Source organism: Streptosporangium sp. NPDC050855 (assembly GCF_044456585.1).
In the GTDB taxonomy this organism is placed as follows: domain Bacteria; phylum Actinomycetota; class Actinomycetes; order Streptosporangiales; family Streptosporangiaceae; genus Streptosporangium; species Streptosporangium longisporum.
The window spans coordinates 57202-172274 of the sequence record NZ_JBITFY010000017.1 but is presented as its reverse complement, the minus strand read 5'-3'; the positions used below and the strand labels follow the sequence as shown (position 1 = coordinate 172274).

General features: G+C 72.7%; 92 protein-coding genes, 7 tRNA genes and 1 riboswitch (1 of these 100 running past the window's edge). Of the genes, 53 read left to right on the top strand and 46 right to left on the bottom strand.

The window, feature by feature from the left end; all coding sequences use genetic code 11:
• Position 1: 1 nt before the first annotated feature.
• The gene (locus ACIBCT_RS30220) at positions 2–478 is read left to right on the top strand and encodes a DUF6194 family protein (protein ID WP_399194302.1); all 477 of its coding nucleotides are present in this window, start codon (positions 2–4) and stop codon (positions 476–478) included.
• An 89-nt stretch (positions 479–567) separates the two neighbouring features.
• Here the strand turns inward: ACIBCT_RS30220 and ACIBCT_RS30215 are convergent, their stop codons facing one another.
• Complete coding sequence (locus ACIBCT_RS30215) at positions 568–1176, bottom strand: DUF4142 domain-containing protein (protein ID WP_399194300.1); 609 nt, start codon at positions 1174–1176, stop codon at positions 568–570.
• 333 nt (positions 1177–1509) lie between these two features.
• Between ACIBCT_RS30215 and ACIBCT_RS30210 the strand changes: the two genes are divergently transcribed.
• From ACIBCT_RS30210 to ACIBCT_RS30145, 14 genes are all read left to right on the top strand, one after another.
• Positions 1510–2109, top strand: coding sequence for a sulfite oxidase-like oxidoreductase (locus ACIBCT_RS30210; protein WP_399194298.1), 600 nt, complete (start codon positions 1510–1512; stop codon positions 2107–2109).
• Complete coding sequence (locus tag ACIBCT_RS30205; protein WP_399194296.1) at positions 2079–2837, top strand: ferredoxin reductase; 759 nt, start codon at positions 2079–2081, stop codon at positions 2835–2837. Before ACIBCT_RS30210 ends, ACIBCT_RS30205 begins: the two co-directional genes overlap by 31 nt.
• Positions 2834–3106 (top strand): DUF6510 family protein, encoded by a 273-nt coding sequence (locus ACIBCT_RS30200; RefSeq protein ID WP_399194294.1) that lies wholly within the window; start codon positions 2834–2836, stop codon positions 3104–3106. Before ACIBCT_RS30205 ends, ACIBCT_RS30200 begins: the two co-directional genes overlap by 4 nt.
• 241 nt (positions 3107–3347) lie before the next feature.
• The gene (locus ACIBCT_RS30195) at positions 3348–4967 is read left to right on the top strand and encodes an amino acid adenylation domain-containing protein (RefSeq protein ID WP_399194291.1); all 1620 of its coding nucleotides are present in this window, start codon (positions 3348–3350) and stop codon (positions 4965–4967) included.
• Positions 4968–4979: 12 nt separating this feature from the next.
• Positions 4980–5198: an acyl carrier protein gene (locus ACIBCT_RS30190; protein ID WP_399194289.1), complete on the top strand. Its 219-nt coding sequence runs from the start codon at positions 4980–4982 to the stop codon at positions 5196–5198.
• On the top strand, positions 5195–6517 hold the full coding sequence (locus ACIBCT_RS30185) for a flavin monoamine oxidase family protein (protein WP_399194287.1): 1323 nt from the start codon (positions 5195–5197) through the stop codon (positions 6515–6517). The genes ACIBCT_RS30190 and ACIBCT_RS30185 overlap by 4 nt, the downstream gene beginning before the upstream one ends.
• Before the next feature lie 10 nt (positions 6518–6527).
• On the top strand, positions 6528–8231 hold the full coding sequence (locus ACIBCT_RS30180) for a class I adenylate-forming enzyme family protein (RefSeq protein WP_399194285.1): 1704 nt from the start codon (positions 6528–6530) through the stop codon (positions 8229–8231).
• A complete protein-coding gene (locus ACIBCT_RS30175) occupies positions 8228–9592 on the top strand; it encodes a KamA family radical SAM protein (RefSeq protein ID WP_399194283.1) in 1365 nt (454 codons plus the stop codon). The genes ACIBCT_RS30180 and ACIBCT_RS30175 overlap by 4 nt, the downstream gene beginning before the upstream one ends.
• On the top strand, positions 9589–10626 hold the full coding sequence (locus ACIBCT_RS30170; protein ID WP_399194281.1) for a RimK family alpha-L-glutamate ligase: 1038 nt from the start codon (positions 9589–9591) through the stop codon (positions 10624–10626). Before ACIBCT_RS30175 ends, ACIBCT_RS30170 begins: the two co-directional genes overlap by 4 nt.
• 1 nt (position 10627) lies before the next feature.
• Positions 10628–11890, top strand: coding sequence for an AMP-binding protein (locus tag ACIBCT_RS30165; RefSeq protein ID WP_399194279.1), 1263 nt, complete (start codon positions 10628–10630; stop codon positions 11888–11890).
• Positions 11887–13227, top strand: a complete 1341-nt coding sequence (locus ACIBCT_RS30160) for an MFS transporter (protein ID WP_399194277.1) — start codon at positions 11887–11889, stop codon at positions 13225–13227. The genes ACIBCT_RS30165 and ACIBCT_RS30160 overlap by 4 nt, the downstream gene beginning before the upstream one ends.
• Positions 13224–14102, top strand: a complete 879-nt coding sequence (locus ACIBCT_RS30155; protein ID WP_399194275.1) for an SDR family NAD(P)-dependent oxidoreductase — start codon at positions 13224–13226, stop codon at positions 14100–14102. Before ACIBCT_RS30160 ends, ACIBCT_RS30155 begins: the two co-directional genes overlap by 4 nt.
• Entirely contained in the window at positions 14099–14521 is a 423-nt protein-coding gene (gene paaI, locus ACIBCT_RS30150) for a hydroxyphenylacetyl-CoA thioesterase PaaI (RefSeq protein ID WP_399194273.1), read from the top strand. Before ACIBCT_RS30155 ends, paaI begins: the two co-directional genes overlap by 4 nt.
• 72 nt (positions 14522–14593) lie before the next feature.
• Complete coding sequence (locus ACIBCT_RS30145) at positions 14594–15856, top strand: hypothetical protein (protein WP_399194271.1); 1263 nt, start codon at positions 14594–14596, stop codon at positions 15854–15856.
• 64 nt (positions 15857–15920) lie between these two features.
• On the opposite strand, the gene ACIBCT_RS30140 is transcribed toward ACIBCT_RS30145, so the two are convergent.
• Positions 15921–17384, bottom strand: coding sequence for an MFS transporter (locus tag ACIBCT_RS30140; RefSeq protein WP_399194269.1), 1464 nt, complete (start codon positions 17382–17384; stop codon positions 15921–15923).
• Positions 17385–17528: 144 nt separating this feature from the next.
• On the opposite strand from ACIBCT_RS30140, the gene ACIBCT_RS30135 reads away from it, so the two are divergent.
• The 3 genes from ACIBCT_RS30135 to ACIBCT_RS30125 all read left to right on the top strand — a co-directional run bounded on the left by ACIBCT_RS30135 (position 17529) and on the right by ACIBCT_RS30125 (position 24462).
• Positions 17529–18419 carry a LysR family transcriptional regulator gene (locus tag ACIBCT_RS30135; protein WP_399194267.1) on the top strand — a complete coding sequence of 297 codons (891 nt, stop codon included), beginning with the start codon at positions 17529–17531 and terminating at the stop codon, positions 18417–18419.
• A gap of 375 nt (positions 18420–18794) precedes the next feature.
• The gene (locus tag ACIBCT_RS30130) at positions 18795–22433 is read left to right on the top strand and encodes a CARDB domain-containing protein (RefSeq protein ID WP_399194265.1); all 3639 of its coding nucleotides are present in this window, start codon (positions 18795–18797) and stop codon (positions 22431–22433) included.
• Between the two features lie 739 nt (positions 22434–23172).
• The gene (locus ACIBCT_RS30125; protein WP_399194263.1) at positions 23173–24462 is read left to right on the top strand and encodes a hypothetical protein; all 1290 of its coding nucleotides are present in this window, start codon (positions 23173–23175) and stop codon (positions 24460–24462) included.
• Between the two features lie 164 nt (positions 24463–24626).
• On the opposite strand, the gene ACIBCT_RS30120 is transcribed toward ACIBCT_RS30125, so the two are convergent.
• Positions 24627–28376: a WD40 repeat domain-containing protein gene (locus ACIBCT_RS30120; protein ID WP_399194261.1), complete on the bottom strand. Its 3750-nt coding sequence runs from the start codon at positions 28374–28376 to the stop codon at positions 24627–24629.
• Between the two features lie 322 nt (positions 28377–28698).
• Between ACIBCT_RS30120 and ACIBCT_RS30115 the strand changes: the two genes are divergently transcribed.
• Together ACIBCT_RS30115 and ACIBCT_RS30110 are read left to right on the top strand one after the other, a co-directional pair.
• Positions 28699–29082: a hypothetical protein gene (locus tag ACIBCT_RS30115; RefSeq protein WP_399194258.1), complete on the top strand. Its 384-nt coding sequence runs from the start codon at positions 28699–28701 to the stop codon at positions 29080–29082.
• 241 nt (positions 29083–29323) lie between these two features.
• The gene (locus tag ACIBCT_RS30110) at positions 29324–29698 is read left to right on the top strand and encodes a hypothetical protein (RefSeq protein ID WP_399194256.1); all 375 of its coding nucleotides are present in this window, start codon (positions 29324–29326) and stop codon (positions 29696–29698) included.
• 135 nt (positions 29699–29833) lie between these two features.
• Here ACIBCT_RS30110 and ACIBCT_RS30105 read toward each other — a convergent pair whose 3' ends face one another.
• Entirely contained in the window at positions 29834–30832 is a 999-nt protein-coding gene (locus ACIBCT_RS30105; protein ID WP_399194254.1) for a LacI family DNA-binding transcriptional regulator, read from the bottom strand.
• Positions 30833–31048: 216 nt separating this feature from the next.
• Here ACIBCT_RS30105 and ACIBCT_RS30100 point away from each other — a divergent pair, with 216 nt between their 5' ends.
• The 6 genes from ACIBCT_RS30100 (at position 31049) to ACIBCT_RS30075 (ending at position 38281) form a co-directional block, all read left to right on the top strand.
• A complete protein-coding gene (locus tag ACIBCT_RS30100; protein WP_399194252.1) occupies positions 31049–32323 on the top strand; it encodes an ABC transporter substrate-binding protein in 1275 nt (424 codons plus the stop codon).
• Positions 32324–32325: 2 nt separating this feature from the next.
• Positions 32326–33252 carry a carbohydrate ABC transporter permease gene (locus tag ACIBCT_RS30095; RefSeq protein ID WP_399194250.1) on the top strand — a complete coding sequence of 309 codons (927 nt, stop codon included), beginning with the start codon at positions 32326–32328 and terminating at the stop codon, positions 33250–33252.
• 46 nt (positions 33253–33298) lie between these two features.
• On the top strand, positions 33299–34072 hold the full coding sequence (locus ACIBCT_RS30090; RefSeq protein WP_399194248.1) for a carbohydrate ABC transporter permease: 774 nt from the start codon (positions 33299–33301) through the stop codon (positions 34070–34072).
• Positions 34065–35864 carry a glycoside hydrolase family 127 protein gene (locus ACIBCT_RS30085; protein WP_399194246.1) on the top strand — a complete coding sequence of 600 codons (1800 nt, stop codon included), beginning with the start codon at positions 34065–34067 and terminating at the stop codon, positions 35862–35864. Before ACIBCT_RS30090 ends, ACIBCT_RS30085 begins: the two co-directional genes overlap by 8 nt.
• A 105-nt stretch (positions 35865–35969) precedes the next feature.
• A complete protein-coding gene (locus tag ACIBCT_RS30080; protein WP_399194244.1) occupies positions 35970–36908 on the top strand; it encodes an MBL fold metallo-hydrolase in 939 nt (312 codons plus the stop codon).
• Between the two features lie 164 nt (positions 36909–37072).
• Positions 37073–38281, top strand: a complete 1209-nt coding sequence (locus ACIBCT_RS30075) for a class I SAM-dependent methyltransferase (protein ID WP_399194242.1) — start codon at positions 37073–37075, stop codon at positions 38279–38281.
• A 49-nt stretch (positions 38282–38330) separates the two neighbouring features.
• On the opposite strand, the gene ACIBCT_RS30070 is transcribed toward ACIBCT_RS30075, so the two are convergent.
• Positions 38331–38561 (bottom strand): hypothetical protein, encoded by a 231-nt coding sequence (locus tag ACIBCT_RS30070; RefSeq protein WP_344900279.1) that lies wholly within the window; start codon positions 38559–38561, stop codon positions 38331–38333.
• A gap of 456 nt (positions 38562–39017) precedes the next feature.
• Between ACIBCT_RS30070 and ACIBCT_RS30065 the strand changes: the two genes are divergently transcribed.
• On the top strand, positions 39018–41840 hold the full coding sequence (locus ACIBCT_RS30065) for a BTAD domain-containing putative transcriptional regulator (RefSeq protein ID WP_399194240.1): 2823 nt from the start codon (positions 39018–39020) through the stop codon (positions 41838–41840).
• A 28-nt stretch (positions 41841–41868) separates the two neighbouring features.
• Here ACIBCT_RS30065 and ACIBCT_RS30060 read toward each other — a convergent pair whose 3' ends face one another.
• Together ACIBCT_RS30060 and ACIBCT_RS30055 are read right to left on the bottom strand one after the other, a co-directional pair.
• Positions 41869–42663, bottom strand: coding sequence for an SAM-dependent methyltransferase (locus ACIBCT_RS30060; protein ID WP_399194238.1), 795 nt, complete (start codon positions 42661–42663; stop codon positions 41869–41871).
• A 192-nt stretch (positions 42664–42855) separates the two neighbouring features.
• Entirely contained in the window at positions 42856–43920 is a 1065-nt protein-coding gene (locus tag ACIBCT_RS30055; RefSeq protein WP_399194236.1) for an alcohol dehydrogenase catalytic domain-containing protein, read from the bottom strand.
• Between the two features lie 394 nt (positions 43921–44314).
• On the opposite strand from ACIBCT_RS30055, the gene ACIBCT_RS30050 reads away from it, so the two are divergent.
• Together ACIBCT_RS30050 and ACIBCT_RS30045 are read left to right on the top strand one after the other, a co-directional pair.
• Complete coding sequence (locus ACIBCT_RS30050) at positions 44315–45751, top strand: glutamate--cysteine ligase (RefSeq protein WP_399194234.1); 1437 nt, start codon at positions 44315–44317, stop codon at positions 45749–45751.
• Between the two features lie 88 nt (positions 45752–45839).
• Positions 45840–46895 (top strand): hypothetical protein, encoded by a 1056-nt coding sequence (locus tag ACIBCT_RS30045; RefSeq protein ID WP_399194232.1) that lies wholly within the window; start codon positions 45840–45842, stop codon positions 46893–46895.
• A gap of 70 nt (positions 46896–46965) precedes the next feature.
• Here the strand turns inward: ACIBCT_RS30045 and pcp are convergent, their stop codons facing one another.
• The 10 genes from pcp to ACIBCT_RS29995 all read right to left on the bottom strand — a co-directional run bounded on the left by pcp (position 46966) and on the right by ACIBCT_RS29995 (position 55138).
• Positions 46966–47592 carry a pyroglutamyl-peptidase I gene (gene pcp / locus ACIBCT_RS30040; RefSeq protein WP_399194230.1) on the bottom strand — a complete coding sequence of 209 codons (627 nt, stop codon included), beginning with the start codon at positions 47590–47592 and terminating at the stop codon, positions 46966–46968.
• Positions 47589–48017, bottom strand: a complete 429-nt coding sequence (locus tag ACIBCT_RS30035; protein ID WP_399194228.1) for a thiol-disulfide oxidoreductase DCC family protein — start codon at positions 48015–48017, stop codon at positions 47589–47591. Before ACIBCT_RS30035 ends, pcp begins: the two co-directional genes overlap by 4 nt.
• A gap of 28 nt (positions 48018–48045) precedes the next feature.
• A complete protein-coding gene (locus ACIBCT_RS30030) occupies positions 48046–49899 on the bottom strand; it encodes an endonuclease/exonuclease/phosphatase family protein (RefSeq protein WP_399194226.1) in 1854 nt (617 codons plus the stop codon).
• An 80-nt stretch (positions 49900–49979) separates the two neighbouring features.
• Positions 49980–50957: a hypothetical protein gene (locus ACIBCT_RS30025; protein WP_399194224.1), complete on the bottom strand. Its 978-nt coding sequence runs from the start codon at positions 50955–50957 to the stop codon at positions 49980–49982.
• A gap of 42 nt (positions 50958–50999) precedes the next feature.
• Positions 51000–51887, bottom strand: coding sequence for a hypothetical protein (locus ACIBCT_RS30020; protein ID WP_399194222.1), 888 nt, complete (start codon positions 51885–51887; stop codon positions 51000–51002).
• A gap of 394 nt (positions 51888–52281) precedes the next feature.
• Positions 52282–52356, bottom strand: a tRNA-Val gene (locus ACIBCT_RS30015).
• A 13-nt stretch (positions 52357–52369) separates the two neighbouring features.
• A tRNA-Gly gene (locus ACIBCT_RS30010) sits at positions 52370–52441 on the bottom strand.
• Between the two features lie 75 nt (positions 52442–52516).
• Positions 52517–52587, bottom strand: a tRNA-Cys gene (locus tag ACIBCT_RS30005).
• A gap of 25 nt (positions 52588–52612) precedes the next feature.
• A tRNA-Gly gene (locus tag ACIBCT_RS30000) sits at positions 52613–52684 on the bottom strand.
• Positions 52685–52720: 36 nt separating this feature from the next.
• The gene (locus ACIBCT_RS29995; protein WP_399194220.1) at positions 52721–55138 is read right to left on the bottom strand and encodes an N-acetylmuramoyl-L-alanine amidase; all 2418 of its coding nucleotides are present in this window, start codon (positions 55136–55138) and stop codon (positions 52721–52723) included.
• Between the two features lie 160 nt (positions 55139–55298).
• On the opposite strand from ACIBCT_RS29995, the gene ACIBCT_RS29990 reads away from it, so the two are divergent.
• The 6 genes from ACIBCT_RS29990 to ACIBCT_RS29965 all read left to right on the top strand — a co-directional run bounded on the left by ACIBCT_RS29990 (position 55299) and on the right by ACIBCT_RS29965 (position 63706).
• Positions 55299–55568 (top strand): hypothetical protein, encoded by a 270-nt coding sequence (locus ACIBCT_RS29990; protein ID WP_344900255.1) that lies wholly within the window; start codon positions 55299–55301, stop codon positions 55566–55568.
• Positions 55569–55608: 40 nt separating this feature from the next.
• Entirely contained in the window at positions 55609–57429 is a 1821-nt protein-coding gene (glmS, locus tag ACIBCT_RS29985) for a glutamine--fructose-6-phosphate transaminase (isomerizing) (RefSeq protein ID WP_399194217.1), read from the top strand.
• A 95-nt stretch (positions 57430–57524) separates the two neighbouring features.
• Positions 57525–58592, top strand: a complete 1068-nt coding sequence (locus tag ACIBCT_RS29980) for a tripartite tricarboxylate transporter substrate-binding protein (protein ID WP_399194215.1) — start codon at positions 57525–57527, stop codon at positions 58590–58592.
• A gap of 4 nt (positions 58593–58596) precedes the next feature.
• Positions 58597–58797: riboswitch (cobalamin riboswitch) on the top strand.
• A gap of 204 nt (positions 58798–59001) precedes the next feature.
• Positions 59002–61437: a ribonucleoside-diphosphate reductase subunit alpha gene (locus ACIBCT_RS29975; RefSeq protein WP_399194339.1), complete on the top strand. Its 2436-nt coding sequence runs from the start codon at positions 59002–59004 to the stop codon at positions 61435–61437.
• 42 nt (positions 61438–61479) lie between these two features.
• On the top strand, positions 61480–62475 hold the full coding sequence (locus ACIBCT_RS29970; protein WP_399194213.1) for a ribonucleotide-diphosphate reductase subunit beta: 996 nt from the start codon (positions 61480–61482) through the stop codon (positions 62473–62475).
• 61 nt (positions 62476–62536) lie between these two features.
• The gene (locus ACIBCT_RS29965; RefSeq protein WP_399194211.1) at positions 62537–63706 is read left to right on the top strand and encodes a mechanosensitive ion channel family protein; all 1170 of its coding nucleotides are present in this window, start codon (positions 62537–62539) and stop codon (positions 63704–63706) included.
• Here ACIBCT_RS29965 and ACIBCT_RS29960 read toward each other — a convergent pair.
• Together ACIBCT_RS29960 and glgC are read right to left on the bottom strand one after the other, a co-directional pair.
• Complete coding sequence (locus ACIBCT_RS29960) at positions 63703–64851, bottom strand: DUF5685 family protein (protein WP_399194209.1); 1149 nt, start codon at positions 64849–64851, stop codon at positions 63703–63705. The two genes, ACIBCT_RS29965 and ACIBCT_RS29960, sit on opposite strands and share 4 nt — an antisense overlap.
• Before the next feature lie 343 nt (positions 64852–65194).
• Positions 65195–66421, bottom strand: coding sequence for a glucose-1-phosphate adenylyltransferase (glgC, locus tag ACIBCT_RS29955; protein WP_399194207.1), 1227 nt, complete (start codon positions 66419–66421; stop codon positions 65195–65197).
• A gap of 48 nt (positions 66422–66469) precedes the next feature.
• Between glgC and glgA the strand changes: the two genes are divergently transcribed.
• On the top strand, positions 66470–67666 hold the full coding sequence (glgA, locus tag ACIBCT_RS29950; RefSeq protein WP_399194205.1) for a glycogen synthase: 1197 nt from the start codon (positions 66470–66472) through the stop codon (positions 67664–67666).
• Between the two features lie 108 nt (positions 67667–67774).
• Here glgA and ACIBCT_RS29945 read toward each other — a convergent pair whose 3' ends face one another.
• Positions 67775–68140 carry a PH domain-containing protein gene (locus tag ACIBCT_RS29945; RefSeq protein ID WP_344900239.1) on the bottom strand — a complete coding sequence of 122 codons (366 nt, stop codon included), beginning with the start codon at positions 68138–68140 and terminating at the stop codon, positions 67775–67777.
• A gap of 96 nt (positions 68141–68236) precedes the next feature.
• Between ACIBCT_RS29945 and pgeF the strand changes: the two genes are divergently transcribed.
• Positions 68237–68923 (top strand): peptidoglycan editing factor PgeF, encoded by a 687-nt coding sequence (pgeF, locus tag ACIBCT_RS29940; protein ID WP_399194337.1) that lies wholly within the window; start codon positions 68237–68239, stop codon positions 68921–68923.
• Positions 68924–69203: 280 nt separating this feature from the next.
• Here the strand turns inward: pgeF and ACIBCT_RS29935 are convergent, their stop codons facing one another.
• From ACIBCT_RS29935 to ACIBCT_RS29920, 4 genes are all read right to left on the bottom strand, one after another.
• The gene (locus ACIBCT_RS29935; protein WP_399194202.1) at positions 69204–69611 is read right to left on the bottom strand and encodes a nitroreductase family deazaflavin-dependent oxidoreductase; all 408 of its coding nucleotides are present in this window, start codon (positions 69609–69611) and stop codon (positions 69204–69206) included.
• Positions 69612–69675: 64 nt separating this feature from the next.
• The gene (locus ACIBCT_RS29930; protein ID WP_399194200.1) at positions 69676–70422 is read right to left on the bottom strand and encodes a sirohydrochlorin chelatase; all 747 of its coding nucleotides are present in this window, start codon (positions 70420–70422) and stop codon (positions 69676–69678) included.
• 159 nt (positions 70423–70581) lie between these two features.
• On the bottom strand, positions 70582–71139 hold the full coding sequence (locus ACIBCT_RS29925) for a GNAT family N-acetyltransferase (protein ID WP_399194198.1): 558 nt from the start codon (positions 71137–71139) through the stop codon (positions 70582–70584).
• A gap of 668 nt (positions 71140–71807) precedes the next feature.
• Positions 71808–73145, bottom strand: a complete 1338-nt coding sequence (locus ACIBCT_RS29920; RefSeq protein WP_399194196.1) for an MFS transporter — start codon at positions 73143–73145, stop codon at positions 71808–71810.
• A gap of 119 nt (positions 73146–73264) precedes the next feature.
• Here ACIBCT_RS29920 and ACIBCT_RS29915 point away from each other — a divergent pair, with 119 nt between their 5' ends.
• Both ACIBCT_RS29915 and ACIBCT_RS29910 read left to right on the top strand, forming a co-directional pair.
• Positions 73265–73951 (top strand): GntR family transcriptional regulator, encoded by a 687-nt coding sequence (locus ACIBCT_RS29915; RefSeq protein WP_399194194.1) that lies wholly within the window; start codon positions 73265–73267, stop codon positions 73949–73951.
• 28 nt (positions 73952–73979) lie between these two features.
• A complete protein-coding gene (locus tag ACIBCT_RS29910; protein WP_399194192.1) occupies positions 73980–75218 on the top strand; it encodes an alpha/beta hydrolase family protein in 1239 nt (412 codons plus the stop codon).
• A gap of 118 nt (positions 75219–75336) precedes the next feature.
• Here ACIBCT_RS29910 and ACIBCT_RS29905 read toward each other — a convergent pair whose 3' ends face one another.
• Positions 75337–75762: an Lrp/AsnC family transcriptional regulator gene (locus ACIBCT_RS29905; protein WP_399194335.1), complete on the bottom strand. Its 426-nt coding sequence runs from the start codon at positions 75760–75762 to the stop codon at positions 75337–75339.
• Between the two features lie 149 nt (positions 75763–75911).
• On the opposite strand from ACIBCT_RS29905, the gene ACIBCT_RS29900 reads away from it, so the two are divergent.
• Positions 75912–76766 carry a tryptophan 2,3-dioxygenase gene (locus tag ACIBCT_RS29900; protein WP_399194190.1) on the top strand — a complete coding sequence of 285 codons (855 nt, stop codon included), beginning with the start codon at positions 75912–75914 and terminating at the stop codon, positions 76764–76766.
• A gap of 86 nt (positions 76767–76852) precedes the next feature.
• Here ACIBCT_RS29900 and ACIBCT_RS29895 read toward each other — a convergent pair whose 3' ends face one another.
• From ACIBCT_RS29895 to ACIBCT_RS29845, 11 genes are all read right to left on the bottom strand, one after another.
• Positions 76853–77662 (bottom strand): Fpg/Nei family DNA glycosylase, encoded by an 810-nt coding sequence (locus tag ACIBCT_RS29895; protein WP_399194188.1) that lies wholly within the window; start codon positions 77660–77662, stop codon positions 76853–76855.
• A 33-nt stretch (positions 77663–77695) separates the two neighbouring features.
• A complete protein-coding gene (locus tag ACIBCT_RS29890; protein ID WP_399194186.1) occupies positions 77696–78106 on the bottom strand; it encodes a DUF2809 domain-containing protein in 411 nt (136 codons plus the stop codon).
• The gene (locus ACIBCT_RS29885; RefSeq protein WP_399194184.1) at positions 78103–79389 is read right to left on the bottom strand and encodes a M1 family metallopeptidase; all 1287 of its coding nucleotides are present in this window, start codon (positions 79387–79389) and stop codon (positions 78103–78105) included. The genes ACIBCT_RS29890 and ACIBCT_RS29885 overlap by 4 nt, the downstream gene beginning before the upstream one ends.
• A 32-nt stretch (positions 79390–79421) precedes the next feature.
• Positions 79422–83441, bottom strand: coding sequence for a Pls/PosA family non-ribosomal peptide synthetase (locus ACIBCT_RS29880; protein ID WP_399194182.1), 4020 nt, complete (start codon positions 83439–83441; stop codon positions 79422–79424).
• 165 nt (positions 83442–83606) lie between these two features.
• Positions 83607–84992: an alkyl sulfatase dimerization domain-containing protein gene (locus ACIBCT_RS29875; RefSeq protein ID WP_399194180.1), complete on the bottom strand. Its 1386-nt coding sequence runs from the start codon at positions 84990–84992 to the stop codon at positions 83607–83609.
• Between the two features lie 210 nt (positions 84993–85202).
• Complete coding sequence (locus ACIBCT_RS29870; protein ID WP_399194178.1) at positions 85203–86804, bottom strand: S1 family peptidase; 1602 nt, start codon at positions 86802–86804, stop codon at positions 85203–85205.
• A 56-nt stretch (positions 86805–86860) separates the two neighbouring features.
• On the bottom strand, positions 86861–88381 hold the full coding sequence (locus ACIBCT_RS29865) for a S1 family peptidase (RefSeq protein ID WP_399194176.1): 1521 nt from the start codon (positions 88379–88381) through the stop codon (positions 86861–86863).
• 362 nt (positions 88382–88743) lie between these two features.
• Positions 88744–88818 (bottom strand) — tRNA-Val (locus ACIBCT_RS29860).
• Between the two features lie 16 nt (positions 88819–88834).
• Positions 88835–88905 (bottom strand) — tRNA-Cys (locus ACIBCT_RS29855).
• A gap of 25 nt (positions 88906–88930) precedes the next feature.
• Positions 88931–89002 (bottom strand) — tRNA-Gly (locus ACIBCT_RS29850).
• A 180-nt stretch (positions 89003–89182) separates the two neighbouring features.
• Entirely contained in the window at positions 89183–89845 is a 663-nt protein-coding gene (locus tag ACIBCT_RS29845; protein ID WP_399194174.1) for an amino acid-binding protein, read from the bottom strand.
• Positions 89846–89936: 91 nt separating this feature from the next.
• Here ACIBCT_RS29845 and dusB point away from each other — a divergent pair, with 91 nt between their 5' ends.
• From dusB to ACIBCT_RS29825, 4 genes are all read left to right on the top strand, one after another.
• A complete protein-coding gene (gene dusB / locus ACIBCT_RS29840) occupies positions 89937–91058 on the top strand; it encodes a tRNA dihydrouridine synthase DusB (RefSeq protein WP_399194172.1) in 1122 nt (373 codons plus the stop codon).
• Positions 91059–91299: 241 nt separating this feature from the next.
• Positions 91300–93222, top strand: a complete 1923-nt coding sequence (locus ACIBCT_RS29835) for a TRAP transporter permease (RefSeq protein ID WP_399194170.1) — start codon at positions 91300–91302, stop codon at positions 93220–93222.
• Positions 93219–94211: a TAXI family TRAP transporter solute-binding subunit gene (locus ACIBCT_RS29830; RefSeq protein WP_399194168.1), complete on the top strand. Its 993-nt coding sequence runs from the start codon at positions 93219–93221 to the stop codon at positions 94209–94211. Before ACIBCT_RS29835 ends, ACIBCT_RS29830 begins: the two co-directional genes overlap by 4 nt.
• Before the next feature lie 84 nt (positions 94212–94295).
• The gene (locus ACIBCT_RS29825) at positions 94296–95258 is read left to right on the top strand and encodes a helix-turn-helix transcriptional regulator (protein WP_399194166.1); all 963 of its coding nucleotides are present in this window, start codon (positions 94296–94298) and stop codon (positions 95256–95258) included.
• An 80-nt stretch (positions 95259–95338) separates the two neighbouring features.
• Here the strand turns inward: ACIBCT_RS29825 and ACIBCT_RS29820 are convergent, their stop codons facing one another.
• From ACIBCT_RS29820 to ACIBCT_RS29800, 5 genes are all read right to left on the bottom strand, one after another.
• A complete protein-coding gene (locus ACIBCT_RS29820; RefSeq protein WP_399194164.1) occupies positions 95339–95857 on the bottom strand; it encodes a DUF2087 domain-containing protein in 519 nt (172 codons plus the stop codon).
• Between the two features lie 60 nt (positions 95858–95917).
• Positions 95918–98410 carry a DEAD/DEAH box helicase gene (locus tag ACIBCT_RS29815; protein ID WP_399194163.1) on the bottom strand — a complete coding sequence of 831 codons (2493 nt, stop codon included), beginning with the start codon at positions 98408–98410 and terminating at the stop codon, positions 95918–95920.
• A 120-nt stretch (positions 98411–98530) separates the two neighbouring features.
• Positions 98531–99097, bottom strand: a complete 567-nt coding sequence (locus tag ACIBCT_RS29810; protein WP_399194161.1) for a hypothetical protein — start codon at positions 99095–99097, stop codon at positions 98531–98533.
• Positions 99087–99314, bottom strand: coding sequence for a hypothetical protein (locus ACIBCT_RS29805; RefSeq protein WP_399194159.1), 228 nt, complete (start codon positions 99312–99314; stop codon positions 99087–99089). Before ACIBCT_RS29805 ends, ACIBCT_RS29810 begins: the two co-directional genes overlap by 11 nt.
• A 32-nt stretch (positions 99315–99346) precedes the next feature.
• Positions 99347–100699 carry an acyltransferase gene (locus tag ACIBCT_RS29800; RefSeq protein ID WP_399194157.1) on the bottom strand — a complete coding sequence of 451 codons (1353 nt, stop codon included), beginning with the start codon at positions 100697–100699 and terminating at the stop codon, positions 99347–99349.
• 191 nt (positions 100700–100890) lie between these two features.
• Here ACIBCT_RS29800 and ACIBCT_RS29795 point away from each other — a divergent pair, with 191 nt between their 5' ends.
• The 3 genes from ACIBCT_RS29795 to rbsK all read left to right on the top strand — a co-directional run bounded on the left by ACIBCT_RS29795 (position 100891) and on the right by rbsK (position 103874).
• A complete protein-coding gene (locus tag ACIBCT_RS29795; RefSeq protein ID WP_399194155.1) occupies positions 100891–102141 on the top strand; it encodes a sensor histidine kinase in 1251 nt (416 codons plus the stop codon).
• Positions 102132–102779, top strand: coding sequence for a response regulator (locus ACIBCT_RS29790; protein ID WP_399194153.1), 648 nt, complete (start codon positions 102132–102134; stop codon positions 102777–102779). The genes ACIBCT_RS29795 and ACIBCT_RS29790 overlap by 10 nt, the downstream gene beginning before the upstream one ends.
• A 198-nt stretch (positions 102780–102977) precedes the next feature.
• Positions 102978–103874 (top strand): ribokinase, encoded by an 897-nt coding sequence (gene rbsK / locus ACIBCT_RS29785; protein WP_344900192.1) that lies wholly within the window; start codon positions 102978–102980, stop codon positions 103872–103874.
• 24 nt (positions 103875–103898) lie between these two features.
• Here the strand turns inward: rbsK and ACIBCT_RS29780 are convergent, their stop codons facing one another.
• Together ACIBCT_RS29780 and ACIBCT_RS29775 are read right to left on the bottom strand one after the other, a co-directional pair.
• Positions 103899–104048: a hypothetical protein gene (locus ACIBCT_RS29780; protein ID WP_399194151.1), complete on the bottom strand. Its 150-nt coding sequence runs from the start codon at positions 104046–104048 to the stop codon at positions 103899–103901.
• Between the two features lie 145 nt (positions 104049–104193).
• Positions 104194–104595 (bottom strand): heme-binding protein, encoded by a 402-nt coding sequence (locus ACIBCT_RS29775; RefSeq protein WP_399194149.1) that lies wholly within the window; start codon positions 104593–104595, stop codon positions 104194–104196.
• A gap of 392 nt (positions 104596–104987) precedes the next feature.
• Here ACIBCT_RS29775 and ACIBCT_RS29770 point away from each other — a divergent pair, with 392 nt between their 5' ends.
• Together ACIBCT_RS29770 and ACIBCT_RS29765 are read left to right on the top strand one after the other, a co-directional pair.
• Entirely contained in the window at positions 104988–105932 is a 945-nt protein-coding gene (locus ACIBCT_RS29770) for a class I SAM-dependent methyltransferase (protein ID WP_399194147.1), read from the top strand.
• 189 nt (positions 105933–106121) lie between these two features.
• Positions 106122–107123 (top strand): phosphotransferase enzyme family protein, encoded by a 1002-nt coding sequence (locus ACIBCT_RS29765; protein ID WP_399194145.1) that lies wholly within the window; start codon positions 106122–106124, stop codon positions 107121–107123.
• 70 nt (positions 107124–107193) lie between these two features.
• Here ACIBCT_RS29765 and ACIBCT_RS29760 read toward each other — a convergent pair whose 3' ends face one another.
• Positions 107194–109029, bottom strand: coding sequence for a tetratricopeptide repeat protein (locus tag ACIBCT_RS29760; RefSeq protein WP_399194143.1), 1836 nt, complete (start codon positions 109027–109029; stop codon positions 107194–107196).
• A gap of 551 nt (positions 109030–109580) precedes the next feature.
• Between ACIBCT_RS29760 and ACIBCT_RS29755 the strand changes: the two genes are divergently transcribed.
• The 3 genes from ACIBCT_RS29755 (at position 109581) to ACIBCT_RS29745 (ending at position 111975) form a co-directional block, all read left to right on the top strand.
• Complete coding sequence (locus ACIBCT_RS29755; RefSeq protein WP_399194141.1) at positions 109581–110513, top strand: Ppx/GppA family phosphatase; 933 nt, start codon at positions 109581–109583, stop codon at positions 110511–110513.
• A 37-nt stretch (positions 110514–110550) separates the two neighbouring features.
• Positions 110551–111369, top strand: a complete 819-nt coding sequence (locus ACIBCT_RS29750) for a DUF1206 domain-containing protein (protein ID WP_399194140.1) — start codon at positions 110551–110553, stop codon at positions 111367–111369.
• A gap of 165 nt (positions 111370–111534) precedes the next feature.
• A complete protein-coding gene (locus ACIBCT_RS29745; protein WP_399194138.1) occupies positions 111535–111975 on the top strand; it encodes an ATP-binding protein in 441 nt (146 codons plus the stop codon).
• Positions 111976–112063: 88 nt separating this feature from the next.
• On the opposite strand, the gene ACIBCT_RS29740 is transcribed toward ACIBCT_RS29745, so the two are convergent.
• Positions 112064–112576: a DUF1203 domain-containing protein gene (locus tag ACIBCT_RS29740; protein ID WP_399194136.1), complete on the bottom strand. Its 513-nt coding sequence runs from the start codon at positions 112574–112576 to the stop codon at positions 112064–112066.
• A gap of 188 nt (positions 112577–112764) precedes the next feature.
• On the opposite strand from ACIBCT_RS29740, the gene ACIBCT_RS29735 reads away from it, so the two are divergent.
• Positions 112765–114015, top strand: coding sequence for a hypothetical protein (locus tag ACIBCT_RS29735; protein ID WP_399194134.1), 1251 nt, complete (start codon positions 112765–112767; stop codon positions 114013–114015).
• Positions 114016–114236: 221 nt separating this feature from the next.
• On the opposite strand, the gene ACIBCT_RS29730 is transcribed toward ACIBCT_RS29735, so the two are convergent.
• Positions 114237–115073, bottom strand: partial view of a DegT/DnrJ/EryC1/StrS family aminotransferase gene (locus ACIBCT_RS29730; protein ID WP_399194132.1) — the 3' portion only. Its footprint extends 420 nt past the window's final position; the window shows 837 of its 1257 coding nt (coding positions 421–1257); its start codon lies beyond the right edge, outside the window — the gene reads right to left on this strand; the stop codon is at positions 114237–114239.

The window sequence follows — 115073 nt, the reverse complement described above, 5'->3', positions numbered from 1 at the left end:
CATGAGCATCGACGAGATCATCGAATTCCTCGGCGGCCTGGAGGGGGTCCTGGTCCTGCGGCCGGTGCCCGGCGACGGCTCCCCCGAGATCAGCTGGGGCGACGCGTTCTTCTACCACGCGCCCGACGGCAAGGTCCCGGAGCGGACCCAGCCGTTCGCGACGATCGTGACGAAGGACTACCCGGACGACCGGCGCTCACGGCTGGACCGCCCCGGCGCCTTCCGCCTCAACCTCTTCGCCGGCAAGGACGCCTTCGCCCGGCACACGGGCCGCGGGCCGCGCGACCCGGAGCCGGACGGGACCGACCCGAGCGTGGCCGACACCGTGATCGCCCACCCCGTCTACGGCCCCCTGGGCTGGCTGGCCGTGGTGAACCCGGGGCCGCGGACGGAGCCCGTGGTCCGGGAGCTGCTCCGCGCGGCCCACGAGCTGGCCCGTTCCCGCCACCTGCGGCGTGCCGGCTCGGAGTCGCCGTGACCCCCGGCCCTGCCGTTCCCCGGCCCTGACCGGCCCCGCTCCACCGGGAGCGGGGCCGGGCAGGAGCCCGCGGTCGCCGGTGAGGTGGCTCAGCTCTCCGAAGGGCTGGGAGACGGGGTCTCCTCGGCCTGGAGCAGCATGTCGAGGTGCCTCTGCACGGCCGGCCTGGCGGTGACGGCGATCTGCTTCACCTCGGGCGACGCGCCGCTCGCGATCTCCTTGTCCACGTCGGCGAGGGTCGCCCGGTGACCGGCGATCTGCACGGTGATCCAGGCCCTGTCGAACTCGGCGCCGTTCAGCGCCGCCACCTTGTCCAGCTGCTCGCGCTGCGCGGGGGCGGGTGCGTCGGGGAGTGTGACCCCGAGCCGGCCGGCCACCTGCCGTACCGTCGCGTCGAGCCTCGTGTGGTCGGCGATGAACATCTCGCCGAGCTCCAGGACGGTGGCGGCGTTCGGCCGCCCGGACTGGTCGGTGGTCTTCTGCCGGGCCACCCTGCCCGACTCGATCTCGAAGAGGTTGGACTGGTGCGCCTTGACCAGGAAGTCCTTGTCCTGCTGGCTGGCGGCCTGCGGCGAGCCCGTCGGCGCGGAGGGGTCGGCGGGCGCCGGAGGCGGCGGGGGCGGTGAGAACGCGAAGGCGGTGGTGCCGCCCGTCATGGCCAGGACGGCGGCCAGCATAATGATCAGCTTTCGAAGCATCGGATCCTCCGTCGGTCCACGATCGGGAACATCACTCCTTTCACATATGCGCCTATCCACGTCGACATAGCGCTTTGGGCGGTAAATCCTGACAAAAAGACTCATGCGCTTCGTTGGTACGGCGGCCGCCCCACCCGGGGGAGAGGCTCTTCTGGATACGCCCGGTTGCTGGGTATCTGACCGAGTGTGATGAGATTTACCTGTCGCGTCCGTTCGCGTCGCGGCCGGTCCGGGGCCCGCCACGGCCACCGGGCACCGACCGGTCAGGTCGGTCAGGTCGGTCAGGCCGGTCAGGCCGGACCGGCGGATCCCGTCACACAGGAGGTGGGCGTCATGGGCATCGTCTCGCCCGGGTTCTTCGGCCGCCGCCGCGCCGCCAACCCGGACCTGCCGCCGGGGCAGTACCTCACCGAGGACTTCCCCGTCCTGTCGGCCGGCCCCACCCCGCACGTCCCCACCGACGAGTGGGCCTTCGAGATCGTGACCGAGACCGGCGAGACGACCCGCTGGACCTGGGCGGAGCTGGGCGCGCTGCCCCTGGAGCGGTTCACCGTCGACCTGCACTGCGTCACCAAGTGGTCCAAGCTCGCCACCACCTGGCAGGGGGTGTCGCTGGACACCCTGCTGGCCGGGGTGGAGACGTCCGCGGAGTACGCCCTGGCGCACTCCTACGGCGGCTACACCACCAACCTCCCGCTGGAGGACCTGCTCGACGGGCGGGCCTGGATCGCGACCCGCTACGACGGCGACCCCCTGGACCCCGAGCACGGCGGGCCCGCCCGGCTGCTCGTGCCGCACCTGTACCTCTGGAAGAGCGCCAAGTGGGTACGCGGCATCCGGCTCCTCGACGAGGACCGGCCGGGGTTCTGGGAGGGCGCCGGCTATCACCCCTACGGAGACCCATGGCGCGAGCAACGGTACTGGGGCGACTGACCTGGCGGGTCGCCACGGTCGCCGCCGTACGCGACGAGGCCCCCGGGGCGCGCACGATCGTCCTGGACGTGCCGGGCTGGCCGGGCCACCTGGCCGGCCAGCACCTCGACGTGCGGCTCACCGCCCCCGACGGCTACTCCACCCAGCGCTCGTACTCCATCGCCTCGGCCTCCGGCGGGGACCGGCTGGAGCTCACCGTCGAGCTGCTGCCCGACGGAGAGGTCTCCCCCTACCTCGCGGGCGTCCTGGCACCGGGCGACCCGCTGGAGGTGCGCGGCCCGATCGGGGGCTGGTTCGTCTGGCGTCCCGAGACGCCGGAACCGGTGCAGCTCGTCGCGGGCGGTTCCGGCGTGGTCCCGCTGATGGCGATGATCCGCGCCCGCGCCGCGGCCGGTGCCGACGCGCCGTTCCGGCTGCTGTACTCGGCGCGCGAGCCCGGGACCGCCCTCTACCGCGCCGAGCTGGACCGCCTGGCCGCCGCAGGCTCCGGCCTGGAGGTCACCTACGCCTACACGCGCCGGGCGCCCGAGGGCTGGGGACGCCCCGCGGGCCGCGTCGACGCGGACCTGCTCGCGCGGGCCGTCTGGCCGCCCGGGCGGGAGCCCGCCGTCTTCGTCTGCGGGCCCACCGGCTTCGTCGAGACGGTCGCCGACCTGCTCGTCTCCGCCGGGCACGAGCCCGGCCTGATCCGCACGGAACGCTTCGGCCCCAGTGGAGGACGACCATGACCCAGGACCACATCGACGGCAACGCCGCAGGAGGAGCCCTGCGCGACGTCTTCGCCGTCGACCTGACCGCCGCCACCGGCCGCTGCTCCACCTGCGACCGGTCCCTCGCCCTGGCCGAGGCGCACCTGTACACCCACGCCCCGGGCCTGGTGGCCCGCTGCCCCGGGTGCGGGGAGGTCGTCTTCCGGCTGGTCCGCGCGCCCGGCCGGGCCTGGCTGGACATGCGCGGCATGACCTGCGTCGAGTTCGAGCTGCCCGCCCGGCCCTGACGCCCGCCCGGCCTTGAGGCCCCGCCCGGCCCTGGCGTCCCGCCCGTCTCCGGCGTCCCGTCCGTCTGCGGCGCCCCGGTCCGCCGGGCCCGGCGTCCTGCGGTCGACACGTATTCCGATGTTCCGGCCATTGTGGCGTCGCCGCAGCTCGGAATGGGTGCCCGGCTTTTCGGTATGAGTTTTCCGGGATTGTGGTTCCGACCGGAAATCACGCTCACATCAGCTATTTTTCGCCAGAATTATGGCGGTTTTCCTCTCTCGTTACAAAGCGCACCTTGGTATAGCATCCCTGGCATTTGGTATGGCATCCAAGGAAGGCGCAGCCGTGCCCGAACCGCACCACGACGTAATAACGGCATTCGCCGATACGGCCAGCCGAAATCCCGACCGGACGGCGATGACGCACAACGGCCGATCCCTCACCTACGCCGAACTCGACCTGTGGGTGCGTGCCACGGCGCGAAGGCTCGGCCCGGATCCGGGAGTCGTCGGAGTGGTCACGTCGCGGTCGCCGGCCACCGTGGCCGGACTGCTCGGCACGCTGGCCGCGGGCGGTACGTACTGCCCCATCGATCCGGCGTACCCGGAGCCGAGGCGTCGGGCGCTGGCGGCGGCGGGCGGATGCCGCCTGGTGATCACCACCGGGCCGGAGACGCCCGTGCCACCGGGGACGCTCCCGGTGCGGCTCCCCGGCCTCTCCGAGGCCGCGCGGGCTTCCGGTGACACGTCCGGAACCGCGCCGGTGGCCTTCGCCACCGGCGATCCCGGCGACCCGGCGTACGTCCTGTTCACCTCCGGCTCCACCGGGGAGCCGAAACCCGTGGTGACCCCGCGCGGGGCCATCGCCACCGCGGTCGGCGCGCTGCGCGACCTGTTCGGCCTCACGCCGGCGGACCGCGTGCTGCAGTTCGCGTCGCTGAACTGGGACACCTGCTTCGAGGAGATCCTGCCCACGCTCACCGCGGGCGCGACGCTGGTCTTCCACGACCACGCCCACTCGGGTTCCTTCCGGCGGATGCTGCGGATGCTCGACGCCGAGCGGGTCACCGTCCTGGACCTCCCCTCGGCGTTCTGGCACGAGCTGGTACGCCACCTGACGGAGGAGCGGGCGACGCTGCCCGCGTCCGTGCGGATGATCGTCGTCGGCGGGGAGGCGGTCAACCCCGCCCGGCTGGCCGACTGGTGCGCGCTCGACACCGGCGCGATCCGCCTGGTCAACACCTACGGGTGCACGGAGACCACGCTGGTCACCCATGCCGTCGACCTGAGCGGCCCCCTCGCGGCGAGCCGGCCGGCACCCTGGAGCCCCGGGGAACGCGTGCCGATCGGGCACCCCCTGCCCCATGTCCTGCAGCACCTCGGCGAGGAGGGCGAACTGCTCGTCGGCGGCCCGTCGCTGGCGCTGGGATACGGGGGCGGGCCGGACGCGAACGCGGAACGGTTCGTCGAGCTCGATCTCGGCAGCGGTCCCGAGCGCTACTTCCGCACCGGTGACCGGGTCGGCCGCGGGGCCGACGGCATGCTCGTCCACGAGGGCAGGCTCGACCACGAGCTCAAGGTGCGTGGCGTCCGGGTGGACCCGGCCGAGGTGGAGGCCCAGATCGCCGGTCATCCGCAGGTGGCCGCCGTGGCGGTGGCGGGCGTCACCGTCGCCGACCACACGACGCTCGCGGCCTACGTCGTACCGCGCTCGCCCGGCGGCGCCGTGACGCTGGCCGAGGACGTCCTGAACCACCTGCGCGACCGTTCCCCGGCCCATCTCGTGCCCGGCCGGATCACCGTCGTGCCGGAACTCGTCCACACGGCCAGCGGAAAGGTCGACCGGACGGGCTCGCACCGGCGATACGCATCCACCACCTGAAAGGGGTTTCCTATGAGCGTGGACGAGTTGACCGACATATTTCGGAACATTCTAGAAAATAGCAGCATAAATAGCGACTCAGACTTTTTCATCATGGGCGGGGACTCCCTGCTCGCCACCCGCGTCCTGAGCGCGATCGCGCGCGCCTGCGGCGTGGAACTGGACTTCGACGACTTCCTGGACGCGCCCACCCCCGAGGCCCTTTACAAGAAGATCGCGAGCCTGACGTGAGCGTCGTGGTCGTCGGGGCCGGGCTGGCGGGCCTCACCGCCGCCGCCGACCTGGTGGCCCACGGCCTCGAGGTCACCGTCCTTGAGGCGCGCGACCGGGTCGGGGGCCGTACGCGCGGCATCGAGGTCGCGCCCGGCGGCTGGGTGGACGCCGGGGCGGCGTACCTGGGCGACCGGCACACCGCGCTGACCGCCCTGATGACCGGGCTGGACCTGAAGACGACGCCCGCCGCCGTGGCCGGGGACAGCCGCTTCGCGCTCGGCGGCGACGAGCGCACCAGGCCCGGCCGGTTCCCGCCGCTGTCCGCGGTCGCGCTCGGCGAGATGTTCGACGCCCTGGACGAGCTGGTCCGCACCCCGGGCCTGGACGCCCCGTGGTCGGCGGCGGACGCCGCCCGCCTCGACGCGCTGACCGCGGCCGAGTGGGCGCGCGAGCACCTGCGCCATCCGGACGCGCGGCTGTTCTTCCCCCTGTTCCTCGGGGAGATGATGGCCGCCGACCCGGCGGACGTCTCCGTCCTGCACATGGCGTTCTACCTCCGCTCCGGGGGCGGGATCCGCTACCTGAACGCCTTCGAGGGCGGTGCGCAGGAACACCGGATCGCCGGTGGGGCGCACCTGTTGTGCGAACGGCTGGCCGCCGGGCCGGGTGTCCGGGTACGCCTGAACGAGCCGGTGCGCGCGATCCACCAGGACGACGACGGCGTGACCGTGACGACCCCCGCCGGATCGCTGCGGGCCGACGCCGTGGTGGTCGCGGTGCCGCCGTCACTGGCCGGCACGATCGACCACCGGCCCGGGCCGCCCGCACCCCGCTCCACCGGGCGCACGGCACCCGGGTGCGCGGTGAAGGTGCACCTGGTCTACCCGGCGCCCGCCTGGCGGGAGCACGGGCTGTCCGGCTGGTCGGTCAGCGCGCGGGGCCCCCTGCTGTCCACCGTGGACGACTCGCCCGCGGACGGCGGGGTGGGCGTGCTGACCGGATTCGTGACCGGCAGGGAGGCGCACCGGTTCTCGCGGCTGTCCGTGGACGAGCGGCGCGAGCGGGCACTCGCCCAGGCCGCGCGGCTCTTCCCCGGCCTGCCGCGGCCGATCGGGTTCCACGCCACCGACTGGATCGGCGAGGAGTACAGCCGCGGATGCTACGCGGCGCTCTTCGGACCGGGGGACTGGCTGCGGCTCGGCCCGCACCTGACGACCCCGCACCGGCGGGTGCACTGGGCCGGCACCGAGACGAGCGTGGAGTTCTTCGGCCTGATGGAAGGCGCCGTCCGGTCGGGGCACCGGGCGGCCGCGGAGATCATCGCGACGTACAGATGAAGGGACATCCATGCCTGACGCCACCTCGATCGCGCCGTTGCCGGTCCGGCGATCACTGATGACCGAGCCGGACCTCGGCGCGGGGAACTTCCTGCAGTACGCCCTGGAGGCCAACCCCAACCGCGGGGTGCCGTTCGTGTACGGCCACCACGACGACCACCGCGGCCGGGTGGTGCTGCGCGGCCACAGCCTGACCGACCTCGCGGCGCTGCGCGACCGGTACGCCGCCTGGTACCACGCCAACGGCGTACGGCCCGGCGAGCCGGTGGGCGTCGTGGTGGGGGAGGGGCTGGAGCCGCTGCTCCACTTCCTGGCCCTCACCGCGCTCGGCGCCGTACCGGCGATGGTCAACGACGCGATGCGGCTCGACACCATGGTCCGCTACCTCGACCACGTCGGTGTCGCCGGTGTGGTGGCCGACGACCCGACCCGGCTGCGCCTCGCCTACCGTGACGCGCCGCACAACAGGCCGCGCTTCATCGTCCCGGCCGCGGAGGTGAGGGCCCACGGCGCCGACCCGTCCGCGCTCCCCGCCGAGTACCCCTACCGGCACGCCCCGGACGACGTCGTGGCGCTGATCCACTCCTCCGGCACCACCGGCACGCCCAAGTCGACGATCCTGGGCCACCGGCAGTTCTGGGAGGGCAAGCAGCCGCGGATGCTCCGCTTCCCCGCCGAGCCGTACGACAGGCTGATGTCCCTCATGCCGCACACCCACGCGGGCGGGCTCAGCTACTTCCTCACCGCGGTGCTGCTCGGGCTGCCGACCGTGATCATGGCGGACTGGCGGCGCGCGGTCGTGGAACCGGTCATGGAGGCGTTCCAGCCGACCATGATGGCCTCGTTCCCGCGGACGTTCGTCGAGCTCGCCACCGGGGAGCTCCCGGTCAGGGGCGCGGCGAGGGTGCACTCCTGGTTCAACACCGGGGACAGCGCGCACCACGGGCACATCAGGCGGCTGGTCCGGCTCGGTGAGCGGCCCGCCGGCCTGATCAAGCCGTGGCTGCTCCCGGACGGCGCCGCGGCGGGCGAGCCGCTGCCCGGCTCCCAGTTCATCGACGGCCTCGGCTCCTCCGAGATGGGGATGGCGCTCTTCGGCCAGGTGACCACGCCCGAGAGCCCGCGGGACGACCGCTGCGTGGGCAAGGCCCAGGAGGCGGTGATCAAGGCCGCGGTGCTCAACGAGAACGGCGAGGAGGTGCCCGACGGCACCGTGGGCCTGCTCGCGGTGATCACGCCTTCGCGTACCCCGGGGTACTGGAACGACCCGGGGCTGACCCGCAGCTTCGAGCTCAACGGCTACTGGCTCACCGGCGACGTGGCCCGCAGGGACGGCGAGGGCAACTTCTACCACCTCGACCGGACCGCGGACGTCATCGAGACCGCCGACGGGCCGGTCTACAGCCTGCCCGTCGAGGAGGTCCTGATCGCCGACTGCGCCGCCCTCGTCCAGGACTGCTCGGTCGTCGGCGTACCCGGGAAGGCGGGGGAGGGGCAGCGCCCGATCGCCGTGGTGCGGCTGCAGGCCGACGCCGGCGATGTCACCGCCGACGAGGTACGGGAGAAGGCCAACAAGGCCCTCGCCGACGCGGGCCTGGCCACGCTCGACGCGGTGGTCATCGCCCGGACCGGCGACGACCTCCCCCTCGGTCCCACCGGCAAGGTGCTCAAGCGCGAGCTCCGCACCCGGCACGCCGCGATGTTCACCCGATGAACACCGATGCCTCCCACCGCCCGTACACCTACGTGCGCCGGCCGCTCGTCGAGCCGGACTGGCGGCGGCTGCCGGGCTGGCGCGGCGTCGGCGACGCGCAGTGGCGCGACGCCCGCTGGCAGCGCGCCCACTGCGTGAAGAACGCCAGGGAGCTGCGCGCCGTCGTGGGCGACCTGCTCCAGGACTCCTTCTACGCCGACCTGGCGGCCGACGTGGAGCGGTTCGCGACCATGTCCATGCTGATCCCGCCGCAGATGCTCAACGTGATGGCGCCGCAGGCCGGGAGCGACCCCGCCTCCTTCACGGAGGCGTTCATGGCGGACCCGGTGCGCCGGTACATGCTGCCGGTGCACTCGGACCGCCACCCGCGCTGGCCCAGCCACCCGCGCGCGCAGCGCGACTCGCTGCACGAGGCGGAGATGTGGGCGGTGGAGGGGCTGACCCACCGCTACCCGACCAAGGTCCTGGCCGAGCTGGTGCCCACCTGCCCGCAGTACTGCGGGCACTGCACCCGGATGGACCTGGTCGGCACCTCGACCCCGCAGGTCGTCAAGACCCGGCTCGTCCTCAAGCCGGCCGACCGGCAGGAGCTGATGCTGGACTACCTCAAGCGCACGCCCGGCGTGCGGGACGTGGTGGTCTCGGGCGGCGACGTGGCCAACGTGCCCTGGCCCCGGCTGGAGACGTTCGTGCTGCGGCTGCTGGAACTGGAGTCCGTACGCGACATCCGGCTGGCGACCAAGGCGCTGGTCGGCCTGCCGCAGCACTGGCTCCAGCCCGGCGTGGTCGAGGGGATGGCCCGGATCGCGGGCCTCGCCCGGCGCCGCGGGGTGAACCTGGCCGTGCACACCCACGCCAACCACGTCCGGTCGGTGACGCCGCTGGTGGCCGAGGCCGCCAGGGCCCTGCTGGACGCGGGGGTGCGGGACGTGCGCAACCAGGGCGTGCTCCTGCGCGGGGTGAACACCACCCCGGCCGACCTGCTGGACCTGTGCTTCGCCCTGCAGGGCGAGGCGGGCATCCTGCCGTACTACCTCTACCTCTGCGACATGATCCCCAACGCGGAGCACTGGCGGATCCCGGTGCACCGGGCCCAGCGGCTCCAGGAGGCCATCATGGGCTACCTGCCCGGCTACGCGACGCCGCGCATCGTGTGCGACGTGCCGTACGCCGGCAAGCGCTGGGTGCACCAGGTGGTCGAGTACGACCGGGAACGCGGCATCTCGTACTGGGCCGGAAGCCACGGGACGGGCCTCGACCGCGACGGTCCCCAGGACCGCCGGTTCCCCTTCTACGACCCGATCGACACCTTGCCCGAGTCGGGCCGCCGCTGGTGGGCCGACGGAGAGGGACGACCATGACCCCGGCCACCCCGGCCACCCCCGCCGCCGCGAGCACGCTGCGCCGCATGTGCTGGATCTTTCCCGACAGGGAGTCGAGCCGCGCGACCGCGATGTGGCACGACTTCTTCTGGGACGTCTACGCCGACGTGGCCGCCGAACTCGGCCTGAGCTGGACCAGGCACGCGCCCGACGCCGTGACGGTCGACCTGCTGGGCCCCGGCGGGCCGCGCGTCTACGTGGACGACGAGCTCGTCACCCCCGAGGACACGCTCTTCATCACCGCGCTGTACTCGCTGCCGTACCAGTCCATGGACATCTTCAACCAGTACGCGCTGTACGCGGTGCTGGAGCGGGCCGGCTTCTACCTGTCGTTCCCGCCGGGCCTGTCGGCCGTCGCCAACGACAAGCTGGCCACGATGCTCCACCTGAGGGACTCGCCCGTCCCGATCATCCCCACGCTCCGCATCGGCACCGGGCGGGACATCGGCAAGCACCTGTACGAGGTGGCGCTCAAGGACCTCACCTACCCGGCCATCGTCAAGCCCGCGGGATGGTGCGGCGGCGGCGGGGTCAACCTGGCCCGCGACTCCGAGGAGATCCGGGGCCTGGCCAGCCTGGCCCAGGGCGGCGACACCACCCTCGTGATCCAGCCCTACCTGGGCGACGGCACGGTCGACTACCGGGTCTACGTCGTCGACGGCGAGCCGTACGCCGTCATGAAGCGCATCCCCGAGCCCGGCTCGCCGGTCGCCAACGCCAGCCGCGGCGCCACCATGGAGTTCCCGCCGGTCCCCGCCGAGCTGGCGGAGGCGACGGCGTACTTCTACCGCAAGGTGCCCGTCCCGTTCTTCTGCGTCGACTTCCTGTTCGACGGTGAGCGCTTCTGGTTCTCCGAGCTCGAACCCGACGGCGTGATCGCCCCCGACTACGGCGATCCGGAGCGGAAGCTCCAGCGGGACATCACCCGGGCGCGCTGGATCGCCTACCGCGACGCCCACGCCCGGTGGCTGGCCGCGGGCGCCGCGGACACGACCATTGAAAGCTGGTTCTGACATGACCGAATCGTTCTCGCCGTCGCCCGGCGACACGGCCGCGTCGTTCTCGCTGTCGCCCGAGGCGGCCGAGCCGCACCTGGGCGTTCCCCGCCGTTCCCTGGAGCGCCTCCGGAGCGTGCCGGAGCTCGCGCCGCGGTACGCGGGCCACGAGAAGGTGCTCACGCTGGGGGACGTCGCCGCCCTGCCGGTCCTGGTGAAGGACGACCTGAACGTGGCCCTGGCGCACCTGAGCCCGAAGGCCGGGCACGGCGCCACCTGGATCTTCCAGAGCGGCGGCAGCACCGGCGCGCCCAAGGTCGGCCACGCCCCCACCGGCTTCTACATGGACGGCGTGTACGAGCGGTGGCGCCCCCTGGAGCGGGACGACGTCTTCGTCAACGCCTGGGGCGCGGGCCGCATGTGGGGCGCCCACTTCCTGGCCGCCGCCTTCGCCGACCTGTCCGGGTGCGACGTCATCGCGCTGGGCTCGGTCGGCAGGGAGGAGTACGGCGACTGGCTGGGGTTCTTCGCCGCCAGGGGCGTGACCGCCATCGGCGGCACGCCGAGCGTGCTGCGCCTGTGGTTCGCGCACGCCCGGGCGGCCGGGACGACCCTTCCCGCGCTGCGCAAGGTGCTCTGGCTCGGGGAGGCGTGGCACCCGCAGCTCGACGAGGACATCGCCGAGGTCGCGCCGCTGGCGCGCCGCTGGGGCATGTTCGGCAGCACCGAGACCTGGGTCGCCGGCACCAACACCCCGCGGTGCCCGCCGGACGTCTTCCACCTCCTGCCGGACCAGCTGGTGCACGTGGACGCGGACGAGCTGCTGGACTTCACCACCCTGAACCCGGACATGCTCAACCCGGTGCTGCGGTACCGGACCGGTGACGCGGGCCGGTTCGTGACGTGCGAGTGCGGCGGCGAGGACAGGGCGGTGCGGATCCTGGGCCGCCGCGACTCGGTGGTGCAGGTGCGCGGGCTGGGGCTGCACGTGAACGACGTCGTCGAGCGGGCCGAGCGGGAGCCCGGGGTCTCACGGGCGCAGGTCCTGATCACCGAGCGGCGGGGCCGGGTGTCCACGGTGGACGTGCTGCTGCTCACCGACCGGGACGCGCCGCCGGACCTGGCGGAACGGCTGCGCGCGGACCTGATGTCCTCGACGTTCACGATCAGCACGGCGTTCCAGCACGACCCCGGGTCGTTCCGGGTGGAGGTCGTCGACGCGCTGGTCAGCAACGATCGCACCGGGAAGACCGCGGCCTTCGTCGTACGGGAGGAGCCATGAGGCCGACGGGCTCCGCGGGCTCCCCGGGCTCCGCGGGCTCCGCGGGCTCCGCGGGCTCCCCGGCGTCCACGGGCTCTCCGGGTTCCACGGGCCGGGAGTTCAACCTGCTCTGGGGCGGCCAGACGGTGAGCCTCCTCGGGGACCGGATCACGGTGTTCGTGGTGCCCGCCCTGATGATCTTCGCGTTGGACGCCTCGCCGTTCGAGGTGGGCGTGGTGGCCATGGCCCAGTACCTCGGCATCCCCCTGCTGGGACCGGTCGCCGGCGTGCTGGTCGACCGGTGGGACCAGCGCCTGACCCTGGTGATGTGCGACCTGGTGAGGCTGGCGGCGGTGATCGCCATCCCCGTGACGTACTGGTGGGGGGTGCTGTCGACGCCGGTGCTGTTCGCCTGCGTGGCGCTGATCAGCGGCGCCACGATCTTCTTCAACGTCGGGTACCTGGTGGCCGTGCCCGCCACGGTGCCGCAGGACCGGCTGGTCGGGGCGTACTCGCGCCTGGAGGGCAGCAGGACGGTGTCGGAGGTGGCGGGCCCCTCGGTGGCCGCGGGGCTGTACCACGCGCTCGGGGTGGCCGCGTTGCTCGTGGACGCGGCGACCTACCTGGTCTCCGCCCTCTGCCTGCGCTCCATGCGGCCGTGGGGGACCAGGACGGCCCAGCAGGGGTCGGTGCTGTCGCGGCTGTCCCTGGGGTTCCGGCTGAACTGGGCCGACCCGGTCCTGCGCCGGGTGATCGTCGCCGCCGTGATCCTGAACTCGGGCGGGCCCGTCTTCGTCACGGTCCTGCCGGTGCTCGCCTACCAGGGCCTGGGCGTCTCGGTCGGCGTGTTCGGGGCGGTGATGTCCGCAGCCGCGGTCGGCGCGGTGCTCGGCGCGGTCGCCGCGCCCAGGATCGCCGGCAGGCTGGGCCTCGGGCGGACCATGGCGTGGGCGCTCCTGCTGCACTGCCTGGTCGGCGTGGGCGTCCTCGCCGCGCCCGCGCTGCCGCCCGCGCTCGTGATCGGCGTGACCATCGGGTTCTACGGCTTCTTCATGTCGTGCATCAACGTCTGCAGCGCCCCGATCCGGCAGTCGCGGATGGCGGCGGAGAACCAGGGGGTGACGCACGCGGCCTTCCGCACCGCCACCTGGGGGGTGATCCCGCTGGCCGCCTTCCTCGGCGGCCTGGCGGTCACCCTGCTGACCGACGACCTCGGCGTGCTCGGCGCGACCAGGACGGTCATGGTCGCCGGCACGCTGCTGGCCGCCCTGTCGTTCCTGCCGGCGACGAGGATCCAGCCGCTGCTCGACCAGGCCGAACGGCGGGCCGAGCCGGAACCCTCGGAGAGCACGTCATGACGGCGCGGCGCGGGACGGTGCTGATCACGGGGACGTCGTCGGGCATCGGCCTGGCGACCGCGGTCACCGCGGCCAGGGCGGGGTTCTCCGTGGTGGCCACGGTGCGCGACCCGGACAGGACGCGCGAGCTGCTGGAGGAGGCCGGCCGGGCCGGGGTCACGCTGGACGTCCGCCGCCTCGACGTCACCGACGAGGAGTCCGTCGCCACCTGCCTGCGGGGCGTGCGGGAGGCGTACGGGGGACTGGACGCGGTGGTCAACAACGCCGGGATCTCCAACTTCGACCCCACGATGGAGATGTCGACGACGGAGGCCCTGCGGGCCAACCTGGAGGTGAACTTCTTCGGGGTCGTCGCCGTGAGCCGCGCCGCGATGCCGCTGCTGCGCGCCGCCGGGGGCCGCCTGCTGAGCGTCGGCAGCGTGCACGGGGTCGTCGGCCAGCCCTTCAACGAGGCGTACGCGGCGGCGAAGTTCGCCGTCGAGGGCTTCATGGAGAGCCTCGCGCCGGTCGCGGCCGAGCACGGTGTCAAGGTCTGCGTGGTCGTGCCCGGCTTCGTGCACGACACCCGGTTCGGCTACTTCCCCGACATCAACCGGCAGACGATCCAGGCCGCCTCCGGGCCGTACGCGCGGACGTTCTCCGGCTACATCGACCGGCTGGCCGGTCAGGGCTGGGGAGGAGGCCAGTCGAAGTGGGAGGTGGCCGAGGTGGTGGTGGGCGCGCTGACCGCGGAGGAACCGCCGTTCCGCATCCCGACCAGTGACCGGGTGGCCGGTTATCTGGCGCACAAGCTCGCCGACGGGGACGGGTCGGCCGTCCAGGCCCTGGCCAGGACCTGGATCGCGGGCACCGGGCCGACGGTGAGGCAGGCATGAGCGCGGAACAGGACCCGCCCCGGACCGCCTACGAGGAGGACCCGGCCTGCCGGTCGCTCGGCATCGTCATCGAGGAGATCACCACGGGACGGGCACGGCTGCGGATGCGCGTCTCCGAGGACATGATGAACGGGCACGGGATCGCCCACGGCGGGTATCTCTTCCTCCTCGCCGACGCCGCGTTCTCCTACGCGTGCAACACCCATGGCCCGGTCACGCTGGCGCACAGCGCGCAGGTGACGTTCCTGCGCCCGGCCGCCGCCGGCGACCAGCTGGTGGCCGAGGCGGTGGAGCGCGTCCGCCACGGCAGGGGCGGCGTGTACGACGTGACCGTGCGGCGCGCCTCGGGTGAGGTCGTCGCCGAGTTCCGCGGGCAGAGCGTGATGGTCTCCGGCACGCCCGCGAGGACGCCGCGATGAGGGCGGCCGTCGCCCCGCGCCGCCCGCACCCCGCTCCGCGGTGCGACGTACCGACTAGACAAGGAACGACACATGCCCGCTAAGCCATTGCACGTCCTGGTCGACTTCGCCCGCAGGAACTCCCCGTTCTACGCGGAGCTGTACCGTGACGTCCCGGACGTCGTCTCCGACCTCACCCAGCTGCCGATCATCGACCAGACGGAGTTCTGGGCCGCGAACACGTGGCCGGACAACCGGCTGCTGACCGGGCCGCTGACTGACGCCGGCGTGTACACCTCCGGCGGCACCACCGGGGCGCCGAAGTTCTCCCCCTGGACCCGCACCGAGCACGCGGACTCGGTGACCGCGTTCGGGGCCGGCATGGTCAGGGCCGGTCTGAGGCCGGGGCACCGGGTGGCGAACCTGTTCTTCGCCGGGGAACTGTACGGGGGGTTCCTCTACATCGAGAACGCCCTGCACCACGCCCCGGTGGAGAACGTGCGGCTGCCCGTCGGCGGCGCCACGACGAACGAGTACGTCGCCGACCTGATCACCGTCTTCGGCGTCAACGTGCTGGCGGGCCCGCCGATGAAGCTCGGCGCGGTGGCCGAGGTGGTGAGCGCCCGGGGGCAGGCGGCCGACACGGTGGAGCTGCTGCTGTTCGCCGGCGACCTCCTCTTCGACGACCTGCGGCCCCAGCTGACCAGGGCCTTTCCCAAAGCCGCGATCGCCTCGCTCGGGTACGCGTCGGTGGACGGCGGGCTGATCGGCGGGCCGGTGCCCGGCGACGACCCGCGGGTCCACGAGGCGTTCCCCGACCGCACGATCGTGGAGCTGGTCGACGAGGTGACCGGCGAGCCGATCACCGTGCCCGGCGTACCGGGCCGGGTGGTGGTCACCAACCTGTTCCGGACCCTGATGCCGATCATCCGGTACCCGGTCGGGGACCTGGCCGAGTGGGCCGGCGACGACCTCCGCCGGTTCCGGCTGGTCGGCAGGGCGATCGAGGGAGCCCGGGTGGCGATGGTGACGATGAGGACCGAGGACGTCCGCGCGGCGCTCGCCTCGGCCGACCCGGACCGGGTCGTGTCCGGGGTGCAGCTGGTGCAGCGCCGCTGGGACGGCAAGGACGGCCTGGTGCTGCGGCTCGCCCACGCCTGCGCCGGGGAACCCCCGGCGGAGCTGACCCGCAGGCTCGTCGACGCCGTCCACGAGGCCCGCCCGCTGTACCCCGACCACGCGGACGAGGGTTTCATCCACCCCCTGTCGGTCGAATGGGTGCGCCCGTCCGAGCTGGTGACGAATCCGCGCACCGGCAAGCTGGTGCAGGTGGTGGACGAACGCTCCCACTCCTGACCCCCTCCCGGCCGATCCCGATCCCGATCCCGATGCCACGCCCTGTCATGGGCCCGGTCCGTCGTCAGCCGAGGCCACCGCGAAGGGGCGTCGGCGCCGTGGCCGGGTGAGAGCCGGGGCGCGGCCGGAGAATCAGGACCACGACCAGCCCGAAGGTCACGAGGAGGGCCGCGACGGCGAAGGTCCAGTGCGTTCCGCGAGCCACCTCCGCCGGCGTGGCGGTGCCGACGTCGCCCGCGGCGAAGGCGAAGACGGCTCCCATGACCGACGCGCCGGTCATCAGGCCGAGGTTGCGGGAGAGGTTGAGCGTGCCCGACAGCAGGCCACGCCGACCCGAAGAGACGTCCTTCATCACCGCGGTGTTGTTGGCCGCCTGGAACAGCGCGTAACCGGCGGTGACCACGACCAGGGGCAGGACATACCCGACGACCCCGGCGGACGCGGGCGTCAAGGAGAGTGCCACGGCGCCGCCGATGATGCCGGCGAGCCCGGCCACCACCACGGTCCCGGACCCGAAACGGTCGGTGGCGCGGCCCGCCGGGAGGCCGGTCAGGGCGGCCACGGCGGGGCCCGCCGACATCACCAGGCCGACGAGGGCCGAGTCGAGGCCGAGCGCCCAGGCCAGATGGAAGGGCCCCACGACGAGAGTGGTCATCATGACGGTCGAGACCAGAGCGCTCGTCGTCAGCCCGGCGACGAGGACGGGGTCGCGGAACATCGACAGGGTGAGCAGCGGGGACGAGACCCGCTGCTCGACGACGACGAACAGGGCAAGGCCCGCCCCCGAGGCGAGGAGCAGCCCGACGGTGAGCGGGCCGAAGGAGTTCCCCTCGATCGTCATGGCCAGCGCGTAGGTCCCCAGCGTGATCGCCAGCAGGGCGGTGCCCACGCCGTCGAACCGCCCGCCTGCGAAGGTCACCGCCGGCGTGGAGCCCGGCAGCGTCCAGAAGGCGAGCGCGAGCGCGATCAGGCCGAGCGGCACGACGGCGAGGAAGACGGCGCGCCAGCCGAAGACCGTGATCAGGACGCCACCGAGGCCGGGGCCCAGCGCCGTGCCTACCGCCGACATCGTTCCGAGCAGCCCCATCACCCTGCCTGTGCGGTTCGCGGGCACCGTCTCGCCGACGACGGCCATGGTCAGCGCCATCATGCACGCGGCGCCGGCTCCCTGGAGCGCCCGGGCGGCGACCAGGATCGGAAGGTTCGGGGCGAGACCGCTCAGCAGCGTCGCGAGCGTGAACACGGCGATGCCGCCCAGCAGGACGCGACGCCGGCCGGCGAGGTCGCCGAGCCGGCCGGCTCCGACGATCAGGGTCATGACGGCCAGGAGATAGGCGATCACGACCCACTGGACGTCGTTGAAGGCGGCGCCGAAGGCCACGGCGACGGCCGGCAGGGCGACGTTGGCGATGCCGGTGCCGAGCGAGGGCAGGAGCATCGAAAGTGACAGGGCGGCGAGTGCCCGGATCAGGGGCGGACGGCGTGCGGGCGGTGCCTGCTCGGGCTCGGGTTCGGTTGCTGCTCTCACGATGACGGCTCTTTTCGAGGTCGATGGCGCGATGGGGTCGTAACCGAACCTAGGTTTTGCCTCGACATGGCGGAAGGCGCAATATCGGAAAGCCATCTGTGCGTGAAACGCCATGTCATGGCTGGGTCGTGAGATCCTTCGCACATGGTCCGTCCCGATCTCAACCTGCTGGTCACCCTCGACGTCCTGCTCGAGGAGGGCAGCGTGACGCGGGCGGGGCAGCGGCTCGCGCTCAGTCCGTCCGCGATGAGTCGTGCGCTCGCGCGGTTACGGCGGGCCACGGGCGACCCGCTGCTGGTACGAGCCGGTCGAGGGCTGGTGCCCACGCCCCGCGCCCTGGAGCTGCGCGAGCGGGTGCGTGCCCTCGTCCAGGAGGCCGAGGCCGTCCTCCGGCCGGCCGAGAGGCTCGACCTGGCGACGCTGGAGCGGACGTTCGCGTTGCGCGGCAGCGACGGGTTCGTGGAGAGGTTCGGACCCGCGTTGGTGGCGGAGATCGGCCGCGAGGCACCCGGCGTGCGGCTGCGGTTCCTGCGGAAGACCACAAAGGACATCGCTCCCCTGCGGGAGGGCATGGTCGACCTCGAGACGGGCGTCATCGAGAACGCCCTGCCTCCCGACGTGCTGGGCGAGCCCCTGTTCAACGACCGCTTCATCGGGGTGGTGCGAAACGAGCACCCGCTGAGCACCGGAAAGGTGACCGCGGCCCGGTACGCCTCCTCGCGGCACGTGCACGTCTCGCGGCGCGGCCTGACGGAGGGGCTGGTGGACGAGGCCTTTCGCGCGACAGGCCACGAGCGGGAGGTCGTCACGGTCGTGGACGGCTTCGGCGCCGCGCTGGCGCTGGCGGAGGCCTCGGACCTGGTCGCCACCGTTCCGGAGCGTCAGACCGCCGGCCTGCGGCGAGGGATGTGCTCCTTCGAGCTGCCCTTCCGCGCTCCCGAGGTGACGGTGTCGCTGATGTGGCACATCCGGCTCGACGCGGACCCGGCTCACCGATGGTTGCGCGACCGCGTGATCGACGTCTCGTCCTCGTAGTCACCCCCGATCATCACCGGGCCGGTGCCGTGCCGCCGGCCCGGATTCCGGTGCGCCCTCCGTCGGTGCGGCGGCCTGGCGGTCCGGACGCGCCAGCCTGGCGGCTCGGGTGCGGCGGCCTGGGGCCCGAGTGTGGGGGCCGTGCGCGGGGGTGTGAAAAGAGGTTTCCCGGCCGTTGACGCGCCCGTAGCACGTATGTAACCCTTGGCCAAAGCTAAGCAAAAATCATACAAAAGCATGCAGTCTTTTTTACTCTCCTCGCAATTCCTCAGGAACGCGCCGCAGCCGTGCACCTGCCCCCCATCCGTGAGCGGTGAAGGCGCATGCCTTCACGCCCCGACCCCGTCGTGCATGACGAGAGACAGAGGAACGCGAATGAGAAAGCCGTACGGACCGTTACGGCTGGTGGCGGCCATGGTCGCCACCGGGCTGCTGGTGATGGGGGCGGCCGTCCCGGCCTCCGCCGCGGCCGGCCCCAACCTGTCGCCGGGCAAGGCGACCCAGGCCTCCAGCGCCACGGCCGGCCACGAGGTGTCGGCCGTCAACGACGGCGACCAGTCCACCTACTGGGAGAGCGCCAACAACAGCTTCCCCGGGTGGGCGCGGATCGACCTGGGCGCGGCCACGAGCGTCGACCGGATCGTCCTGAAGGTGCCCGCGCCGGCCGTCTGGCAGACCCGCACCCAGACGCTCTCGATCCAGGGGAGCTCCGACGGCTCCGCCTACAGCACGGTCGTGGCCTCGGCGAACCACACGTTCGACCCGGCCACCGGCAACACGGTCACGATCGGTTTCGCCGCCGCGACCCACCGGTACTGGCGCGTCAACGTCACCGCCAACACCGGCTGGCCCGCCGCGCAGATCTCCGAGTTCGAGATCTACGGCGCCGCCGGAGGCGGCGACACCCAGAACCCGTCGGCCCCGGGCAACCTCGCCCTCACCCAGCCGGCCGCCGGTCAGATCAGGCTCACCTGGAACGCCTCGACCGACAACGTGGGCGTCACCGGCTACGACGTCTACGCGAACGGGCAGCTGCGGGGCAGCGTCGGCGCCGTGCTGACCTACACCGACACCCAGCCCGCGTCGGCGACCGTGACGTACACGGTGCGCGCCAGGGACGCGGCGGGCAACCGCTCGGCCGACAGCAACGCCGTGACCCGCACCGGCACCGGCGACCCCGGGACGAACCTGGCGCTCGGCAAGGAGATCACCGCCTCCGGGCACGTGCACTCGTTCGTCGCCGCCAACGCCAACGACGGCAACCCGGCCACCTACTGGGAGGCGAACTCCGGGGCGTTCCCGAACACGCTGACCGTCAGGCTCGGCGCCGACGCCTCCGTCAACGCGGTGGTCGTCAGGCTCAACCCCGACCCCTCCTGGGGCACCCGCACGCAGAACATCCAGGTCCTGGGCCGCGCGCGGAACGCCACCACCTACCAGAACCTGGTGTCGGCGGCCAACCACACCTTCAACCCGGCCTCGGGCAACACGGTGCGGATCGACGTGTCCGCGAACGTCGCCGACGTCCAGCTGAGGTTCACCGCCAACAGCGGCGCACCCGGCGGGCAGGTCGCCGAGTTCCAGGTGCTCGGCGTCCCCGCGCCGGGTCCCGACCTCACGGTCACGAACCTGTCGTGGACGCCGTCCTCACCGACCGAGACCAGCGCGATCACGCTCTCGGCCACGGTCAGGAACGCGGGCAACGCGGCCTCCCCGGCGGACAGCGTCACCCTCTCCCTCGCCGGCACGCAGGCCGGCACCGCCGCCGTCCCCGCCCTGGCCGCGGGCGCCAGCGCCACGGTGACCCACGTCATCGGCACCCGTGGCGCGGGCAGCTACACGGTCGGCGCCAGGGTGGACGCCGACGACACGGTCGCCGAGCGGAACGAGGACAACAACACCCTGGTCGCGTCCTCACCGCTGGTGGTCACCGAGGCCCCCGGCCCGGACCTGCAGGTGCTGGGCATCACCTCCAACCCGGCGAACCCGGCCGTCGGAGCGTCCGTCACGTTCACCGTGGCGGTGCGGAACCGCGGCAGCGCCGCCACGGGCGCGGCCACGGTCACCCGCCTGACGGCGGGCGGCACCACGCTCAACACCACGACCCCGTCGATCGCCGCGGGCACGACCGCCAATGTGGCCGTCAGCGGCAGCTGGACCGCGGTCAGCGGGGGCGCCACGCTCACCGCGACCGCCGACGCGACGAACACCGTCACCGAGACCAACGAGACCAACAACACGTTCTCGCAGGCCATCGTGGTCGGGCGCGGCGCCGCGGTCCCGTGGACGGAGTACGAGGCCGAGTCCGCCGTCTACCAGGGCACGCTGCTGGAGACCGACCCGCTGCGCACCTTCGGGCACACCAACTTCGCCACCGAGTCCTCGGGCCGCAAGTCGGTACGGCTGAACAGCACCGGGCAGTTCGTCGAGTTCACCTCGACCGCGCCGTCCAACTCGATCGTGGTGCGCAACTCCATCCCCGACGCCCCGAACGGCGGCGGCATCGACGCCAGCATCAGCCTCTACATCAACGGCACCTTCGCCAGGAAGCTGACCCTCTCCTCGCGCCACAGCTGGCTGTACGGCAACACCGACGGCCCCGAGGCGCTGACGAACACCCCCCAGGCCGACGCGCGGCGGCTGTTCGACGAGTCCAACGCGCTGCTGTCGCAGACCTACCCCGCGGGCACGAAGTTCCGGCTGCAGCGTGACGCGAGCGACACGGCCTCGTTCTACGTCATCGACCTGATCGACCTGGAGCAGGTGGCGCCGCCCACCAGCCAGCCGGCCGGGTGCACCTCGATCACCGCCTACGGCGCGGTCCCCAACGACGGGCTCGACGACACGGCCGCCCTGCAGCGGGCGGTGACCGACGACCAGAACGGCGTCATCGGCTGCGTGTGGATCCCGGCGGGGCAGTGGCGCCAGGAGCAGAAGATCCTCACCGACGACCCGCTGAACCGGGGTCAGTGGAACCAGGTGGGCATCAGGAACGTCACCATCCGCGGCGCGGGCATGTGGCACTCCCAGCTGTACACGCTGACCGAGCCGCAGGACGTGGTGGGCGGCATCAACCACCCGCACGAGGGCAACTTCGGCTTCGACATCGACAGCAACACCCAGATCTCCGACATCGCCATCTTCGGCTCGGGCCGCATCCGCGGCGGGGACGGCAACGACGAGGGAGGGGTGGGCCTGAACGGCCGGTTCGGCGAGAACACGAAGATCACCAACGTGTGGATCGAGCACGCCAACGTGGGCGCCTGGGTCGGCCGCGACTACGACAACATCCCGGCCCTGTGGGGCCCCGGCGACAACCTGCTGTTCAGCGGCATGCGCATCCGCAACACCTACGCCGACGGCATCAACTTCACCAACGGCACGCGCAACTCGAAGGTGTTCAACTCCTCGTTCCGCACCACCGGCGACGACGCCCTGGCGATCTGGGCCAACCAGGCCGTGAAGGACCAGGTCGTCGACAACACCCACGACAACCACTTCGTCAACAACACCATCCAGCTGCCCTGGCGGGCGAACGGCATCGCCATCTACGGCGGGTACGACAACTCCGCCGAGAACAACCTCATCTACGACACCATGAACTACCCGGGCATCATGCTGGCGACCGACCACAGCCCCCTGCCCTTCTCGGGGACCACGCTGCTCGCCGGCAACGGGCTCTACCGCACCGGCGGCGCCTTCTGGAACGAGGACCAGGAGTTCGGCGCCATCACGCTGTTCCCGTCGACCAGGGACATCACCGGCGTCACCATCCGCGACACCGACATCCACGACTCGACCTACGACGGCATCCAGTTCAAGACCGGCGGCGGCAACATGCCGAACGTCGCGATCACCAACGTGAGGATCACCAAGTCCAACAACGGCGCCGGGATCCTGGCCATGGGCGGCGCCCGCGGCAACGCGACGCTGACGAACGTCACGATCAGCGGCTCGGCCGACGGCGACATCGTGAGGGAACCGGGGTCCAGCTTCGTGATCACGAGGAACTGACCCCTGCCCTGTGATCGCGGAGGACCGGCACCCTCCGTGGTCACAGGGCCGCCCGTCGCGAGGGGGCCGGCCTCCTCCGCGGTCACGGGGAGGCCGTCCCGCCCCGCGACCGCGGGGAGGATCGGCACCCTCCGTGATCATGGGAGGCACGGCCCCCTCGGCGTGAAAGTTTCATCGGTCCCCGGTCCCGGGGACCCGCGGGACGCCCGGCGTGGGGCCCCCCGGGGGGGGGCCCCCCCGGGGGGCCCCCCCCGGCGCCCCCCCCCCCCCCCCCGCGGGCCCCCCCCGGGGGGGGGGGGCGCCGCCCGCCCCCCCCCCCCCCCCCCCCCCCCCCCCCCCCCCCCCCCCCCCCCGTCCCCCCCCCCCCCCCCCGGCGCGCCCCCCGCCTCGGGGGAGGTGAGCGCCGCGCGACCGTCACCCGGCCGCCCGCGGGAGACCCCCGCGGGCACGTTCCACCGCACGCGCGGGAACGGCCCCGCGGCGCGGAGTCCCGGACCGGGCCGGGCCGCGCGAGCCCGCGGGGGACGGACGGCCGCGCGGGTGCGGGCTTGACAGGGTTTTTCGCATCCCCAACACTCTGGGAAACCTTGTCACCCAACGAGGACTTCCACCCCTCTGACCGTTGCGTAAAGGGTTTCTGTTATCGCTAACAAATCCTGTCGGCGCCAACGGGAAAGGTGACGAGGACGACGCGCACTCCCGGCGTTCGAGACCCGACCCCCCACGGAGGTTCGCACACATGGGAAGACGATGGTGGACGGCGGCCGTGCCCGCCCTGATCCTCGGCCTGCTGATGTCCCCGGCCGACACCGCCCTGGCCGCGGCACCCGGAGACGGCAACCTGGCGGTCTCCGCCACGGCGAGCGCCTCCTACACCTCCTCCTGGGAGAGCATCGCGGCGATCAAGGATGACATCGACCCCCCGAGCTCCAACGACACCGCCAACCCGCGCTGGGGCACCTGGCCCGAGACCGGCACCCAGTGGGCCGAGCTGACCTGGAGCCGGCCCCAGACGCTGCGCTCGGCGCAGGTGTACTTCTTCGACGACAACGGCGGCGTGCGGGTGCCCGCCTCATGGAGGCTGCAGTACTGGAACGGCAGCGCCTACGCCGACGTCGCCGGTGCGAGCGGCTACCCCACGGCCGTCAACGCCTACAACAAGGTCGTCTTCAACAGCGTCTCCTCCTCCCGGCTGCGCGTGGTGCTGCAGAGCGGCGCGGCCTCGGTCGGCCTGCTGGAGGTGAAGGCGTACTCCACCGAGTCGCCGGGCAACGGCGGCGGCACCACCGGCTGGAACCCGCCCGCCAACCTGGTCACCCCGCTCGACCAGGTCTGGCGGCACGTCGAGAGCACCTACAACCCCGGCCCCACCGTGTTCCGCAACTACGGCTGGGACCAGATCATGGCCAACCGCGGGAGCATCAACTACTGCGTGCGCTGGGACTCCTCGGCGCCGGTCTCGGCCGCCCTGCGCGACCGGATCCACGCCTCGCTCGCCCGGCAGTTCAAGAAGTGGATGGACCTGATGGTCGGCCACAACGGCTGGCCGTACACGGAGGTCCCGGTCAAGGTGGTCGGCTGGGCGGTACGCGACCGCGCCACCCTGCAGTGGAGCGACAACTCCGTGGACGTCTACGTCAACGACATCCGGGAGAACGCCCCCCAGTGCGCCCCGGCCTGCGGCCGGTTCTTCAACCAGAACGGCCAGTACCCCAACTGCCCGGGCGGGGCCGCGCGCCACTACGACATGTCCCTGTGGCTCACCGCGGGCATGGGCGGGGGAGCGGGCGGTGACTGGGGCCAGCGTCTCGGCAGCGAGTACTTCGTGAACAACATCGACGCCCCCGACATGCACATCCTGCTCCACGAGATAGGGCACAGCTTCGGCCTGGACGACTTCTACGACTGGACGCCCACCGGCGTCGGCGGCTTCCTGATGAAGGCGGGAAGCGCGAGCCGGATCACCGAGTTCGACGCCTGGATGTTCCGCGACTGGTGGCGGCACCTCAAGAGCCGCTACGGCCTCTGACCCACATCGCACCGCGTACGGACATCGCACCGCCGCCGACCGGTCCGGACCTTCGCGTCCGGGCCGGCCGGCGTGTGTCCGGGCGCGAGCACAGGCCATCGGCGCGGACCCGGTCGTGCTCCGCCGGGACCGGGTGAGACGGGCAGGGCGATCCGGGCGGTGGTTCACACGGGGCTGACCCTCGGGGCGTGAAGGCGGGACGGTTCTGTCTCATCGAGGCGGCGGCACGTCCTTCGATAGGGCATCCCTGGGACATACCGTTGCCACTCCTCCGCGGTGAGGTCCCGGGCAAGGATGCGGCAGACACGGGTGACCGCCTGCCCGGGGTCGGTGCTCCAGAGCGACACGTTGTGATCGGCGCCCGCGGTGGCGAGGCTGCGGCCGTCGGGGCTGAAGGCGATCGAGTGGATCGGCTGAGTATGACCGGTGAGGCGGGCCGTGTGCACACCGTGGCGGATGTCCCACAAGGTGACGGTGTGGTCGCCGTCGGCGAAGGCCAGGGTGCGGCCGTCGGGGCTGAAGGCGACGCCTGTGGTGATGGCGTCGGCGTGGCCGGTGAGGGTGGCAAGGCGGGTGCGCCGGGCCACGTCCCACAGCATCACGGTCCTGTCGGCGCCGGCGGTGGCGAGGACGCGGCCGTCGGGGCTGAAGGCCACGGTTCTGACCCATCCGGTGTGACCCGACAGCGGCGCGGCCAGCGGTTTGCGGGTCGCGACGTTCCAGAGCATCACGGCCGGGTCGTGGCCGGCGGTGGCGAGAACGCGGCCGTCGGGGCTGAAGGCCACGCCGTTGACGGGCAGGTCGTGGCCGGTAAGGGTGGCAAGGCGGGTGCGCCGGGCCACGTCCCACAGCATCACGGTCCTGTCGGCGCTGGCGGTGGCGAGGACGCGGCCGTCGGGGCTGAAGGCGACGTCCAGCACGGCACCGGCGTGCCCGGCGAGCCTGGTGGAGGTCTTCCTCCCCAGGGTCCACAGGGTGACGGTGCCCTCCGGTTTCCCCGAGGACGGTTCGATCACTCCGGCCGCGGTGGCGAGGATGCGGCCGTCGGGGCTGAAGGCGAGGGCGTTCACCCGCGGGAAGCCGGCGGTGTGAACGGTGTGCAAGGTCCGGTCCCCGGTCCTCCACACCATTATCCGGTCCGCGCTGGCCGTGGCCAGGAGACGGCCGTCGGGGCTGAAGGCGACGTCGTTGACCTCTGCGGCATGACCCGCGAGGGAGGCCCGCGCGGTGTCCCACAAGATGATCGTCCCGTCCTCTCCCGCCGAGGCCAGCATGGATGTGCGGGGATTGAAATCGAGCGTGTAGACATTGTTGTGATGCCCGGTGAGACGCCCGCGCAGGACGCGGCGCTCGACGTCCCACAGCAGGATCGCCGGATCGTGGCCCGAAGTGGCGAGGGTACGGCCGTCAGGGCTGAACCTGAGGGCGATGACCTGTCCTGGCCGCCGGTGGGTGAGAGTCGCCACGCGGGTGCGTGGAGCGACCTCCCACAGGATCACGGTCGTGTCGCCGCCCGCGGTGGCGAGGGTGCGGCCGTCGGGGCTGAAGGCCACGGCGCTGGCGGTCTCGCTGTGCCCGGTGAGGGTGGCCAGCCGGACACGCCGCTCGCGGTCCCACAGGATCACCAGTTTGTCGTCACCGGCGGTGGCGAGGGTGCGGCCGTCGGGGCTGAAGGCCACGCCGCGCACCTTCGCGGTGTGCCCGGTCAGCGTGGTCAGGCGGGTGTGCCGTACGGCGTCCCACAGGATGACGGTTCGGTCGTCGCTGGCGGTGGCCACCGTGCGGCCGTCGTGACTGAAGGCGATCTCCCTGATCGGCCCGGTGTGCCCGGTGAGGGTGGCGACCCGTGCGCGTCCGGTCGCGTCCCAGAGCACCAGACGACCGTCGTCCCCGCCGGTGGCCAGCACCCCACCGTCCGGGCTGAGGGCCGCGGCCTTCAGCCACGTGTCATGGCCGGGCAGTGTAGCCAGCCGAGCTCCGCGACGGACGTCCCACAGCGCCACCGTCCTGTCCCTGCCGACGCTGAAGAGCCTGTGACCGTCGGGAGCGAAGAGCACCTGGGAGACGGCGCCGGTGTGGCCGGTGAGCACACCGCTGTGGGCCTGGGAGGAGGAGATGCTCAGCAGGGCACCGCGTGCCTCGGCCGTCGGTGCGCTGGCGAATGCCTCCGCGGCCAGCAACATGGCGGTGCCGGGTTCGGAGTCGGCGAGGGTGAGCGTCTGGGCGGCGAGCTGGCGTGAGAGCGCGACCTGGTGGGCGTGTTCGGCGTCGTGCCACTGCCGGACCGCCACGACGCCGGTACCGGTGGTGGCGAGCAACAGGAACGCCAGGCCGAGCGCCAGGCGGCGCAGCTGGCGGCCGCGGCGGACGATCCTGGTACGTTCGGCGTCCTCTGACCGGATAGAGGTGTCCAGAAAAACACGTTCCACCCTGTTCAACGTGTCGCGGCGGCCGTCGTGCGTGACCCACTCGCGGGCGATGGCCAGCCGGGCGCCCCGGTACAGCGCCCCGGGATCGTGGTCGAGTGCCTCCCACGTCCGGGCGGCCTCGGTGAGCTGGCGGTGCACGCGCAGGCCCTCCCGGTCGGCCGTCAGCCACTGGCGCAGGCGAGGCCAGGCGCGGATCAGCGTCTCGTGGGCGATCTCCACCGTGTCGTCGCCGAGAGTGATCAGCCGGGCCTCGGCGAACAGGTCGAGGACGGCGCGGGTATCGGGGTTGTCGGCGTCCAGTTCGCCACGGGTGATTCGGCGTGCCGTGTCACCGGTGCCCTCTCCCAGCGCGGTCAGCCGGATGAGCAGGTTCCTGGCGCAGGATCGCTGCGCGGGGGTGAGCGTGGCGTACAGCGTCTCGGCGGTCTTCACCAGGGCGCCGTGGATACCGCCGGCCGCCCGGTATCCGGCGAGGGTGAGGGTGTTGCCCCGGCGGCGGTGCCAGGTCTCCACCAGGGCGTGGGAGAGGAGTGGCAGGGACCCCGGCCGGCCGGCGGTGTCAGCGATGATCGCGGCGAGCAGGGCACCTTCGACGGTGCAGCCGGCGTCGCGGGCGGGTTGCGTGACGGCCTGTCGCAGTTCCTCGGTCGCCATGGGGGCGATGAGCATCTGCGCGTCGGTGAGCGCCGCCGCGAGCACGGGATGATCGGCGCAGTGGGCGTAGAAGTCGGCGCGTACGCCGAGCACCACCCGTGTCCGGTCATCGGCCCTTCCGGCATGGGCCGACAGGGCGGCGATGAACCGGCCGCGTTCCCGTGTGTCGTGACAGAGGGTGAATACCTCCTCGAACTGGTCGATCACGAGGAGGAGCGTCCCGCCGACCGGCTGACGGGGCGAGACCCGTCCGAGCATGCCGGGCAGGCAGGACGGATCGTCCAGAAGCGCGGCGTACAGCTCATCAGGTGATGTGCCGTTCGCGGTGGCGAGCCGGGTCGCATACTCCCTCAGCGGATGCGCTCCAGGAGTCATCAGTACCGGCCGCCATCCCCCGCCGTCCGCCGACTCGCAAGCGCGGGCCCTGGGGATCAGGCCGGCACGCAACAACGACGACTTTCCCACCCCGGACGCTCCGAACACCGCGAGGAAACGTTGCCGGGCCAGCCGAGCGATGAGCTCGTCGACGATCCCTTCACGGCCGTGGAAACGCTCCGCGTCCTCTTCCTGGAAGGCCGCCAGTCCCAGGTACGGTGTTTCGCCGCCCTCGTCGTCACCGGCGTCCGCGGGTGAGGCGCGCACCTCCTCCGCGATGCGGCGCCAGCGCGTCTCCCATTCCGCGGTGTCACCGCCGCACGCCCGGACGTAGGCCAACGTCACCGCCAGACTCGGCAGTTTCTCGCCCCGGGCGGCCTGCGCGAGGGTGCCGGCGGAGTAGTGCGCGCGTCGCGCCAGGTTCCGGTAACCCGGGTTGCCGGCGTTCTGCCGCAACTGTCGGAGTTCCCACGCGAACCGTTGAACAGCGCCCTCTTCCGGGTCCACCGGACGCTCGGGACGCGGCATGCCCACCTCCGGGAGAAGCGCGACGGTTGTGCGGTGTTGATTGTGCCCCGCTCGCTCCGAAGCCTCACAACTCAGGAGCAACTACACATGTCATTGCACAAGGAAGGCGCCGGTGGTCTCACCCCCTCCAGCACCTCTGGAGAAATCCCGCGTGTACGGCGGAGGGTGACAACAGGGGCCGGTGCCGACCGGAACGCTGATCCGATGGTTCAAGGAAAGGAAAAGAGTGCTCGGAAGAATCATGCGGGGAATGGCCGTACTCTCACTGTTCTGCACCGTGCTCGTGACCGGCGGAACCGCTCAGGCCACCGGCGTACTCGGATGCACCGGGGCGTATCCCATCAGCTCCTGCGCCTCTCGCACCGGGAACTACGTGTACGGCGACTTCTACATGAACGCCTCGCTGGACACCAGCCGCTACTACTACTGGATGGAGATCCAGACCACCACTCACGGTTCGAGGTCGACCAGTCTGACGCGGCTCAACCACACGGGCCGCTTCAACCCGCTGTCATCGGGGATCAACATCGCCTCGCAGCCGTGGAAGAACGGCTCCGTCGTCACCGTCGTCCATGTCTACGACATCAACTACAACCCGCACGGCGTGTACACCAGCCCCCGGGTCTATTACTGATCACGGCGTCATTCGCCGGAACTTCGAAGGTGTGCACCACGGTGTGTCTCACCGGGGGCCGACTCGACGACCCGGCGGGCCGTGCGGCTCCGGTACGGCGCGGGCGGAGGGCGCCCGGCGGGTGGCCACGCGGCGTCGTCCGCGCGGTCGGAGGCCGCGAGTCATGTCGCCGAGCCGGATACGGCTGCACACGTCGGCAGGAGAACCGGATATCGGCAACAAGGAGAACGGGAACGGTGTGATGCGAGAGAGCAGAGGAACGCGCCGGTTGCTCACGGCCCTGGTCGCGGCGGCGGGCATGACGGCGGGCATGACGTTCGTGGCACCGCCCGCATCGGCGGCGTCCGCGACGTGCCAGATAGCCTGGAAGACGTCGTGCAACACGGGCGAGCTGAATGCGAACAGCAGGCGTCACGACATCGCGTGGAGCGTGTTCAGCCTGGGGCGTGGATGTCACTGGGTCGTTCGTGACGTGGCGAGCAAGGCCATCGTGGGCAGCGGAGATCTGGGCGCGTTCGACGAGGCCGGTGGATACATCGGTGGCCTGTACGGCCGCTACAGGATGGAACTGTCGAGCTGCGGCAGCGGGAACGCGGGCTACATCAGCAACGACTGATCCGCCGGTCCGGTCGGGAAACACCGAGCCGGCTGATCACTGAGAACGCGGGCCGCCGTCACGGCAGCGGAACCCCGGTCGTGCGGACACGCCCGGCCGGGGTTTCCGCGAACACCACCGATCCCCGGCGACGGTTCAGGCGGGGGCGGGCGGCGCGGTGGACTCCCGGATCACCAGGCGGCACGGCATGGAGTGCACGCCCGGGGCCGCCCGGCCGTCGATGGCGGCGAACAGGTGCTGCGCGGCCGTGTGCCCCAGCCGCTCCAGGTTCGGGTCCACGCTGGTCAGCAACGGCCTGGTCTCTGCCGAGAGCACCTCCCAGTTGTCGTAGCCGATCACCGCCACGTCCGAGGGCAGGCGCAGGCCGCGTTCCCTCGCGATCTCCATGAAACCGGCGGCGATCTGGTCGCTGCCGCAGAACACCGCGTCCAGGCCGGGCTGGGTGAGCAGCAGCATCTCGGCGGCCTGCCGCCCCCAGCGCTGGGACCACGCGCCGTACAGGGTCTCGCCGGCCTGTTCGAGACCGGCCTCGCCCAGCGCCCGGCGCACCCCCTCGGCCCGGTCGGCCGCGGCCTTGTAGTGCGTGGGCCCGGTGACGTGCGCGATCCTGCGCCGCCCGGTGGCCAGCAGGTGCCGTACGGCGAGCACGGCGCCGCCCACGTCGTCGGGCGTGAAGGACACGTCGCCCGGGTCGTCGGACGGGCCGTAGGCGTACACCACGGGGATCGGCAGCTCGCGGCTGATGGAGGGCCGCGGGTCGGTGCTCTCCCCCACGACGATCAGGCCGTCGACGCGGCGGGAGAGCAGCATCCGCAGGTGGTGCTGCTCGCGGATGGCGTCGCCGCGCGCGTCGCACAGCACCACGGCCATCTCCCCGGCGCCGAAGGCGTCCTCCGCGCCGAGCAGGACCGGGATGCCGAACCGTCCCACGCTGTCGCTGGTGAGCAGGCCGACCGTGCGGCTCTGCCCGGTCAGCAGGTTCCTGGCCAGCGCGTTGGGCCGGAAGGAGAGCTGCTCGGCCGCCTCCAGCACCCGCCTGCGGGTGTCGGGGCGGACGTTGTCCCTGCCGTTGAGGGCCTTGGACACGGTGGCGATCGACACCCCGGCCAGCGAGGCCACGTCACTTATGGTCACCGAACGTGACCGCCTGCCCGTCATCGTGACGAAATCCTTTTCGCTGCGCCTGCCCGTGCGACCCCGGCCGGCCGTCCGGCGGTACCTCCCGAGATTACCTCATGTCGACGGATCGGCCAGGGGGGTGTTGACACGCATCGGTGTTTCTTTTACGTTTCCGAAAACCTTTTATTTCTATTTCGTGCGTCGCGGGGGATGCCGGAAGAGGAGAGGACCATGCAGCCACGCGCACGCGTCGTCGGCGCCGCAGCCATCCTGCTGGCGCTAGCCCCCATGATCGCCTGCGGGGGGAGCGGGACCGGGAAGGCCGCGCCCGCCTCGGCGGAACCGGTCACGATCACCATGTGGACCCGTGCCGCGACGCAGGCGCAGAGCGAGCGCCTGGTCAAGGCCTACAACAGCGGCCACAGGAACCAGGTGAAGCTGACCGTCGTCCCCACCGACAACTACCAGCCGCGCATCGCGGCGGCGGCCGGGGCCGGGCAGCTGCCGGACGTGTTCGCCGCGGACGTGATCTTCGTCCCCAACTACACCTCCCAGGGGCTCTTCCTCGACATCACCGACCGGATCGCCGCCCTGCCGTACAAGGACTCCCTGGCGCCCAGCCACATGAAGCTCGGCACGCAGGAGGGACGCCGGTACACCCTTCCGCACACGCTGGACCTGTCGGTCTGGTTCTGGAACAAGGACCTGTACGAGAAGGCCGGCCTGGACCCGGAGAAGGGCCCCACCACGCTGAAGGAGTTCGCCGAGCACGCCACCACGATCGACGAGAAGCTCGGCAAGGACGGCAAGGTGCACGGCACCTTCTTCGGCGGCAACTGCGGCGGGTGCTACGTCTTCACCTTCTGGCCCTCGGTCTGGGCCGCCGGAGGCCAGGTGATGAACCCCGAGGGCACCGCCTCGCTCAACGACAGGCCACCGATGACCGACGTCTTCGCGATCTACAAGGAACTGCACGACAAGGGCGTGACCGGCCCGACGACCAAGGAGGAGCAGGGGCCCACCTGGACCGGCTTCTTCCCCAAGGGCGAGATCGGCGTCATGCCGATGCCCTCGACCACGCTCGGCTCGATGCCCGCCGACATGAAGGTCGGCGTCGCGCCGATCGCCGGGCCCGACGGCGGCGAGTCCACCTTCGTGGGCGGCGACTCGGTCGGCATCTCCTCCACCACCGAGAAGGCCGACGCGGCCTGGGAGTTCCTGTCCTGGACGGTCTCCGACGAGGCGCAGGTCGAGATCATGGCCAAGAACAAGGACGTGCTCGCGCGCACCGACCTGTCGAACAACGAGTACTCGGCCGAGGACCCGCGCGTGGTGCTGATCAACTCCATGGTCGCCAAGGGGCGGACACCGTACGCGCCGCGCTTCGGGCAGACCTTCAACGACCCGCAGGGGCCCTGGCTGCGCCTGGCCCGCGAGGCGCTGTTCGGCGACCCCGGCAACGTCACCCGGCTCAACGCCGAGATCACCAAGTCGCTGCAGCAGTGAACATGACACTGACCGGAACGCGGCGGAGGGTGGCGCGGGGATCCGTCCCGGCGCCGCCCCCGCGGTGGCGCGGACGGCGGGCCCAGGGCTGGCTGTACGCCGCCCCGGCCGCCGTCATCGTCGTCACCCTCTTCGTGGCACCGCTGGTGCTCGTCGTCTGGATGTCGCTGAACCGCTGGCCGCTGCTCGGCCAGGCCACGTTCAACGCGCCGGGCAACTACCTCAAGATCGCCGACAACCCGCTCTTCCTCGACGCGGTGCTCTTCACGCTGAAGTACACCGCCGTCGTCACCGTGCTGCTGTCGGCCGCCGCGCTCGGCCTGGCCCTGCTGGTGCAGGAGCGCAGGCCCGGCGTGGGCTTCTTCCGCACCGCGTTCTTCCTGCCCGGCGCGGTCGGCTTCGCCACGGCGGCCCTGCTGTTCTACGGCATGCTCAACAACGACTTCGGGCCGGTCGACCCCCTGCTGCGGGCCCTGGGGATCACCGACGAGCCGGTGAAGTGGACCGGCACCCCGGACATGGCGCTGTTCTCCACGATCGCGCTGGTGCTGTGGCGCTTCGCCGGGTTCAACATGCTCATCCTGCTCACCGGCCTGCAGTCGATCCCGGTGGAGGTCTACGAGGCGGCCCGGTCCGACGGCGCGAACCGGTGGCAGATCTTCACGAAGATCACGCTTCCGCTGCTGCGTCCCACGCTGGCGCTGATGCTCATCCTCAGCGTCACCGGCTCCCTGCTCGCGTTCGACCAGTTCTTCATCTTCACCAACGGCGGGCCGGACAACAGCACCGTCTCCATGGTCATGGTCATCTACCGCGACGCGTTCTTCCGCTTCGACCTGGGCGGCGCCGCGGCGCTCTCGGTCGTGCTGCTGGTCGCCCTGGTCGCGCTCAACACCGTACAGATGCGGGTGTTCAGGAGGTCCACGTGAGGCGGTGCGGACGCGGGAACGACGCGCGCGAGGCGGTGAGGACCCGGTGAGGACGACCTACTACACCACGATGTTGGCGCTGGCGGTGCTCTTCCTGTTCCCGCTGGTGTGGAGCGGCTGGTCCTCCTTCGACGGGGGAGCGGGCAACTACGCCGAGATGGCCCGCTTCGGCGAGGGCGTGGACGTCTACCTCGTCAACAGCGTGCTGGTGTCGGCGATGACCGTCGCGGGCACGCTGACGGTCTCCGCGCTGGGCGGCTACGCCTTCGCCCGCTTCGACTTCCCCGGCAAGAACCTGCTCTTCCTCGTCACCCTGGCCATCCTGATGGTGCCGTACGCGACCATCCTGATCCCGCTGTACGTCCTGCTCGGCCGCATCGGGCTGCAGAACTCCCTGGTGGGCCTCTCCCTGGTGTTCGTGATGTTCCAGCTGCCGTTCGCGCTGTTCATGATGCGCAACGCCTTCGAGGCGATCCCCCGCGAGCTGGAGGAGGCCGCCCTCGTCGACGGCTGCGGCACCTTCCGCGCCTTCTGGCGCATCCTGCTGCACGCCGTGCGGCCCGCCCTGGTCACCGTCGCCCTCTTCGCCTTCCTCGCCTCCTGGAACGACTTCTTCGCACCGCTCATCCTGCTCAACGACGGGGCGAACTTCACCCTCCCGGTGGCCGTGGTCAGCATGACCCAGCGCACCTTCGGGGCCATCGACTACGGCATGCTGCAGGCCGGCGTCATGGTCATGGCCGTGCCCTGCCTGATCCTCTTCGTCGTCCTCCAGCGCCACTACGTGCGCGGATTCATGTCAGGAGCCCTGCGTGGTTAGTCCCGTCACCCCCTCCGCAGGGGTGCTGTCCCCCCTCGGCCTCGACGCCGTACGCCTCGCCCCGGGTTTCTGGGGCGACCGGGCGGCCCTCAACCGCGAGGTCATCATCGGCCACTGCCTGGAGTGGATGGAGCGGGAGGGCTGGATCGGCAACTTCCGCGGCGAGCGTCCCCGCCGCGGCAGGGAGTTCAGCGACTCCGAGGCGTACAAGCTGCTGGAGGCGATGGCCTGGTCCGGCCACCCCGGGCTGCCCGAGCTGGCCGCGACCGTCGCCGCGGCGCAGGAGGACGACGGCTACCTCAACACCCGCTGGAACTCCGAGCGCTACAGCGACCTCGAATGGGGACACGAGCTGTACTGCTACGGCCACCTCATCCAGGCCGGGGTCGCCCGGCTGCGCGCGCACGGCGAGGACGAGCTCACCAAGGTCGCCCGCCGGGCCGCCGACCACCTCTGCGACCGCTTCATGGAGACCACCGAGACCTGCGGCCACCCCGAGGTGGAGATGGCGCTGGTCGAGCTGTACCGGGCCACCGGGACCGAGCGCTACCTGGAGATGGCCCGCCGCCTCGTCGAGCGACGCGGCCTGCCCGCCCTGGGACCGATCCATCTGGGACGCGCGTACTTCCAGGACGACATGCCGGTACGCCGGGCGCGCGTGCTGCGCGGGCACGCCGTACGGGCCCTGTACCTGGCCTGCGGCGCGGTGGACGTGGCCGTCGAGACCGGCGACGGGGAACTGCTGCACGCGATCGAGGAGCAGTGGGAGAACACGGTCGCCCGGCGCACCCACCTGACCGGCGGGATGGGCTCGCGCCACTCCGACGAGGCCTTCGGCGAGGACTTCGAGCTCCCGGCCGACCGGGCCTACTCCGAGACCTGCGCCGGCATCGCCTCGATCATGCTCTCGCACCGGCTGCTGCTGGCCACCGGCCGGACCCGCTACGCCGACCTCGCCGAACGCACCATGTACAACGTGCTCGCCACCTCACCGGCACTGGACGGGCGCTCGTTCTTCTACGCCAACCCGCTGCACATGCGCATCCCGCCCGAGCCGCGCGAGGGCGTCGTCGACCACACCTCCGGGGTGGGGCTGCGCTCCTCCTGGTACGACGTGTCGTGCTGCCCGAACAACATCGCCCGCACCCTCGCCTCGCTCCCGGCCTACCTGGCCGCCGCCGACGGCGACGCCCTGCACGTCCACCACTACGCCCCCGCCGAGATCGGCCACCGGGGCCTGACCCTGCGGCTGGAGACGGACTACCCCTGGTCCGGTACGGTGACCGCGCACGTCGTCGAGGGCCGCCCCGGGCGGATCGTCCTGCGCGTGCCCTCCTGGGCCCAGGGCGCGACCCTCACCCACGGTGGCACGACCCGCCCGGCCGGGCCCGGCAACGTGACGGCCGAGGCCGACTGGCGACCGGGCGACCGTATCCGGCTCGACCTGCCGATGGCGTCCCGCTGGACCTTCCCCGACCGGCGGGTGGACGCGGTGCGCGGGTGCGCCGCGGTCGAGCGCGGCCCGCTCGTCTACTGCGCCGAGTCGGTCGCCGACGACCCGCCGCTGGCGCTGGTCAAGGCCCTTCCCGAACCCCCGGCCGAGCGGGAGCGGGACGGGGTCGTCGAGCTGGAGGCCCGCGCCTGCCTGGTACCGGCCGGCGACGTCCCCTGGCCCTACCGGGACGGGCACCCGGACGCGGCCGGGCGGGAGGTCACCCTGCGGCTGGTCCCGTACCACCGCTGGGGCAACCGCGGGCCGTCGAGCATGCGGGTGTGGCTGCCGCTGTCCTGAGCCCGGCCCGAGCTCGGCCCTCAGGCGGGGGCCGGGAGCGGGGCCGGGGCGTTCCCGCGCCCGGTCTCCGGGACGGCCGCCGGGCGCGGGGCGACAATGTCGGTCATGAGCTCATCGCGACACGACCGTCCCCTGCCCCCGGCGCGCGTCGAGGAGGTGGCCGACGGCGTCCACGCCTACCTGCAGCCGGACGGGAGCTGGTGGATCAACAACGCCGGCTTCCTGGTCGGCCGCCGCGGGGTGATCAGCGTGGACTCCTGCGCCACCGAGCGCCGCACGCTCGCCTACCGCGAGGCCATCGCGGCCGTCACCGACCGGCCCGTCACCACGCTGATCAACACCCACCACCACGGCGACCACACCTTCGGGAACTTCGTCTTCCCCGAGGCGACCGTCGTCGGGCACGAGCGGACCAGGGAGATGATCCTCGCCGAGGGGATCCCCGACTACCTGACCATGGCCTGGACCGAGGTCGACTGGGGAGCCCTGGAGGCCCGGCCGCCGTTCCTCACCTACACCGACGGGGTGACCGTGTACTCCGACGAGCTGCGCTGCGAGGTACGGCACATCGGCCTGCCCGCCCACACGACCAACGACTCGATCGTGTGGATCCCCGAGCGGTCGCTGCTGTTCTCCGGCGACCTGGTGTTCAACGGCGGCACCCCGTTCGTGATGATGGGCTCGGTGACGGGGGCGATCGAGGCACTGGACCGGCTCAGGGAACTGGGCGCCGAGACGATCGTCCCGGGACACGGCGACGTGTGCGGGCCCGAGGTCGTCGACACCGTCCAGGACTACCTGCGGTTCGTGCTCGCCACCGCCGGGCGCGGCCGCGAGGCCGGCCTCTCCCCGTTGCAGACCGCGCGCGAGACCGACCTCGGGGAGTACGCCGGGCTGCTCGACCCCGAACGCATCGTCGGCAACCTGCACCGGGCCTACGCGGAGCTGGACGGCCTGCCCGCGGGTGAGCCGATCGACGTGGTCACCGCCGTGCTGGAGATGATCGACTACAACGGCGGCAGGCCGCTGACCTGCCTGGCCTGACCGCGGCCGTACGCGTACCCGGGGGTGCCTTGTACCGGTCTTTGGCAACCGGCGGAACAGCTGGGGATACCGAGGTGAAAGGGCGGTTGAGTCCCTGAAGGGGGCCGTGCCACTTTTGGAGTGATCCTCCCGCCCGGGGAGGCCCCGCCGGAGGGATGTCTGCGATGTTCGCGCGGCGCGCGCTCTCCCGGGTCGTGTACGGCTCCCGCTACGACCGGGTGCCCAGGAACCACCGCTCCTACGTCCGCCCGGGGGAGAGGCTCGCCCGCGAGGTCCAGTGGCGCCTGCGGATCGGGCGGACCCCCGTCATGAGGTTCCAGGACTACCGCGAGCGGACCCTGCTGGAGCGGGCCGAGGAGTTCGTCACCTGCCGCCTGTGCGGGGAGACCCGCCAGCAGCCGCTGTTCCAGCGGGCCGGTGCCGGGCGCGGGGGGAGCTACCGGGTGGTGCGCTGCCCGGCGTGCGGCCTCCTCTACCGCAACCCCGCGCTCCGGCCCCCGACGGCGGACGTCCCGCACACGGACGTCCTGTACGCGGACCCCTTGTACGCGGACCTCTTGTACGCGTTGTACGCGGACCCTTCGTCCGCGGACGTCCCGCGCGCGGACGACGGCGCGGCACCGGACCGCACGGCCGACCGGCGGCGCCGGCGCCGGCGGCTGACCATGGACGCCTTCGGCCCGGTGTTCTCGTCGGGACGGGGACGCGCGCTGCTCGACGTCGGTCACGGCGCCGGTGACGGGATCTTCCTCCGGCTCGCCCGGGAGCGCGGCTTCGAGGCGGCCGGGCTGGACCTCGCGGCCGGTTCCGTGACGGCCGCCGTCGCCCGTCTCGCCGTGCCCGGCACCCGCTCCGGGACCGCCGGTGTCCGGGCCGCCCGTACCGGACCCGCCGGTACCGGACCCGCCGGTACCGGACCCGCCGGTATCGGGGCGGCCGCCGGCGGGTTCGACGTGATCACCCTCTGGTCGGTCCTGGCCCGGCTGCCCCGGCCCATGGAGGACCTGCGGTGTCTCCGCGGCCTGCTCGCCCCGGGCGGGGTGATGCTGATCCTCACCGCGAACGCCGCCTCCCTGCAGCTCAAGGCGTACGGGAACGGCTGGACGGGCTTCAGGCGGAACAACCTGATGTTCTACTCGGCCGAGACGCTGGTCACCCTGCTGAGCCGTACCGGATTCGCCGGGGTGGCGTTCGCCCCGTTCTACGGTGACGACGTCGAGGCGGGCGCCGTCGGGTTGCCCGGCCGGATGGGCCGGCGCCTGCGCCGTAACGTCGAGGCCGGTGGCGGGAAGATGATCCGCGCGCTGGCCTTCGCCGACCGGCAGGCCGTTCACCGGTGGGGCGAGCGGCTCCGGGCCCGGCGCTCCACCTGACCGTTCCCGGCTCCGGATCCGGTGCCGGGAACGGGCACGGGGACGGGGCTCACTCCAGCAGGGTGCGGGCGCGGATCTGCTCGTCGCGCATGTGCGCCCTGAACGCGTCCAGCAGGTCCCTGGGACTCGTCGCGCTGGTCAGTGGCATGCGGTCGCAGGAGCAACCGGAGCGGTAGACGTCGCGGCCGACGTGGGCCGAGGTGATGTAGTCCATGCACCAGTCGGGCATGTGCTCCTCGCTCTGCACGAGGGGGTCGTCGTTCCAGTGCGGCATGCTCATGGGTCGCCTCACAGGAGGGTCGGTGATGGCCGTGGGGCCGGGGACGCCTTCTCCGGAGGCCGCGATGGCGGCTTCCCCTCCCTGGGTCCCGGAGCCGGTCGTCGCTCCGGAACCGTCTCGATGACACCGGAGGATTCTTTCCGGGAGCGGTTCGGCACGGGGTTCTGTGACGGCGCCGCGGTCATCGTTCAACGGGGTGCTCCGAGCATAGGCGTGAATCGGAGAGCTGGCGATTCCCCGACGAATCGTGAGACATCAGGTGAACCGTCGCCTTCACAATGATGCGTTCGGCGAGGGGTGCACGGTACGGAAGCCGGGTCATTTCGGGTCACCGGTCGGTTAGCATCCGGTAAGGATCAAGGTCGGCGAGGTGGCGCGCCCGCGCGCGTGGTGTGTCGTCACGTCCCGGCACGGTCACGGGAAGCCGGCCGGACGACGGGCAGCTGGGGAGCGAGCGTGGACTTCCACCTCTTGGGGCACGTCGAGGTGATCTCAGGAGAGGGCGCCGTGGTGCCGCTGCCTCCCCTCAAGCGGAGGCTGCTCGGAGCGCTGCTGCTGTCCGAGAGACGGACCATCGCGGTCGAGCGGCTGATGCTGGCCGTGTGGGGCGACACCCACGCCAGGAAGGAGGCCCTGAAGACCCACGTGTCCGAGCTGCGGCTGCTGGTCCCCGGCCGGATCCCCCCGGCCGGACCGGACGGCTACCGGCTGCGCCTGCTCCCCGGCGACACCGTCGACGTCGACACCTTCCACGATCTCGTCGCCACCGGTGAGCGCCTCGCCGAGGCCGGTGAGCACCGGGCCGCCGTCGCGTCGCTGCGGGAGGCCCTGAACCTGTGGGGCGCCGACCCGCTGGCCGACGTCCCCACCGGTGACCCGAGGCTGAGGCAGCGCCGTCAGGCCCTTCTGCGGCAGCGCCAGGACGCCATGGTCCTGATGTTCGAGACACGGCTCGCCCTCGGCCACCACCGCGAGATCGTCGCCGACCTGCGCGGCGAACTGGAGGACTCCCCGGACGCCGAGTCCCTGCACGTCCTCCTGGTGAACGCCCTGTACCGCTCGGGACAGCGCGTCCCCGCGCTCCAGCACGCCGACGCCGCGGCCGGGATCCTGCTGGAGGAGAACGGCGACCCCGGGGAACGGCTGCGCAGGCTGCGCGCGCAGATCGAGGCGGACGGAACCGGCCCCGCCGCCGCCGCGGGCGCCGGGGGCGCCGCGACCGCCCTTCCCGCGGTCCCGGCGCAGCTCCCGCCGGACGTACTGGACTTCACCGGCCGGTCGCACGAGGTCGAACGGCTCACCGGGCTCCTCACCCCGGCACCGGACGCCACCGGCGTGCCGATCGTGGGGATCAGCGGGCTGCCCGGGATCGGGAAGTCCGCGCTCGCGATCCACGTCGCGCACCGGCTCCGCCCGCGCTTCCCCGACGGCCAGCTCTTCGTGCACCTGGCGGGCCGGTCCGGGCGGTCCGCGAACGTCGGCGAGATGCTGGCCGAACTCCTCGCCACCCTCGGCGTCCCGGCGCAGGACCTCCCGCCCTCCACCGTGGGCCGGGCCGGGCTGCTGCGCTCGGTCCTGGCCGGCCGGCGCGTCCTGATCGTGGTCGACGACGCCGCCGGCGTCTCCCAGGCGTCCCACTTCCTGCCGGGCACGGCCGGGTGCGCGGTCATCATCACCGGCCGCGCCCTGCTGAACGGCGCGGGGATCCGGTCCTTCCCGCTGCAACCGCTCCGCGGCGAGGAGTCGCTCACCCTGCTGGGCGAGATCGTCGGCACCGACCGGGTACGCCGCGAACCGGAGGCGACCAGGACCGTGCTGGAGGCGTGCGGAGGGCTGCCGCTGGCGCTGAGGATCGCCGGATCCCGGTTGTCGTCCCAGCCGCACTGGCCCGTCGAGCTGCTCGCGTCCCGCCTGCAGGACCGGCTGAAAGGACTGGCCGACGGCGACCTGGCCGTCGAGGCGAGCATCGCCGAGAGCTACGAGGCGCTCTCACCACCGGCGCGGCACGCGTTCCGGGTCCTGGCCCTCGCCGGGCCCGGGGACTGGCCGATGTGGCTGACCGGGATGCTGCTGGGCGCGGAGCAGGCCGACGACGCGCTGGCGGCGCTGACCTCGCACAGCCTGCTGTCCCCCGCGGGGGCCGACGACCTCGGCCACCCCCGCTACCGGCAGCACGACCTGGTACGGGACTTCGCCGAGGCGCGGCTGGCCGAGCACGTCGACGAGTGGGACACCACCATGAACCGGCTGCTGCTGGGCTGGCTGCTGCTCGCCGACCGGGCCTCCGCGGCGATCCCCGGCGAGCCGTTCTTCCCGCCCCCCGCCCGCCTGCACTGGGACCTGCACGTCCCGGTGCAGGCGCAGAAACTGATCGACGCCGACCCCGGCGGGTGGCTGGCCCGGGAGTGCGCGCAACTGCTGGCGGTCATCCGGGCGGCGTGCGAGGAGAACCGCTACCGGCAGGGGTACGGCATCGCGCTGCGGCTCGCGTCCCACCTGTACCGGGCCGGCCGGGACCGGGACGCCGAGGACATGTGGCGCATCATCATGCGCACCGCGGCCGCCGCCGGTGACCGGCGCCTGGCAGCGGAGGCGCGGCACCGGATGGCGGCGCTGATCACCCGCGGGCCCGGCGGCCCGGCCCGGGCGCTGCCGATGCTGGACACCTGCGTCGCCGTGTTCGCCGAGCTGGTGGACCGGAACCGGTGGGCGCGTTCCCTGGCGTTGCGCGCGTTCTGCGCCTACAGGCTCTACCGCGACTCCGGCGGGCCGGGAGTCGAACGGGCCGCCCGGGACGCCGGGGAGGCCCTGGAGCTGGCGCGGCTCACCGGGGAGGGGTACACCGAACTGGTGTGCCTGCGGACCCTGGGGCTGGTGGCGTCCGCGAGCGGGCACCACGCCGAGGCGATCGACCGGTGCGAGGCGGCGCTCGCCCGGGGACGGGCCGTCACCGACACGTCCGGGGACGCGGCCTACGAGGTGTTCGCGGCCGTGGCGCTCGCGACGGTCCTCGTCGCCGCGGGCGAGGCCGGGCGCGCGCTGGCGGTGTGCGAGACCGCCCTCGACGCGGCGCGGGGGACGGGACACGCACCGGCGCAGGCGGCGCTCGCCGAACGGGCCGGTGACGCCCTGTCGGCCCTGGGCCGCGCGCGGGAGGCCGCGCAGCGCTACGGGGAGGCGGTGGCGCTGTGCGGGACGGACGAGGCCGACCCGCACCGGTCCCGGTACGACGGCAAGCTGGGCCGCGCCACGTCGGGCGGGGGCGGCTCACCGGCCTGACACGGGAGCCCCCGGGCCTGGCCGCAGGTCAGGGCTTTCGCGCGAGGCCGCACCAGGCGTTCATGGGGCGCCTCTCACCGGGAGGGGCGCCGTCGACGGTCCAGTCACCGACCGTGGTGATGCCCGGGGGCAGGACGTCCCAGCCGGAGAAGAAGCGGGAGAAGGCGTCACGGTCACGGAAGTAGAAGCGGCTGGGGACGTTCGCGTACATCTCCTCGATCTTGGCGTGCACGACCGGGTCGATCTCGTGGTCGGTCACGTGGGCGATCGCGACGTAGCTGCCCGAGGGCACCTCGGACAGGATGTGCTGGACCACCCCGTACGGGTCGTCCGAGTCGTGGACGAACTGCAGGATCGACACGAACAGCACGGCCACGGGACGCCCGAAGTCGATGAGCTCCTGGGTGGCCGGGGCGTTGAGGATCCGTTCCGGGGTGCGGACGTCTCCGTTGACGTAACGGGTGTTCTCGTCCCCCACGATCAGGGCCTGCGCCTGGACGTGCACCGTGGGGTCGTTGTCGACGTAGACCACGCGGGTCCTCTGGTCGATCGCCTGGGCGACCTGGTGGACGTTGTTCGCGGTCGGCAGCCCCGACCCGATGTCGAGGATCTGCGTGACCCCGTGGTCCCCGACGACGTGCCGCACGACGCGCTCGAGGAAGCGGCGGTTGTCCGCGGCGAGGTCGCGCAGCTCCGGAGCGTGGGCGAGGATCGGATCGGCCACCGCGCGGTCGACCTCGAAGTTGTCCGTCCCGCCCAGCACGTAGTCGTAGACCCGGGCGGGGGACGGCTTCGTGGTGTCCACGCCCTGGGGTGCACCCACCGCTGAACTCACCTCTCACCTGTTCTTTCACGAGTCGCCGGCCGCACCGGACCGCGAAGGGCCGACGCCGGGACGGGGGACACCGGAATTCGATCATAATCACGACCATGTCCACCTTCGGGTGAATCGCGGCAAATGGAGATCGTCGCGGTGTTCCGCGGCCCTACGCGGTTCCGGCACCCTCCCGGAGGGTCACCGCCGGGGCAGGATCATCGTCACACCGGGGACGGAGCCGATCGACCTCAGGGCGGCACCCGCCTCCTCCAGGCCGATGGACCGGGTGACCAGCGCCTCCGGTCGTACGGCCCTGCGGGCGACGGCCGCCAGCATCTCCGGGTAGGCGTGCGCGGCCATGCCGTGGCTGCCGAGGAGCTCCAGCTCGTGACCGATCACCCGGCCCATCGGGAGCGCGGTCAGCCCCGGCAGCAGGCCGACCTGGACGTGACGGCCCCGGCGGCGCAGGCCCTCGATCGAGGCCGCGCACGTCCCGGGGCTGCCGAGCGCGTCCACGGAGACGTGCGCGCCGCCCGAGGTCACCTCCCTGATCCGCGCGGCGACCTCGGCCCCGGGGACGGCGTCCCCGACTCCGCCGCCCTCGGCGGGGGAGACGGCGACGCAGGCGGCGGCGCCGAACCGCCGGGCCAGTTCCAGGGCTCCGGGGGAGACGTCCACGGCGACGACCCTGGCCCCGGCCGCGGCGGCGATCATGACGGCGGACAGGCCCACGCCGCCGCAGCCGTGCACGGCCACCCACTCCTGTGGCCGGACCCGGCCCACGGCGGTGATCGCGCGGTAGGCGGTGGCGAAGCGGCAGCCCAGGCTCGCGGCGGTGGAGAAGGCCATCTCCCCGGGGAGCCGGACCAGGTTCACCTCGGCGTGGTCGATCGCGACGTACTCGGCGAAGGAGCCCCAGTGGGTGAATCCCGGCTGGGTCTGGCGCTCGCAGACCTGCTGGTCACCGGCCTTGCACGCCGCGCACGAGCCGCAGGCGCAGACGAACGGGGCCGTCACCCGGTCACCGGGCCGCCAGCAGACGACGCCCGTGCCCACCGCCTCGACGACCCCGGAGAACTCGTGTCCCGGCACGTGCGGCAGGACCCGGATGTCCGGGTCGTGCCCCTGCCAGCCGTGCCAGTCGCTCCGGCACAGGCCGGTCGCCTCCACCCGGATCACCGCTCCGCCGGGCGGAGGCTCCGGGGCGGTCACCTCCCGGACCTCGGGATCGGCTCCGAAAGCGTCGAAGACCACCGCTCGCACCCGCGTACCCCCTTCTCGGGCTCGGACCGGCCGCGGATCCCGGCCGGGCGGGGCCGGTCCGCCCGGCCCCGCCGGCCCGCGGCCCCGCACCATTGTCGACGCCCGCGGACGCCGGGGGAAGGTGCAGGTGGGGCCGCCGGGGCAGGTGTCGCGACGCTCCGGGAAGGTGGCCGCGGACGATCCGGGGAGGGGACGCGCGACGCTCCGGGGAGGCGCCCGCGGGCGTGCGGGGGAGGGGACGCGGGACGGCCGGGGTGGCCGTGCGATCACCCGCGTCCCGCGGAAAGCCGGAGCCCCTGGTGAAGACGTGTCCCGAGCACTGATTAGAGGGGTCATGCTGGGAGAGAGGCAGGGGGCACGAGACGGGACGAGGACCGACTGATCGGACGGTGTGATGGGGCAGAAAGTCGACAAGGACCGCTACTCCGAGGAGGAGTTCGTCCAGTTCAGGGCGAAGCTGGCGGAGCAGCTCGACACCCTGCGCGAGGTGCTGGCGCGGCCCGGCTTCGGCGCGGGGCCGGCGACCATCGGGGCCGAGCTGGAGATGTTCCTCATCACGCCCGACGGGCGGCCGCTGCCCCGCAACCACGAGGTGCAGGCCGCGGCCGGTGACGACCGGCTCACCCTGGAGATGGGCAGGTTCAACCTGGAGGCCAACCTGACCCCGCTGCCGATCGCCGGGCGGCCGTTCACCGCCCTGGTGCGCGAGGTCCGTGAGGTCATGACCGTGGTGGACGAGGCGGCCGCGACGCAGGGGGGCCAGGCCGTGGCGATCGGCATCCTGCCCTCGCTCAGCGAGTTCGACTTCACCCACGAGACGCTGAGCGGGGAGGACCGCTACAAGGCGATGTCCCGGGGCATGCGCCGGCTGCGGGCCGAACCGTTCCGGGTGCGCCTGGAGGGGATCGAGCGACTGGAGCTGGAGGTCGAGGGGATGATCCTGGAGAGCGCCAACACCTCCTGGCAGGTCCACCTCCGCACCACCCCCGCCGACTTCGCCCGCGTCTACAACGCCGCGCAGCTGGCCATCGGGCCGGTCCTCGCGGTCAGCGGCAACTCCCCCTCCTTCCTGGGCAGGCACCTGTGGGAGGAGACGAGGATCGCGCTGTTCGAGGAGTCCGCCGACGACCGGGACGTGGAACGGCTCGACCGCAGGGACGGGCGGGTGTCCTTCGGGTCGAACTGGACCCAGGGCATCGAGGAGATGTTCGCCACCTGCGTCCGCGACTACGAGCCGGTGCTGCCGATGATCACGGACTCGGGTGAGCCGGGCCCCGGCGGCGTCCCCGAGCTGGCCGAGCTCCGCCTGCACCAGGGCACGGTCTGGCTGTGGAACCGCCCGGTCTACGACCCGGGCGACGGGGGCCACCTGCGGGTGGAGATGCGCGCCCTGCCCGCCGGGCCGAGCTCGGCCGACATGGTGGCCAACTCCGCGTTCCTGCTCGGCCTGACCGCCGCCCTGGCCGTCCGGCCGGTGGAGGAGTTCCCCTTCGCCGGGGCCTACCGCAACTTCTACCGCGCCGCGACCCACGGCCTGGACGCGTCCATGAGCTGGCCCGGCCTGGACGAGGAGGTCCCGGCCGAGCGGCTCGCCCTGGACCTGCTGCCGGTCGCCGAGAGCGGGCTCGCCAGGATGGGCGTGGAACCCGACGAGATCCGGTGGACGCTGGACATCGTGCGCGAGCGCGTCACGCGCCGCCGTACCGGGGCGATCTGGCAGCGGGAGGCGACGGCCCGCCTGGGCGGCGACCAGGGGGCGTGGGCGCGCATGGTCGCCCGGTACCGGGAGCTCTCGCTGACGGGTGAGCCCGTGCACACCTGGCCCCTTTGACCGCAAGGGGATTTGAGTAAAGGCATACTCATGAACTCCGCATCTTGGCCCGCCCCTTCCGGGCGGAACCGGACAAGGAGTGACCTGAATGAGCCAGTTGAAGGCCGTGTCGACGGAGCCGTTCGGGCTCAGGCGTGACGGGGGCGGCCTCGCGACCGGGATCGGGCTCCTGGAGAAGGAGCTCCGGCGGGTCCCCCTCGCCACCGTCCTGGCCAAGGCGAACCGCGTCCTGGTCAGGAAGGGCAGGAACGGCGCCGGCGCGTTCACCGGGATGAGCCCCAAACCCGTGGACTGGTACTGCTTCGACACCGACGACAACGCGGTCAGGGAGTGGTACCCCCAGGGCCTGACCTGCGCCTCCGACGCCGGGATCGCCGGGGGCGGCGCGAGCGTGTTCGTGGTGAGCTGGTACCACACGCCCTCGTCCGGGGCCGAGCGGGGCGTCCGCCTGACCTTCCTGAACACCGCGACGCTCCGCTACCGGCACGTCCTGCTCGTGCGGGTCACCGCCGACGGCGACATCGCGCCGATCAACGTCCACGCCGGCGGCGTCGCCTGGTACGGCGACCTGCTGTACGTCGCCGACACCACGCGGGGCCTGCGGGTCTTCGACGTCCGGGAGATCTTCGAGGTCGACGGTGAGGGCACGTCCGCCATCGGCAGGAAGGGCGGGGCGTACGAGGCGTTCGGCTACCGGTACGTGATGCCGCAGACCGACGCCTGGACCACCACGAGCGGCACCGTCCGCTTCTCCTTCGCCGCCGTCGACCGCAGCACCGCCCCCGACACCCTCATCTCCGGTGAGTACGTCGACGAGGCCGGGGTGACCGGACGGGTGGCCCGCTGGCCGCTGGCGGCCGGAGGCATCCTGAACGCCCCGGCCGGGGGCGTCGTCCAGGCGGTGGACGCCTACGCGCTGCCCGCGCGGAAGATCCAGGGCGCGCTCTCCCACAACGGCACCTGGTACCTCAGCCAGAGCGCGGGCGCCGCCGCGAACGGCACCCTGATCGTCGTCGGCGACACACCGGCCAGGCGGTCCTACGCGGTGGGCCCGGAGGACCTCACCTGCGTCCGCGACCGGCGCACGCTGTGGACCGTGAGCGAGTTCGTCGGCAGGCGGGCGGTGTTCGGCGTACCGCTCTGACCGGGCCCGGCCGGAGGACGTACCGCTCCGGCGGGGGACGCGCCGCTCCGGCCGGAGCGGCGCGTCCGGGTCAGTGCAGGGAGCCGCCGACCAGGCGGAGGTCGCCGCCCAGGGAGACGGAGACGGCGGTCGTCACGATCGCGGTGAGCGCCTGGGCGACCACCGGGACGGGCATCGAGGGGGTGGCGCCGTCGAGGACCTGCCCGGGGGAGAACGGCACGTGCACGAGGCCGCCCCGGACCTGCGGCCGTTCGGTGGCGATCAGGTGCATGAGGCCGTAGAAGACGTGGTTGCACACGAACGTGCCGGCGCTCTGCGAGACGCTCGCGGGCACCCCGGTCGCCCGGGCCGCCGCCGCGCAGGCCTTCACCGGCAGCGTGGCGAAGTAGGCCGCGGGGCCGCCGGGCACCACCGGGCGGTCGATCGGCCGCCTGCCCGCGGCGTCCGGGACCCGGGCGTCGTCCAGGTTCACGGCCACCCGCTCCAGCGTCACGTCCGGCCGGCCACCGGCCTGCCCGACGCAGACCACCACCGCGGGGTCGTGCTCGCAGACCGCGGCGCGCAGCCGCTCCAGCGACTCGCCGAACACGCAGGGCAGCAGCGCGGTCCGCACCCCGGGGACGAGCCCGATCGCCTCCCAGGGCGGATTGCCGGTGCCGTCGAGCGGCTCCAGGGCGACGAGCAGCACGTTCCTCATCGGTTCTCCGCCGGCCCGGCTCCGGGCGAAGGGGCGGACGGGCCCGGGGAGGAGTCCCGAGGGGGCAGGGCACAGGCGGGCGTGCCGCCGGGCAGGCGGTGCCGGTTGGCGGCGACGAGCCGGTAGAGCCCGTGGGCGACCCACCGCACCGGCGGGAGGCGCAGCAGGAACCCCAGCGGGCTCCACGGGAGGCCGGCGGCGATCAGCAGCCCGGCCACGGCCTGGGCTCCGCCGCGCACCCGGCCGTCCTCGACCCAGAGCAGCTCGTACTCGGCGCGCTCGCGCGTGACGCCCAGCGCCGGCAGGTCGGCCCGCTGCCAGGGGACGACCCGCGCGCGGATCCCGACGAGACGCTCGGCGAGGCCGACGCTCGTCGTGCAGAAACCGCAGTCGCCGTCGAAGACCAGTACAGGTTCTCCCGTCATGCCAACGACACTACCCAGCCCGGTTCGATCAAGGCCCGGCGACCAGGGTGACCGCGATCGGACGATGATCCGAGTGCGGGACGTCCGGGTTGGCCTGGTCCTTCCCGGTCATCCCCGGGGTGACCAGGACGTGGTCGATCTGCTCGACGGGGCCGCCCCGGCCCGGGACGGTGTCGAACGGCCGTACCGGGGCCAGGGGGTCGGTCAGGCCCGCGCCGGTGAGCACCCGCCAGGCGGCGTCCCCGGGCTGGAGGTTGAGGTCTCCGGCCACGACCACCGGGGCGCCCCCGGCGGCGGCGGTCCGGACGATCCCGCCGAGCTGGGTGACCTGGGCGAGGTCGTTCCGGTCCGGCGAGGGCTGCAGGTGGGTGCCGATCACGGTGATCGGCCGGCCCTGCCACCGCAGCCCGACCTCCAGCGCCTGCGCGCCGGTCGGGCCGCCCTGGACCAGCACGTGGTTGCGGACCGAGGTGATCGGCAACGTGGTCAGCAGGGCGTCGCCCCACACCTCGTCGGTCGCGGGCGCCCAGATGTAGTGCATGTCCAGCCGCTCGGCGATCAGCCGCACCCCGTCGTGGCCGCCGTTGAGCAGCCAGCCCCGGTCGGCCTCGCTCAGCACCACCACGTGCGGCCGGAGGCGCCGCAGCTCGTCGGCCTGCTGCTCCAGCGAGAGCCTGCCGGACTCGCCGTACCCCATCCTGATGTTGTACGCCGCGACCCGCAGCCCGTCGGCCGGGGGTTCCCAGCGCGGCACGCTGCCCTGCCACAGGGGCACCGCGGCGACCAGGACGACCGCGGTCGTGGCGACCGCCGCGAACCGCCGGTCGTAGGACAGGCGGGGCAGGCCGGAGCCGCCCACCACGGCCAGGACCGCGACGACGAGCGCCGCGGAGACCGGCACCCACCCGTTGGGCAGGTAGAGGTCGTAGGCGGCGTAGTACCCGAAGACGAACACGAAGAAGAGCAGCATGCCCCCGGCCGCGGCCAGGCCGCGCCGGGCCGGGCGGTCCGGGCCGAAGGACGTCGCGGCGTGCGCCAGGCAGGCGCCCAGCGCGACCTGGCCGACGATCTGCGCGACGATCGTCCAGCCGGGCGCCACCCCGTGGACCCCGTCCACGGTGGCCCTGCCCAGGGTGAACGCCACCGCCGAGGCGACCAGCGCGATCGCGGGGATCAGCGGGCGGCGCAGCACCGGCAGCGCGGCGGGCAGCGCCGACACCACCGCGAACGCCGCCACGACCACGGCGGCGGCCTGCTGGGCCGAGTCCGTCGCCGCCTGGGCGTGCGCGGTGTTGCCCGTGTACAGCCCCCACAGCAGCAGGGCGGGGCCGATCGCGAGCCAGGCGCGCGGGGCGCCGGAGTACTCCTCGTCCGGGGGCACCGCCCGGATCAGGAGCCCGCCGAAGACGCACAGCTCCACCAGGAGCAGCAGCCACGGGACCGGTCCAGGCCGCCACATCAGGTCGATGCCGTCCAGCGCCGCGTGGATCACCGTGGAGGCCGCGAGACCGGCGATCACCCCGGCCATCACCGGCCGGGCGTCCAGGGCGGTCATCGCGGTCGCCGTCAGCCAGACCAGCCCGGCCAGCAGGCCCAGGCAGGCCACGTAGAGCTGGACGCCCCCTCCGTCGGTCAGCTGCAGGACCAGCCGGGCCAGGAGCAGCGCCCCACCGGCGGCCAGCGCGATCAGCGGCGGCCTGACCCTCCTGGCCAGCGGGACGGTCAGGAAGGCCAGGACGAACCAGGCGAGGGCGAACAGGCCCATCAGCTCGGCGGGAGTGCTCCCCGCCCGGCCGAAGAGTGTGATCAGCGACGGCAGGAAGACCCTGAGCACGTCCGTCAGGACCACCACGCCGAGCGCCACGTCCAGGCGGATCCGCATGTCACCTCCAGAGAATGCGAGTTATCCTCGCCTTCTTCGTCCTCGCTGACAAGGGCGACCTGCCCGGACGCGGCGTTCGCTCAGGAGGCCGGGGAAGAGGCCGGGGGGTCGGTGGGCGGCGGGCGGTCGGCGGGAGCCGGGGGATCGGCGGGAGGATCGGCGGGGGGCGGTGCGGAAGGGCCGTCGAGGTAGCGGAAGGCCTCCTGCGCCGAACGGACGCTGTCGCGCAGCGCCTGCTCCAGGTGCCCGGCGTCCTCGGCCAGCCGCCCTATCTCCGGTACGGCGAAGGCGTCCGCGCCGGACTCGGCCAGCAGCTCCTCGTAGCGGGGGAGCCGCGAGCGGAGCACCGCGATCTGCTCGTGGGCCCGCAACGCCCGATCGGCGTCGGCGACGTGGCCCGCGTAGCGTTCCAGCGCCTCCACCCGCGCGGTCACCGCGGCCTCGCTGGCGACCAGGGCACGTTCCAGCGGGGCCATGGCCGCGGCCACCTCCGGCGTGCTGCCGCCGTAGGCGAACTCCCGGTGCTCGTTCCGCAGGGCGGAGAGCTTGGTGAGCAACCGGGCGATCTCCCACTCCTGCGCGGGGAGCATCACCGAGTTGCGCGCGTCGTCCAGCAGCCCGGTGGCGTTGACCTGGGAGTGCAGGATGAAGTCGATCGCCTGCTGGGCGCGGTCGAGCAGCCGTCCGGCGTCGTGGTCGAAGTCCTCGGCCAGCAGGTAACGGCCCTCGAACCAGCGGGCCTCGCGGTACAGCTCGGTCTCCTCCGACTCCAGGTCCACGGGGTCGGGAGCGGCCAGGAGACCGACGAAGACCACGAACAGCAGCAGCGCCACGACGAAGAAGAACAGCTGCCCCACGTCCAGCAGGAACAGCAGCGTCACCAGCAGCAGCGCCGACAGCGCGCCGCCCGCCTGCAGGAAACGGCCCGGCAGGCGGGAGGCGGACGACGGCGGCTCGGGACTCCACCCGGCCCGGATGCGCGACAGCATCGATCCGTGTCGGCGGAACAGGTCGGCGACGTGGGCGGGAACTTCGGGATCGACCACCACGCGCCGCACAGGCTCGCCCTCCGTATCAGTCAGGACCTCTACGTGTTCACATCAGCCGTCGAGATGCCGGAACGCCTCGTGTGCCGAGCGTACGCTCTCGCGCAGCGCCTGCCGGAGCATGGCGGCGTCGTCACTGAGATACCCGATCTCCGGCAGGGCGAAAGTCGCGGCGCCCGCCTCGGCGACGAGCTGCTCGTATTCGGGCAGGTGGGCCTTGAGGACCTCGATCTGTCCCTGGGAGAGAAGGGCGCGATCGGCGTCGGCCACGTGGCGCGCGTACCGTTCCAGCGCCTCCACCCGCGCGGTCACCGCGGCCTCGCTGGCGGCCAGGGCGCGCTCCAGCGGGGCCATGGCCGCGACCACCTCCGGGCTCCTGCCGCCCCTGGCCAGGTGGCGGTGCCTGGCGCGCAGCGCGGAGAGCTTCGTCAGCAGCCGGGCGATCTCCCACTCCTCGGCCGGGAGCATCACGGAGTTGCGGACGCTGTCGAGCATGCCCAGGGAGTTGGTACGGGACTTCACGATGAAGTCGATGGCCCGCTGGACCCGGCCGAGCAGGTGCCTGGAGTCGTGGTCGAAGTCCTCCAGGATCAGGAAACGCCCCTGCCAGTCCAGGCAGTGCCGGTACAGCACGCGCTCGACGGAGTCGACGGAGGAGGGCTTCCTGGCGATGTACACCACGCTCAGGATGACCAGGGAGAGACCACCCAGCATGATCATCAGGAAGATGGCGAGCAGCGGTGAGCCGCCGAGCACGCCGAGAGCGGCCGACAGCGCGGCCGTGGACACGCCGAGGGTTCCGACGAGCTTCCCCGGGAGGCGGGAGTCACCGGTCTGCCGTGGCACCCGTCCGGCACGGAAGCGGGAGAGCATCGGCCCGCTACGGCGGAAGAGGTCGGCGACTTCCCTGGGCACCTCCGGATCGACCACCACGCGCTGCACAGGCTCGCCCCCTTTGCCGTGTTTCACGAGCATAGCGATTAACCGGGTTTCAGGTCGTGCGTCCTTCCATGGTGCCTCTTTCCCGGATGGATGGCGCGGACCGGAAAGGCGATCGTAACAACTGCCCGGATGTGCGTCCGGCATGGTCCGGCCGCGTCCCTGTCGCTTCCCTGCCGCGTCGGGGCCGGGGGTGGGGCGAGGTCGGGTCGTGGCCGGGTCAGGGCTGGGCCGGGGCCGGGTCGGGGTGGGGCCCGGCGTGGAGCCGGGGTCGTCCGTGTCCGGGAGTGGGGCGGTGATCGTCTCGTCCGGGCGGCGGCCCGGCCCGGGACTCGTCCGGGCGGCGGAGGCCCGTCCGGGAAACAGAAAATCCCAGGCCGACGGCCTGGGATCTGTCTGGTGGACGATACAGGGATTGAACCTGTGACCTCTTCCGTGTCAGGGAAGCGCTCTCCCGCTGAGCTAATCGTCCTCGGGTGAATCAGAGCGGAAGACGGGATTCGAACCCGCGACCCTCACCTTGGCAAGGTGATGCTCTACCACTGAGCCACTTCCGCGTATCCGCTCCGGGTTTCCCCTCGGCGCCCGCACCACTTTACCGGATCCCGGAGGGTCCGTCGGCCGTGCGGTTGAGGTGGAGACGGGATTTGAACCCGTGTAGACGGCTTTGCAGGCCGTTGCCTCGCCTCTCGGCCACTCCACCGGCCGGATCCCGGAGGATCCGCCGGAGCGGAAGACGGGATTCGAACCCGCGACCCTCACCTTGGCAAGGTGATGCTCTACCACTGAGCCACTTCCGCGTGCCCCCGGAGGCGTCTCCGGAGCACGTGGAAACTCTAGCGCCTCCGCCGGGCGGATGCGCGCATCACATCGGACCGCGAAGCATCCTCCGCGGTGACCGGCTGGACGTCGGAGGCGCGGACGAACATGACCCGGTGGCCGAACTGGATCTGCCGGTAGCGGACCTTCCCGACGACGACCCGGTGCCTGGAGGTGTCGTAGGAGGAGGCCCTCAGGTAGCGGGCCCGCCTGGTCATCGCGGCGCTGTACACCTGCCCGGCGGGTATCGAGTACTGCAGCGGCGCCAGCGGCTGGACGGGCACGCCCCTGGGGTAGGCCGACGCCCCCGGGTAGGCCCTGCCGTACACCTTGATCGGGGCGCGGTCCGGCCGCGGGGTGACCAGCGGGCCGGAGGCGGGCAGGGAGGTCGGGGCGGCGGCCGGATCGCTGAACCAGGCCTTCTGCCCGAGGTACCAGATCGCGGTCCAGCCGTCCCGGCGATCGGCGAGCGCGTACCGCTGGCCGGTGGAGGCGCGGGCGGCGTGGTCGTAGACGCTGTAGCTGGACCCGCCGATGGGGTGCTTGCCGACGTCCCTGACCAGCGGCGCCGTGGGGGAGGGACGGGTGCGCAGCCAGACCGACGCGGCGCCGAGCCTGCGGCACCCGCCGGGGCAGCCGGTGAAGCCCGGGCTGTTGGAGGCGTAGTGGGGCTTGATCAGCACCGAGCGGGCGTTCTCGCCGCCCGAGGCGCGCAGCGGGCTGCCGAGCAGCTCGAAGTAGTGCCCCCAGTCCCAGTAGGGGCCGGGGTCGTCGTGCATGCCGCTCACGGTCTGGGGGGTGGTGCCGGGCACGTTGTCGTGCCCGAGGATGTGCGCCCGGTCGAGAGGGATGTCGTACTTGTCCGCGAGGTGGCGCACCAGCCTGGCCGACGCCACGTACATCGCCTCGGTGAACCAGGTGCCGCCCCTGGCCAGGTACCCCTCGTGCTCCAGGCCGATGGAGCGGGAGTTGACGTACCAGTTCCCGGCGTGCCAGCCGATGTCCTTGCCCCGCAGGTGCTGGGCGATGTGACCGTCGCGGGAGCGGATGGTGAAGTGCCAGCTCAGGTAGTCGGGGTTCTTGGCCAGGCGGGTCATGGCGTCGTAGGTGGTCTCGCCGTCGTGGATCACGATGTAGTCGATCTGCCGCCCGCCCTCGACGCGGTCGTGGTTGCCGTACCCGCCGCCCTTGAGCCGCTGGTAGACGGCGGGAAGCCACTCGCAGGAGACGCTCCTGGGGCAGTCGGGCCCGATGGGCGGCACGGCCGCGGGGGGTCGTGCCGCGGGCGGGCGTGCGGCGGTTGGGCGTACGGCCACCGGTGGCCGCACGACGGGGGGCCGTACGGCTGCGGGCGGCCGTACGACGGCGGTGCCCGCCGTGACGGGCGGCCGTGCCGTCGCGGGGGGCCGGACCGCGACGGGTCGTGCGGGCCGTGCGGGTCGTCCGGTGGACCGCACCGCGGCGGGTCGCACCGCGGCCGGCCGCACGGTGGCGGGTCGCGCGGTGGCAGGGCGTGCGGTGGCGGGGGCGCCGGTGGGCGCGGGATCGGGGGCGCGGCGCTGTGCCGTCCGGGGGGAGGGCGTCCGGGCGGGCGGGGTCGTGGCGGGCGGGGCGGGCGAGGTCCGGACGGGCGGGGTCCTGGGCGCCAGGCCGGGTTTCGCGGGCAGGACCATCGGCTCGCCGTCGTCGGTCACGCGCGCTACACCGGCGCGGATCGTCGCGTAGACCTCGTCGGCGAAGGAACGCGCCGCCTCCGTCAGGACCGCCTCCCCGTCCGGGGTCCTCGTGTCCGGGGTCCTCGTGTCCGGGGTCCTCGTGTCCGGGGTTCCGCCGAGGGGACCGGAGTAGCGGGCCACGGCCCCGTACCAGCCCGCGGGCCCGGCGTCCGGGTCGCCGCCGGTGGCGCGCTGGTAGGCGGCGAGCAGCGCGGCACCGCCCATGATGTTGGCGGCAGGGTCCCGGCGCAGCCGGTCGGGGGAGATGCCGGACAGCTCCGAGGCCCGTCGCAGGGTGTCCTCCGGCGTGGACGGCGTGACGGGCGGGATCGGGATCACGCGCGGCCTGCGCTCGTCGCCGCGCGGGTCCTCGCCCGCGCCGTGCGGGTGCCCCCGCTCCGCCCGGCCGTCGACCAGGTGCATCGGCCCGTACCCGGCCGAGACGCTGGGCCGCCCCGCGTGGCCGTCCCATCGTGACTCCAGGTAGGAGACCCCGAGCAGCACGCTCTCCGGCACCCCGTACGCCCGTGCCGCCGCGGCGAAGGCGGCCTGCCGGCCCGCCGGTGCCGTCCCGGGGGCGTAGGGCGTGGAGGGTGCCTGGGGTGCCTGGGGTGCCGGGGGTACTGCCGCCTGCCCGCCGGAACGTTCCGCTCGCGCGGGAACGACCGAGACCAGGACGGCGAGAGCGGCGACGAGGGCGGTTCCCGGCAGGCGGCGCATGGTGGTGTTCCTCTCTCTCCGTTCACTACCTAGAGTTACCAGAGATTACCGATTGTCGCGCATTCTGACAGGGTTGAGATTCGAAGAGATTCTCTGCCCGAAATCGGGCAGAAAACTTGTTGTTCTCTTCTCCGGATGCGTAGGGTCCTGCTCTGTGTCCATGGCGCGGCATCAGCACGAGGATCTGATCACCCATCTGACCCGGACGAGCGGGCTCGGGCCGGGCGAGGCCGCGCGGGTCGTGGCGGACGTCCTGGCCTACTTCTCCGAGCCCGTCGAGGAGTTCGTCCGGCGCCGGCACGCCGAGCTCAAGGCCAGGGGGATGGTCAACGACGAGATCTTCCCCAGGGTGGCCGCCGAACTGGCGGTCCGCCGCGTCGCGGCGCCCGAGCTCTCCCTGCGCCAGTTACGCAGGATCGTCTACGGATAGCAGTCGCGCAGGATCGTCCACGGATAGAAGGAGCGCTCGTATGTGCGGAATCGTGGCCTATGTGGGGCCCAAGGACGCGGCACCCATCCTGCTGGAGGGCCTGCAGCGTCTTGAGTACCGGGGCTACGACTCCGCCGGGGTGGTGGTCTCCAACAAGGGCCTCAAGATGCGCAAGGTCAAGGGCCGGGTGGCCGACCTCGCGGCGGCCATGCCCGCGCGTTTCAAGGGCGGCCTGGGCATCGGCCACACCCGGTGGGCCACCCACGGCGCGCCCAGCGACGTCAACGCCCACCCGCACCTGTCGGCGGACGAGCGCATCGCCGTCGTGCACAACGGAATCATCGAGAACGCCGACGAACTGCGCGCCAAGCTGGAGTCCGAGGGCGTGGTCTTCCTCTCGGAGACCGACACCGAGGTGCTGTCACACCTGATCGCCCGGACCGTCAAGGAGGCCGACTCGCTGGAGGAGGCCGTCCGCGCCGCGCTCAAGCGGGTCGTCGGCACGTACGGCATCGCGGTGCTCGACGCCGAGCGGCCCGGTGAGGTGGTCGTGGCGCGCAACGGCAGCCCGATCGTGCTGGGCATCGGCGAGAAGGAGATGTTCGCCGCCTCCGACGTCGCCGCGCTGGTCCGCTACACCCGCCAGGTGGTCCACCTGGAGGACGGCGAGATCGCGGTGCTCAAGGCCGACGGGTTCACCACCTTCGCCAGCGACGCGCGGGAGACGGCCAAGGAGCCGCTGACCGTCGACTGGGAGGCCGGGCACTACGACACCGGCGGCTACGAGCACTACCTGCTCAAGGAGATCTCCGAGCAGCCCGACACCGTGGCCAGGACCCTGCGCGGGCGCCTGGACGACCGCTTCCACGTCGCGCACCTGGGCGGCCTGAACATGGATGCGCGCGAGACCCGCTCGTTCCGCCGGGTGAAGATCATCGGCTGCGGTTCCGCGTACTACTCGGGCCAGATCGGCGCGCAGCTCATCGAGGAGCTGGCCCGCATCCCCGCCGACGCCGAACCGGCCAGCGAGTTCCGCTACCGCAGCCCGGTGGTGGAGGCCGACACGCTGTACGTGGCGATCAGCCAGTCGGGGGAGACCTACGACACCCTCGCCGCCGTGCAGGAGCTCAAGCGCAAGGGCGGCCGGGTGCTCGGCATCGTCAACACCGTGGGCAGCGCGATCGCCCGCGAGTGCGACGGCGGCGTCTACCTGCACGCCGGGCCCGAGGTCTCGGTGGCGAGCACCAAGGCGTTCACCTCGACGGCCGTGGCCTTCGCGCTGCTCGCGCTGCACCTGGGCCGGGTCCGGGACCTGTCACCGGCCGACGGCCGGCGGATCTGCGACGGCCTGCGCAGGCTGCCGGAGCAGATCAAGGAGATCCTGGTGCTGGAGCCGGTCATCAGGGAGCTGGCGCGCAAGTACGCCGGGGCGCCGAGCATGATGTTCGTGGGCCGGGTCCGCGGCTACCCGGTGGCCCGGGAGGGCGCGCAGAAGCTCAAGGAGATCTCCTACGTGCACGCCGAGGCGTACCCGGCCAGCGAGCTCAAGCACGGCCCGCTGGCGCTGATCGGGCCGGAGATGCCCACGGTGGCGATCGTCCCCGACGACGAGCTGCTGGACAAGAACCTCACCACGCTGGGCGAGATCCGCGCCCGGGGCGGGCGGGTGCTCATGGTCGGCCACCGCACCGCCGACCCCAAGCTGGCCGACGACTGCGTCGTGGTGCCCAAGAACGAGACCGAGCTGGACCCGATCCTGCTCTCGATCCCGCTGCAGCTCTTCGCCTACCACGCGGCCGTGGCGCTGGAGCGGGACGTCGACAAGCCTCGCAACCTTGCCAAGAGCGTCACGGTGGAGTGAGGACCGCTACTCCAAGGCCATACCCCTCGCACTATGACAGAAAGTGACATGGAGGTAACCTAGGGTATAAGGGGCTCTTGGGGGAAGGGGCGCTTATGCGCCGTAGGGGGTTCTTCGCGCTGGCGGCGGGGACCGCGCTGCTCGCGGGCTGCGGGGCGGAGGACGAGCCCGCGGGCCCGCTGGTGGACCGGCTGTTCCTCCTCGAACCCGCCGCCGACGGTCACGGGTGGGACGGGATCGCGCGCAGGCTGGCCTCCGTCATGGTCCGGTCGGGGCTGGTGCGCACCGTCATGGCCGCCGACCGGCCCGGACCCCTGGGCTCCGTCTCGCGCGACGCCTTCGTCGTCCCCGGCACCTCCGGCGTCCCGGGGCTCGCCGGGGTTGCGGGGACCCGGGGCGTCTCCTTCGCACGCGAGGGCAGGGTGCTCGTCGCCGCGATGCCGATGCTCGCCGCCGCGGAGATCGCCAACACCACCGCGGTGGTGCGGGCCACCACCCCCCTCGCCCGGCTGGCCGGCGACTGGGCGGCCCTGGTCGTCCCGGCGGGTTCCCGGCTGCGCGCCTTCGAGGACCTCGCCGCGGCGCTGCGCCGCGACCCGGCCGGGCTGACGATCGGCGGCAGGCTGGAGGGAGGCTCCGACCACGTGCTCTACGGCATGATCGGCAAGTGCCTCGGCGTGGACACCCGGCTGCTGGAGTACGCCGGGTACCTGGCCGCCCAGGACGCGGTCGAGGCGCTCAAGGTCGGCCGGGTGGCGGCCCTGCTGGGATCGGCCCGTGCCCTGCTGCCGGGGATCTCCGCGGGCCGGCTGCGTCCCCTGGCGGTCTCCTCGGGCGGCCGGATCGAGGGGATCGACGCGCCGACGCTGATGGAGCTCGACGTCCGGCTGGAGTACAGCGACTGGTGCGGGCTGGTGGGGCCCGGCGACATGAGCCCGGCGGACAGGGACGCGGCGATCGCCCTGTGCGAGCGGCTCGACGCCACGCCGCACTGGCGTGCCCTGTGCGCGGCGAACGGGTGGAGCCGGGTCTTCCTCGGCGGCGACGACTTCCGCCGGTGGCTGTCCACCGAGACCGGCCGGACCCGGGGCGTGCTTCACGAACTCGGGCTCGCGACGTCCTCGGACACAACCTGTTGGGGTGGTTGCGTCAGACGGCCCTAGATGTAGGATCCTGATCGTCGCTGGTTCACCCGTGAAGGGTGAGGCAAGAGGGAACCCGGTGAGATTCCGGGACTGCCCCGCAGCGGTGAGCGGGAACGAAAGCCGTCATTGAGCACTGGGTGCGCCATGCCCGGGAAGCGACGGCCGGTAGGCGTGTGCGGTGCGCCCGTGAGTCCGAAGACCTGCCGGTGACGTGGTTGTCCAGGGCCTCGTGGGAGGGCCCGCGGAACGAGGCGGTCCGGCGTGCCCGGAATCGCTCGTGGACGCGTGCCCCCGTCGAGACCGCAGGGGGAGAGTCCGAGCGAGCGAGGGGCAGTACGTGACAGAGATCGTGGCGCAGACCGTGACGGAGATCGACACTCCGACGGGGGACGGCGGGGAGCGCGGGCCCGGTGGCACCGGCGGGCCGGTGACGCGGAACGACGCCCGGACGGGGGACGGCGGGAACGACGGTCGCAGGCTGGCCATCGACGAGGCCGCCGCCCGGGTGATCACCGACCCGGAGAACTCCAGGATCGCCGCCGCCATGCTGGCCGAGCTGATCGCCGACGAGGCCGCCGAGCACGGCGTGCGGAGCTTCTCCGACTCCGTCGCCGCCACCCACCGGGCCGGGCTGGTGCAGGACCGGCTCGCGGAGTTCGTGGCCGCGCACGCCGAGGCCCTGGACGCGCTGGTCGTGCCGGACGCCGACGCCGGGTTCGAGTACTTCGGGCTGCGCACCGTCTACGACCGCTACCTGCTGCGCCACCCGAGCACCCGTACGGTGCTGGAGCGCCCGCAGCACTTCTTCCTGCGGGTGGCCTGCGGCCTGTCCGAGACCGTCGAGGAGGCCGCCGAGCTGTACGCGCTGATGGCCTCGCTGTCGTACCTGCCCAGCTCGCCGACGCTGTTCAACTCCGGCTCGCGCCGCCCCCAGCTGTCCTCGTGCTTCCTGCTCGACTCGCCCCGCGACGAGCTGGAGTCCATCTACGAGCGCTACGGGCAGGTCGCCCGGCTGTCGAAGTACGCCGGGGGGATCGGTATCGCCTGGACGCGGATCCGCTCGCGCGGCTCGCTGATCCGCGGCACCAACGGCCACTCCAACGGCATCGTGCCCTGGCTGCGCACGCTGGACTCCAGCGTCGCCGCGGTGAACCAGGGCGGCCGGCGCAAGGGCGCGGCCTGCGTCTACCTGGAATCCTGGCACGCCGACGTCGAGGAGTTCCTCGAACTGCGCGACAACACCGGCGAGGAGGCCCGGCGCACGCACAACCTGAACCTGGCCAACTGGATCCCCGACGAGTTCATGCGCAGGGTCGAGGCCGACGGCACCTGGTCGCTGTTCGACCCCAAGGAGGTCCCGCACCTGACCGACCTGTACGGGACGGCGTTCGACGAGGCCTACCGGGCCGCCGAGGCCGAGGGCCGGTTCGTCCGGCGGATCCCGGCCCGCTCCCTGTACGGGCGGATGATGCGCACGCTCGCCCAGACCGGCAACGGCTGGATGACCTTCAAGGACGCGGCCAACCGGACCTCCAACCAGACGGGCAGGCCGCAGAACGTCATCCACCTGTCCAACCTCTGCACGGAGATCCTGGAGGTCACCGGGGACGCCGAGACCGCGGTCTGCAACCTCGGCTCGATCAACCTGGCCGCGCACCTGGTCACGCCCCCCGCGAACGACGGCACCCCGGCGAACGGCGGGACCCGGGGAGACGGCGCGGCCTCGGGGAACGGCGAGGTCGCGGGAGGCGGCGCCGTCCCGGGGGACGACGGGGCGTCGCGGATCGCCGGGATCGACTGGGACCGGCTGCGCGCGACCGTCCGCACCGCCGTGCGCTTCCTGGACCGCACCATCGACCTGGGCTTCTACCCGACCCCCGAGGCCCGCGACGCCAACCTCAGGTGGCGGCCGATCGGGCTCGGCGTGATGGGCCTGGCCGACGTGCTGTTCACGCTCCGGCTCCCGTTCGACTCGCCCGAGGCGCTGAAGCTGTCCACCACGATCTCCGAGGAGATCGCGCTCGCCGCCTACGCGACCTCCTGCGACCTGGCCGCCGAGCGGGGCCGCCACCCCTCGTACGAGGAGACCAGGGCCGCGGGCGGGGTGCTGCACCCCGACCACTACGGCGCGGCCACGTCGGCGCGGTGGACCGCGCTGCGGGAGCGGATCGCCGTGACCGGGCTGCGCAACTCGCTGATGGTCGCGATCGCGCCCACCGCCACGATCGCCTCCATCGCCGGCTGCTACGAGTGCATCGAGCCGCAGGTGTCCAACGTCTTCAAGCGCGAGACCCTGTCGGGGGAGTTCCTCCAGGTCAACCGCTACCTGGTCCGGGACCTGCAGGCCAGGGGGCTGTGGACCCCGGCGATCCGCGACGCGATCAAGCGGGCCGACGGCTCGATCCAGGACATCCCCGAGATCCCGGACGACCTCAAGCCGCTCTACCGGACCGCCTGGGAGCTGCCGCAGAAGGCGCTGATCGACCTGGCCGCCGCGCGCACCCCGTACGTCGACCAGTCGCAGTCGCTGAACCTCTTCATGGCCACGCCCACGATCGGCAAGCTCTCCTCGATGTACGCCTACGCGTGGAAGTCGGGCCTGAAGACCACCTACTACCTGCGCTCGCGCCCGGCCACCCGGATCGCCCAGGCCACCGTGGCGGCCCCCGGCCGGGCCGGTGCGCAGGACGCCGCTCGGGACGTCGCGCAGGACGCCGCTCGGGACGCCGTGCGGGCCGGTGCGCGGGAGGTTCCGCGGGACGGGTCCGGACCCGTCACCGACCCCGTCACCGACCCCGTCACCGACTCCGGCGCCGTCGCCTGCTCGCTGGAGAACCCCGAGTACTGCGACGCCTGCCAGTAGACCGCCCGGCCGCTCCCCACCTCACGAAAGGCACCGTTTCCGATGTTGCTCGACCCCGGCATGGACCTGACCCTGCGGCCGATGCGCTACCCGGAGTTCTACGAGCGCTACCGGGCGGCGATCCGCAACACCTGGACCGTCGAGGAGGTGGACCTCGCCTCCGACCTGGCCGACCTGGCGAGGATGACCCCCGAGGAACGCCACCTGATCAACCGGCTCGTCGCGTTCTTCGCCACCGGCGACTCGATCGTGGCCAACAACCTGGTCCTCAACCTCTACCAGCACCTGAACGCGCCGGAGGCGCGCCTCTACCTGAGCAGGCAGCTGTTCGAGGAGGCCGTGCACGTCCAGTTCTACCTGACCCTGCTGGACACCTACCTGCCCGACCACGACGAGCGGGTCAAGGCCTTCTCCGCGGTCGAGCACATCCCCTCGATCCGGGACAAGGCCGAGTTCTGCTTCCGCTGGATCGACTCGCTCGGCGGGCTGACCCGGCTGGAGACCCGGCAGGACCGGCGGGCGTTCCTGCTCAACCTGATCTGCTTCGCGGCGTGCATCGAGGGCCTGTTCTTCTACGGGGCGTTCGCCTACGTGTACTGGTTCCGCTCCCGCGGCCTGCTCGGCGGCCTGGCCACCGGGACGAACTGGGTGTTCCGCGACGAGTCCATGCACATGGAGTTCGCCTTCGGCGTGGTGGAGACCGTACGGGCCGAGGAGCCCGAGCTGTTCGACGACGCGCTCACCGAGCAGGTCACCCGGATGATCGAGGAGGCGGTGGAGGCGGAGCTCGCCTTCGCGGCCGACCTGTGCGGTGACGGGCTGCTCGGGATGGGCGTGGAGCAGATGCGGCTCTACCTGCGGTACGTGGCCGACCAGCGGCTGGTCAGGCTCGGCATGCCCGTCCGGTACGGCACGGCCAACCCGTTCGCGTTCATGGAGCTTCAGGACGTGCAGGAACTGGCCAACTTCTTCGAGCGACGGGTTTCGGCCTATCAGGTAGCAGTCGAGGGGAATGTCACCTTTGACGAGTCCTTCTGATTAGCTGGAGAACCCGGAAAGGAAACATAAGGGACAGAAACGCCGAGGGGGTACGTCGTCCGTGTCCAACTGGATGATTTTGATCGTCTCCGTGGCCGCCGCCGTCGTGGCGGTGGAGGCGGTGCGCAGGATCCTGCGTTCGCGGCTGATCGGCGAGAGGTGGATCCTCGCCGGCCCGCTGGTGCGGCGCTGCACCTGGCCGGGGTTCGCCACGGCCGCCGTGGCGACCGCCTACACCGTCTACACGCCCGACCGCTCCAACGAGCCCAGCATGGTGCAGGGCGCGGCGGGCCAGGTGATCGACCGCGGCCTGAGCCTGATCCTGATCGGATGCGCCACCTGGCTGGTCATCCAGGCCGCCTACGCGATCACCGACGTGGTCCTGGACCGCCTGATCACCGTCGAGGGCGAGCGCAACCGCAAGGCCCGCCGCATCCGCACCCAGATCACCCTGGTCCGCCGGGTCGCCTCAGCGGTGATCATCGTGGTGGCGCTGGGCGCGATGCTCTTCACGTTCCCGCAGGTACGGGCGCTGGGAGCCGGTCTTCTGGCCTCGGCCGGAATCGCCGGCGTCGTGGTGGGCATCGCCGCCCAGTCGACGCTGGGCAACATGCTCGCCGGTCTGCAGCTGGCCTTCAGCGACGCGCTCCGGCTGGACGACGTGGTCGTGGTCCAGGACGAGTGGGGCCGCATCGAGGAGCTCAGCCTGACCTACGTGGTGCTGCGGCTGTGGGACGAGCGCCGGCTGGTGCTCCCGGTCTCGTACTTCACGGCCAACTCGTTCGAGAACTGGACCCGGCACAGCAGCCGGGTGATCGGCCACGTGCTCATCCGGGTCGACTGGTCGGTGCCGGTCGAGGAACTGCGCACCGAGCTCTACCGCGCGCTGCGCGAGCACCCGCTGTGGGACCAGAAGGACTGGACCCTCCAGGTCACCGACACCCTTCCCAACGGGCTGCTGGAGCTGCGCGCCCTGATGAGCGCCTCCGACTCCGCCAGCGCCTGGGACCTCAAGTGCGACATCCGCGAGCACATGGTGACCTTCATCCGTGACAGGTACCCCGAGTCGATGCCCCGCTTCCGGGTCGACGTCCCACCCGTCTCGGAGAGCGTCCCCGGGCTGCTCACCGGGATGATGGCGGCCGAGCCGGACCCCCGTCCGGCGGGGTCCCTCGCCAGGGGCGGTGACCGGCGCGACCCGTCGCGCGGTTCCCAGGACGACGAGTCCTAGGCGCTGCAGTCGCAGCAGCACCCGTCGCACCTGCCGCAGCCCTTGCAGCAGTCCCCGCAGCCGTCGCAGCCGCTGCAGCCGTCGCATCCGTTCAGGTAACAGCGGTCGTACCAGGGCGCCCGGCGCTCAGGGTCCCAGCGGGGCCGCCAGAGCCCGCAGGTCAGCAGGCTTCCCGTGGCCGCGGCCGACCTGCGGACGAATCCCGGCCGCCGGTAGGAGCTCCCCGCCGCTGGCCGGGCCGCGTCCGCGGGAAGGCCGGCTCCACCGTCCGGCACCGTCCCGGCAGGGGCGGGGGAGACGTGCCGGAAGGTCCGCTCCACCGCGCGCCGCACCTCGGTGCCCAGCAGCGCGTCCACCAGGTGCCGGTCGGCGGGCTCCAGGTCCAGCTCCAGCAACGCGAGCCTCAGACCGTGCGCGGCGTCCTCGCAGAGCCGGCGCGCCTCCCGGGTCGAGGTGCCGGTGGCCGCCAGCGGGTTGAACGCCCCGCGGGCCGCGTCCTCCTGCCGGTCCTCGACCGCGTCCAGCAGGTGGGCGATCCGGCCGAAGAACCGGCCCGCCTCGGCCAGCGCCGCCGCGTTGCCCGGCCTGCCGGCGAGCAGGGCGGTGTGCGCGAACGCGGCCGCGACCGCCTCCTCGGTGGGCCGGGTCAGCTCCAGCAGGGACCTGCCCGCGGCGCCCTCCACCTCCAGCTGGAGGGCGGCCGTCGCGGTCAGCGGGGCCGTGTCGAACCCGATCCCGGCCCCCATCCGGGCGCCGGCCGCCTCCCAGCGGGCCGCCAGCATCCGGCGCGCCGGACCGGTGCCCGGAGCCGCGTCACCGTCGGCCACGTGGTCGCGGAGCTTGCCCGCGGCCAGGACCAGCGAGACCGTGGCGGCCAGCCGCGCTCCCCGGGCGCGGGCGTCCACCACGTCCGCCGTACGGAACCCGCGCAGCGCGCAGGGCCCCGCGGTCCGGTGCGGGGAGCCCGCCGGGTCCTGCGCCTCGGCCAGCACCGAGATGATCAGCCCGTCGTAGTTGGTGGCCAGCCGGGCCGCGTGTCCCTGCCCGTCGCGCAGGGTCAGGCACAGGCCGCACAGGTGGGCCGTCCAGGCCCTGTGCAGCGCCGGGCAGGAGTGGTCGCCGCAGGGGCGGATGATGCCGAACATGTGAACTCACGGGGTGTGGGGGGCGGCACGAAACCGGAGAAACGTACCAGGAGAATCTATCCCGTACGGATCCGCGGGCTCGCGGCCTCCACGTCCGTCCCGTCTCGTTCCACCCTTCTTGTTCCGTCCGGCCTGTGCGGGGCGGTCAGTCGGACATGACCTCGTAGAGGTTGCGCGTCTCGTCGGCGACCGGTCAGGGCCGGGCCCCGGTCAGGCCAGAACCCGGTCAGGCGGGGACCGCGTCAGGGGCGGCACCCGGCCAGGACCGGGCCATGGACAAGGACCGGGCCCAGGGCAAGGACCCGGTCGGGCGGGCCGAGGGCGAGGTCAGGGGCGGGACCGGTCAGCGCTCGACGATCTCGTTCTTGCCGATGACCACGATGCCCCCGCTGGTCACCGCGAAGCGGCTGCGGTCGTACTCCAGGTCGAAGCCGATCCGGGCGCCGTCCGGGATGACCACGTTCTTGTCGATGATGGCCTTGCGGACGATGGCGCCCCGGCCCACCTTCACGTTGCCCATCAGCACCGAGTCCTCGACCTGGGAGTGGGAGTGCAGCACCACGCCGGGGGAGAGGATCGACCGCAGGGCGAGCCCTCCGGACACGATCGCGCCCGCCGAGACCAGCGAGTCCACGGCCCGGCCCACCCGGTCGCCGTCGTTGTGCACGAACTTGGCCGGGGGCAGCGGGTCGTGACCGGTGTAGATGGGCCAGCGGCTGTTGTACAGGTTGAAGATCGGGTGCGCCGAGATGAGGTCCATGTGGGCCTCGTAGTAGGCGTCGAGCGTCCCGACGTCCCGCCAGTAGCCCCGGTCGCGCTCGGTGGAGCCGGGTACGACGTTGTCGGCGAAGTCGTACACCTCCGCGCTGCCGGACTTCACCATCATCGGGATGATGTTGCCGCCCAGGTCGTGCTTGCTCGCCGGGTCGAGCGCGTCCTCGCGGAGCGCGTCGATCATCGACTGGGTCCTGAAGACGTAGTTGCCCATCGAGGCGTACACCTGGTCGGGCGCGTCCGGCAGGCCCACCGCGTCCTTGGGCTTCTCGCGGAAGGCCGTGATCTTGCGTCCGGCCGGGTCGGTCTCGATCACCCCGAACTGGTCGGCCAGGGAGATCGGCTGCCGGATGGCGGCCACGGTCACCTCGGCGCCCGACTCGATGTGCTGCTGCACCATCTGCCGGGGGTCCATCCGGTAGATGTGGTCGGCGCCGAACACGATGACGTGGTCGGGCATCTCGTCGTAGATCAGGTTCAGGTTCTGGAACAGCGCGTCGGCGGAGCCGGAGAACCAGTGCGGCCCGAGGCGCTGCTGGGCGGGGACCGGCGTGACGTAGTTGCCGAGCATCGCCGACAGCCGCCAGGTCCGGGAGATGTGCCGGTCCAGGCTGTGGTTCTTGTACTGGGTCAGTACCACGATCTGCAGGTAGTGACCGTTGGCCAGGTTGGACAGGACGAAGTCGACCAGCCGGTATATCCCCCCGAAAGGCACCGCCGGCTTCGCTCGATCAGCCGTCAGAGGCATGAGCCTCTTGCCTTCTCCACCGGCGAGCACGATCGCGAGGACTCTCATGAATGGACCTTAACCTGACGACCAGGGATGAAACACTAGGCTGATCGTATGCGAGTGGATCTGCTGACCCGTGAATATCCCCCCGACGTGTACGGAGGGGCGGGCGTTCACGTCGAATACCTCGCCCGGGAGCTGCGCAGGCTCGCCGACACCCGGGTCCGCTGCTTCGGGACCTCCCGGCAGGAGGAGGGCGTCTCGGCCTACCGGGTGCCCGGTGGCCTGGAGACGGCCAACGCCGCGCTCCAGGTCCTCGGCGTCGACCTGGAGATGGCCGCCGGGTGCGAGGGCGCCGACCTGGTGCACAGCCACACCTGGTACGCCAACTTCGCCGGGCACGTGGCCAAGATGCTCTACGGGACGCCCCACGTGGTGACCACGCACAGCCTGGAGCCGCTGCGCCCCTGGAAGGCCGAGCAGCTCGGCGGCGGTTACACGCTGTCGTCGTGGGCCGAGCGCGGCGCGCTGGCCACCGCCGACGCGATCATCGCCGTCTCCGAGGGCATGCGCCGCGACGTGCTGGCGAGCTACCCCGAGATCGCGCCGGAGAAGGTCACGGTGATCCACAACGGGATCGACACCGGGGAGTACGCCCCCGACCGCGACACCGACGTCCTGGAGCGGCACGGCATCGACCCGAGCATGCCGTACGTGGTCTTCGTCGGCCGCATCACCCGGCAGAAGGGCCTGGTCCACCTGCTGCACGCGGCGCGCGACTTCCACCCCGACGCCCAGCTCGTGCTCTGCGCGGGCGCCCCTGACACGCCCGAGATCGCCGCCGAGGTGACCGCCCTGGTCCGCGGGCTCGACCGCGAGGGCGTCGTGTGGATCTCGGAGATGCTCCCCCGGCCGGAGGTGATCCAGATCCTCACCCACGCGACCGTGTTCGTCTGCCCCTCGGTCTACGAGCCGATGGGCATCGTCAACCTGGAGGCCATGGCCTGCGAGACCGCGGTCGTGGCCACCGCCACCGGCGGCATCCCGGAGGTCGTGGCCGACGGCTCCACCGGCCTGCTGGTGCCGGTCGACCAGGCCGCCGACGGCACCCCGCACGACCCCGAGGCGTTCGCCGCCGGCATCGCCGAGCGGGTCAACCGGTTGCTGGCCGATCCGGCCCTCGCCACCCGGATGGGCGAGGCCGGGCGGATCCGCGCGGTGGAGCACTTCTCCTGGGAGCGCATCGCCGAACGGACCATGGAGCTCTACCGCGGGGTCGCCGGGGAGAGGGCCCCGGCCGAGGCCGGCTGACGCCTCCCTCGCGTCCCTCGCGGAGGAGGATCGTCCTGGACGTCGGCCGGTGCGGGGCGGGGACCCGTGCGCCGGCCGACGCGGGACGGGGTCTCCGGGCGGCGACGGTCAGCCGGTGATGAAGTGCAGGATCACGTTGTGCACGTGGTGGGCCTTGTCGTCGCCCCGGAACTCCACCTCGTAGGTGTGGGTGCCCACGTGGATGGCGATGGCGCCCGAGGAGAAGAACGAGCCGGCGAAGGACTTGTTGCTCACCACGCTGACCGCCGAGACCTTCCCGTACGGGATGCTGGTGATGGCGACCTTCTTGCCGACGAACGACTTGTCCTGGACGATCACGCGCTTGTCGGTGAGCCCCAGGAAGCCGGTGCCCGCGCCGATGGCGTCGTAGACGGCGATGATCTGCTCGCCGGGCATCAGGCCGCTCTCGATCTGCTGGTACTGCTCCTTGCGGTCGTACACGACCTGTGCCATGAGACTCGCAATCTCTCGGGGGATCGATGTCCCTGTGAAACGAACGTCCGGGAAGCCGGGTTCCGGGACCAGTAGGGTCGGCCCGTGAACTTTCAGATGAGGATCACCGACCGGCACGGCGGCGTCAGCGCCGCGCCCTACGACAGCCGCAACCTCGGGGGCATGTGCGGGGACGATCCCGACGCGGTCGCGGTGAACAGGGCCAGGACGGCCGCCGAGTTCGGCCTGGAGCGGGTCGTGTTCATGCGGCAGGTGCACGGGGCCGACGTCCGCTACGTCGAGGAGCCGTTCGGCGACGACCCGCCGCCGCTGGACGGGATCCTCACCGGTGTGCCCGGCCTCGGCCTGGCCGCGCTCTGCGCGGACTGCGCGCCCGTGCTGCTCGCCGAGCCCGAGGCCGGCCTGGTCGGGGCGGCGCACTCGGGCCGGGTCGGCACCATGGCGGGTGTGGTCACCGCCCTGGTCGAGGAGATGACCGGGCGCGGCGCGGACCCGGCGCGGATGACCGCGCTGATCGGGCCGATGGCCTGCGGCACCTGCTACGAGGTCCCGGCCGAGCTGCGCGACGAGGTCGCGGTGACGCTGCCGGAGGCGTGGTCGATCACCCGCCAGGACACCCCGGCCCTGGACCTGCGAGCCGCGATCACCGCGCAGCTCGGCAGGGCGGGCGTCGGGGAGATCACCCACGACACCCGGTGCACCATCGAGACCGCCGACCTGTTCTCCCACCGCAGGGAGAACACGACCGGCAGGTTCGCGGGCTACGTCTGGCTGGAGCCCTGATCCCGTCCGGTTCCCGGCACCTGCCCTGATCGCGGCCCCGGTCCCGGTACCGGCCTTGACCCCCGTCCGGCTCCCGGCCCCGGCCGGGGTTCCGGCCCGTCACGAGCCCTGTCACGAGCCCTGTCACGAGCCCTGTCGCAGGCCGCGTCGCGGGTCTCGTCACGGGCCTTTCGCGAGCTCTGTCACGAGCTTTGTCACGAGCCCCGTCGCGCGTCTCGTCACAGGCCTCGTCGCGGGTCCTGTCACGGGTGGCGGAACCCGGCCGACGCGATCGTGCCGCTCAGGACGTGACGCGCTCCAGCACGACAACGGGGATGTCCCGGTCGGTCTTCTTCTGGTAGTCGTCGTAGGCGGGCCAGGCGGCCGTCATGACCGGCCACATCTCCTGCTTCTCCTGCGGGGTGGCGGTACGCGCCCTGGCCCTGAACCGGTCGCCCAGCACCTGGACCTCGACGTCCGGGTCGGCCTGCAGGTTGAGGTACCACAGCGGCGGCTCGTCGGCGCCTCCCTTGGACGCCACCACCAGGTAGTCGTCGCCGTAGCGCTGGTAGATGAGCGGCGTGTCCCGGCGTTCACCGGACCTGCGGCCCGTGGTGGTGAGGATCAGGGCGGTGGTGCCCTGCCAGTCGTGTCCTTCGGCACCGTCGGTCGCGCGGTACCGCTCGACATGCTCTTTTCCGAACAGCATGGTCTGTCCCCTCTGACGGTTGAAAGGGTCATTACCCGTCGGAGGGGACAGCTCACCTGCCCGCTCAGTCGGCGGACAGGATGCTCCCGTAGGCGCGGGCGGCGAGGTCGGCGACCAGGTCGTGCGCGCCGAGGACCCCGGCGCACTCGGCCCCGACCTCCGCCGCGGCCGAGTCCACCAGTCCGCCGGGCACCTCCGGCCCCAGGACGCACGGGGAGAGCGCGATGCGCTCGGCGCCGATGCCGCGCAGCCGCTCTGCCGCTGCGGCCACCGAGGGAGCGCTGTCCAGCGAGGCGACCAGGACCGGCAGCGTCAGGCGCGAGGCCAGCAGCACGGCCGTCGGCTGCGCCTCCACCGCCGCCTTCTCGCCGCCGACGGTGGCGAGGACGACCCCGTCGACCGGGCTGGAGACGTTGATCAGCCGCATCCGGTCGGCCCGCGCCAGGCCCCGCTCCGCCAGGCGGATGTGCAGGGCCTCGGCGAGCAGCGGATGCGGGCCCAGCGGATCGGTGACCGTCGCCGCGACCCCGCTCGAGGCCACGGCCTGGGAGATCAGCCGGTCCGCGACCGGGTGCGGGCCGGTCAGCAGCGGCACCACGACGGCGGCGGTGGCGTCCTCGGGCCGTTCCCTGGCCGCCGCCTCCAGCTCGGAGGCCAACTGCTTGGCGTCCTCGTCGAGACCGGCCAGGCGTACCTGGATCTGGGGGTTGTCCACCCGGATGAGGGCCGCGAGCTCTGCGGCGGCGCCGGAGGCGTCACCGAGGGTGGCCAGCACCAGTGCCGGTGCCTCGGGCGGGAGCTGGGAGGGCACGGGCCTGCGGTGCCTTCCGGAGGGCCGGACCGGACGCCCTCGTACGGGGAGGATGGGACTCTCGCTCACAAGCGCGGACTCTAGGGCCATTTGCCGCTTTCCGTTACCGGAAACGCCAGGATTTCCCTCACAACATTGTGCCGGGGGCGGCGCCGGGCGTCAGACGTCGCGGTGGCCCTCCCACTCGTCCTCCAGCGCCGAGTGCACGATGGAGTCGCGCCACGTCCCGCGCGCCCGGACGTGGTGCCTGATCCTGCCCTCCTCGACCATCCCGGCGACCAGCATCGCGAGCTGGGCGGCGGTGTTGGCGGGGGAGCGGGCACCCCAGATGCGGTGCAGGCGCAGGTCGCGGAACCCGAAGGTCAGTATCAGCCGGATCAGGTCGGTGCCGATGCCCCGCCCCCAGTGGTCGGGACGCAGCCCGAGGCCGAGCTCCGCGCTGTGCGGATGGTCGGCCTCGATGTGCAGGCGGGCGACCCCGAAGGCGTCGTCGCCGTCGAGGCCGGTCACCGCCAGCACGTACAGGAGCCGGGGCTCGGCCGTCCGGGCGTTCATCGCCTCGACGATCGTCTCCTCGACCTCCTCGCGGGTACGGGGGTCGAACGGCAGGTGCTCGGTCGCGGTGGGGTCGCCGTAGACCGCGTGCAGGGCGTCCACGTCGTCGATGGTGATCTCACGTAACCGGAGCCTCTTGCCCGTGATCTCAACGGAGCGCATACGCGGGCGCCAACGTCTCGGGGCTCCTGTGACCGGAGGTCATCCCATCAAGCGGACATACCATCATTTTAGTGATCTTATACGCATGCTTCGGTGGCTGCCCAGGCCCTTGAGTGCAGTGCTGCCCCTGTTTCCTCCCTGTTCCACCCTTGTTCCTCCTGTGTCGTCCCATGTCAGCTCGTGTCCTCTGCTGTCCGGAGCCCGTCGGCCGGGAGGCGGTTCTGTCCGGAACCGGCCTGTCCGGAACCGGCCGTCCGGGGGGCGGCCCGCCCCCCGGACGGGGGGGCCGGGGGGGGCCCCGGGGGCGGGGGGCCCGGGGGGGGGGGGGCGCGGGGGCGGGCGGGGGGGGGGGGGGGGGGGGGGGGGGGGGCGGGGCCCCCCCGGGGGGGGCCCCCCCCCGGCGGGGGGGGGGGGGCCCCCCCCCCCCCCCGCCCGGGCCGCTCGGGCCCCGGCTCCGAGCGGCCCGGTCCTGTGCGGCCCGCGGCTCCGAGCGGGCCGGGTCGAGGGCGGGCCGGGCGAAGGGCCGGGCGGAGGGCCGGGGGCGGTGGCATGGATGGCCGTCCTGCGCCACCGCCCGCCGGACCCCCCTTCGTGGCGGGTTCGAGGGGGTGCCGATCGCTGCCGGGAACCGTCCCGGGGTGCGGGGTCCGGGGTGTCCGGAAGCGGGGTCAGGCCTCCCGGGGAGCGGTTCCCGCGTGCTTTCCCGGGTCGCCGCCCGGGTCGCCCGCCGGGGCGGGGAGGTCGTCGTCGTTCCGCGTCCCGGGGGCCATGGCCAGGCCCACCGCGGTGACGGCGAGGGCGGCGACCACGTAGAGCGAGATGGCGAGGGTGTTGCCGAACCGGTCGAACAGCGAGATCGCGATGATCGGGGCGAGCGCGCCCCCGAAGATCCCGGCGACCTGGTAGCCCATGGAGGCGCCGCTGTAGCGCAGCCGGGTGCTGAACAGCTCGGCGATGAAGGCGGCCTGCGGGCCGTACATCGCGGCGTGGCAGGCCAGCGCCACGACCGAGGCCAGCGTGATCAGCGGGAAGGAGCGCGTGTCCAGCAGCGGGAAGAAGGCGAACACCCAGACCGCGGCCCCGAGCACGCCCGCCAGGTAGACCGGCCTGCGGCCGACCCGGTCCGACAGCCCGCCGAACAGCGGGATCAGGAAGAGCTGGAAGGCCGAGCCGATCAGCACCGCGTTCAGCGCGACCCCGCGCTCCAGCCCGAGGGGACCGGTCACGTAGGCGAGGATGTACGTCACGAAGGTGTAGAAGGCGACGTCCACCCCGATCCTGGCGAAGCCGGCGGAGATCAGCGCGCGCGGGTGGGTGCGGAGCACCTCCACCAGCGGCATCCGGGCCTTCGCGCCCGCCTGCTCCACCTGGGCGAAGAGCGGGGACTCCACGATTCGCAGGCGGATCCACAGCCCGACGACCACCAGCGCCCCCGAGAGGAGGAACGGCACCCGCCATCCCCACGACAGGAACGCCTCCTCCGGCAGGGTCGCGGACATGATGCCGAGCACGCCCGCGGCCAGCAGGTTCCCCGCGGGCACCCCGACCTGGGGCCAGCTCGCGTTGAACCCGCTCCGCCGCGGGTCGCCGTGCTCGATGGACATCAGCACGGCCCCGCCCCACTCGCCGCCCAGGCCCAGTCCCTGCACGAAGCGCAGGGTGGCCAGCAGCAGCGGGGCGGCCACCCCGATGGTGGCGTAGCCGGGCAGCAGGCCGATCAGGAAGGTCGCCGCGCCCATCAGCAGCAACGTCGCCACCAGCACGTTCTTGCGGCCGATCCGGTCGCCGAAGTGGCCGAACACGATGCCGCCGAGCGGGCGCGCGACGAAGCCGGTGGCGTAGGTGAGGAACGCCAGCAGCGTCCCGGTCAGCGGTTCGAAGGTGGGGAAGAAGAGCTTGTTGAAGACCAGCGCGGCGGCCGAGCCGTAGAGGAAGAAGTCGTACCACTCCAGGGAGGTGCCGATCAGGCCGGCCACGATGACCCGCCGTGTCTGGGATTGTGCCATCGCGTGTACTCCTTGGTACGCGGGGGAGAGGTCGCTCCGGGATGCTGCTGCCGGATGCATTCAACATAAGAATCGTTGAACAATTCGACAAGACTTTTGTTTCATGATTTCTTGAGACCGTGGAAGACGTGGCCGCCGCCCTGCGGCACGACCGGGGGCGCCTCGGGCGCAGCAGCACCGCCGAGAAGGTCGCCGACATCCTGCGGGACCGGATCGCCGACGGCTCCTTCGTCCCGGGCGAGCGGCTGTCGGAGGAGAGCATCGGCGCGGTGCTGGAGGTCTCGCGCAACACCCTTCGCGAGGCGTTCCGGCTGCTGGGGCACGAACGGCTGCTGGAGCACCGGCTCAACCGGGGGGTGTTCGTCCGGGTGCTCTCCGCCGAGGACGTGGCCGACATCTACCGGGTGCGCAGGGTCATCGAGGGCGCCGCGGTCCGCCACAGCGCGAACGTCACGCCCGCCGCCCTGGCCATGATCAAGGAGGCCGTCGCGGAGGGGACCCGCGCCGCCGAACAGGAGCGCTGGCAGGACGTCGGGACGGCCAACATCCGCTTCCACCAGAACCTCGCCGCGCTGAACGGCAGCCCGCGGCTGAACGAGACGATGCGCCAGCTGCTGGCCGAGCTGCGCCTGGTCTTCCACGTCATGAAGAACCCGCGCTCCTTCCACGAGCCCTTCGTGGCCCGCAACCTGGAGCTGGTCGAGCTCATGGAGAGCGGGCGCATCGCCGAGGCCGAACGGGCCCTGGAGAGCTACCTGAACCATGCCGAGGAACTGCTCGTACGGGCATATATCCCTGAGCCGTAATCATCGTGTGATGGGGCACAATGAGCGGATGATTCCTCCGGATCCGCACGTCCTGGTGGTCACCGGCCCCGGTCTGGTCGCCGATCTCCGCCTCCTCACCGAGGTGGCCGACCGGGAGTTCGCGGCCCTGGGCGTCACCGGGGAACTGTCCTCCGCCCCCGACCTGCCGGCCTTCCGTGCGGCCCTGGAGTCACCCGGCGTCCTGGTCGTCCTGCCGGGCCCGGACCCGCGGGCCCGCGGGCTGCGCGCCGAGCGTCCCGAGGCGGTCTGGCTCGACGTGACGCGGCCGCGGACCCCGCTCCCCGCGCCCCCTCCCGGCCCCACCGGTGCCGACGGCCCCGTCGGCCCCGTCGGCGCGACCGGCGCGTACCTGCACGGCCGCGGTGTCTGGGGGCTGACCTGGGCGATCAGGCACGCCGTGCACCGGTCGCGCCACCCCGCGCACCGGGTCGCCTACGGCGACCACCCCGACCAGTGGGCCGACGTACGCCCGCCGCGCGCCGCGCAGGAGCCGTCCGCGACGGAAACGGTTCCCGGGACGCCTCCCGCGGGAACGGCGTCCGCAGGGACGGCGGCCGGGGAGGCGCCCCCGTCGGGGACCGGGCCGTCCGGCGGTGCCGGGCCGGTGCCCGTGGCGGTGCTGCTGCACGGTGGTTTCTGGCGCCCGGTCTGGGGCGCGGACCTGATGGACGCGCTCGCCGTGGACCTCGCCGGCCGGGGGTTCGCCACCTGGAACGTCGAGTACCGCCGCCCCGAGCCGCACGGCTGGGCGGCCACCACCCGGGACGTGGCGCGGGCCGTCGCCGCGGCGGCGCGGGAGGCCACCGGGCCCCTGGTGGTGATCGGCCACTCGGCGGGCGGGCAGCTCGCGCTGCGCGCCGCCGCCGACGACCACCGGATCACCCTGGCCGTCTCGCTGGCGGGGGTGCTGGATCTGGCCGAGGGCGACCGCAGGCACCTGAGCTCCGGCGCGGTGGCCGCCGCCCTGGGCGGGTCCGTCACCGAGATCCCCGAGGTCTACGCGCGCTCCGGGCCGCTGGAGCGCCTGCCGCTGGGAGTGCCCCAGCTGATCGTGCAGGGCGGCGGGGACGACCTGGACCTGGTCGACTTCGGCCGCCGCTACGCCCGGGCCGCGCGGGAGGCCGGGGACGAGGTGACCTACCTGGAGATGTCCGGCGACCACTTCGACGTCATCGACCCGGCCTCGCCGATCTGGCGGGCGACCGCCGGGGCCGTCGCCGACGTCGTGGCGGCCCGCCCGGCCTGACCCGCCGCGCCCGGTCCCGCCACGAGGTCTTCCCGGTACCTGACCCGCCGCACCCGGCTCCGCCACGAGGTCTGCCCCGGGGTCTCCCCGGCGCCCCGTCACGGCGGGCGCCGACCGGTCACCCCGCGGAGAGCGGCCGCCAGGGCACCGGGCTGGAGAGCACCATCATGCTCGACGGGTGCCCGTACGGGGCGAGCCGGTCGATCATCTCCTCGAAGGCCGACATCGAGGTGGCGGCGACCCGGAGCAGGCAGCAGGTGTCACCGGTCACCCGGTGCACCTCCAGGATCTCCGGCCAGGCCAGCGCCTGCTCGTCGCGGAGCACGCAGCGGGGGCCGTAGCAGGACATCCTGATCAGGGCGGCCACCGCGCGCCCGGCCAGGGCCGCGTCCACCCGGGCGTGGTAGCCGGTGATCACCCCGGTCTCCTCCAGCCGCCGTACCCGCTCGGCCACCGCCGGAGCCGACAGGTGCACCCGCCGGGAGAGCTCGCTGTACGACAGCCGCGCGTCGTCCTGCAGCTCGGCCAGCAGGGCCCAGTCCATCGCGTCCACGATCACGCTCCGTCACGTCGTAACTCGATCCGCCCGATGCCTTCCGTTCCGAAGGCCCCGGTTGATAATCACCTTTCTTCCATTATTTCCGTAGTGACCGATACAGCGCACCATGGAGGTGTACAGACGAAGGAGGAGCGATGACCGGGATCAAGCAGCTCACCGAAGAGGACAGAAGGGCACGGGCCGAGGAGAACGCGGGGCTGCCGACGCTCGGCTTCGAGTCCGGGACCCCGTACGACGACTACGTGGGAACCGCCGCGCTGCACCGCCTTCAGCGCACCGTCACCGACGTCCCCGAGGAACTGGCGTTCCTGGTGACCACCCAGGTGATGGAGCTGTACTTCGGGCTGCTCCGCTCGGAGTGGCTCCTGGCGCAGCGGCAGCTCGACGACGACGACGTCGCCGCCGCGACCCTGACGATCAAGCGGACGGTCCGGCACTTCGAGGCGCTCAACGCCGCCTGGGCCTCGCTGAGCTGGATGACCCCGGCGCAGTTCAACTCCTTCCGCGACGCCCTGGGCGAGGGGTCGGGCTTCCAGTCGGCCCTCTACCGCCACGTGGAGTTCCTGCTCGGCAACAAGTCCGAGGTGCTCACCCGGCCGCACCGGCGCAACCCCGAGGCGTACCGGGAGCTCACCGAGGCGCTGCACCGGCCGAGCCTGTACGACTCGGTGCTGGCCCTGCTCGCCCGCCAGGGGTACGCGATCCCCGCGTCCGTGCTGGAGCGCGACCTGAGCGCGGAGTACGAGCCCAGCGCCGAGGTCGAGGCGGCCTGGGTCGAGGTCTACGCCGGGCCGCTCGCACCGCTGGCCGAGGCCCTGACCGACCTGGCCGAGCAGTTCTCCGACTGGCGCTACCGGCACCTGATGGCGGTACGGCGCTCGATGGGCGCCAAGCCGGGTTCCGGCGGGTCCAGCGGCCTGAGCTGGCTGGAGCGGAGCATGCGGCGGGAGATCTTCCCCGAGCTCTGGACGGCCCGCACCCTGATGTGAGACCGCGCCCGGCCGTCCACGTCCGCGCCGTCCGTGATCGCGGTCCCGGCCGCTCGGACGTGTGCGCGGGCCCCGGACGGAGGCGGTCAGCCGGTCTGGCAGGCCGGGCACCAGAAGAGGTTGCGCCCGGTGAGCACCTCGGTGCGGATCTCGGTGCCGCACAGGTGGCACGGCATGCCCGAGCGCCGGTAGACGTAGACCTCGCCGCCGTGGCCGTCGACCCGGGGCGGGCGCCCCATCGCCTCGGGCGTGTGCTCGGGCCTGACGGTGTCGATGTGACCCACCCGGACGCCGTCGGCCATGAGCGCGACCAGGTCCTCCCAGACGGCCTCCCACCGGGCCCGGGACAGGTCGCGGCCCGGCCGGGACGGGGCGATCCCCTGCCGGAACAGCGCCTCGGCCCGGTAGATGTTCCCCACGCCCGCCACGACCGACTGGTCCATCAGCAGGATCCCGATGGAGGTGCGGCTCCGGCCGATCCGCCGCCAGGCGAGCTCGGGGTCGGCGTCCGCGCGCAGCGGGTCGGGCCCCAGCCTGGCGTGCAGCTCCTTCTTCCCGGCCGGGTCGAGCAGCTCGCAGGTGTTGGGGCCGCGCAGGTCGGCGTACTCGTCGTCGCCGCTCAGGCGCAGCCGCACCATCCCGGTCGGCGCGGGAGCGGGCGATGGGCCGAAGGTGTACCTGCCGTAGATCCCCAGATGGACGTGGAGCCAGCGCTCGTCGTCGAACCCCAGCAGCAGGTGCTTGCCGTGGGCGTCGGCCTCGGTGAGCACCCGTCCGTCGATCAGCAGGGCCCCGTCGGTGAAGCGCCCCTGGGGGCTCCGCGCGCGGACCCGGTGGCCGCCGAAGGCCCGCCGGTGCTCCCGGGCCAGGCGATGGATGACGTGTCCTTCAGGCATGGTCCGGCCAGGATATGACGCGCCCGGCCGTGCTCAGGACGGGACGCCCTCCCGCTCCGCCCGGTCCCGCCGTCCCCGCGCCGCCAGGGTGTGGACCGCCGCGGCCAGGGCGGCTCCGGCCGCGTAGGCCACCAGGTCGGCCGCGACGAAGGTGCTGCCCAGCACCAGCGCGGCCACGGCGCTCGTCCGCGACAGCGCGGCCGGGACGGGCGTGAGCTGGGCCAGCTCGACCGCCCAGCTGAACGCCAGCGCGCCGAGCGCGGCCCGCACCGGGGTGATCCTGGGCCGTACGAGCACGATCAGCGCGTGCACGAGCACGGTGTAGAGGGCGTCGCCCGCGTGCTCGCCGAACGGGCCGCCGGCGACCGCGCGGACGGTCAGCCCGGCGGCCACGGTCAGGCCCGCGGCGAGCGCGGCGGCCAGGCGGGTGCGCCGGGCGCTCATGGCAGGGCGGGCAGGCGCGGCTCGCGCAGCCACCCGGTGAACAGCTCGTCCAGCGGCAGCGACGTGCGGCGCGCGGCCAGCGCGGTGAACGCCTCGGTGGTGACGTTCCCGTGCCTGTGCCCGGCCGTCCACTCCCTGAGCAGTGCGAAGAAGGAGTCGTCGCCGACGGTCCGGCGCAGGGCGTGCAGGGTGAGCGCGCCGCGCCGGTAGACGCGGTCGTCGAACAGCCGCCGCGGGCCGGGATCGGCCAGCACGAAGTCCTGGGGCAGGGCCGAGAGCCTGCGGTGCCAGCGGAGCGCGTGGTCGTCGGACGACATCCCGCCGGAGTTCTCCGACCAGATCCACTCCGCGTAGGAGGCGAACCCCTCGTGCAGCCAGATGCAGCGCCAGTCGGACACGGTCAGGCTGTTGCCGAACCACTGGTGGGCCAGCTCGTGCGCGACCAGCCGCTCCTCGCCGCGCCTGCCGTCCACGTGGTTGATCCCGAAGATCGACATGCCCTGCGCCTCGACCGGGATCTCCAGCTCGTCGCCGGTCACCACCACGGTGTAGGAGCCGAACGGGTACGGGCCGAACCGCTCGGTGAAGAGCTCCATCATCAGCTGCTGCCGGGCGAAGTCGTGGAGCACCCGCGTGGCCTGCCCGGCCGGGAAGACCAGCCGCATCCCCGGCCCGAGCTCGGCCTGCCGGTAGCGGCCGATCTGCACGCTCGCCAGGTAGGAGGCCATCGGCTCGGCCTGCTCGTACACCCACGTGGTCGTCGAGGCGGCCTGCCGCCGGGAGACCAGCTCCCCGTTGGCGACCACCTGGTACGCCGAGGCGGTGGTGACCGAGATCCGGTAGGAGGCCTTGTCGTCGGGCCGGTCGTTGCACGGGAACCACGACGGCGCCCCGATGGGCTGGCTGGCCACGATGACGCCGTCGGTCAGCTGCTCCCAGCCGAGCCCGCCCCAGTGGCTGTTCACCGGCCGCGGGGCACCGGAGTAGCGCACCTCCATGGTGAACAGACCGGCCCGCAGCGAGGCCGGTGACAGGTGGAGTTTGCCCCCGCGGTGGGTGAACCGCACCGGCGCGCCGTCGACGAGCACCGCGCCCACCCGGAAGGCGCCCAGGTCCAAGGTGAGCCGGGTGAGCGGGCGCAGGGCCACCGCCGAGATCACGGCCACGCCGCCCAGACGGTTCGGGCCCACCCGGTAGTCCAGGGTCAGGTCGTAGTGCTCCACCCGGTAGCCGTCGTCACCGTGCATGGGGAAGTACAACGGGGGGATCGTGCTCAGAACCACACCGGCTACCTTCGTTCCACTGTCCTGTTGCGCTATCTCCGCCGGGTCCAGGCCGCGATCGGGTTGCCGAACCAGCGGGTTCCGGCGGGCACGGACTCGCCGCGCATCACCAGCGAGGCGGGCCCGACCGTGGTGTTCTCCCCGATCGTCGCCGCGGGCAGGATCACCCCGTGAGGTCCGAGGGTCGATCCGGCTCGCATGACGACACTATCGATGCTCATCACACGGTCGTGGAACAGGTGGGTCTGCAGCACGCATCCCCGGTTCACCGACACCCCGTCCCCCAGGTCGACCAGGTCCGCCTCGGGCAGCCAGTAGGTCTCGCACCACACGCCCCGGCCCACCCGGGCCCCCAGCGAGCGCAGCCACAGGTTCAGCGGGGCCGTCCCCAGCCAGTACCGGGCGAACCAGGGAGCGGCCAGCACCTCCACGAACGTGTCGGCCAGCTCGTTGCGCCACACGAACGAGCTCCACAGCGGCCGGTCGCCCACCGAGATCCGCCCCAGCAGCGCCCACTTGACCGCGCTGGCGAGCGCGGCGGCGACCACCCCGCCGCCCAGCACCCCGGCCCCGGACAGGACCGCCGCCACCGCGAAGCCGTACGTCCCGGCCAGCCACTCCAGCCACGCGGCGACGAGCACCGTCAGGGCCACCGCGCACATCACCGGCACGACACGGCACACCTCGACCGAGGCGCGGGCGACCCGCAGGCGCACCGGGGGCTCGTAGGTACGGCTCCGGTCGCCCCCCTCGGCCGCCCGGCGCAGCTCCACCGGCGGCATGCCCAGGTACGACGAGCCCGCCCTGGCCTTCTTGGGCGCCGCGGACAGCACCGCGACCAGCCCGTCCTTGGGCACCTTGCGCCCGGGGGCGGTCATCCCCGAGTTGCCGAGGAAGGCGCGCTTGCCGATCCGCACGTGGTCGACGCGGAGCCTGCCGCCCTCCAGCTCGTACGGGGCCACCATGGTGTCGTCGGCGAGGAAGGCGCCGTCGCCGACGGAGGTCATCGACGGCAGCGCCAGCACCGTCGACAGCTCCACGTCCCGGCCGACCTTCATGCCCAGGGCGCGCAGCCAGGCGGGGGTGACCGTGCTGGCGTACAGCGGGAACAGCCAGACCCGCGCCATCGACATCAGCAGGCCGGTCGCCCACGCCTGCCAGGCCGGGCGGCTGTGCACCGGATGCTGCCCGGCGTGCAGCCCGATCGAGAGCAGCCGTACCGAGACCACGATCAGCAGGGCCAGGGTGGCCATCGAGACCACCGTGGCCACCGGCACCGCGTACAGGACGGAGGCGAGCGAGGGGGCGCCGTCGCGCAGCAGCACGGCCAGGCCCGGCACCGCGGCGATCACCGGGAACAGGGAGAGCACCGCCGCGGACAGCCCGTAGACGGCCGCCCAGAGCCGCGAGCGCGGCGGTCGCCCGGCCGCCGGCGGGCGGGCCTTGCCGACCCGTCCGGCGGGCACGCCCGCCCAGCGCTCCCCGGCCGGTACCGATCGCGCGACCGCCGAACCCGGCGCGACCTGCGCGTTCTTGCCGACCTTCGCGCCGGGGAACAGGGTGGCGCGGGCGCCGACCGTGGCCGAGGCGCCGATCTTGATCTCGCCGATGTGCACCCGGTCGCCGTCGATCCAGTAACCGCTCAGGTCGGCCTCGGGTTCCACCGCCGCGCCCCTGCCCAGCTTGAGCATGCCGGTGACCGGGGGCATCGTGTGCAGGTCCGCGTCCTCGCCGATCTGGGCACCGAGCGCCCGCGCGTAGTGGGTGAGCCAGGGGGCGCAGGCCACCTCGCCCACGCCCAGCCGCTCGGAGAGCCGTTCGGCGAACCAGAGCCGCAGGTGCACGCCGCCGCCCCGGGGATGGGTGCCCGGCTCCAGGCCGCGCAGCAGCAGCCGGGCGCCGCCCGCGGCCAGCGCGATCCGCCCGGCCGGGCTGACGAACAGCAGCGCTCCCGCGAGCACCCACCACCAGGAGACGGCGGGTGCCCAGGGAAGGCCCACCACGTTGTTCAGCGCGGCCAGCGCCACCACCCAGCGCAGCGCGCCCACCGTCAGCAGCGGCACGGTGAGCACCGCCTGCAGGACCGCGGCGCGGCGCGGCACCGGTGCGACCGTCCGGCCGGTGGTCACGATCTCCGGCGCGTCCAGCGCCGACAGGTGGGCGTCCAGCGACGGGAGCGTCGGGTTGTCGTAGACGTCGCCGACGGTGACCGCGGGGTAGCGCTCCCGCAGCGCCGCGACCAGCCGGGCCGCGGCCAGGCTGGTGCCGCCCTCGGCGAAGAAGTCGCCCTCGGCGCCGCCGAGGACGTCCGTCCAGCGGCCGGCCACCCACGCGTCGACGCCCGGCAGCGCGGCGGCCACGGAGCCCCCGGAGCCGTCGGCCCCGCCGAGATCCCCGGGCGGCGGCCAGGGCAGGGCGTCCCTGTCGATCTTCCCGGAGGTACGGGTCGGCAGGTCGTCCACGACGACGATCCTGGGGACCAGCGCGGCGGGCAGGGTCCGCCGGAGGTGTTCCGCGGCCTCCGTCCGGTCGAAGGCCCGGCCGGGGGAACGGCCGGGGGCACGGTCGGGGGCACGGTCGGACGCCCGGTCGGAGGCCGGGTCGGACGCCAGGCCGGGTCCCTCGGCGGGAACGACGTAGCCGACGAGCACCTGGTGCCCACCGGCGGTGGTCTTGACCGCCGCCGCGGCCCCCGCGGCCCCGGGCAGCGCCCGCAGGGCCGCGTCGACCTCGCCCAGCTCGATCCTGCGCCCGCCGAGCTTGATCTGCTCGTCCGCCCGCCCGACGAAGACCAGCCCTTCCGGCTCGGCCCGTACGAGATCTCCGCTGCGGTAGGCGCGCTCCCAGCCGAGCGCGTCCAGCGGGGCGTACTTCTCGGCGTCCTTGACCGGGTCGAGGTACCTGGCGAGCCCGACCCCGCCGATGACCAGCTCACCGGTCCCGCCCATGGCCACCGGCTCGCCGTCCCCGCCGACCACGGCCAGGTCCCAGCCCGCGAGCGGCAGCCCGATCCGCACCGGGCCCTCCCCGGTCAGGGGGGCCGCGCAGGCCACCACCGTGGCCTCGGTCGGGCCGTAGGTGTTCCACACCTCGCGTCCGGGCACGGCCAGCCGCTCGGCCAGCTCCGGCGGGCACGCCTCACCGCCGAAGATCAGCAGTCGTACGTCGTCGAGCGTCTCGACCGGCCAGAGCGCCGCCAGGGTCGGCACCGTCGACACGACCGTGATGCCCATCTCCATCAGCCACGGCCCCAGGTCCATGCCGGTGCGCACCAGCGCCCGGGGGGCCGCCACCAGGCAGCCGCCGTGCCGCCAGGCCAGCCACATCTCCTCGCAGGAGGCGTCGAACGCCACCGAGAGCCCGGCCAGCACCCGGTCACCGGGGCCGATGGGCTCCGGGAGGAGGAACAGCTCCGCCTCGGCGTCCACGAACGCCGCCGCGTTGCGGTGGGTCACCGCCACGCCCTTGGGCCGGCCGGTGGACCCGGAGGTGAAGATGATCCACGCGTCGTCCTCGGGGGTGGGGCGCTCGTCGCGGTGGTCCTCGGGGGCGGGGTACGCCGGGGACGGGACAGGGGCGTCCGCGGGGGTGGGCCGCTCGCCGGGGGCGTCCGTCCCGGAGGGGGAGGGGGCCGGTGCGGGGTGGGGCAGGATCCTGCCGCCCTCGCCGATGACCGCGCGGACCCGCGCCTCGCCGAAGACCAGTTCGGCCCGCTCGTCGGGGTCGTCGGCGTCGACCGGCACGTAGGCCGCTCCCGCGGTGAGCACCGCGACGATGGCGACGTACAGGCCGACGGTGCCCGAGGGGATCCGCACCCCGACCCGGTCGCCGCGCCCGATCCCGGCGTCCCGCAGCCGCTGGGCCATCCGCCCGGCCTCGGCCCGCAGGCCGGTGTAGTCCAGGCGGGTCCGCCCGTCGTCGAGGGCGGTCGCGTGGGGGTGACGCCGGGTCGTCTCGTCGAGGACGTCCAGCAACGTCCTGGCCCGTGGCGCGTCAGCCCCCCGGAAGAGCGCTCGCGGTGGCGCGGCGATGTCGGCCGGTGACGAACCCACGGTCTTCCCCCAGGTGGCTACGGCCCCCGATGGGCCCGGAACAGCCTACGTGTCCGGGAGGACGGCATCGCCGACGCATCGGTGTACAAAGAGTGAACGCCTCCTTTCCACTCATTGTCTCCCCTGGTCGGAGTAGAGGGGGCAACGCCGCCTTTTCCGGTATTTTCAGGAAGAAAGCGCGGGACCGGGCCGATCCGGGGCGTCACCCCCGGCCGGGGCCTGTCCCGGGCTCGTCGTTTCTTCCACACCGGGGGCCTCTCCGGGAAACGCGGCGCCTCCCGCGCCCGGGGCGTCGCCCCCGGCCCGGCCGCCTTCGGTGATCTTCCGGGATTCCTCGGCCGCCGAGGTGAACACCCCCCTGGCCATCAGCGACGCCTCGGACCTCGCCCTGGCGGCGAACACCTCGGCCCGGATCCCGTGCAGCGCCGTGTCGTCCGGCGCGGCCTGTACGGCCATCTCCGCCAGGTGCCCCGCCAGCCGCTCCCGCCCCGAGGCCAGCGCCCGCAGCGCCGCGTCGCCCAGCCGCCCGGCGCCCCCCGACAGCTCCGCCACGGCCGCGGCCAGCTCGGCGTCGGGCGCGGGCTTCAGGCGGGCGGGGTTGCCGTCGTACCAGCCGCCGTACAGCCGCCAGATGTTGCGCACCACGAACTCCGGCTCGTCGTAGTGCGGGCGCAGGTAGGGCCGCCCGGCCAGGTGCGCGGGCGGCCGTACGGCACGCACGATGTCGTCGAGCCGGGCGCCCTCGTTGAGCATGCCCAGGGTGCGCTCGACCATGAACTCCAGCCACTCGGCCGTCTCGGTCAGCGCCTGCTCGACGCGGTCGGCACCGAAGATCGGGGCACCGTGGCTGGGCAGCATGATCTCCGGCCGCAGCGTGACCATCCTGCGCAGGGCGACCGCCCACTCGCGCGGGTAGCGCTGCGCCTTCTGCGGGTTCCCGCAGTTGGGGGTGACCCAGATGAACAGGTCGCCCGGGAGCAGGATGCGCCGGGAGGGGATCCAGCCGACGCTCGCGTCGTCGGTCTCGCCCTTGGCGTGGAAGAGCTCGATGTGGTCGAGGGACATCTCCTCGCGGTAGGTGACGTCGGGGTGGCGGAACTCGGTGGGCCAGGTCAGGTCGGGCAGCTGGAACTGTCGCCGGTTGATCACGGCGTTGTAGCCGCCGGTCAGCGCGTACCGCTCGAACCGGGCGGCGATCGCCTCGTGCCCGATCACCGCGGGCCTGGGCCACCCCTGCTCGTCGGCCTCCGCGTCGAACGGGCCGACGCCCGAGACGTGGTCGATGTGCCCGTGGGAGTAGATCGCGGCGGTCACCGGCTCGGCGGTCCAGGCCCGCAGGTCGGCGTGGAGCCCCTCCTTGCCGAAGGGGCTGCCGGTGTCGAACAGGGTCACCTCCCCGTCCTGGCGCAGCGCGATCGTGTTGCCGAAGCCGTTGCGGAATCCGACGCCGTCGGCGACCTCCGCGAAGCCCTGCCCGGCCGGACCGGCCTGCACGATGCTGTCGGGGACCTCGCCCCGCCACACGGTGTCGGCGTACTCGGTGATGTCCATGGTGCACCGGCCTCTCCCCGGCCGCTTCCGCGGCGCTGAAGCCGATGACGCGGCCGTTCTCGGAACCCCGACGACCAGGGCATCGTAATCGATCTCCGTACGTCCCGGGAACAGCGGGACGGAAAGGCCGCCGGCGCCCTCCCGGAGGGCGCCGACGGCCGGACGCCGTCCCGCACGGCCACCGCGAGGGACGTCCCGGCCGTGCGAAGGTCACGGAGCCCGGAATCCCAGGGTGTAGGCGCCGGAGCCGGCCGTGGCGGTCACCCGGTAGCGGTAGTACCCGGCCGTGCCGGTGTGGGTGATCCTCTCGTCGGGGGCCGGGCCGTCGGCGGTGGCGACGGTCGACCAGGAGGCGCCGTTCCACTTCTGCAGGTACAGGTCGAAGTCGCCGCCCTCCGGGCCTTTCAGGCAGGCGGAGCGGGTCCCCGCGACGCTGCGCCGGTAGCGGGGCCCCCTCGGCAGGTATGCCGACCGGCCGGTCGCCAGGGTGCCGGTGGAGGTGTTCGGGAAACCGGCGCAGGTGTCCGGGGCAAGCGGCGGAACGGGGGCGATGGTCACCAGCGCCAGGCCGTAGGTCGTCAGGATCTCGCCGACCGGCTGGAAGTAGGTGACGCCGCCGACGCCGCCGACGCCGCAGCCGCCGGAGCCTCCGGAGGTGACGCCCTGGGCCTGGTCGACGGCGATGAACGCACCGCCCGAGTCGCCCGGTTCGGCGCAGGCGTCGGTACGGGTCAGGCCGAAGACGGCGCCCTGGGGGTAGGTGACGCTGGCGTCGCGCTGCCGGACGACACCGCAGTGGAAGTCGCTGGTGGAACCCGACCGGCAGACCGAGGCACCCTCGATGGCGACCCGCGCGCCGGCGACGGGCACGACGCCGCCGCCGCCGTCGTCCACCGCCGGGGTGGGCGTCCAGTTCTCGTTCACGGTGATCCAGGCGTAGTCGTCGATCGGGAAACTCGACCCCTGGAACACGCCCTGGGGTGCCCGGTTGAAGCCGTTGGTGAGACTGCCCTGCTCGCCGCAGTGACCGGCGCTGACGAAACCGCGCTCGGCCGGGTCGGTGGCGTCGATCGCGGCGAAGCCCACGGAGCAGCGGCTCGTGACGCCGATGTAGTAGGGATCCCCTCCCTTGAGGTCGTACAGGGGACGGGGGCGTTCCGAGGAGGCGACCACCACCACCTTCTCCGTGTCCATGCCCGCGGCCTTGGCGAGGTTCACGGTCGCGGTGGGCGTCGCGGACAGGACGACGATCCTGTTGCCCCTCACGTCGACGTAGCGCACGCTGCCCCCGTGCCCGTGGGACGCCATGGCCGCGTCGAGCCTCCTCTTCAGCATCGTGAGCTCGTACAGCGACGCGCCGACGACCTCGGCCCGGGCGCCCGCGGCGACGACGGCCGGGATGTCGGCGGCGCTGGTGGTGGCGACGACCAGGGCGCCGGCCGTCTTCCCGGTGAACCAGGAGCCGCCGAAGCGGGCACCCAGCCTTCTGCGCAGTTTCACCTCGACCGGTGCCAGCCGGGTCTCGTTGAGCAGCCGGGCCTGGACCTGTTCCCGGGTGAGACCGAGGTCGCGCTGGAGCGCCCGCAGCATGCCCTCCGACGGTGCCCCGGTGACCGGAGGGCCGACCGGGCCGGCCGGGCCAGCCGGGCCGGCCGGGATCCGTGCCGTCACGGCCTGCGCCGCAGCGGCCTGTGCCGCCGGAGGGCGGGCCGCGACCGGGACGGCCGCGGGGGCGAGCACGGTGGCCGCCAGGAGACATCCCGTGACGATGACGTGCCGGTGGGACATGGAGGGCCTCCCGAGGGTGCTCATGACGTGTTCCGTGAGACGGTGTGCCTCCCGCGGACCGGAGGCGGGGACGGGAGAGGTCATGGCGCCCGGAATCCCAGGGTGTAGGTGCCGGAGCCGGCCGTGGCGGTCACCCGGTAGCGGTAGTGGCCGGCCGTGCCGGTGTAGGTGAGCCGCGCGTCCGGGCTCGCGCCCTCGGAGGCGGCGACGGCCGACCAGACGGTGCCGTTCTGTTTCTCCAGGTACAGGTCGAAGTCACTGCCGTCGGGGCCGTTCAGGCAACCGGAGTGGACCCCCGTGGCGGTGGTGCGGTAGTAGACGTTCCTCGGCTCGTAGGCCGACCGTCCCGCGGCCAGCGTGCCCCTGAGGGTGCCGGGATGACCGGCGCAGATGCCCGCGTCCCGTGGCGCGTCGCCCGCTCCGGTCTTCAGGACGAGACCGTAGGCGGTGAGGATCTCGCCGATCGGCTGGAAGTAGGTGACACCGCCCAGGGCGCAGTCTCCCGAACCGCCGGAGGCGATGCCCTGGGCCTGGTCGAGGGAGACGAGGGAGCCTCCCGAGTCGCCGGGTTCGGCGCAGACGGTGGTGCGGGTCAGCCCGAAGACGGTGCCCTGGGGGTAGGTGACGCTGGCGTCGCGCTGCTGGATGAGGCCGCAGTGGAAGTCGGTGGTGGAGCCGGACCGGCAGATCGAGGCGCCCTCGACGGCGGCCATGGCGCCGGTGACGACCATGGTGCTTCCCTCGCCGTTGTTCACCGTCGGCGTGGCCCTCCACCTGTCGTTGACCGCCACCCAGGAGTGGTCACTGCCGGGGAAGACCGATCCCTCGAAGACGCCCTGCTCGACGCGGTTGAAACCGGTCGTGGTGCTGCCCTTCCTGCCGCAGTGACCGGCACTGACGAAACCCTCCCGGGTTCCCCTGAGGACGGAGAAGCCGATCGAGCAGCGGCTGGTGACGCCGGTGTAGTAGGCGGTGCCGCCCACCAGGTCGTACAGCGGCCGGGGGACCTCGGTGGAGGGCAGCACGACCACCGAGGAGCGGTCCACGTCGGCCTTCGCGATGAAGGTCTGCGCCAGGCCGGGCTCGGGAGTCAGGACGACCACCTTGTTGGTCTTGATGTCGATGTAGCGCACGCTCGACACGAAGGGGTGCGGGGGCAGCGCGGCGTCGAGCCTCTGCTTGATCCTCGTGAGCTCGGCCAGCGAGGTGGAGACGACCTCCGCCTGGGCGCCGGCCTCGACGATCTGGGGGATGTCGGAGGCCGACGTGGTGGCGACCATCAGCGTGTGCGCGGTCTTCGGCCGGAGCCAGGCGCCGCCGAAGCGGGGACCGAGGCTTCTGCTCAGCCGCGCCGCGATCGGCATCAGGCGCGCCTCGTTGAGCAGGCGGGTCCTGGCCTGCGCCGGGGACAGGGCCAGGTCGCGCACGATGGCCTCCACCATGCCCGGCGGTGGTCTGAAGGCCGCGGCCACCGGGGGTGCCGGGGTTTCCGCCTCCGTCCGCGCGTTCCTGCGGGGATCGGCGCCGGCCGGAACGGCGGCCAGCGTCAGCGCGGTGGCCAGCAGGGCGCATCCGGTGGTGACGGCATGTCCGCGAGACATGAATCTTCTCTCCTCGGCCTCGGCTTTCACGGCGTGAGGGGAGGTCGCTCCGCGTCACCGGTGGACGACGGAGCACAGCCACCTTAGATCAGCCGGCGCCGTTCACCGGCGCACAGGCCGTACGCCACGCGGGCCGAATCGTCCGGCGTGCGCCGATGCCTTCACCGGACCGTCCACCACGCGGAGCCGGATCGAGAACGGCGATCCTGGGGGCGGCCGACACTCGTCCTGACATGATCCCGTACGGGGTCAGGGGCAGCGCGACGTCGGGAGCGGGACGGCGCCGGTCGCCCGGAGGCGAAAAGAGAAGGCCGCCAGGCCCTGGGATGGGGCCGTGGCGGCCGTCGAGGTGCTACGGGTGGTGGTGGACGATACAGGGATTGAACCTGTGACCTCTTCCGTGTCAGGGAAGCGCTCTCCCGCTGAGCTAATCGTCCGCATGGGAAAGACCAGAGGTGGAGACGGGATTTGAACCCGTGTAGACGGCTTTGCAGGCCGTTGCCTCGCCTCTCGGCCACTCCACCGGAGTGAGAACCCTAGGACCCTTCGAGCGGAAGACGGGATTCGAACCCGCGACCCTCACCTTGGCAAGGTGATGCTCTACCACTGAGCCACTTCCGCGTGCTTTCCTCCGGGTTTCGTACCCGGTGGCGACGAGAGAACTCTAGCGGGTTTTCCCGGCGGTTGCGTAACCGTCCGTTCAACCGGCCGACGCCGTCCACCGGCCCGACCGAGCGTCCGGACCGGCCGACACGGTCGGCGCGACCGTCGTGATCGGCGCGGTCGGCGCGGTCGGCCGGTTCACTCGGCCGGCTCCGGCGGGCGGCGCAGCTGGCGGGCGACGCCCCGCTCCACCGCGGGCAGGGTGAGGAAGATCTCCAGGATGCGGGTGAGGCGGTGCACCTCCATGCGGTGGAAGGCCGGGCCGTCGGCGCGGGCCAGCAGGAGGGTCAGCGCCAGCGGCGGCAGCGGGGCGGCGATCACGTGCAGCCCCGGGTCGAGGGTCAGGGCGGTCGGGCGGGCCGGGGTGTCGTCGGGGAAGGGCACCTGCTCGGGGGCGCGCCAGCTGGAGTGCACGATCGCGCGGGGGATGCGCTCGGTGCCGGCCGCGGCCCAGTCGGCGCTGAACAGCACGGGCATGGAGTCCAGCAGGGTGGCCAGGGCCCGGTCGCCCGCCGTGGTGATGTACTTGAGGATCTCCAGCTCGGGGTAGGTGCCCGGCGCCTCGCGGGTGCCCCACACGCCCTCGATCGTCACCCCGGGCACGCTCTCCAGCCCGTCGATCAGGGTCTGCCGGGGCGCGGAGTCGGGCCAGTAGACGGTGATGTCGTCCAGCGCCCGGCCCTCGCCGCGGTCCAGGACGACCACCTGGGTGATGTCCGCGCCCGCGACGCCGAGGACCCGGGTGACCTTCCCCAGGGAGCCCGGCTGGTCGGGCAGCGCGATCCGCAGTCGCAGGAGCATCCGGGGCCTCCCATGCCACGTCTGACTGAGCCAGGGACACCATATCCAGCGGGGATTCGTCCCGCTCGTCGCGGTGCGGTAGAAAAGCCAGGTGGAGTCCTTGAAGCTGGGATCGCTGGAGGTGTGGCCGCCGGTCGTTCTCGCGCCCATGGCCGGGATCACCAACACCGCGTTCCGCGGGCTCTGCCGCGAGCAGGGCGGCGGGCTCTTCGTCTGCGAGATGATCACGACGCGGGCGCTGGTGGAACGCAACGCCAAGACCTTCAAGATGATCAGGTTCGAGCCGGACGAGAGCCCCCGCAGCCTCCAGCTCTACGGGGTGGACCCGGTGACCGTGGGCAGGGCCGTCCGCATGATCGCCGAGGAGGACCTGGCCGACCACGTCGACCTCAACTTCGGCTGCCCGGTGCCCAAGGTCACCCGCAAGGGCGGCGGCTCCGCCCTGCCGTACAAGCGGAACCTGTTCCGGGCGATCCTGCGCGAGGCCGTGCGCAACGCCGGGACGCTGCCGGTGACCGTGAAGATGCGCAAGGGCATCGACGACGACCACCTGACCTACCTGGACGCCGGGCGGATCGCGGTGCAGGAGGGCGTCTCGGCGATCGCGCTGCACGGCAGGACCGCGATCCAGCACTACGGCGGGACGGCCGACTGGGAGGCGATCGCGCGCCTGAAGGAGAGCGTGACGGAGATCCCGGTGCTCGGCAACGGCGACATCTGGAGCGCCGCGGACGCGCGCCGCATGATGGACGAGACCGGCTGCGACGGCGTCGTGGTGGGCCGGGGCTGCCTGGGCCGCCCCTGGCTGTTCGCGGACCTGGCCGCCATGTGCGAGGGGGGCGAGAGCACCCGCCGCCCCCGGCTGGGCGAGGTCGCCGCGACCATGGACCGGCACGCCACGCTGCTGGCCGAGTGCTTCGAGAGCGAGCCGCACGCCGTGGCCGACTTCCGCAAGCACGTCGGCTGGTACCTCAAGGGCTTCACCGTGGGCTCCGACCTCCGGCGCCGGCTGGCCACCTCCGAGACCCTGGCCGGCCTGCGCGAGGGCCTGGCCGAGCTGGAGGCCGACCAGCCCTGGCCCGAGGGCGCCGACCTGCCGCGCGGCAAGACCAACCCGCGCGACCGCGTCCAGCTCCCGGCCGGCTGGCTCGACGACCCCTACGACATGGCGGTCCCCTCCGCCGACGCCGAGAACGACACCTCGGGCGGCTGACCGGCCCGGCCGTCCCGCCCGGCCGTGATCCGGCCACCGCGCGCTCGCCTGCGGACGTGCCGTGCCGCCCGGATGTCCCGTTCCGTCGTCCCGGCCGTGCCGTCAGGACGTGCCGGATCGGCCGGTACGGAGCGGCGCGCACCGCAGGTGTGACGGGAATGTGACCGCGCTCTGACGGACGGGCGTCAACGATCTCTGTACTCTGCGGTCAGAGGTCGCGGCTCACACGTGGGGACGGCGGTTGACGAGCACCACTTCAGCGGACGAGTTGATCGCGGAGTTCGACGCGGAACGGCCCGCCCGGCGCCTTTCCGGCCGGGTGGGGCAGGCCGTCACGCTGGTGGCCCTCGGCCTGTCGCTGTACGTCCTCTACCGCGCCTTCCGCGCCGGGGCCGTGCTGCCGTACCGGATGGTCTTCCTCGCGGTCGTGCTGCCCCTCACCTTCGTCTGCTACAAGCCGGGGCGGCGCGGCACCGACCGGCCGGGGGCCGTCGACTGGGTGCTCGCCGCGCTGGCCCTGGCCGCCTGCCTCTACCCGCTGGTGGTCTTCGACGACTTCATCCGGCGCGCCTTCGAGCCGACCGCCCTCGACGTGACGGCCGGGGCGGTCATCGTACTGCTGGTGCTGGAGGGCTGCCGGCGCGCCGTCGGGTGGATCCTGCCCGCGGTCTGCGTGGCCTTCGCCGGGTACGCCTACTACGGCGGTTACCTGCCCTTCGACTGGGTCGTCGGGCACCGCGGCTACGACCTCGACCGGATCCTGGTCTCGTTCGTGATGGGCACCGACGGCGTGTACGGCGTGCCGCTGGACGTGGCGGCCACGTACATCATCCTGTTCACCGTCTACGGCGCGGTGCTCGACCACTCCGGCGCGGGACGGTTCTTCGTGGACGTCTCCATGGCCGCGTTCCGCCGCTCGCGGTCCGCGCCGGGCCGTACCGTCACCCTGGCCGGGTTCCTGCTCGGCACGGTCAGCGGCTCGGGCGTGGCGACGACGGTGAGCGTGGGCAGCGTCGCCTGGCCGATCCTGCGCCGGGCGGGCTACCCGCCCGAGCAGGGCGGGGGAGTGCTCGCGGCCGCGGGCATCGGGGCCATCCTGTCGCCCCCCACGCTGGGCGCGGCGGCGTTCATCATCGCCGAGTACATGCGGGTGAGCTACCTCACCGTGCTGCTGTACGCCACCGTCCCGACGGTCCTGTACTACCTGGGGATCTTCCTGGCCATCGAGATCGACGCCCGCCGGTACGGGACGCGGGCGGTCGAGGTGGACGCGCCGCGCCTGTGGCCGCTGGTGAGGCGGTTCGGCTACCACTTCAGCTCGCTGTTCGTGATCGTCGTCCTGATGGCGCTGGGCCAGTCGCCTTTCCGCGCCGTGGTGTACGCCACCCTGCTGGCCTTCGCGCTCTCCTTCCTCGACCGCGAGCACGCCCTGACCCCCCGCAGGGCGGCGCGGGCCCTGGCCGCCGGGACGACCGGGGTGCTGCCGGTCGCGGTGACCTGCGCGGCGGCCGGTCTGATCGTCGCCGTCGTCACCCTCACCGGGCTGGGCCTCAAGGCGAGCTCGCTGATCGTCGGGGCCTCGGGCGGGAACCTCGCGGTCACCGCGCTGCTGTGCGCGGTCGCGGTGCTCGTGCTCGGCCTGGCCGTGCCGGTGACCGCGTCGTTCGTCATCGCGGCCGTCATCATCGGGCCCGCGCTGATGGACCTGGGCGTCAGCCAGGCCGAGGCGTACATGTTCATCTTCTACTACGCCGTGCTGTCGGAGGTCAGCCCGCCCACGGCGCTGTCGGCCTTCGCGGCCTCGGCCATCACCGGGGGCGACGCCTACCGGACCATGACGGCCACCTGGAAGTACACGCTGCCGGCGTTCCTGGTCCCGTTCGCCTTCGTGCTGACCCCGGGCGGGGCCGCCCTGCTGGCCCAGGGCACGCTCGGCGAGGTCCTCGTGGCCACCGCGGTCTCGGCGCTGGCGGTCGCCGCGCTGGCCGCGGCCACCGGCGGGCGGCTTCTCGGCCCGGCCGGGCCCGCCGAGCGGGTGCTGTGCGCGGTGGCGGCGGTGCTGCTGCTGTTCCTGTCGCCGCTGCCCGTGCTGGCGGGGGCGGGGCTGCTGGTCCTGGCCGTTCTCCTCCATCTGGTGACGCGACAACGAGAGGCGAAGCGATGACCGTCAAACGAGTGGCCGCCCTGCTGGCGGCGGGGGCGCTGATGCTCGGCGGATTCCTGGTCGGCTGCGGTGGCGACCGGTCGGCCGAGCGGGCCGCGCCGGGCGGCGACGGCTCAGCCGCGGCGGGCAGGCGGCTGTCGATCGCCACCGGGAACACCACCGGCGTCTACTACGTCCTCGGCGGCGGGCTGGCCGACCAGATCGGCAAGCACCTGCCCGGTCACCAGGCCACCGCCGAGGCGACCGGCGCCTCGGTGGAGAACGTGCAGCGGGTCGTCAGGGGCGACTCCGACATCGCCTTCACCCTGGCCGACACCGCCGCAGACGCGGTCGCGGGCAAGGGGGCCTTCGCCGCGCCCCAGCCGATCCGCGCCCTGGCCCGCCTCTACGACAACTCCACCCAGGTGGTCGCCACCACCGCCTCCGGCGTGAGGTCGATCGCCGACCTCAAGGGCAAGCGCGTCTCCACCGGCTCGCCCAACTCCGGGACCGAGGTGATCGCGCTGCGCCTGCTGAAGGCGGCCGGGCTCGACCCGGAGGCGGACGTCACCCGCCAGTCGCTCGGCCTGCCCGAGAGCGTGCAGGCCCTCAAGGACGGCGACCTCGACGCGCTGGTCTGGTCGGGCGGCCTGCCGACGCCGGGCATCACCGACCTGCTGACCTCCCTGAAGGAGAAGGTCGCCTTCGTGCCGCTGGACACGGTGCTGCCCGCCATGCAGGCCGAGCACGGCCGGGTGTACGCCGCGGGCACGATCGCCAAGGACGTCTACGGCACCCCGGCCGACGTGCCCACCATCTCGGTGCCCAACCTGCTCGTGGTGAACGAGACGATGGATCCCGCCCTGGCCGAGAGCCTGACGAGACTGATCTTCGACCGCAAGGCCGACCTGGAGAAGGTGCACCCGGCGGCCAAGGACATCACCCGCGACAACGCTCCCGAGGCCGACCCGGTGCCGCTGCACGACGGCGCGAAGAAGTACTACGGCTGATCCCCGCCCCCTTCCCGTCCCGTCCGGTCGCGCCGGGGCCGATCGAGGTCGGTTCCCGGCCGCGATCGGTGGCATCGTGGGGACATGGCCGACACCACGGGACGGGTGCTGAAGCTGCTGTCGCTGCTGCAGGCGCACCGGGAGTGGCCGGGGCCCGAGCTCGCCGGCCGGCTGGGGGTCAGCGCGCGCACGCTCAGGCGTGACGTCGACCGCCTGCGCGAGCTGGGCTATCCGGTGAGCGCGACCCCCGGACCGGCCGGGGGGTACCGGCTGGAGGCGGGCGCCGCGATGCCGCCGCTGCTCCTCGACGACGAGGAGGCCGTCGCCATCGCGGTGGGCCTGCGCACGGCGGCGAGCGGCACGGTGGCCGGGATCGAGGAGACCTCGGTCCGGGCCCTGGCCAAGCTGGAACAGGTCCTGCCCTCCCGGCTGCGCCTGCGCGTGCACACCCTGCAGTCGCAGACGCAGCCCGTGGCGCCGATCGGGGCCGCGCCCACCGTGGAGGCGGCCACCCTGACGCTGCTGGCCCAGACCTGCAGGGACCGCGAGCGGATCCGCTTCGGCTACCGCCGCCGCGACGGGCTCCGGAGCGACCGCGTCGCCGAACCGTACCGGCTGGCCTCCACCGGGCGGCGCTGGTACCTGGTGGCCTGGGACGTCGGCAGGCAGGACTGGCGGACCTACCGGGTGGACCGGCTGACCGACCCGCGGGGCACGGGTGTGCGCTTCCCGCCGCGCGAGCCGCCTCCCGGCCACGTCGAGGAGTCGATCACGGCCCCCCTGAGCCGCCACCGGGCGGTGGTCGTCGTGCACGCGCCGTCGGCCGTGGTCGCCGAGCGCTTCTCGGGGCCCGGCTGGGTGCTGGAGGAGCTGGACGAGCACAGCTGCCTGCTGCGCACCGGCGACGACTCGCTGGAGTGGCTGGCGCTCAGCATCGGTCTGCTCGGCCTGGACTTCACCGTGCGGGAGCCGCCCGAGCTGGTCGAGCACATCAGGACGCTGGCCGCTCGCCTGCGGGCCTCCACGGAGCCCGCGGCGGACCGGTGACGGCCGGTGGAGGTCCGCTGACCCGGCTGAGCCTCCACCGCACGGGCCTCGAAGGGCGCCGTCAGCGGGCGGTGAGGCCGTCAGGGCTCGACGGAGCCGCCGCTGCGCCAGTAGACGTTGTTCTCCCGGCTGAGCATGCCCTCGTCGACCAGGTAGCGGCGCAGCGCCGCGTAGTCGTCGTGGAAGGCGCGCAGCGCGACGTTGACGTCCTTCTCGGAGTAGCGCACCCCCGGCTCGAAGACCTGGACCACGTAGTCGAGCACGACGAGCTGCTTGTCGCGCTTGCTGGGGATCGCCCGCAGCCGTCCCTCGACGAGGAAGGACTGCAGCACCTTCTCCTGCTGGGAGACCGGGGCCGCGGGCCTGGCCGTGGCGTGCAGCAGCTCGCGGAACCGCTCCCGGCGCACCTTCCAGCGGCCGTCCTCGTCCCGGACGGCCAGCCCGCCGCGCTCCAGGCGGTCCAGCGCGCGTCTCAGCGCCTCCCGCTCCAGGCCGGAGTCCCTCTCGGGCTCGCCCTCCAGCACCAGCGCCGCCAGCACCCGCAGCGTGTCCTCCTGGTACAGCAGGCCGAGCACCTGCCTGATCGCCTCGTCGCTCATCCCGTCATTCTCCCGGGTCCCGGGAGCCCAGGTGATCGCACAGGTGCTCCCGGGGCGGTCTCAGAGGCGGTTCAGCCCGATGACGTGGACCACCGCGCGGCCCTCCTCGTCGGAGGCGGCCAGGTCGACCTGGGCGTCGATGCCCCAGTCGCCGTCGCCCGCCGGATCGGCGACGACCTGGCGGACCCGCCAGAACTCCTTCTCCTCCTCGATGCGCAGCAGGCCGGGACCGCGGGCGTCCGGGCCGGTGCCGATCTCCTCGTGGTCGTCGTAGTAGGCGTCGAGCGCGGCGCCCCAGTCGACGTCGGGGGCCAGCCGCTCCAGCTCCTGCTCGTCCTCCACGGCGGCCAGCTCGATCAGGCGGAACATCGCGTTGCGCACCAGCACCCGGAACGCGCGGGTGTTGGCGGTGACCGGCTTGGTGGTCTCCTCCAGGGAGGGCGCCTCCAGCTCACCGGTCGGGTTCTGCAGCTGCTCCCACTCGTCCAGCAGGCTGGAGTCGACCTGGCGGACCAGCTCGCCGAGCCATTCGATGAGGTCGACCAGGTCCTCGGTCTTGAGGTGCTCGGGGATGGTCCGCGACAGGGTGCGGTAGGCGTCGGCGAGGTAGCGCAGGACGGTGCCCTCGGAGCGGGTCAGCTCGTAGAACTGCACGTAGTCGGCGAAGGTCATCGCCCGCTCGTACATGTCGCGCACGACGCTCTTGGGGCTGACGGTGTAGTCGCCCACCCAGGGGTGGCCGCGCCGGTAGGTCTCGTACGCGCCCAGCAACAGGTCGGCCAGGGGCATCGGGTAGGTGACGTCGGCCAGGAGCTCCATCCGCTCCTCGTACTCGACGCCGTCGGCCTTCATCTGCGCGACCGCCTCGCCGCGGGCCTTGTTGAGCTGCGCGGACAGGATCTGGCGGGGGTCGTCGAGGATGGACTCGATGATCGAGACCATGTCCAGGGCGTAGTTCGGCGACTCCATGTCGAGCAGTTCGAGGGTGGCCAGCGCGAAGGTCGACAGCGCCTGGTTCAGCGCGAAGTCCTCCTGCAGGTCCACGGTCAGGCGGGCCATCCGGCCCTGGTCGTCGGGCTCGGAGAGCGTCTCCACCACGCCCCCGGCCAGCAGCGACCGGTAGATCGCGATGGCCTGGGAGATGTGCCGCCGCTGCCACTTGCGGTCCTCGTGGTTGTCGGTCAGCAGGTGGCGCATGGCCGCGTAGCAGTCGCCGGGACGGTTGATCACCGCGAGCAGCATGGCGTTGCTGACCTTGAAGCGGGAGTTCAGCGGCTCCGGCTCGGCGGTCTGCAGCTTCTCGAAGGTCTCCTCGCTCCAGCCGACGAAGCCCTCCGGCGGCTTCTTGCGGGCGAACCCGCGCCGCCTCTTGGGGTCGTCGCCGATCTTGGCCAGTGCCTTCTCGTTCTCGACCACGTGGTCGGGGGCCTGGCAGACGACGTAGCCGATGGTGTCGAACCCGGCCCGCCCGGCCCGCCCGGCGATCTGGTGGAACTCGCGGGCGCGCAGCCGGCGCACCCTGTTGCCGTCGTACTTCGACAGGGCGGTGAACAGCACGGTCCTGATCGGGACGTTCACGCCGACGCCGAGCGTGTCGGTGCCGCAGATGACCTTCAGCAGGCCGGCCTGGGCCAGGCGCTCCACCAGCCGGCGGTACTTGGGGAGCATCCCCGCGTGGTGCACGCCGATGCCGTGCCGCACCAGGCGGGAGAGCGCCTGGCCGAACTTCGTGGTGAACCGGAAGTGGCCGATCATGGAGGCGATCGCCTCCTTCTCGGTCTTGCTGGACATGTTGATGCTCATCAGCGCCTGGGCCCGCTCCATGGCCGAGGCCTGGGTGAAGTGGACGACGTAGACCGGGTACTGGTTGGTGGTGAGCATCTCCTCCAGCGTCTCGTGCAGCGGGGTCATCCGGTACGAGTAGACCAGCGGGACCGGGCGCTCGGCGTTCTTGACCACCGCGGTGGGCCTGCCGGTGCGCCGGGTGAGGTCCTCCTCGAACCGGGTGACGTCCCCCAGGGTCGCCGACATCAGGATGAACTGGACGTTCGGCAGCTCCAGCAGCGGCACCTGCCAGGCCCAGCCCCGGTCGGGCTCGGAGTAGAAGTGGAACTCGTCCATCACGACTTGGCCGATGTCGGCCTGGGCGCCGTCGCGGAGGGCGACGTTGGCGAGGATCTCCGCGGTGCAGCAGATGATCGGCGCCCCCGGGTTCACGCTGGCGTCGCCGGTCATCATCCCGACGTTCTCGGTGCCGAACACCGCGCACAGGTCGAAGAACTTCTCCGACACCAGCGCCTTGATCGGGGCGGTGTAGAAGGTGCGCACGTCCCGGGTCAGCGCGGTGAAGTGGGCTCCGGCGGCGACCAGGCTCTTGCCCGAACCGGTCGGGGTGGCCAGGATCAGGTTGTTCCCCGAGACCACCTCGATCAGAGCCTCCTCCTGCGCCGGGTAGAGGGTCAGCCCCCGCTCGGAGTTCCACTCGACGAACGCGTCGAAGATGGTGTCGGGGTCGGCGTCGATCTCTTCTGGCAGGCGGTCTACAAGGCTCACGGTCCAATACTGCCGAAGAACTCGCGGTGGTCGGACCGGTGAGGGCGCTGGATCACGCCGCGTTCGCCGGAAAATGCACGCCATTGCGGGATTATGGCTGGTTTTTTGTAAAGCCGGGAGTCAGGACGAGGGCGGCTCCTGGAGCGCGGGGACGCCGGTGTCGCGCTTCAGGTAGGTGTAGGGGAAGCCCGAGCCGATCACCTCCCAGCCTTCGGCGCGCAGCCGCCGCACCCGGCTCGGCGACATCGTCACCCTCGTGTGCTCCCACTGCGTGCCGGACCGGACGACGCGGTGGTAGGTGGCGCCGAACTCCACGCTGTGCCACCCGTACCGGCCGGCCAGGGCGAGCTCGCGCATCTCGTCGAAGGTGGTGGTCGGGCCCAGGACGCGCTCGTGCGGGTCCAGGCCGGTGGCGCTGGGGGCCAGGGGCGGCGCGAACCGCTTCTGCGCCGCCTGCTTCGTCATCCCGAGCGTGGCACCGATGCTCTGCCAGGTGACCCCGGCGGAACGGGCCGAGGCGACGGTCGTGCGCAGCAGCGTGGCCGCCTCCTCCTGCAGCGTGGCGGCGCCGGCGACCAGCCGCAGGAAGTCCTCGGTGCCGTACGGGTCCTCGACGGCGGCGTTCTCCATCAGGATCCGGGTCAGGGCCTCGTGGACCGCGTCGGAACCGGCCCGGTCAGTGGTCATCGCCGGTCCGTTCCGGCAGGGTGCTGGAGGGCCGCCACCCGCCCCGCTGCCTGTACAGGAGCCGGGTGCCGAAGTAGACGAGGGCGAGGATCGCGACGAGGGCGACGATCTCCAGCCAGCGCGGGGGATCGAACAGGACGAGCGGCAGGCCGATGAACGGCGGGATCATCAGCAACGTGTAGCCGAGGGTCCACTTTCGCTGGACGTGTGAGGTCATGCGTCAACCATAGGTTGACGCGACCGGTATCGTCAACCAATGGTTGACGAGTGGGCGGTGCGGGTGAGCGAACCGGTCAGCGCCAGGCCCGCCACGAGCGCGCCCGCGCCGACCAGCGGCGCCACTCCCGGGACGAAACCGGTCACGGTGAACGTGAGCAGCCCCACCCCCACCAGGACGGTGGCCGTCGCGGCCCGGACCGCCCCACCGGTGAACGGACGGCCCGCCGGGGGCGTCTCGAATCGGCCGAAGCCCCGCAGCAGCGGCCACATCGCCAGCGCGAGCAGGAGCAGCCAGTGCGGCCAGCCCGACAGCCAGGCCGAGGTGCCCGGCGCCGGCGTCGAGATCCCCAGCCCCACCACGACCACCGAGACGATGACGAACAGCGCGCTCATGTGCCACAGGTAGAGGGTCATCATCCGCTCCGAGGCCCAGCCCAGTGCCCGTGACACCCCGGGCCAGCGCGCGAAGGAGACGATCCACCGGCGCAGGGCCAGCGCCAGCCCGATCTGGCCGACGCCCACCGCGAGCAGCGCGACCGTGGGCGGGGCCATGTTGGAGACCGCGCCCGGCATCCCGATCATGCTCCCCGGGTAGGGGCCGAAGGCCACCAGCGCCGCCGCCGTGCCGTAGCCGCCCAGGGCCATCGCCCAGGGACGGGTCAGCCTGCCGTCGGCGTACAGGAAACCGAGCTGGTACACCGCGAGCCAGACCAGCACCGTGTTGGGCAGGCCGGCCACCTCCAGGCCGCCGGCGAAGCGCAGCACGTCCACCGCCACGGCCGCCCCCGCCAGCACCGCGGGCACCCGCCAGCCGTACACCGCGTTCAGCCGGAGCATCGGCGTGGTCGCCGCCACCGCGACCAGATAGATCACCAGGAACCACAGGAGCTGCCCGGCCAGCCGCGAGGCGGTCTCGACCGGCTGCGCCGGCATGCCGAGCGCCGTCAGCAGGTGCGGCAGGGGGACCCAGACCATCGCCAAAGGCAGCACCGGCCAGGCCAGCCTGCGCACGCGGGCCGCCAGCCACGCCGCGGGCGTGTCACCGCGCCGCTCCGCGCTCCGCCGGCTGATCGCTCCGGCCGCGCCGCCCGCGAAGAAGACCAGCGGCATCACCTGGCTGATCCAGGTGATCATCCACGCGTTCCCCGCGGCCAGCGCGTTCCCGGTGACGATGCGGCCCTCGTCGAAGGACAGCAGCGGCATGCTCCAGTGCTGGAGCACCACCAGCGCCATGCCGAACACCCGGAGCACGTCCACGAAGGGGTCACGAGCGGCGGCGGACCGCGCCGGGCGGGGCGCCGGTACGAGCGGCGGCGCGGTCGCCGGCACGGTCACCGGTGCGGTCGCCGGCCGGATTGCCGGGTGGGGGATCACGGCGGTCACGGGCTCTCGATTCTCCAAGGGGGCGGGTGAGGCGATGAGAGAAGCCTCCTCGCCCGGCCCCGGCGGCGCATTGACGCACGCGGCACTCTTGCGGAGCGAACGCACCACCGGCGGAGGTAGTGCTGGCCCCACCCCGCCAGGCGGGTCCGCCGGGTCGATGCCCGTGACCTGCTCCCCTTAGCGTTGGCGTCATGAGACCCCTGCTGCGCCGCATCGGTACCGACACCCGGTACCTGGTCGTGGGCTTCCCCCTGTCGATCATCTGGTTCGTTCTGATGGTGGCGGGCTTCGCCGTGGGGGCGGCGACGTCCGCCGTGTTCGTGGGCCTGCCGATCCTCGCGACGACCCTGCTGGCCGCCCGCGGTTTCGCCGACGTCGAGCGGCGCTGGCTGCCCGAGGTGCTCGGCCGGCCGGTCGCGCGGCCGAGGTACCGGCCCTCCCCGCCGGAGGCCGGCTGGTTCCGCAGGATGATCAACCCGTTCACCAACGGCCAGTCGTGGCTGGACCTGCTCTACGGCATCGTGGCCTTCCCGATCTCCATCATCACCTTCGTGCTGGCGGTGGTCTGGTGGGCCGGGTCGATCGCCGGTCTCACCTACCCGCTCTACGGATGGATCGTCAACGCCATCCCCGGCAACACCGGCGGGCTCGGCATGCTGCTGGGCCTGGGCCCGGAGCTGTGGATCGACGTCCTCGTCAACACCACCATCGGGATCCTGTTCGCACTCACCCTCCCGATGATCGTGCGGGGTGCCGCGCTGGTGCAGGCCGGGCTCGGCAGGGCCATGCTGACCGGCGTGGCCGAGCTGCACGAGCGCATCGACGACCTGGCCGAGGGCCGGGCCGCCGCGGTCTCGGCCGAGGCCAACGCGCTGCGCCGGCTGGAGCGCGACATCCACGACGGCCCCCAGCAGCGCCTGGTCTCCCTGGCGATGGACCTGTCACGGGCACAGCGCCAGCTCAAGCGCGACCCCGAGGCCGTCGGCCGGATGCTCGACCAGGCCATCACCTCCACCCGCGAGACCCTGGACGAGTTGCGCGCCCTCTCGCGCGGGATCGCCCCGCCCATCCTCAGCGACCGCGGCCTGGCCCCGGCGCTGGCCGCGCTCGCCGGGCGCTGCACCGTCCCGGTCGAGCTGGACCTGCAGATCACGGAGCGCTTCCCCGCCGCCGTGGAGAACACCGTCTACTTCGTCGTCGCCGAGTCCCTCACCAACGTGGCCAAGCACAGCCGCGCCACGATCTGCACGGTCTCGCTGAGCAGGACGGGGGACTTCCTGATGCTCACGATCGGGGATGATGGGGTGGGCGGCGCACACGTCGCCAAGGGGCATGGCCTGTCCGGTCTCGGCGACCGCCTGAGGGCGGTGGACGGCGAGCTGGCGGTCGACTCACCCGTCGGCGGGCCGACGGTCATAGTGGCGGAGGTTCCGTGCGGGTAGTGGTGGCCGATGACGCGGTGCTCATCAGGGAGGGGCTGATCAGGCTTCTGGAGGAGTTCGGCTGCCAGGTGGTCGCCGCGGTGGGGGACGGGGACGGGCTGGTGGACGCCGTCGCCGAGCACAGGCCCGACGTCTCCGTGGTGGACGTGCGGATGCCGCCCGGCTTCACCGACGAGGGCCTCCGGGCCGCGGTGGAGGCGCGCCGCAGGGTCCCGGGCACCCCGGTGCTGATCCTGTCGCAGTACGTGGAGGTCTCCTACGCCGACGACCTGCTCGCCGACGCCAGGGGCGCGGTGGGCTACCTGCTCAAGGACCGCGTCGTGGACGTGGACGACTTCATGGGGGGCCTGCGCACGGTCGCGGCCGGCGGGACGGTCTTCGACCCCCAGGTGGTGGCCCAGCTGATGGTACGGCGCCGCCGTGACGACCCCCTGGCCCTGCTCACCCCGCGGGAGCGCGAGGTGCTCGGCCTGATGGCCGAGGGCAGGTCCAACCCGGCCATCGGCCGCCAGCTCGTGGTCAGCGACGGCGCCGTGGAGAAGCACGTCCGCAGCATCTTCGCCAAGCTCGGCCTGTACGCCGAGGACGGCGACCAGCACCGCAGGGTCCTCGCGGTCCTGACCTACCTGCGCTCCTGACCGGGAGACCGGAGGACCGCGACGCGGCGAGGCCGGGGACGCGGTGACACGACGATGCGGCGATGCGGCGATGCGGTGACACGACGACGCTGTGACGCGGTGAGGGCGGGCGGAGGTGCCGGGCGGGCCACCTGTAGGCTCGGTCGTCGGTACGGGACCGGGCCCCGGCCGTGCGGCGGCCCTGGTGGTGGAGGAACAATGATCTCGGTCTTCGGCAGCGCCAACATGGACCTGGTGGCCTACGTCGACGTGGCCCCCGCGCTCGGCGAGACCGTGACCGGCCGGGCCTTCGCCACCGTCCCCGGCGGCAAGGGCGCCAACCAGGCCATCGCCGCGGCGCGGGCGGGCGCCCGGGTGGCCTTCCTCGGCGCCGTGGGCGACGACGACTTCGGCGCCGAGATGCGGCGGACGCTCGCCGCGGCCGGGGTCGACGTGAGCGAGCTGCGCACGGTCCCGGGCCCCTCGGGCATCGCCCAGATCGTGGTGGACGGCGACGGGGGCAACTCGATCATCGTGGTGCCCGGTGCCAACGGGACCGTGACCTCCCCCTCACCGGCCGAGATCGAGGTCATCTCCCGCTCCGACGTGCTCCTGCTCCAGCTGGAGCTCCCCATCGAGGCGGTCACCGCCGCGGCCCGCGCCGCCCGCGCGGCCGGGACCACCGTGGTCCTCACCCCCGCGCCGGTCCAGCCGCTCCCCGCCGAGCTGCTGGAGGCCGTGGACGTCCTGGTGGCCAACGAGCACGAGGCCGCGGCGATCACCGGCCAGGCCGACCACGAGCGGGCCCTGGAGGAGCTGCGGGGCACGGTCGGCTGGGTCATCGTCACCCTGGGGTCGCGCGGCGCGCTCACCGCCTCGGGGGACGGTCCCGTCGTGCACGTGGAGGCGCCCCGGGTGCCCGCGGTGGACACCACGGCCGCGGGTGACACCTTCGTGGGCGCCCTCGCCGCGGCCCGGGTCGAGCGGCAGCCCCCTGACCGGGCCGTCCGCTTCGCCACCGCGGCGGCGGGCCTGTCCGTGCAGCGCGCCGGCGCCAGCACCTCGATGCCCACCCGCGCCGAGATCGACCACGCCCTCTCCGGGACGGACGCCTGAACCGGCGCGTCGGTACGGGTCCGCTCAGCTCCCCCCGCCCAGGAGCGAGGTCTCCGAGAGCGTGAGCAGGAAGGCGCCTGCCGCGAGCAGCGCGATCGGCCACGACCGGCTGATGGCGGACCAGATCGCGGAGGCCAGGAAACAGACCAGGGCGAGCAGTACGAGAGCTTCCATGAGAATCCTCCAGAGTGTCCGCCCGCGGACGATCATCGTCCGGGGCAGGCGTTCACTGCCCCGCGATCATCGGAGATAACGCGAAAGCCCTCGGTTCATCAGAAACCTGTCGCCGACGGCTATGGACATTAACGGACATACCGTGTTATGTCCCCTCGCAGAGTGCGGCGGCGGCCTCGGCGCAGGCCACGTCCTGGGGGATGCTCCCCCCGCTGACGCCGATCGCGCCGCGCACCCCGCCGTCCCCGCGGGCACCGGTGAGCGGCACGCCGCCGCCGAGGCAGACGTAGCCGTCGCCCGCCAGGCCGTACAGCTCGCCTCCCGGCGCCACCAGCGGCGCCAGCTCGGCGGTGGGCATGTGATGGGCCACCGCCGTGTACGCCTTGCCGGCCGCCAGGGCCGGGCCGGCGATGCGCGCGCCGTCCATCCGTTGGAACGCGACCAGGTGCCCGCCCGCGTCCACCACCGCGACCGAGATGAGCGCCCCCTCCCGCGCGGCCTGCCTCACCGCGGCCTCACACATGCGCAACGCGAGTTCCAGGTTCACCGGGCTCCTCATCGTCTCGAAGACCTCCGGCGTGTACGGCCGGATACGGCGCGCAGCCGGTCGGGTGATGGAAAACGTCATAACGATCCGACGCCCGCGCGGGCCCCCCGGAGGACCGGCGCCGCCCGCGGTCTTCGCGAGAAGGCGTCCCGGGCAGGAGGACGCGAAAGGGGCGGGACGGGTGGTGCGCCGGGTGCGCGACGGCGCCGTGGGACCGGTTCCCGTAGCGCTTCCCGTACCGCGACAGGGCCGCCGCGGAAGGGCGGGGGAGAGGGCGACGGCGACGGGCGACATTCCGATGACGGTCACCTGGGGTGACGAAGGTGTCGCTCACGGATATGATCACCTGGCCGGTGGGAGCCGCCGGACACCGTTCCGACGAGGGAGGGGCCATGCACCGCCACAACCGCTCCAGCATCCTCCACCAGATCAGGTACGCCATCGGTCATCCCGGGCGGATCCCCCGCCACCTGCGCCGATGGACCAGGAACGCGTGGCTGCGGCTGAGGAACCGCGACCACGTCTCCTACTACCGGGCCGTCATGAGATCCGACGCGGCCCGCGACCCGTACGCGGCCGTGGGCAGCGCGTCCCACCGGCGCTGGACCGCGCTGGGGAAGATGCAGTTCGACTACCTGGTCCGGCACGGCCTCAGGCCCGAGCACCGCGTGCTGGAGATCGGCTGCGGCAACCTGCGGGCCGGGCGGCTGCTCATCGGCTACCTCGACGCCGGGAACTACCACGGGATCGACATCTCCCCGGACATCCTGATCGCCGCCCAGGACACCCTGGCCCGCTACCGGCTGCGGGACAGGTTCCCGCACCTGATGCCGGTCAGGGACCTGCGCTTCACCGCGCTGCCCGACGGGGCCTTCGACGTCGTGCACGCCCACAGCGTCTTCTCGCACTCCCCGATCCAGGTGATCGAGGAGTGCTTCCGGAACGTCGGCCGGATCATGAAGCCGGGCGGCTGGTTCGACTTCACCTTCGACCGGACCGAGGGCGAGGAGCACCAGGTGCTGGGGGAGGACTTCTACTACCGCACCGAGACCCTGGTCGACCTGGCCGCCCGGTGCGGGCTCCGGGCGACCTTCATGGAGGACTGGGAGCGGCTCCCGCACCGGCAGTCCAAGATCCGCATCACGGTGCCCGGCGCCGTCACGGAGAGCGCGGAGACGGCGGAGGCCGCGGAGGTCGCGGAGGCCGTGGAGGCGGCGGAGACCGCGGACACCGCGGAGACCGCGGACGCCGAGGAGCACCCTTCGCGGGAGGGCTCCGTGCGCGACGGTGACCGGCCGGAGGAGGACGTACCGGATCGTCTCCGGACCCGGGCGTAGCGCCGGACCCGGGCGTAGCGCCGGACCCGGGCGCGGCGCCGGACCTCGGCGGGGCCCGGAGCCGGGCGGGCGGCGCGAGGACCCCCCGGACAGGATCCGAGACCCCTCGGATAGGATCCGACGCCGGGCCGGCCCCCGGCCCGACGCCGGCCCGGTGCCGGCCCTGGACCGACCCCCGGGGAGAGACCCATGCGCGCCCACGACCTGTCGGCCGGGGGGGACGTGCTGGACCGCGTCCACGACGTGGCCCGCGCGGCGACGAGGGCGTACGGCCTGCCCGGCGCCGAGGTCACCCTGGTCAACGTGTCGGAGAACGCCACCTACCGGGTGGACGACCCCGACACCGGGCTGCGGTCCGTCCTGCGGGTGCACCGGCTGGGCTACCACACCACGCCGGAGATCCTGTCGGAGCTGGCCTGGCTGGAGGCGCTGCGCGAGGAGGCAGGTGTCCGCACGCCCCGGGTGATCCCGGCCCCCGGCGGCTCCCGGGTGCTGACCGTCCCGGGCGCCGAACCGCGCGACTGCGTGATGTTCGAGTTCCTGCCCGGCACCGAGCCGTCCGGCGAGCGCCCGGTGCCCGGCTTCGAACGGCTGGGCGCCCTCACCGCGCGCATGCACCGGCACGCGCGCGGCTGGTCCCGGCCGGCCGGTTTCACCCGCTTCCACTGGGACCACGAGGCCGCCCTCGGCGCGGGGTCACGCTGGGGCCGCTGGCAGGACGGCCCGGGGATGGACGCCGAGGCGCGCACCCTGCTGGGACGGCTGGACGCGGAGCTGCGGACGCGGCTGCACCGCTTCGGCCGCGGGCCGGAACGCTACGGCCTGATCCACGCCGACCTGCGCTCGGCCAACCTGCTCGTGGCCGGCGACGGGCCCCCGGCCGTCATCGACTTCGACGACTGCGGCTTCGGCTGGTACCTGTACGACCTGGCCGCGGCGGTCAGCTTCGTCGAGCACCGTCCCGAGGTCCCCGACCTGCTCGACGCCTGGGTGCGGGGCTACCGGACCGTGCTGGACCTGCCGGCCGGGGACGCGGCCGAGATCTGGACGTTCGTGATGTTCCGCAGGCTGCTGCTGGTCGCCTGGATCGGTACCCACACCGGCGCGGAGATCGCCGCCGAGCTCGGCCCCGGCTACACCGAGGGCACCTGCGAGCTGGCCGAGCGCTACCTCTCCGGCGCGCTCGGCTGACCCCGTCCCGCCCGGTCCCGTCCGGAGCGGGGACCCGGAAGAGGGACCCGGACCGGACGTCCCGTCCGGGTCAGGACTTCAGCTCGCGCCGGATGTCCTCGTCGTCGGGGGCCAGCTCCAGCGCCCGGGTCAGGTCGGCGACGGCCTCCTCGTCGCGTCCGGCGGCGCGCAGCGCCATCGCCCGGTTGAACAGCAGCGCGGGGTCGGGCCCGGACTCCAGGGCCCGGGTGAAGTCGGCGGCGGCGCCCTCGGGGTCGCCGGTCTCGAACGCCAGCAGCCCCCGGTTGGCCCAGGCGGCGGCGAGGCCGGGGGAGAGCTCCAGCGCGCGGTCGAAGGCCGCGCGCGCCGTGGCGTGCCGGCCCTCCGCGGTCTCCACCTGCCCCAGCGCGCACAGCAGGTACGGGTTGTCGGGGGCGATGGCCAGCCCGGCCTCGGCGTCCGCGCGGGCCCTGCCGTACTCGCCGAGACCGGCCAGCAGCCCCGCCCGGTTGGCGAGCCCGTCCACGAACGACGGGTCCAGCTCCAGCGCGTGGTCCAGGTCCTCGAGCGCGCCGCGGTGGTCGCCCGCGGAGAAGCGGATCTCGGCCCGGTTGTAGTAGGGCTCGGGGAAGGGCGGCCCGGCGCGCATCGCCGTCTCGTAGTCGGCGACCGCGGCGTCCATCCGGCCCAGCCGGTGCAGCAGGTTGCCCCGGTCGATGTAGTAGTCGGGGTAGCCGGGATCGGCCGCGATCACCGCGTCCAGGTCCGCCAGGGCCTCCTCGGGACGGTCCAGCATCACGGCGAGCTGGGCCCTGTTGGCCAGCAGCACCAGCCGGTGGATCGGGTGCTCGCCGGGCCGCAGGTCGCGATCGGCCAGGTCGACGGCCTCCTGCACCAGCTCCATGGCCTTGGCGGGACGGCCCCGCCGCGTCTCCACCAGTGCCCGGCCGTTGAGGTCGAACCCCAGCTTGAACGCCCGCTCGCGCGGATCGGGCAGCAGCGAGGAGATGGCGATCGCCTGGTTCACCATGGCCAGCGCCGCGCCGGTGTCGCGCCGCGCCGGGTCGTGGTGGCGCACCTTGAGCATCCCGGTGGCGTAGGCGGCCGCGGCTTGCACGGCGGGGGAGACGCTCTCCCTCCTGGCCAGGTCGAACAGGTCCTCGGCCTCGTCCTCGCGGCCCAGCGCGGCCAGCGCGGTCGCGGTGCTGTGCAGCAGCCGCCACCAGGTCGTCGGGTCGCCCTCGGGGTCGGCCAGGCGCAGGGCGCGCCGCCCGAGATCCGCCACGGCGTCGTGACACCCGGCGTCCAGGCACCAGCGGACCGCGAACGCGAGCGCCTCCAGCGCCCTGGCCGGGTCCTCGCCCCGTTCCCGGTGGTACGGGATCGCCCCGAGCCGCGCGCCGACCGTCCCGAGCCGTTCCAGCTCGTCGGCGCGGGCGTCGTGCCCGGACGGGGTGAGCGTCTCCGGCGGCGTGCCCTCCTCGCGGGTCACCACGGTCAGCAGCTCCGCGGGCACGCGGCGGCGCAGCACCGCCAGGAGTTCCAGGTCGGTGGGGTCGGCCAGGGCGAGGTTCTCCACGACGAGCGTCCGCGGCCCGGTCGCGGCCAGGCGCTCGCGGACGAACTCGGCCAGCCCGTTGGACAGGCGCAGCGTGCGCCGCGGGGCGTGCACCAGGATCCGCTCCGCCTCGGGCAGGCCCGCGGCCACCGAGCGGCGTCGTACGGGGATGCGGTCGTGCAGGTCGGGGGCGACGGCGCGCAGCTCGATGTCGTAGCGGGAGACCAGGTCCGGCGGGGCGCCGGGCAGCAGCGCGGCGACGAGCGCGCTTCCGGCGGTGTAGGGCCCGAGCAGGTGCCGGCCGGCGTCCACCGTGGGAAGCGGCGGGGCGGGTCGGGGGTCTCCTGGCGGGTGCGATTCCCGGCTCACCGGGCTCCTTCGCGTCGGTTCAGGGGTTCTCCGATGGTATCGGGAACACCGTGTTCGGTGGGCCGGCGTCCAGCGTGGGACGCCGGTTCTGCGATCAGATCTCAGCCGACGTGCTTGGGACTCGCGTTTCCGCTGAGGGCGACGGTGCCGGGCTTGTGGATGATGACGCGTTTCATGAGAACCTCCCCGTTAATAGCGACAAATGGCAAGTATTTGCAGAAAAGGGGCATCTTCACAAGATCTACTTCCTTTCGTGGCCGCATCAGGCCACCCCGCGGGTGGACGGCGGACCCGGTGACGGGCGAACGGGCCGCACGGTGACGAGCCGGACGCCGAGGGCGAACCGATCGGACGGTGACGAGCCTGGCGGTGACGGACGGACGGGCCGGACGACGGGACGGACGACGGCGGGCGAACCGGCCGGGCGACGACGGGCGTACGACGGGCCGGTCGCGGGCGGGACGACGGGGCGGCGGCGGGTGAGCGGTGCGCCGCGCGCCCGTCCGCGGACCCCGGGTGGAGGAGCGGGCACGGGGTAGTAACTTCATCCCATGCGACTGGGCGTTCTCGACATCGGTTCCAACACGGTCCATCTCCTGGTGATGGACGCGCATCGGGGGGCTCGGCCGCTGCCCGCCTACTCCCACAAGGTGGACCTGCGGCTCTCCGAGCACATGGAGGACGGCGACCGCCTCTCCGTCCGGGGGGCCACGCGCCTGCGGGAGTTCGTCGAGGAGGCGCTCCGGATCGCCGAGGACAAGGGCGTGGAGGACCTCATGGCCTTCGCCACGTCCGCGGTCAGGGAGTCGGTCAACGGCGAGGAGGTCATCGCCGGGATCAAGGACGGCACGGGCGTCGACATCGAGGTGCTGTCCGGCCAGGACGAGGCGAGGCTGACGTTCCTGGCGGTGCGCCGCTGGTTCGGCTGGTCCTCCGGGCGCCTGCTGGTGCTCGACATCGGCGGCGGATCCCTGGAGATCGCCACGGGCCTCGACGAGCAGCCCGACGCCGCGGTCTCGCTCCCGCTGGGCGCCGGGCGCCTCACCCGCGACCACCTCACCGCCGACCCGCCGCCCGCCGACGAGCTCCGGGCGCTGCGCCGGCACGTACGGACCCAGATCGCCCGGACCGTGGGCGAGGTGTGCCGGTACGGCTCGGCCGACCACGCGGTGGCGACGTCCAAGACGTTCAGGCAGCTGGCCAGGATCGCCGGGGCCGCGCCCTCCAGCGAGGGGGAGCGGGTGCGCCGGGTGCTCAGGCACGCCGACCTGGTCGGCTGGGCCGACCGGCTGGCCAGGATGAAGACGCGCGAACGGGTCGGGCTGCCCGGGGTCTCGGAGGCGCGGGCACCGCAGCTGCCCGCCGGGGCGATCGTCGCCGACGCGGCGATGGACCTGTTCGGGGTGGAGGAGCTGGAGGTGTGCCCGTGGGCGCTGCGCGAGGGAGTGATCTTGCGCAGGCTGGACGCCATGCCCGAGAACTGAGGTTTACCAGGCGCCGAGCGGGTTAGAGCGCAGAGTTATGAACAGCCCTCAGGCTCAGGTGGAAGGGGCCGCTCGAAGAGCGGCCGACAGTCAGACGCTGGACAGGCTGGCACGGGTCGGAATGGCCTGCCGGGGTGTCCTCTACGGGCTGATCGGTTTCCTTGCGCTGCAGATCGCCTTCGGCGGGGGAAGCGGCGGCAAGGAGGCCGACAAGACCGGCGCCATCGAGATGGTGGCCGAGCAGCCGTTCGGCCAGGTGCTCCTCTGGCTCATGGTCGTCGGTTTCGTCGCCCTGACCCTCTGGCAGCTGTCCGAGGCGCTCATCGGCCGCGGCAGGACCAAGGACCGGGTGGAGTCGGCGGGACGCACCGCCGTCTACGCGCTGATCGTGGCCACGCTGCTCGGCATGGTGCTGCACAACGACCCGGGCGCCTCCATGGACGGTAAGTCCAAGGACGTCACCGGCGTGGTGATGGACCTTCCCGCCGGCCAGTTCCTGGTGGGGCTGATCGGGCTCGGCCTGATCGCGCTGGGCGCCTACTGGATCCACAAGGGCTGGAAGAAGAAGTTCCTCGAGGACCTGCGCACCGGCCAGATGTCGGCCCAGGCGCGCGGTCTCGCCGAGAAGCTCGGCATGGCCGGCTACATCGCCCGCGGTGTGATCGCCGCCGTCGCCGGTGTCTTCGTCGTCCAGGCCGCGGTCACCTACGACCCGGAGAAGACCAAGGGCATCGACGCGACGCTGCGCTCGCTGACCGAGACCCCGGCCGGTCCGTGGCTGCTCGGGCTCGTCGCGATCGGCCTGCTGCTGTTCGCGGTCTACTGTTTCTTCGAGGCTCGCTGGCACCGCATGTGACGGATGACGTCACGCGGTACGGCAGGTACGGACACGCAGGTGGGGGCCCTTCCGGCAAGCCCCACCTGCCTGTCCGGCAAGTGATCACATTCCTACTTTTCTGAGACATCTCCCCTGTCGACCTCCGCGTCTTCCCAGAAGCGAGAACGACACGGAGGGGGCGGCATGAACATGCCGGAGTACGACGGCGACGAATGGGTTCTCCGCCTCGCGGGGCTGCCGGAGCAGGTGGCCAGGGCCCGCCGCCTGGTCTCGGCCACCCTGGGGAGGGACCATCCCCTCCACGACGACTGCGTCCTGCTGACCAGCGAGATCGCCACCAACGCGGTCGTCCACTCCCGGTCCGCGGACGGCGGAACGTTCACCGTCACGGTGACCTGCTCGGTGACGGGCGTGCGGGTCTCGGTCCAGGACGAGGGCTCCGGCGAGGTGCCCTGCGCGTGCCGCGCCTCGTCCGACGCGACGGGGGGCCGCGGCCTTCCCCTGCTGGAGGCGCTGGCCCACCGCTGGGGGCTGGTCCGGGAGGCCGGCTCCAACGAGGTCTGGTTCGAGCTGGTCCTGGAGCCGGCCCGGATGCGCGCCGGCCGTCTGGCGGTGGCCGGGTGAACGCGAGGCACCGATGGACCCCGGCCCCGCCTCCCGCTGGGCACCGGTGCGGGCCGTCCCTCCACCCGGGAGGGCACGAGGACGGGCGTCAGTCCCGGCGGGTCTCCAGCAGGAAGCAGCCGAACTCCACCGCCCGCAGGTGCACCGCGGCCACCTCCGGGTCGCGGTAGAGGTCGTCCAGCTCCTCCTCGATCGACGGGTGGCCGTCACCGGCCTCCACGTAGCGTCCCTTCAGGATCCGGCCGTCCGCCGCGTACGCGCGCAGCGCGCGCCGGTCGCCGCGCATGGCGTCCGGGAAGCCGGATCCCACAGGGCCGGCGCAGCCGCCGGTGTGCACGAACACCGGCCCCACCTCGTCGTACGGTCCCGGGTCCGCCCCGGTCTCCGCGGCCCAGCGCCGCAGCGGCGCGTACGACACCAGCGCGATCCTCTCCCCGGGCAGGCTCCGGCCCAGGCAGCAGCGCATCGGGTTGCCGCCCTCCTCGTCGAGGACCATCCGGGGGGCGCCTCCCGCGTCGTCGCGTTCCAGCAGCTCGCGCAGGACGTCCGGGGCGATGGCCCGGACCCGGTGGCGTGTCCTCGTGGTCTCGGTGTGGTTCATGCGCCCATCGTGCCGTCCGGGGCACGGGCGCGCTGGCGGTGATCGGACGGCGCGCTCGTCCCGCCCGGTGCCCGTTCCCCTGAGGGACGTACAAGGGCGAATCACCCCTCACACCTCGTAAAAGGGCGAAGAAACGCCACCGGGACGCTGGTCTCATTGCCCCTCACGGACGACCACGAGGGGAAACAATGGAAACCAGCACGCGCTCACGCGTGGCGGCCATCGGCGCCGCAGCGCTCACGCTCCTGACCCTGTCGGGAACGGGCACCGCCGGCGCCCGGACGGCGGACGGCCCCGCGGACAAGCCGCCGATCGTCAACCAGGACGCCCCCAGGGAGCCGGTGCCGGCCGGGTTCACCGGCTGGGACACCCTGTTCGCGGAGCAGGACCGGCTCAACCGGGTGGCCGACCGCATCACCGAGCGGGCGGAGACGGCCGAGGGGTACGCGGGGATCGTCGTCGCCCCCGAGAACCACGAGGTGCGCCTGTACTGGCGGGGCGCGGTGCCCGCGGCCGTGCAGACGGCCGTCGACCAGGGACGGCAGGTGGCACCGGTCCGCGTGCTGCCCGCGGCCCACACGCACGCCGAGCTCCTCCAGGAGGCCACCAGGTGGGTGGAGGCCGGGCAGGTCACCGGCGCGGTGCCGCAGCCGGACGGCAGCGGCGTCCAGCTCTCCGTCGCGGGGGCCGACACCTCCCCCGACCGGTTGCAGCGGCCCGGCGGAGCGACGGCGCCCATCGCCGTCGAGGGGAACGAGACCTTCACCACCGCCTACGACCGGCAGAACGACGTCCCCAGCTACTACGGGGGCGGCCGCATCATCAACAAGCAGCAGGGGAAAGGGTGCACCGCGGGCTTCCCGGTCGTCGACAGGAACGGTGACACCGGGTACCTCACCGCGTCCCACTGCGGCAGCCTGTGGAACGAGTTCTACGACGGCGGCGGCGTCAGCAGCCAGGCGAACTACACGGGCACACTGAACTGGTACATCACCAAACGCGACGCCGCGATCGTCAACGCGGACACGACCGGCAGGGTCTTCGTCGGTGGCAAGACCTCCTCGGCCGGCGCGAAGGTGGTGGGCGTCGTCAAGACCTACCCCGGCAACTTCGTGTGCAACTCCGGCTCCACGATGGGGCAGATCTGCAACATCAAGGTCACCCACTACGGCTGGAGCGGCACCTACAGCACCGGGCAGCACGTCAAGCACATGATCCGTGCCAAGCACGTCAACGCCTCCTGCGCCGGGGCGAAGGGCGACAGCGGCGGACCGGTCTACAGCCACGCCAACTACTACGGCGACGTCAACGCGCACGGCATCTTCTCCGGCTTCTCCAACAGCGCGAACTGCGGTGGCGCGACAGGGGGATCCGTGATCGTCTTCCCCCGCGCCTGGGACGTGCTCCTCGCCTTCGAGGCGTCACTGCTGGTCTCCTGACCCGTGCCCCGGCGCTCCGCCCGGGCGGGCGGCACCCCGGGGACAGGGCGAGAAGGGCGAGACCCGCGCAGCCCCGGGGCCGTCGTGGCCCCGGGGCTCCGCCCGGTTTCGTCGAAGCCCCCTCGAAGCCCCCTCGAAGCCCTCCGGAAGCCACCCTCGAAGCCACCCGGGAGCCGCCCGGATCCACCCGGGAGCCGCCCGGCGTCCCGGGAGGGAGCCGTTCAGGGCGCGGGGGGCGGGGGAGCCGGGCGGGCGCCGAGCTCGGTCAGCAGCCCGGCCATCCGGCCCGCGCGCAGCGGATCCACCGGCAGCACGTGCCGGGTCCACCACCGGGCCACCTCCGGCGCCGGCCCCGCGGGCACCAGGTCCAGGTAGTCGTCCAGCGGCGGGTCGTAGATGAAGCCGGGCACCACGCCCCGGCTCTCCAGCCGGGCCACGAGCCCGTCGCGGTCCTCCACCAGCAGCGGCACCCGAAGCAGCGGCAGGGGCGCCGTCTCCCGGACGCCCTCGGCCGCCCACGGGGTGGCGCGCAGCAGCTCCACCCCGGCCGTCCGCCGCTCCCGCTCACGGTCGATCACCCGGAAACGTGACCGCTGGTAGCCCAGGAGCGGCGCACCCTGGCGCATCCTCCAGTCGTCCAGATCGATCCGGAGCCAGTACCGCATGGCGTCCAGGTCGACGGGGCCGGCGGCGAGGACCTTCCGCAGCTCGTCCTCGCGCGGCGGGCAGCGGTGACCCGTCCACGTGACGACGCCGGCCGCCTTGAGGGCGTGCCACACCGGCCGGACCAGCCCGGTGCGGTAGATCGTCTCGCGCAGCACCGGCCGCAGCGTCCCCGACAGCTGGGCCCCGGTCCCGCCGGGCAGCAGCAGCTCCTCCCTGGCACGCGCCAGCGCGGCCAGCGCGGACGGGTCCCGCGCGGTGAGGAACCCCCCGGACATCGACCGCCCGTGCTTGGCCAGGCTGAACACCCCGGCCTCGCCGAACGTGCCCGCGGGGCGGCCGTCCACGGTCGTCTGCATGGCGTGCGCGGCGTCGTCCAGCAGGACCACGCCGTG

Excerpts from the sequence above, each read along its gene's own strand:
- ACIBCT_RS30220 (WP_399194302.1), top strand. The coding sequence starts at position 2 with ATGAGCATCGACGAGATCATCGAATTCCTCGGCGGCCTGGAGGGGGTC.
- ACIBCT_RS30215 (WP_399194300.1), bottom strand. The coding sequence starts at position 1,176 with ATGCTTCGAAAGCTGATCATTATGCTGGCCGCCGTCCTGGCCATGACG.
- ACIBCT_RS30210 (WP_399194298.1), top strand. The coding sequence starts at position 1,510 with ATGGGCATCGTCTCGCCCGGGTTCTTCGGCCGCCGCCGCGCCGCCAAC.
- ACIBCT_RS30205 (WP_399194296.1), top strand. The coding sequence starts at position 2,079 with ATGGCGCGAGCAACGGTACTGGGGCGACTGACCTGGCGGGTCGCCACG.
- ACIBCT_RS30200 (WP_399194294.1), top strand. The coding sequence starts at position 2,834 with ATGACCCAGGACCACATCGACGGCAACGCCGCAGGAGGAGCCCTGCGC.
- ACIBCT_RS30195 (WP_399194291.1), top strand. The coding sequence starts at position 3,348 with ATGGCGGTTTTCCTCTCTCGTTACAAAGCGCACCTTGGTATAGCATCC.
- ACIBCT_RS30190 (WP_399194289.1), top strand. The coding sequence starts at position 4,980 with ATGAGCGTGGACGAGTTGACCGACATATTTCGGAACATTCTAGAAAAT.
- ACIBCT_RS30180 (WP_399194285.1), top strand. The coding sequence starts at position 6,528 with ATGCCTGACGCCACCTCGATCGCGCCGTTGCCGGTCCGGCGATCACTG.
- ACIBCT_RS30175 (WP_399194283.1), top strand. The coding sequence starts at position 8,228 with ATGAACACCGATGCCTCCCACCGCCCGTACACCTACGTGCGCCGGCCG.
- ACIBCT_RS30170 (WP_399194281.1), top strand. The coding sequence starts at position 9,589 with ATGACCCCGGCCACCCCGGCCACCCCCGCCGCCGCGAGCACGCTGCGC.
- ACIBCT_RS30165 (WP_399194279.1), top strand. The coding sequence starts at position 10,628 with ATGACCGAATCGTTCTCGCCGTCGCCCGGCGACACGGCCGCGTCGTTC.
- ACIBCT_RS30160 (WP_399194277.1), top strand. The coding sequence starts at position 11,887 with ATGAGGCCGACGGGCTCCGCGGGCTCCCCGGGCTCCGCGGGCTCCGCG.
- ACIBCT_RS30155 (WP_399194275.1), top strand. The coding sequence starts at position 13,224 with ATGACGGCGCGGCGCGGGACGGTGCTGATCACGGGGACGTCGTCGGGC.
- paaI (WP_399194273.1), top strand. The coding sequence starts at position 14,099 with ATGAGCGCGGAACAGGACCCGCCCCGGACCGCCTACGAGGAGGACCCG.
- ACIBCT_RS30145 (WP_399194271.1), top strand. The coding sequence starts at position 14,594 with ATGCCCGCTAAGCCATTGCACGTCCTGGTCGACTTCGCCCGCAGGAAC.
- ACIBCT_RS30135 (WP_399194267.1), top strand. The coding sequence starts at position 17,529 with ATGGTCCGTCCCGATCTCAACCTGCTGGTCACCCTCGACGTCCTGCTC.
- ACIBCT_RS30130 (WP_399194265.1), top strand. The coding sequence starts at position 18,795 with ATGAGAAAGCCGTACGGACCGTTACGGCTGGTGGCGGCCATGGTCGCC.
- ACIBCT_RS30125 (WP_399194263.1), top strand. The coding sequence starts at position 23,173 with ATGGGAAGACGATGGTGGACGGCGGCCGTGCCCGCCCTGATCCTCGGC.
- ACIBCT_RS30115 (WP_399194258.1), top strand. The coding sequence starts at position 28,699 with ATGGCCGTACTCTCACTGTTCTGCACCGTGCTCGTGACCGGCGGAACC.
- ACIBCT_RS30110 (WP_399194256.1), top strand. The coding sequence starts at position 29,324 with ATGCGAGAGAGCAGAGGAACGCGCCGGTTGCTCACGGCCCTGGTCGCG.
- ACIBCT_RS30100 (WP_399194252.1), top strand. The coding sequence starts at position 31,049 with ATGCAGCCACGCGCACGCGTCGTCGGCGCCGCAGCCATCCTGCTGGCG.
- ACIBCT_RS30095 (WP_399194250.1), top strand. The coding sequence starts at position 32,326 with ATGACACTGACCGGAACGCGGCGGAGGGTGGCGCGGGGATCCGTCCCG.
- ACIBCT_RS30080 (WP_399194244.1), top strand. The coding sequence starts at position 35,970 with ATGAGCTCATCGCGACACGACCGTCCCCTGCCCCCGGCGCGCGTCGAG.
- ACIBCT_RS30075 (WP_399194242.1), top strand. The coding sequence starts at position 37,073 with ATGTTCGCGCGGCGCGCGCTCTCCCGGGTCGTGTACGGCTCCCGCTAC.
- ACIBCT_RS30070 (WP_344900279.1), bottom strand. The coding sequence starts at position 38,561 with ATGAGCATGCCGCACTGGAACGACGACCCCCTCGTGCAGAGCGAGGAG.
- ACIBCT_RS30050 (WP_399194234.1), top strand. The coding sequence starts at position 44,315 with ATGGGGCAGAAAGTCGACAAGGACCGCTACTCCGAGGAGGAGTTCGTC.
- ACIBCT_RS30045 (WP_399194232.1), top strand. The coding sequence starts at position 45,840 with ATGAGCCAGTTGAAGGCCGTGTCGACGGAGCCGTTCGGGCTCAGGCGT.
- pcp (WP_399194230.1), bottom strand. The coding sequence starts at position 47,592 with ATGAGGAACGTGCTGCTCGTCGCCCTGGAGCCGCTCGACGGCACCGGC.
- ACIBCT_RS30035 (WP_399194228.1), bottom strand. The coding sequence starts at position 48,017 with ATGACGGGAGAACCTGTACTGGTCTTCGACGGCGACTGCGGTTTCTGC.
- ACIBCT_RS30030 (WP_399194226.1), bottom strand. The coding sequence starts at position 49,899 with ATGCGGATCCGCCTGGACGTGGCGCTCGGCGTGGTGGTCCTGACGGAC.
- ACIBCT_RS29995 (WP_399194220.1), bottom strand. The coding sequence starts at position 55,138 with ATGCGCCGCCTGCCGGGAACCGCCCTCGTCGCCGCTCTCGCCGTCCTG.
- ACIBCT_RS29990 (WP_344900255.1), top strand. The coding sequence starts at position 55,299 with ATGGCGCGGCATCAGCACGAGGATCTGATCACCCATCTGACCCGGACG.
- glmS (WP_399194217.1), top strand. The coding sequence starts at position 55,609 with ATGTGCGGAATCGTGGCCTATGTGGGGCCCAAGGACGCGGCACCCATC.
- ACIBCT_RS29980 (WP_399194215.1), top strand. The coding sequence starts at position 57,525 with ATGCGCCGTAGGGGGTTCTTCGCGCTGGCGGCGGGGACCGCGCTGCTC.
- ACIBCT_RS29970 (WP_399194213.1), top strand. The coding sequence starts at position 61,480 with ATGTTGCTCGACCCCGGCATGGACCTGACCCTGCGGCCGATGCGCTAC.
- ACIBCT_RS29960 (WP_399194209.1), bottom strand. The coding sequence starts at position 64,851 with ATGTTCGGCATCATCCGCCCCTGCGGCGACCACTCCTGCCCGGCGCTG.
- glgC (WP_399194207.1), bottom strand. The coding sequence starts at position 66,421 with ATGAGAGTCCTCGCGATCGTGCTCGCCGGTGGAGAAGGCAAGAGGCTC.
- glgA (WP_399194205.1), top strand. The coding sequence starts at position 66,470 with ATGCGAGTGGATCTGCTGACCCGTGAATATCCCCCCGACGTGTACGGA.
- ACIBCT_RS29945 (WP_344900239.1), bottom strand. The coding sequence starts at position 68,140 with ATGGCACAGGTCGTGTACGACCGCAAGGAGCAGTACCAGCAGATCGAG.
- pgeF (WP_399194337.1), top strand. The coding sequence starts at position 68,237 with ATGAGGATCACCGACCGGCACGGCGGCGTCAGCGCCGCGCCCTACGAC.
- ACIBCT_RS29935 (WP_399194202.1), bottom strand. The coding sequence starts at position 69,611 with ATGCTGTTCGGAAAAGAGCATGTCGAGCGGTACCGCGCGACCGACGGT.
- ACIBCT_RS29925 (WP_399194198.1), bottom strand. The coding sequence starts at position 71,139 with ATGCGCTCCGTTGAGATCACGGGCAAGAGGCTCCGGTTACGTGAGATC.
- ACIBCT_RS29920 (WP_399194196.1), bottom strand. The coding sequence starts at position 73,145 with ATGGCACAATCCCAGACACGGCGGGTCATCGTGGCCGGCCTGATCGGC.
- ACIBCT_RS29910 (WP_399194192.1), top strand. The coding sequence starts at position 73,980 with ATGATTCCTCCGGATCCGCACGTCCTGGTGGTCACCGGCCCCGGTCTG.
- ACIBCT_RS29905 (WP_399194335.1), bottom strand. The coding sequence starts at position 75,762 with ATGGACTGGGCCCTGCTGGCCGAGCTGCAGGACGACGCGCGGCTGTCG.
- ACIBCT_RS29900 (WP_399194190.1), top strand. The coding sequence starts at position 75,912 with ATGACCGGGATCAAGCAGCTCACCGAAGAGGACAGAAGGGCACGGGCC.
- ACIBCT_RS29895 (WP_399194188.1), bottom strand. The coding sequence starts at position 77,662 with ATGCCTGAAGGACACGTCATCCATCGCCTGGCCCGGGAGCACCGGCGG.
- ACIBCT_RS29890 (WP_399194186.1), bottom strand. The coding sequence starts at position 78,106 with ATGAGCGCCCGGCGCACCCGCCTGGCCGCCGCGCTCGCCGCGGGCCTG.
- ACIBCT_RS29875 (WP_399194180.1), bottom strand. The coding sequence starts at position 84,992 with ATGGACATCACCGAGTACGCCGACACCGTGTGGCGGGGCGAGGTCCCC.
- ACIBCT_RS29870 (WP_399194178.1), bottom strand. The coding sequence starts at position 86,804 with ATGAGCACCCTCGGGAGGCCCTCCATGTCCCACCGGCACGTCATCGTC.
- ACIBCT_RS29865 (WP_399194176.1), bottom strand. The coding sequence starts at position 88,381 with ATGTCTCGCGGACATGCCGTCACCACCGGATGCGCCCTGCTGGCCACC.
- ACIBCT_RS29845 (WP_399194174.1), bottom strand. The coding sequence starts at position 89,845 with ATGCTCCTGCGACTGCGGATCGCGCTGCCCGACCAGCCGGGCTCCCTG.
- ACIBCT_RS29830 (WP_399194168.1), top strand. The coding sequence starts at position 93,219 with ATGACCGTCAAACGAGTGGCCGCCCTGCTGGCGGCGGGGGCGCTGATG.
- ACIBCT_RS29825 (WP_399194166.1), top strand. The coding sequence starts at position 94,296 with ATGGCCGACACCACGGGACGGGTGCTGAAGCTGCTGTCGCTGCTGCAG.
- ACIBCT_RS29820 (WP_399194164.1), bottom strand. The coding sequence starts at position 95,857 with ATGAGCGACGAGGCGATCAGGCAGGTGCTCGGCCTGCTGTACCAGGAG.
- ACIBCT_RS29810 (WP_399194161.1), bottom strand. The coding sequence starts at position 99,097 with ATGACCACTGACCGGGCCGGTTCCGACGCGGTCCACGAGGCCCTGACC.
- ACIBCT_RS29805 (WP_399194159.1), bottom strand. The coding sequence starts at position 99,314 with ATGACCTCACACGTCCAGCGAAAGTGGACCCTCGGCTACACGTTGCTG.
- ACIBCT_RS29795 (WP_399194155.1), top strand. The coding sequence starts at position 100,891 with ATGAGACCCCTGCTGCGCCGCATCGGTACCGACACCCGGTACCTGGTC.
- rbsK (WP_344900192.1), top strand. The coding sequence starts at position 102,978 with ATGATCTCGGTCTTCGGCAGCGCCAACATGGACCTGGTGGCCTACGTC.
- ACIBCT_RS29780 (WP_399194151.1), bottom strand. The coding sequence starts at position 104,048 with ATGGAAGCTCTCGTACTGCTCGCCCTGGTCTGTTTCCTGGCCTCCGCG.
- ACIBCT_RS29770 (WP_399194147.1), top strand. The coding sequence starts at position 104,988 with ATGCACCGCCACAACCGCTCCAGCATCCTCCACCAGATCAGGTACGCC.
- ACIBCT_RS29765 (WP_399194145.1), top strand. The coding sequence starts at position 106,122 with ATGCGCGCCCACGACCTGTCGGCCGGGGGGGACGTGCTGGACCGCGTC.
- ACIBCT_RS29755 (WP_399194141.1), top strand. The coding sequence starts at position 109,581 with ATGCGACTGGGCGTTCTCGACATCGGTTCCAACACGGTCCATCTCCTG.
- ACIBCT_RS29750 (WP_399194140.1), top strand. The coding sequence starts at position 110,551 with ATGAACAGCCCTCAGGCTCAGGTGGAAGGGGCCGCTCGAAGAGCGGCC.
- ACIBCT_RS29745 (WP_399194138.1), top strand. The coding sequence starts at position 111,535 with ATGAACATGCCGGAGTACGACGGCGACGAATGGGTTCTCCGCCTCGCG.
- ACIBCT_RS29740 (WP_399194136.1), bottom strand. The coding sequence starts at position 112,576 with ATGAACCACACCGAGACCACGAGGACACGCCACCGGGTCCGGGCCATC.
- ACIBCT_RS29735 (WP_399194134.1), top strand. The coding sequence starts at position 112,765 with ATGGAAACCAGCACGCGCTCACGCGTGGCGGCCATCGGCGCCGCAGCG.